Genomic DNA, 85936 nt, shown 5'->3' with positions numbered 1-85936 from the left:
ACCCCCCTCCCTCGCCCCCCGGCCGCCGCCCCCCCCCCCCCCCCCCCGGGCCCCCCCCGGCCCCCCCCCCCCCCCCCCCCCCCCCCCCCCCCCCCCCCCGGCCGGCCGGGCGCACCGCGGGGCACCGGGCGGATCAGGCCGTCACAGGTACAGCCCGGTCGAGCCCTCCGTGTCGCCGAAACGGGTCGCGGCGACGGCGTGCAGGTCGCGCTCGCGCAGCAGCACGTAGGTGGCGCCGCGGACCTCCACCTCCAGCTTGTCCTCCGGGTCGTACAGCACCCGGTCCCCCGGCTCCACCGAGCGCACGCTCTGGCCCACCGCGACGGCCTCCGCCCAGGTACAGCGCTTGGACAGCTCCGCGGTGGCCGGGATCAGGATGCCGCCGGTCGAGCGGCGCTCGCCCTCGCCGCCCTCGATGCGCACCAGCACGCGGTCGTGCAGCATCCGGATCGGCAGCTTCTCGCCGAGCCGGTCGTGGCGGACGGGCTCCTGCGCGTGCTCGGAGCGGGTCGCTTCGTCGTTCGTACTCACGGTCCCGAAGGTACCTCTCCCGGGCGCGGGGCGTGACGCTGGCCCGGTACGCGAAGGACCGGGCACGCGGCGCGCCCGGCCCTCCGTCCCGCGGTGCTCAGCCCTTGCGGCGCTTGCGGGCCGAGGCGACCAGCAGCACCAGGCCCACGCCGACCAGCGCGGCCGGGACGATCCGCTCCCGGCGCGGCTGCCCCTTCTCGTCCACGAACTGCGCCCGGACCTTCTCCACCACGCCGCTGGCGGCCACGTACGCCCGGGCGGCCCGCTCCTCGACGGCGGCCGCCGCCTTGGCCTTGACCTGGGCGGAGATGGTGCTCGGGTGGACGCGGACGGCCAGCTCGTCGAGGGTCCCCGCCAGCCGGTCACGCGTCCGCTCGATGTCCGCCTCGATCTGGGCGGTCGTCCGCGCCGACTTGTCCTGCGTGCTCGCCTCGCCCACTCGGGCCACCCCATTCACTCGCCGATGTCGTTCCGTCCGATCCGTGCGATCGGTGCGACTGACCCAGTGTGTCAGCTGCCGAACACGGCCGCGCGGCCCCACCCACCATCGGGGGTAAGTTTGCCGTGGTACAGCCGCCCGTCCCAGCCTTCAGGAGAGTACGACCGTGTCTGAGCGCCTCCAGCCCGGCGACACCGCGCCCGCCTTCAGCCTGTCCGACGCCGACGGCAACCAGGTGTCCCTCGCCGACCACGCCGGCCGCAAGGTCATCGTCTACTTCTACCCGGCCGCCCTGACCCCCGGGTGCACCAAGCAGGCCTGCGACTTCACCGACAACCTGGAGGTCCTCGCGGGCGCCGGCTACGACGTCATCGGCATCTCCCCGGACCAGCCGGAGAAGCTCGGCAGGTTCCGCGAGGCCGAGAACCTCAAGGTCACCCTGCTGTCCGACCCGGACAAGGAGGTGCTGGAGGCGTACGGCGCCTTCGGCGAGAAGCTGAACTACGGCCGCACCTATCTGGGCGTGATCCGCTCCACGATCGTCGTGGACGAGCAGGGCAAGGTGGAGCACGCGTTCTACAACGTGCGGGCCACCGGCCACGTCGCCAAGCTGCTGCGCGACCTCAAGGTCGGCGCCTGACCTCCCGCGGTACGGAGAACGGCGAAGCGGTGGCGGCACACCCCCCGACCGGGTGCACCGCCACCGCCGTTCCTCACCTCGGCGGACCGGCCTGATCAGCAGGCCCCGAGGTCGCTCCAGACTCCCCACGAGCCGCTGGCCGCGGGGTCGTCGCCCTTGGTCCACCACTTGTTCTGGTAGTAGTGGCCCTTCCACGAGACCTTGGTGGGGGTCGCGTAGGTGGTGCCCGCGTCCCAGCCCGGGGCGGCCGTGCAGGCGCCCGAGGTCGGGGTCGGCGTCGGGGTCGGCGTCTGCGTCCCGGTCGCGGTGGGCGTCGGGGTCGGCGTCGGGGTGGCCGTCTGCGTCGGGGTCGGGGTCGGGGTCGGCGTGCCGCCGTCCACCGCGCCGCGGGTCAGGTCGCCCTTGATCCCGTACAGCGTGCCGCCCACGTTGACCGTCCAGTTGGAGGGCGTGGACACCGGCAGGTAGTAGACGAAGTCCATGTCGATCGAGGCGCCCGGCGCCAGCGACTGCCAGCCCGGCAGCTTGACCGACACTCGGTTGTAGGTGCCCTTCAGGCCGCCCACGTTGCCCGGGCCCGGGTTGTCCTGCTTGATGACCTGGAGGCCGAAGCCGGACTGGTCCTTGGCGTTGCCCGGGGCCGAGTTGCCGTAGTCGAACTGGAACTCGGTGCCGCCCGGCAGGGTCAGCGTCGAGTTGTTGACGATGTGCAGCTTCGGGTTGATCGGGTAGTTCGAGTCGCCCAGCGCGAAGTTGGTGAACGACACGTCGATCGGCAGGGTCTGCTGCGGCAGCGCGGTCGTCGAGCGGATCGCGCCGTACGGGGCCGCCGACTTGAACTTGTCGTACATCAGCGAGGTCAGCGTCGAACCGGGGACGTACTCGCCCTTGCCGCCGTTGGCGGCGGCGTCCCACTTGTAGTCGCCCGCGAGCTCCCAGATCATCGCGCCGCCGGCGCCCTGGTTGACGATGTAGTCCGCCTTGGCGCCCACCGACTGCTCGTCCTCGGTGGAGAGGAACACCTTCTTGGTGTCGTTCCACAGCCACGGCGCCACCAGGGTGGAGCTGTAGTTGCGGGTGTAGGTGCCCTGCAGCGCGGTGTCGGACACGCCGTACTTGGCCAGGTAGTCGGGCAGGATGCCCTTCTCCAGGTTCTTGGCGTGCCACATCGGGTTCGACCCGGCCGGGGACTCCTTGCCCGCGTCGTCCTTGTCGTTCCAGATGTTGTCGATGCCGACCGCGCCGTCACCGCAGGCGGTCAGGCCGGAGCCGGCCGGGCAGGTGGTCGCCGAGGCGGTGCCCCAGAGGCCGTTGGTGCCGCCCTGCACGTTCTTGAAACCGCGGGTGTAGTACGGCAGGCCGACGTTGATCCGGCCGCCGGGCATCGAACCGCGGAAGTAGTGGTACGACCAGTCGGCGTTCAGGTAGCCGATGCCGCCGTACTGCGCGGTTCCGTAGACGTTGGCGGAGGCCAGCTCGCCGTCCTTGCCGTCGTCGAACAGCGAGGCGTTCGGGCCCACGTACTTGTTCCAGGCACCGTGCAGGTCGTACGACATGATGTTGACGTAGTCCAGGTACTTGGCCACCTGGAAGGTCTCCATGCCGCGCAGCAGGTAGCCGGAGGACGGGGCGGCGACCGACAGCAGGTAGTGCTTGCCGTCGGCGGCGCCGGCCTTGTCCAGGTTCTCGCGCAGGGTCTTCATCAGCGCCGCGTAGCCCTTGGCCAGCGAGCCGCGCTTGGCGTTGGCGAGCTGCCAGTCCAGCGGGTTGCCGGCGTCCTTCATCGAGGTCGGGTACTCGTAGTCGATGTCGACGCCGTTGAAGCCGTACTTGCGGATGAAGTCGACCGAGGAGGCGGCGAAGGTGTCGATGCCGGCCTGGTTGACGCTGCCGTCCGCGTTGACGGTCATCGAGTAGAAGCCGCCGGAGTTGACGCGCTTGCCGTCGTCCCCGAAGTAGCCGCCGGTCTCGGTCCAACCGCCCACCGACATCATGGTCTTGACGTTCGGGTACTGCTTCTTGAACTTCGTCAGCAGGTTGAAGTGGCCCTTGTACGGCAGGCTCGGGTCCAGCTCGGCACCGGGGACGCCGGGGAAGGAGATCCCGGTGGCCTCGTTGGTCGGGCCGTCGGTGCCGACCGAGAGCTTGTTGTCGGAGCCGACGTGGCCGAAGGCGTAGTTGAGGTGGGTGACCTTGTCCCAGGGGATGTCGCTCACCAGGTACGGCGCGTCGCCGTTCTTGCCGGTGCGCCAGCCGGTGAAGTAGCCGATGATGCGACGCTGGTGGTCGGCGCCCATCTTCTCGCGCCCGCTGGTGTCGTAGACGGAGCAGTACGGGACGTCCACCCCGGGGGTCTGGTACAGGCCGTCCGGCCGACAGGCCGCGTTGTCGACCGCCGCCGACGCCTGCGAGGGCGCCGCACCCAGCGTCGCCATCAGCAGTCCGGCCAGCGAGGCCGCGGCGAGCGAGGCCACGCCGGCCCGGGCGGCCGGGCTCTTCCGGCGGTGGGCGGCGGTGGGACGCCGCTCCGCCGTGTTTCGGATCAACACTCGGTCCTCCAGGAGAGAGTGTCGGCGCGTGCCTGTGGGGGAGCACGCACGTGGGGGATTGCAATTGGCGCAGAAGCTATGTGGTCTGAACCACATAGGTCAATAGGTCTGTACCAATTGGTAATCAAAAGCCAAACATCACAGGTCGGAGCCGCTCGGCAATCGGTCGGCCCCCTGGCCGAAACCCGCTCCCGGCGCGCACCGGCCGACCCGGCGGCCGACGCGCCCGCACCGGCGCGCGGCCGACGCACGGCCGTCCCCCGAACGGGACGAGGCCGGGACCGGACCGGGGGTCGGCCCGGGGCCCGAACCGGGAGCCGGACCGGGACGCGGCACCGGCGGGGCGGCGGCCGAACTCGCTGTCCCCACACTCGACGAAGCTCTAGACTGGTCGCCATGCGGCCTTGGCGGAATTGGCAGACGCCTGGGTTTTAGGTGCCCATGGGAGAAATCCCGTGAGGGTTCGAGTCCCTCAGGCCGCACTGGCATTGAAATCGAAGGCCCGCCCCGAGGTGATCCCGGGGCGGGCCTTCGACGCGTTCACCGGACGGAGTGTCAGGCCAGCAGGTCCTTGACGACCGGGGCGAGGGCGCGGAAGGCCTTGCCGCGGTGGCTGATGGCGTTCTTCTCGGCCGGGGTGAGTTCGGCGCAGGTGCGGGTCTCGCCGAGCGGCTGGAGGATCGGGTCGTAGCCGAAGCCGCCGTCGCCGGCCGGGGCGGTGCGCAGGGTGCCGAGGAGGCGGCCCTCGACGACGCGCTCGGTGCCGTCCGGGAGCGCGAGGGCGGCGGCGCAGAAGAAGTGGGCGCCGCGGTGCGGCTCGGCGATGTCGGAGAGCTGGGCGAGCAGCAGGTCGAGGTTGGCGGTGTCGTCGCCGTGCTTGCCGGACCAGCGGGCGGAGAAGATGCCGGGCGCGCCGTTCAGCACGTCCACGCAGAGGCCGGAGTCGTCGGCGACGGCGGGCAGGCCGGTGGCGCGGGCCAGGGCGTGCGCCTTGAGCAGGGCGTTCTCGGCGAAGGTGACCCCGGTCTCGGGGACGTCCGGGATCTCCGGGTAGGCGTCGGCGCCGACGAGTTCGACGTCCAGGCCGGCGTCCGCCAGGATGGCGCGGAGCTCGGTGACCTTGTGCTGGTTACGGGTGGCGAGAATCAGGCGGGTGGACATATCACCCACCCTACCGAGGGGCCGGGGACGATCAGCCGGTGCAGACCGAGGTGAGGTTTCCGGCCGCGGCGCCGAGCGGCTTGAGGTCCGGGACCTCGTTGCGGTCCGCGGCCCGCTGCACGTTCTCGACCTGCTTCTGCAGATCGGTCACGGCCTTGGCGACGTCGGTGTTCTTGGAGTTCTTCCCGACCTGGTCGAGGTCGTTCTTGAGCTTCTGCAGGGCCTTCCCCGCCGCGGCCGCGTCGTTGCTCGCGTTGTCGTAGGCCTGGGTGACGTCGGCGATGTCGCCGGTGATCCGCACCGCGGTGTTGCCGCAGTCGAGCGCCTTCTGCGCGGCGGAGCAGCTCACCATGCTGAGCGGGAGGATCGCGATGAGTCCGGCCACGGCGAGGGCGGCGGGGCGGGCGATGCTCGACGGCATCCGATCCTCCTGTGGGGCGCGGGTTCCGTGATGGGGGACGCGCGCCGGGAGGTGCGCGGTTCCCGCAGCGGGAGTGCTGCGGGAACCGTACGGTCTCCGGGCCCGGCCTGTACAGCAGGCCGACCGGTTCGGCGGGCCGTTCGCCCGCGGCCCGGACGCGTGTCCGCACCGCGGCCCGAACGACCGTCCGCGCCCGCGGGCTGACCGTGCGTCCGCTCCGGTCCACGGCCGCGGGACCCGCGCCGGTTCAGCCCTCCAGGGCCTTGCGCTGGATCGCGTCCAGCTCCGCACAGCCGAGGCTGCCGAGGTCGAGCAGCCGGTCGAGCAGCTCGCGGTCGAACGGGGCGCCCTCGGCGGTGCCCTGGACCTCGACGAAGCGGCCGTCGGAGGTGCAGACGATGTTCATGTCGGTCTCGGCGCGCACGTCCTCCTCGTACTGGAGGTCGAGCATCGGGACGCCGTCGATGATGCCGACGCTGACGGCGCTGACGCCGCCGGTGATCGGCTGGCCCTTGGCGCGCAGCAGCTTCTTGTCGCGGGCCCAGGCGACGGCGTCGACCAGGGCGACGTACGCGCCGGTGATGGCGGCGGTGCGGGTGCCGCCGTCGGCCTGGAGGACGTCGCAGTCGAGGACGATGGTGTTCTCGGCGAGCGCCCGGTGGTCCACGACGGCGCGCAGCGAACGGCCGATCAGCCGGCTGATCTCGTGGGTGCGGCCGCCGATGCGGCCCTTGACGGCCTCGCGGTCGCCGCGGGTGTTGGTGGCGCGCGGGAGCATGGAGTACTCGGCGGTGACCCAGCCCTCGCCGCTGCCCTTGCGCCAGCGGGGCACGCCCTCGGTGACACTGGCGGTGCACAGCACCTTGGTGTCGCCGTAGGAGATGAGGACGGAGCCTTCGGCGTGCTTGCTCCAGCCCCGTTCGATGGTGATCGGGCGGAGCTGTTCGGGGGTGCGGCCGTCGATGCGTGACATAGGCACTGAGCGTAGTCGCTCCGGGGGGCCGGTCCGGGAAGCGGCGGGGGCCGGTCCGGGAGCCGGCGGGCTGAGCCCGGGTGGCTCAGCTCACATCATGTCCTCGATGTCGGCGGCGATCGGGTCGGCGTCGGTGCCGATGACGACCTGGATCGCGGTGCCCATCTTCACGACGCCGTGGGCGCCGGCGGCCTTGAGGGCGGCCTCGTTGACCAGGGAGGCGTCCTTGACCTCGGTGCGCAGGCGGGTGATGCAGCCCTCGACCTCTTCGATGTTGTCGATGCCGCCCAGACCGGCGACGATCTTCTCAGCCTTGCTGGCCATCTGGTTTCTCCCTCTGTCTCGGCCCTTCGGCGGCTCTGCCGGGTGCCGTCCTGCGCTGGTGCTGGGGTGTCCCTCGACCGCCGGGCGGTGAGGTCCGTGCCGGTGGCTGACGCGGGTTCGGCTGCGGTCGTGCCGGCGAGCAGCGCGACCAGCATCACCCGTGCCGGTCCGGTCCGCCACGTTAGTCCACTTTTGGCCCATTCCGGCGGGCAGGCGTCCGACCGTCGCCCGAAGATGACGATCAGCGGGGCTCGCGCCTCCGGGGTACGGCCTGCTTCCAAGTGGTCTACACCAATATATGTGTACTCCGAGGAACGCGGTAACGGCCCCGGGTGTTCCCGAGCCCCGCCCGAGGGTCCCGCAGGGGACCGCCGGTCGGCAACGGCACCCGGAGGGCGAAGGATGAGTTCGGCAGGCGCCACAGCCCCGCAGACCACGTGGTGGCACACCTTCTACGGCGGCCTCCAGAAGATGGGGCGCTCCCTGCAGCTCCCGGTGGCGGTCCTCCCCGCCGCGGGCATCCTCAACCGGCTCGGCCAGCCGGACGTGTTCGGCAAGGACGGACTGGGCTGGGACGACGTCGCGAAGGTCTTCGCCGCCGCGGGCGGCGCACTGCTCGACTCGTCCTTCGGCCTGCCGATGCTGTTCTGCGTCGGCGTCGCGATCGGCATGGCGAAGAAGGCGGACGGCTCGACGGCGCTGGCCGCCGTGGTCGGCTTCCTGGTCTACTTCCGGGTCCTGCACGCCTTCCCGGAGCACTGCAAGCCGCCGACCGTGCTGATCAGCGACCAGTGCGTGGACTACACCTCGGCGAAGGCGGCGGCCGCGACGTACCAGAACCCGGGCGTGCTCGGCGGCATCCTGATCGGCCTGATGTCGGCCTGGCTGTGGGTCCGCTTCCACCGCACCAAGCTGGTCGACTGGCTCGGCTTCTTCAACGGCCGCCGCCTGGTGCCGATGATCACCGCCCTGGTCGGCATGCTGACCGCCGTGGTGGCGCTCTGGGTCTGGCCACCGATCGGCCGCGGCCTGAACGACTTCTCGCAGACCCTCGCCGACCTGGGCGCGGGCGGCGCCGGCATCTTCGGCGTCTTCAACCGCGCACTGCTGCTGATCGGCATGCACCAGCTGCTGAACACCTTCGTCTGGTTCCAGTTCGGCGAGTTCGTCAAGGCGGACGGCACCATCGTGCACGGCGACATCCCGCGCTTCCTGGCGGGCGACCCGACGGCCGGCCAGTTCCAGTCCGGCTTCTTCCCGATCATGATGTTCGCGCTGCCGGCCGCCGCCCTCGCGATGGCGCACTCGGCGAAGCCGCACCGGCGCAAGGAGATCTACGGCCTGATGCTCTCGGTCGGCCTGACCTCCTTCGTGACGGGCGTCACCGAACCGATCGAGTACTCCTTCGCCTACCTCGCCCCCGCCCTGTACGCCGTGCACGCGCTGCTGACCGGCGCCTCGATGGCGGTGACCTGGGGCCTCGGGGTGCACGACGGGTTCAGCTTCTCGGCCGGCCTGATCGACTACGCGATCAACTGGGGGCTGGCCACCAAGCCCTGGCTGATCATCCCGATCGGCCTCTGCTTCGCCGCCGTGTACTACGCGCTCTTCCGGTTCATCATCGTCAAATTCAACCTGAAAACACCCGGGCGGGAGGACGACGACCAGGTCGAGGACGTCACCAAGGCCTGACCCCGAGCAACACCGTGGTTATCCCCGCATTGGCCCCCGGACCCGACGGTCCGGGGGCCTTCGGCTTTTCCGAAAGGCCCGTCGGCGGCGCCCAACTCCCCTGGCAGTGACCGGTAGGGCACGCTGTGCTTTTGTTGCGCGATTAGCCAAAATCGATTTTGTTGCGCAGTCGGCCAAAATGCCGATCGCGGCGGATACCATGATCGCCATTCGGTAAGTAGGTTTCGATTTCATAGCGCTTCCCGGCGACACCGCTTTCCGGGGTTCCTCGGCTTCTCCGCCCGTGCTACAAAACTGGTCTACACCACGTGTGGTGTAGACCAGTTCGCGGTTGGCCCCCTGTGCCGTCCCCCGACCGACCGCCATGCCGTTAGGAACCCACCCCCATGAGTCAGTCTGAGCAGGCACCGGCGCCCGCTACGGCTCCGGCCACGCCAAGCCCCGCCAAGAAGTTCGGCCAGAACCTCCTCCAGGGTCTGCAGAAGATCGGCCGCAGCCTCCAGCTGCCCATCGCGGTGCTCCCCGCCGCCGGTCTGCTGATGCGTCTCGGCCAGGACGACGTGTTCGGCAAGGACGGCCTCGGCTGGAACAAGGTCGCCTCGGTCTTCGCCACCGCCGGTGACGGCGTCTTCTCCAACCTGGCACTGCTCTTCGCGGTGGGCATCGCGATCGGCTTCGCCAAGAAGGCGGACGGCTCCACGGCCCTCGCCGCACTGGTGGGCTTCCTGGTCTACAAGAACGTCCTCACCGCGTTCCCGGTCTCCGAGGGCCACGTCGACGGCGACAAGTGGATCAAGCCGGTCTACCAGGACCCGGGCGTGCTCGGCGGCATCGTGATCGGTCTGCTGGCCGCTGTGCTGTGGCAGAAGTACCACCGCACCAAGCTGGTCGACTGGCTCGGCTTCTTCAACGGCCGCCGCCTGGTCCCGATCATGATGGCCTTCGTCGGCACCGCCGTCGGCGTCTTCTTCGGTCTGGCCTGGGGCCCGATCGGCGACGCCGTCAAGAGCCTGAACGACAGTCTGATCGGCGCCGGCGCGCTCGGCGCGGGCGCCTTCGGCCTGGTCAACCGCGGTCTGCTGCCGGTCGGCATGCACCAGTTCGTGAACTCCTTCGCCTGGTTCCAGACCGGTGACTTCACCAAGGCCGACGGCACCGTCGTGCACGGCGACCTGACCCGCTTCTTCGCCGGCGACCCGACCGCCGGACAGTTCATGTCGGGCTTCTACCCGATCATGATGTTCGCGCTGCCCGCCGCCGCGCTGGCCATCGCCCACGCCGCCAAGCCGCACCGCCGCAAGGCCGTCACCGGCATGATGGTCTCGCTGGCCCTGACCTCCTTCGTCACCGGTGTCACCGAGCCGATCGAGTTCGCCTTCGTCTTCATCGCCCCGGTCCTGTACGTCATCCACGCGCTGCTCACCGCCGTCTCGATGACCGTCACCTGGGCGCTCGGCGTGCACGACGGCTTCACCTTCTCCGGCGGCCTGATCGACTACGCGCTGGCCTGGAACAAGGCCACCGACCCGTGGATGATCATCCCGATCGGCCTGGTCTTCGCCGCGGTCTACTACTTCCTCTTCCGCTTCGCGATCACCAAGTTCGACCTCAAGACCCCCGGTCGCGAGGACGACGACGAGATCGAGGACGTCACCAAGGCCTGACGCCCGCGTCACCGCCCCGCCACGAAGGCCCCGACCCGCCGCTGCTCCCCCAGCGGCGGGGCGGGGCCTTCCGCGTGCCCGGGCACCGCGGGCCGACGGAAACGGCGGTTGACGAACCGACGGACGCCCTGGTCAACTGAAGCGGTGAACGCCTCGTGCCCGCTGGTCACCCGCAGCCACATCGACTTCGGTCGCGTGTGGTCCGCGGCGTGTCGCGGCTGAGCTGACCGTTCCCCCGCCGCCGCCCGGCTGACGTCCCGCCCGGCGCCGGACCTTCCCCCCGCCCGCACGGGCTCCGCCCGCGGGCCGCCACCGCGCTCCGGCGTGCCCCCGCGCTCCCGTGTCCCCGCACGGCCGCGCCGGCGCCCGCACGCGTCCGCACGAGGAAGTCAGGCTCACCATGCCCCGCCAGTTGCACCTGTCCGCCGCCCTCGACAGCCCCGGCCGCTTCGACGCCGGGCACTACGCCTACCTCGCCCGCCTCGCCGAGCGGGCCACCCTGGACTTCGTCACCCTCGACGACTCCTTCGCCGCCGCACCGAGCCGCCCCGACGCGCTCGCCGCCCTCGCCCGGATCGCCCCGCTGACCGACCGGGTCGGACTGGTGCCGACCGTCACCACCACCCACACCGAGCCCTTCCACACGTCGATCTCGGTCAACACCCTGGACTGGGCGAGCGAGGGCCGGGCCGGCTGGCTGGTCGGCGTCTCCACGACCGAGGCCGAGGCCCGGGCCTTCGGCCGCCGCCCGGTCGCCGCCGAGGACGAGCTGTGGGCCGAGGCCGCCGACGCCGTCGAGGTGGCCGCCCGGCTCTGGGACAGCTGGGAGGACGACGCGGAGATCCGCGACACCGCGACCGGGCGGTTCGTCGACCGCGACAAACTGCACTACATCGACTTCGAGGGCCCGCACTTCTCGGTCCGCGGCCCGTCCATCACCCCGCGCCCGCCGCAGGGCCGACCGGTGGTCGCGGTGCCGGTCGCCGCCGCCGACCTCGCGCCGGACGTCTCCCCGGGCGGGCGGGCCCGTACCGCCGCCGCGATCCGGCACGCCGACGTCGTGCTGCTCGACGCCCCCGACCGCGCCACCAGGCTGACCGCCGCCACCGAACTGCGGCTGCGCGCCGGGGAGGGCCTGCGCATCCTCGCCCGGCTCGACACCGCCTTGTCCGCCCTGCCCGACCGGGCCGCCGACGAGCGGCTGCTCGCCGAACTCACCGCGACCGGCACCGGCGTGGACGGCTTCCACCTCTCCCCCGCCGACCCGCCGCGCGACCTGGCGGCGCTGGCCGACCGGATCGCCCCCGCCCTGCGCGCCGCGGGCCTGCTGCGCGCCGAGTACACCGGCCGCACCCTGCGCGACCACCTCGGCCTGGCCCGCCCGGCCAGCCGCTACGCCGCCCGCCCCGCCGGCGCCCCCACCGCTTCCCCCGCCCTCGCCGAGGTGACCCGATGACGGACCGACCGCTCAAGCAGATCCACCTGGCCGCGCACTTCCCCGGCGTCAACAACACCACGGTGTGGAGCGACCCGGCCTCCGGCAGCCACATCGAGTTCTCCTCGTTCCGCCACCTCGCGCAGACCGCCGAACGCGGGAAGTTCGACTTCTTCTTCCTCGCCGAGGGCCTGCGGCTGCGCGAGACCAAGGGCCTCATCCACGACCTCGACGTGGTCGGCCGCCCCGAGTCGATCACCGTGCTGAACGCGCTCGCCGCCGTCACCGAACGGCTCGGCCTGGCCGCCACGGTCAACGCGACCTTCAACGAGCCGTACGAACTGGCCCGCCGCTTCGCCTCGCTGGACCACCTCTCCGGCGGCCGCGCGGCCTGGAACGTGGTGACCTCCTCGGACGCCTTCACCGGGGAGAACTTCCGCCGCGGCGGCTACCTGGACCGCGCCGACCGCTACACCCGCGCCGCCGAATTCGTCCAGCTGGCAAGGGAGTTCTGGGACGCCGGGGACGAACCCGCCCGGCATCGCGGCCCGCAGTTCGAGGTCGAGGGCCGGCTCTCGCTGCCGCGGCCGCCGCAGGGCCACCCGGTGGTGATCCAGGCCGGGGACTCCGACGAGGGGCGCGAGTTCGCCGCCGCCACCGCCGACGTGGTCTTCTCCCGGCACTCCACCCTCGCCGACGGCCAGGCCTTCCACACCGACGTCAAACGCCGGCTCGCCGCGTACGGGCGCAAGCCGGACGAGCTGAAGATCATGCCCGGGGCCACCTTCGTCCTCGGCGACACCGACGCCGAGGCGGCCGAACGGGCCCACGGGATCCGCCGGGCCCAGGTCGGCCCGCAGACCACGATCGCCTTCCTGGAGCAGGTCTGGGGCGTCGACCTGTCCGACCACGACCCCGACGGACCGCTGCCGACCGTCGACCCCGACCCGGACAGCGGCCTGGTCCAGGGGCGGGTCCGGCACGCCGACCCGGTGGCCCTCGCCGAACGGTGGCGGGCGGTGGCCGCGGAGAAGAAGCTGACCAGCCGCGAACTGGTGATCGAGCTGACCGGCCGGCAGTCCTTCATCGGCTCGCCCGCCACCGTCGCCGCGCAGATCGACCACTTCGTGCAGAACGACGCGGCCGACGGCTTCATCCTCGTCCCGCACCTCACCCCGGGCGGGCTGGACGAGTTCGTCGACCGGGTCGTACCGCTGCTCCAGGAACGCGGGGTGTTCCGCACCGACTACACCGGCCCCACCCTGCGGGACCACCTCGGACTGCCGGCGCCCGGGCGACGCTGACGATCCGTCGCCCGGCACCCGGCCGGCCTCCCGCAGCCGGGTGGCCGTGACCGACGCCGGGCAGCCGGGCCGCCGTGACCGACGCCGGTGACACGGCCGTGCGCGGCCCGCCCGGGCCTCCCGGCCGGGCCGCCCACGGCGGGCGGTCAGCTGGTGCGGCGGCGGCGGGCCAGGAAGAAGGCCCCCGCGCCGGCGCCCACCAGCAGCGCTCCGGCGCCCGCGATCAGGCCGGTCCGGTCGCTGTCGGCGCCGGTGGAGGCCAGGTGGCCGCCCGCCGGCCGGTCACCGGCCGCCGGGGCGTCACCCGCGGGCCCGGCGGGCACCGAAGCGGCCGGGGCGGCCGGGGCCCTGGTGACATCGCCGGCCTGCTGGGCGGCGGGCGCGTCGCCGCCCGGCTGCGGCTTCGAACCGTTCGAGCCGTTCGAGCCGGTGGACGGGGTCGGGGCCGGGGTCCCGGTGCTCTCCGGGGTGCCGGTCGGGGCGGGCGTGGTGGTGGGCTTCGGTTCCGGGGCGACGACCCGGACGGTGGCACCGGGGGAGCACATGGTGGTGCCGCGGAAGGGCATGCCGTCACCCTCGTTGACGAACACGCAGGGGTTCAGCTCGGTCGCGCCCGGCGGCATGTCGGCCGGGTAGCTGACCCGGACCCGCTTGGTCTGCGAACTCCCGGGGGCCGCCGAGGAGTTGCGGCCGTCCAGGTAGAAGCCCGCCGGAGGCTCGGCCTCGGTGGTGACCGGCGCCAGGACGGTCCAGGTGCCGTCGGCGCCGCGGACCTCGACCCTGGCGTGCCGGTCGGTGAACAGCACGTTGCCGAGGTTGGTGTAGGCGGACGGCGTCGGGTTCCTGAGCACCGCGTCGAACTCGATGGGCGCCCCGCCCGCGACGGCGGTGGCCGGGACCCCGGACACGCCGTTGGTGATCCCCTCCACGTTGATCACGTGGGTGTCGTTGAGCGGCGGCTCGACCGGGGAGTCCTGCCACCAGCCCTTGACGGTGGTACGGAAGGCGAGGTTCGGGCCGGTGCCGCCGTTGGTGGCCCCGTCGTGCGGCTTGCCCATCGGGACACCGAGGCGGAGCCTGACGTCGGTGCCGCCCGCCGGGACCGCCACCTTGCCGGTGCCACCCGCGTTGACCATCCGGTTCCCTTCGGAGCGCGCCCTCAGGTCCACCGGCAGCCAGCCACCCGTCGTGTCGCTGAAGTAGTCGAGGCTCAGGGCGTTCGGCGGCGTCCCGAGGTCGCTCTCGATCTCGAAGTCCAGCACGACGGACGTGCCCTGGTCCCCCGGGTTGCCAATGTGCTCGGTGAACTCGACCGGCCCGCCCGCGAAGCCGACCACCGCGGGGGCGTGCACGGTCAGGCCGAGCGGCCCGGCGGTGGCGAACGCCGGGGTCGCGGTCACGGCGCCGCCGGCGACCAGCGCGGCGGTCAGCGCGACCGCCGGAACGAGCCGGCGGGCCCGGTTCAGGGCACGGTTGGTCTTGCGCATGGGAGTCCCCCTGGATTTCCGCTCCGGACCGACACGGCCGGATCCGGGCAGCACGAAGCACGCCTGGTGAGTGGTGTGACCGCGGCCGCGCCCGACGGGCCGACCGTTCCGGCGGCGTTTCCCGCCGCTCACCTACTAGGACGTACGGGGGGCGGCGAGGTTGCAGGTCGTGCCGGAACTTTTTCCCGCGACTTCCGCGGCCCCCGCGCAACCCCCGCCGAGCTGCTCAGACCTCGTACACCGCACCGGCCCGGGCGACCTCGACCGGCCCCGGGTAGGCGGCCGCGGCGTCCCGCCGGTTGTGCTCGGCGTCGGTCCACGGGGGGATGTGGGTGAGGACGAGCCGGCGGGCGCCGGCCGCGGCGGCGTGCTCGCCCGCCTCGCGGCCGTTGAGGTGGACGGCCCGATAGGTGTCGCGCCCGTCGATGTACGCCGCCTCGCAGAGGAAGAGGTCGGTGTCGCGGGCGAGTTCGACGAGTTCGGCGCTCTCGCCGGTGTCCCCGCTGTAGACCAGCGAGCGGCCGTCGTGCTCCAGCCGGAAGGCGAAGGCGTCGACGGGGTGGTTGACCTGGGCGACGACGATCCGGAACGGGCCGAGCTCGAAGCTGCCGGGGGTGAGCGTGCGGAACTCGAACACCTCCTTCATCCCGGGGTTCTCCGGCATGTCGTAGGCGCGGGCGAGCCGCTCGGCGGTGCCGGCCGGGCCGTACACGGGCAGCAGTTCGGGGCAGCCCTCGGCGCGGTAGTTGCGGGCCACCCAGTAGGCGCACAGGTCGACGCAGTGGTCGGCGTGCAGGTGGCTGAGCAGGACGGCGTCGACGTCGTAGAGGCCGGTGTACTTCTGGAGGGCGCCGAGGGCTCCGTTGCCGAGGTCGAGCACGACGCGGTAGCCCTCGGCCTCGACCAGGTAGCTGGAGCAGGGCGAGTCGGCGGCCGGGAAGCTCCCCGAACACCCCACCACGGTCAGTTTCATCCGAGCCCCTCCGCCCCGACACATCCTGGCTGCTGCTGGAAAACGGCATCGCCGTCCTCCACCGGACAGCATGGAAAACGGCATGGAAAACGGCAGGCCGGGCGCGGCGAACCGGCCGGTAGCACTGCGTTGGTGTGTCGAGGGTAAGGGCGGAGCGGCACTTTGCCCCCGTCCCCGTGCCGGGCTGTGGGCGGAATCACCAGAACGCCGGGAGCGGGAGCGGGGGTGGTTGACGGGCCGGGGATCAACGGTGCCGGGGCCGGTTGCGGGCCCAGGTACGGATGGTGAACGGGTACCACCGCGGGCGGCCGCTGCCGTCGATCACGTCCGGATCGGGCAGCAGCCGGTGCCGGCGGTAACTGCGGACGGTCGCGGGCCGGACGTTGATGTGGCGGGCGATCTCGGCGCAGGACCACAGCTCGGGGCCACGGGTCACGGGGGCACCTCCGGGGACGGGGGCGGACGTTCGTGACGCAGCCTTGCCGGACCGGCCGGGACTCCGGGCGCAGAACGGGCATTGTGGCAGTTCCGTGACGAACCGGGAGCAATGCGCGGACAAATGCCCGGCCGTCACGGCCGGCACGGTAGTGGCGTTCACCCCGGCCCGGTACGGTTCGCCGCATGAACGGCATGACCGCTACCTGGCTCGTCCTGTCGCTGCTGGGCGTCGCGCTGCTGGCCGCCGCCGCGGCGGCGCTGGTGCGGCGCACCCGCCCGGCCCCGCGCCCGGCCGGGCCGACCGGCCCGAAGCCGCGGCCGGGGGCCGGCCCCGAGCCGCAGGAGATCTGGTGGGCGCAGGTGCCGTTCGAGGACGGGCCCGGGTCCAAGGACCGCCCGTGCCTGGTGCTGCGGGTGCACGGCCGGACCGCCACCGTCGCCAAGATCACCAGCAAGCACCACGCGGAACGCCCGGGCGTACTGCCGCTGCCGCCCGGGACGGTGGGCGACCGGGAGGGCCGGGCCAGCTGGCTGGAGACCGACGAGCTGCGCGAGGTACCGCTGTCGGCCTTCCGCCGCCGGGCCGGCGCGGTGGACCGGCAGGTCTGGGCCCGGGCGCAGCGGGCGCTGCCGCGCGCCTAGCGGCCTGCCCCCGGATGTCGCGGGCCCGGCGAGGATCCACGGCACGGGCCCTGCGCCCCAGGCGTGTCCGACACTTCGAGGCGCACCCGGCGGGAATTGTCGGACGCGCCCTACGCCCAGAGCTGGCCCTGCAGCGCCTCGACCGCGGCCTCGGTGGACTCGGCGGTGTAGATGCCGGTGGACAGGTACTTCCAGCCGCCGTCGGCGACCACGAAGACGATGTCCGCGCGCTCCCCGGCGGCCGCCGCCTTGCGCCCGACGCCGATCGCCGCGTGCAGGATGGCGCCGGTCGAGACGCCCGCGAAGATGCCCTCCTGCTGGAGGAGTTCGCGGGTGCGGCGGACGGCGTCCGCGGAGCCGACCGAGAAGCGGGTGGTGAGCACCTCGGCGTCGTACAGCTCGGGGACGAAGCCCTCGTCGAGGTTGCGCAGCCCGTACACCACGTCGTCGTAGCGCGGTTCGGCGGCGACGATCCTCACGCCGGGGACCTTCTCGCGCAGGTAGCGGCCGACGCCCATCAGGGTGCCGGTGGTGCCGAGGCCCGCCACGAAGTGGGTGACGGTGGGCAGGTCGGCGAGGATCTCGGGGCCGGTGCCGGTGTAGTGGGCGCCCGCGTTGTCGGGGTTGCCGTACTGGTAGAGCATCACCCAGTCGGGGTGCTCGGCGGCGATCTCCTTGGCCATCCGTACGGCGGTGTTGGAGCCGCCGGCCGCCGGGGAGGGGATGATCTCGGCGCCCCACATGCGGAGCAGTTCGCGCCGCTCCTCGCTGGTGTTCTCCGGCATCACGCAGACCATCCGGTAGCCCTTGAGCTTGGCGGCCATGGCCAGCGAGATGCCGGTGTTGCCGCTGGTGGGCTCCAGGACGGTGCAGCCGGGGGTGAGCCGGCCGTCGGCCTCGGCGCGCTCGATCATGTGCAGGGCCGGGCGGTCCTTGATCGAGCCGGTCGGGTTGCGGTCCTCCAGCTTGGCCCAGAGGCTCACCAGGCCGTCGGCGTTGCCGGGGACGGCGGCGGACAGCCTCGGCAGACGGACCAGCGGGGTGTTGCCGACGGCTTCGAGCGGACTGTCGTAACGCAAGGGGGGCCTCCGGCCAAGGCGGTGGGGTGGAGAGGGCGGTTCCCCCGCCGTGCGGGCGGGGGAACCGGGAGGTCAGCGGGCGCCGCCGGCCACGGCGGGCAGGATGGTGACGCTGTCGCCGTCGGCGAGGGCGGTGGAGATGCCCTCCAGGAAGCGGACGTCCTCGTCGTTCAGGTAGACGTTGACGAAGCGGCGCAGCTCGCCGCCCTCGACCAGGCGGGCGGCGATGCCCGGGTGGCGGGCGTCGAGGTCGGTGAAGAGTTCCCCGAGGTTGCTGCCGTTGCCCTCGACGGCCTTGGCGCCGTCGGTGTAGGTGCGGAGGATGGTCGGGATGCGGACCTCGATGGCCATGAGTGCGCTCCTGGGCGAGTCGTGGAGTGAGTGGGCCGCGGCGGAGGCGGCGGGGCGGTCGCCCCGGGCTCGGCGTCGCCGGGGGCGGCGGGCCCGGGGGAGGTGGTGAAGCGGCTCTCAGCGCGAGCGCGCGGGCGTGCCGGGACAGATCGCACCGGCGTGCCGGCACAGGTCGATGTGCAGGCGCGCCACGAGGCGGATGCCCGGGGCCTGAGTGCTCACATCGACGGAACGCATGGGCTCATCGTATAGATTCCCGGGCCCGCTCCGACATGGCTGTCTCGGGATCCGGATGTTCCCGTTCCCAGGGCTGAGACGACGGCGGCCCGCCGCCCCTTCGGGAGGGGGCGGCGGGCCGCGTCCGCGGAAGTGCCGGTCAGACCGGGTAGGCCTCGACGACCTGCACGTCTTCCTCTGTGATCTCGCCGTCCACGATGCGGAACGAGCGGAACTGGTACGGGTCGTCCTCGCCCTCGCCCTCGGCGGTGGAGACCAGGACGTAGTGGGCGAACGGCTCGGAGGCGTAGCTCACGTCGGTGCGCGAGGGGTAGGCCTCGGTGGCGGTGTGCGAGTGGTAGACGATCACCGGCTCCTCGTCCCGGTCGTCCATCTCGCGGTAGAGCTTGAGCAGGTCGCCCGAGTCGAACTCGTAGAAGGTGGGCGAGCGGGCGGCGTTGAGCATCGGGACGAACCGCTCGGGCCGGCCGCTGCCGGCCGGTCCGGCGACCACGCCGCAGGCCTCGTCCGGGTGGTCGGCGCGGGCGTGGGCCACGATCCGGTCGCGGAGTTCTCGGGTGATGGTCAGCATGCGGGCCAGGATAGCCACGCCCCGGCGGCTGTCCGCCGGGGCGTCCGAGGCGCGGTCGGTGGGTGTCCACGTCCGGTCGGCGGGTGTCCGGGTCCGGTCCGTGGCACCGGGGCCGGGGCCGGGCCGCGGCGTCCGGGCCCGGTCAGCGGGCGTCCAGGCTCCCGTCGCCGGCGGGCAGGTTGCCGTCACCGGCGGGCTGCCGGTCCGCGACGTCGTGGAGGGCCCGCGGGTCGCGGCGCTTGAGCACCTGGTAGCCGACCACCAGCAGTACGGCCCAGCACGGGAAGACGAACAGCGAGATCCGGTTGTCCCGGTCCAGGCCGATCAGCACCACGACCAGGGCGAGGAAGGCGAGCGCGGCCCAGCTGACCCAGGCGCCGCCGGGCGCCTTGAAGGTGGGCCCCGGCAGGTGGCCGGCCCGCCAGGCCCGGCGGTAGCGGATCTGGGAGATCAGGATCATCGCCCAGGTCCACAGGCCGCAGACCGTGGCGACCGAGGTGATGTACTCGAACGCCCGCGCCGGGACGATGCCGTTGAGCACCACGCCGATCCCCATCAGCAGACAGGAGACGGTGATCGCGAAGGCCGGGGTGCGGCGGGAGTTGAGCCTGGTGAGCCGTCCCGGGGCCTGACCGCGCAGCGCGAGGTCGCGCAGCATGCGGCCGGTGGAGTACATCCCGGAGTTGCAGGAGGAGAGCGCGGCGGTGAGCACCACGAAGTTGATGATGCCGGCCGCCGCCGGGATGCCGATCTTGCCGAAGGCGGCGACGAACGGGCTGACGCCGGGCCGGAATTCGGTCCACGGCACGAGCGAGAGGATGACCACCAGCGCGCCGATGTAGAACAGCATGATCCGCCAGGGCAGGGTGTTGATGGCCCGCGGCAGGGTCTTCTCGGGGTTCTCGCTCTCGCCCGCGGTGACGCCGACGAGTTCGACGCCCAGGTAGGCGAACATGACGATCTGAAGGGTCATCACGGTGGAGCCGATGCCCTGGGGGAAGAAGCCGCCGTCCTGCCAGAGGTGGCCGAGCGACGCGGTGTCACCGGCCTTGCTGAAGCCGAGGGTCAGCACCCCGACGCCGATCAGGATCATGCCGATGATGGCGGTGACCTTGACCATGGAGAACCAGAACTCGATCTCGCCGAACAGCTTCACCGAGATCAGGTTGGCCGCGTAGAGCAGGACCAGGAAGGTCAGCGCACTGACCCACTGCGGTATGTCGGGCGCCCAGAACCGCACGTAGACGGCGGCGGCGGTGGTCTCCGCCATGCCGGTGACGACCCAGAACAGCCAGTACGTCCAGCCGGTCACATAGCCGGCGAAGGGGCCGAGGAACTCCCGGGCGTACTCGGCGAAGCTGCCGGAGACCGGTCGGTAGGTGAGCAGTTCGCCGAGCGCCCGCATGATCACGAAGATCACCAGGCCGGCGACGGCGTAGGAGAGGATCAGGCTCGGGCCGGAGCGGGAGATCGCGGTGCCGGCGCCGAGGAACAGGCCGGTGCCGATCGCTCCGCCGATCGCGATCATCTGGATCTGGCGGCTGCCGAGCCCGCGCTCGTAGCCTTCGCCGTCCGCCGCGCTGTCGACCCTTTCGTCGTACAACTTCTCGGCCACTGTGCACCGTCCTGGTCGGTCTCGGGGGTGGAGAAGTCGTACCACGCGAAGTTCGGACAGCGGTGTCCATCTGAGCGTTATTTGAGCATGACCTGGTATGGTTTGCCCGATTTTCATAAGAAATGCCCCGGCCAATCGTCCACATTCTGGACGAAACGGCCGGGGCTTGCCCGGAATCGGGCAGGATCACTCCCCCAAGAGACGGATCCGCTCGGACTCAGTCCGCCATGGCCTCCAACAGCGACTCCTGCAGCGCCCCCAGCCACAGGTACGCCATCACCAGCGGCTTGCGCTCGTCGCCGTCCGGCAGCTCGTAGAGGCCGTCATCGTCGTCCTCGGTGACCTCCAGCCGGACGCCGACGGCCAGCCGCAGGTCGTTCAGCGCGCCCAGCCAGCGCTGACAGTCGGGCACCGCCAGCTTGAGCACCCCGCCGTCGCCGAGGCCGTCCAGCGCCCGGACCACGAACAGCGCGTCGTCCCGCTTGCGGGCCCGCAGGTCCAGCTCGGTGAAGCGGCGGAACTCGCCGGACGCGACCCTGGCCTCCTCGTCCTCCGGCTTCCCCGGGTCGCCGTAGGCGTCCGGGAAGAGCCGGGCCAGCGCCGGGTCGGCGGGAGCCTCGGTCGGGCCCTCGGCGAACAGCGCGGCCAAGGGGTCGTCACCCTCCCCGCCCGGGCCCGGGCCGATCAGCTCCAGCAACTGCACTTCCAGCGAGCGCAGGATGGAGGCCTCCCACTCGTCCAGCGCGATCGCCGCGCCGCCACCGCCGGCACTCTCGAACAACCCAGCCATCTGTATCGGTCAGCCCGTCTTCGTCGTCTTCGGTCGTACGGCCGGCGGTCCGGCACCCGTCGGGCCGGCCCCGGCCGCCTGTGCGCCGGTCGCTCCGGCGCCGGTCGGTCCGGCGTCAGTCGTGCTGCAGCGTCGCCCAGAGGCCGTAGCCGTGCATCGCCTGGACGTCGCGCTCCATCTCCTCGCGGGAACCGCTGGAGACCACCGCCCGGCCCTTGGTGTGGACGTCCATCATCAGCTTCCGGGCCTTGTCCTTCGGATAGCCGAAGTAGGCCTGGAAGACGTACTGGACGTAGCTCATCAGATTGACCGGGTCGTTGTGCACGATGGTCACCCAGGGCGTGTCCGGCTCGGTCACCGGCACCCCCTCGACCTCCGGGCGCTCGATCTCCACGGGCGCGACGCTCAAGCCGGGTCCTCCTCGCTGCACAGTCGTCCGTAACCCCTCATGCCCCATGCTGCCATCCGGGGGACACCCCGGCGATTCCGGCCCGGCACGCTCGCCGAGAAATCGTCACTCTGACGCTAAGTGGTAGTAGCATCATCCGTATGGACGCCACTTCCGTGCGCGCGGCCGGCTCGACCGCGCTGCTCACCGACCGCTATGAGCTCACCATGCTGCAGGCCGCCCTGCGCAGCGGGGCCGCGCACCGCCGCTCCGTCTTCGAGGTCTTCACCCGCCGCCTGCCGAGCGGCCGCCGATACGGCGTCATGGCCGGCACCGGTCGGGTCCTGGACGCCGTCGAGAACTTCCGCTTCACCACCCCCCAGCTGGACTGGCTCGCCGACCAGGACGTGGTCGACGAGACCACCCTGCGCTTCCTCGCCGACTACCGCTTCCGCGGCGACATCCACGGCTACCCCGAGGGCGAGGTCTACTTCCCCGGCTCGCCGCTGCTCACCGTCGAGGGCAGCTTCGCCGAGGCCGTGATCCTGGAGACGGTGATCCTCTCGATCCTCAACCACGACTCGGCCATCGCCGCCGCCGCCTCCCGGATGACCGCCGCCGCCGGCGGCCGCCCGGTGATCGAGATGGGCGCCCGCCGCGCCCACGAGCACGCCGCCGTCGCCGCCGCCCGAGCGGCCTACGTGGCCGGCTTCGCCGCCACCTCCGACCTGGAGGCCGGCTTCACCCACGGCATCCCGACCACCGGCACCGCTGCCCACGCCTTCACCCTGGTGCACGACAGCGAACGGGACGCCTTCACGGCGCAGATCGCCTCCATGGGCAAGGGCACCACGCTGCTGGTCGACACCTTCGACCTGCGCGAGGCCGTGCGCACCGCCGTCGAGGTGGCCGGCCCCGAACTGGGCGCCGTCCGGATCGACTCCGGCGACCTCACCCTGCTGGCCCACCGGGTCCGCCGCCAGCTGGACGAGCTCGGCGCCGACCGGACCAGGATCATCGTCACCTCGGACCTCGACGAGTACGCGATCGCCGCCCTGGCCGCCGCACCGGTGGACGGCTACGGCGTCGGCACCAGCCTGGTCACCGGCAGCGGCCACCCGACCTGCGCGATGGTCTACAAGCTGGTCGCCCGCGCCGAGACCGAGGGCGGACCGATGGTGCCGGTCGCCAAGCGCGCGGCCGGCGGCAAGACCAGCATCGGCGGCCGCAAGTGGGCGGCCCGCCGGCCCGACGCCGACGGCGTCGCCGAGGCCGAGGTGGTCGGCACCGGACCCGTCCCGGACGGGCTGCGCCCGCACCTGATGCAGGTGCCGCTGGTGCTCGACGGCGAGACCGTCGGCCGGGAGCCGCTGAGCGCCGCCCGCGAACGGCACGTGCGCGCCCGCGCCGCCCTGCCGCTGTCGGCCACCCAACTGTCCAAGGGCGACCCGGTGCTGCCGACCGAACTGGTCCTGCCCGCCGGGCCGGCCCACTGACCGGAGCCCGGGGCCGGACCGGCCCACCGGACCGGCCCCGGGGGCTTCCGCCCCCGCGCGCCACTCCCTACAGTCGACCGTAGAGTTCCCCGAGTTCCCCCGGAGCTCCCCGAGTACCCCCCGCGCCCGCAGCGGCCGGGCCGCGTACTCCCGAGGACTCCCCCCACCGGGGCGCCGCCTCCCGCGGGCCCCCGAGATCCGAGGATGCGAGCCATGCACCGGGCACTGATCGTCGTCGACGTGCAGAACGACTTCTGCGAGGGCGGCAGCCTGGCCGTCGCCGGCGGCGCCGAGGTGGCCGCCGCCATCACCGACCTGATCGCCGAGTCCTCCCCCGGCTACCACCACATCCTCGCCACCCGCGACCACCACATCGACCCGGGCGCCCACTTCTCCGCCGAGCCGGACTACGTCGACAGCTGGCCGCCGCACTGCGTGGCCGGCACCGAGGGCGTGGGCTTCCACCCCAACTTCGCACCCGCCGTCATCTCCGGCGCGGTCGAGGCGGTCTTCGACAAGGGCGCCCACTCGGCGGCGTACAGCGGCTTCGAGGGGCTGGACGAGAACAACCGCGGTCCGGTGGAGTGGCTGCGCGAGCGGCAGGTCGACCAGGTCGACGTGGTCGGCATCGCCACCGACCACTGCGTCCGGGCGACCGCGCTGGACGCGGCCCGCGCGGGCTTCACCACCCGGGTGCTGCTGGACCTCACCGCCGGGGTCGCCGCGGAGACCACCGCCGCCGCGCTGGCGGAGCTGCGGGCGGCCGGGGTCGAGCTGGTCGGCACACCGCTGGTCCGTCCGTAGCGGCTCCCCGGGCCGCTCAGACCACCAGCAGCTCCACCACGTCCGTCCCGCCGGCCCGGTACGCCTCGCACAGTTCGCCGCCGACCGCGTCCGGGTCGGCGGCCAGCCGGGCCCCGCAGACGTACACCACGCGGACGCCCAGGTACTCCATCCGGTGCTGGCCGCCGCGCACCCAGGCGGCCTCGCCCTCGCTCACGCAGCGCAGCTCCGAGTCCACCTCCACCGCGACGCCCCGCTCCGGCCAGTAGAGGTCCGGGACGGCGATGTACGTACCGCCGCGCATCCGCAGCTCGGGGGCGCTCAGCGGCGCCGGCAGCAGCCACTCGTCCACCAGGCTCCCCAGCCGCTCCAGCACCAAATCCCGCTCGGTGGCCAGCAGTTCGTCCAGCGCGGCATGCACGCGCGGCTCGCAGGTCAACCCGGAGTCGGTCAGCTCGGCCACCAACTCCCGCACCGTGCAGTGGTTGCCGGGCAGAGCGAGGGCCTCCCTCAGCACCTCGCGCACCGGAGCCGGGCCGCCCGACGGCTCCGCCGTCCACTCGACCAGCGCGTCGGCCACCGCCCGGGCCACCGGCGCACAGGCCAGCCCGTGCACCGAGCGGGCCACCAACTCCCGTTCGGTGCGGCGGATCCGGACCTCACCGACGTCCTTCAGCCGGCGCTGCCGGGGCACCAGGACGTCCACCCCCGTCACCGCGGGCAGCCGGGGCACGACGGTGAAGCCGTACAGCGCCAGCGCGGCCGTGCCGGTGATCACCGCACCCTCCCCGCGACCCTCCTCGCGACCGTTCTGCGCGGCGTACAGCAGCGCGGCCCACATCCGCTGCTCGGGGGTGGGCTCGGCGGCCTGCAGCAGGTAGACCCTGGGCAGCATCCGCTGCCAGGGGCCGCCCCGGCGGCAGTGCTCGGTGATGATCCGGGCCGGCACGCCCCGGGCGCGCAACTGGCTCGCGGTGACGACGTTCTGCTGACGCTTCGCCAGCTCCTCCAGGGACGGCGGCGGCGTCGGAATCCGGTAGCTCATGCCGACACCATCCCCAACCCCCGGGACCCGCGACCGGGCCCCTGACGCACTGTTACCCAACCGTCGCGAAACCGGGATCAGCCCGCACTAAAGTCCTCATACCCTCACTCATTTGGAGTAATTGACGCTCATCAGGTTGTCATATGTGATCGAAAACGATCGTCGACCTGGTCGCCTGACCCAGAGTGATCAAAGGCATACGGCGAGGGATGCCCAAGGCGTCAATCCCGCCCCGGGGATTGCCTAGGCTTACGTCATGTCACGTGACGAGACCGCCGGCCTCCGCGCGGCCCAGCTCCGCCTCGGCCGCCTGCCCGGATACGTCCGCCGCCCGGACCCCGCCCGCCGCAGCGGCGAAAAGGGCCATACGTACAAGAAGGGCTGGGAGGTCCGCTTCACCGCCCGCAGTGAAGCCGAGATAGCAGAGATCCGCGACCTCGTGGTCGCCGCCGGGTTCGCCCCGGCCAGGCCCTTCTTCAAGGGCCATCAGCTCATCCAGCCCGTCTACGGCATGGCCGCCGTACAGGCCTACCTGGCCGCTAGACAGGCTGCCGAGGAACACGCCGCCCGGGCCGCGCTCGGCCGCCGACGACGGGCCCCGGACCAGCCCGCCGGGGAGCACGCCCCCGGAGCCGTCACGGGCGGCGGGCGCACCCCGGGGCCGCACACCCCGGGGACGCACGGCTCCGGGGCGCTCTCCGCCGGTCCGCACGCCTCAGGGGTGCTCTCCGTCGGTCCGCACGCCTCCGCAACGCACGGCACCGGGACGCACGCCTCCGCAACGCACGGCTCCGGGACGCACGCCGCAGGCGCCGCGCACCGGCACGAGCGCGAGGAGGCCGCCGCCGGAGCAGCCGCGGCGGCTGCGGCCGCGGCAGCGGCAGTGGCACAGGCCGCCCGGCGACGGGCCGTCGAAGCCTTCCCGACCCAGGTCGAGCGGGACACCGCCGTCGACCGGATCACCCCCGCGGAGGCCCGTACGACCTCCTGACCGGCGGTCGCTCCGCCCTCCCGCCCCGGCCGGCCCCGTTCGGACCGGTCCCGTTCAGGCCGGTCCCGTTCAGGCCGCCGGGGCGCGGTCGATGTGCCCGACGGCGCCCGGCCGCCACGGAACCGCCCCGACGCGCGGCCGAGTGCCCGGCCCGCCGCATCGGCCGCCCTCCGCATCCGCACCGCACCCACTCCGCGCACGCCGTCAACGCCGTCAACACCACGCGCACGACCGTCACCGTGATGACGACCGTGTCCCCGTCCGTGGTGATCTCCGCGACGATCGTGAGTGCGGTTGTGCGGGTGGTTGTGCGGGCGCAGGTTCGCGCCCTGAGCGTGGACGCCAGCCTCCTCAGGCCCTACGGTGTCACATCAACTGCCTTGCAGCCACAGCCGTCCTACACGCTCTGACCAGCTGCGACACGCTCGCACCTACGAGTCCCCCGCCACTGCGCAGTACTGCCCCGCCGGCCCTCGCCGGCCACCTTCCCGGCCGTCCCGCCGCCGCGCCGCACCCGGTCGCCACCGGAACCGGCCTGGCGGCGGCGGGTTCCGGGCATTCCATCGGATTGGTCACCCAGCGCACCGAGGGCCTACCGTAGAGTGAGCACAGATGATCGACCGTCAGAAACCCATCTCCCTTTCCGAGAAGCCGAGATGACCAACCGTCACGAGAGTTCCGCCGAGCCGCCCCCGGGGCCCGGCGAGCCGGCGGACGTACCACTGGAGTTCACCGCGTTCTGCGAACTCCACCGCCCCCGGTACCTCAGCTATGCGCGCGTGTGGCTGACCGAGCACGCCGCCGCGGCCATCGCCGTCCAGCAGGCCTTCGCGGAAATCGCGGTGCACTGGCGGGAGTTGATGGGCAGCTCCAACCCGACCGCGCACGCCTGGGAAATCCTGCGGGGCACCGTCGCCGAGCACACCCGCCGGGTGACCGCCGACCCGGACCGGCACCCGGCCGAGGACGACCTGGCGATCCTGCACTACGTCGTCGGCCTCGCCGCCCCCGAAATCGCCGACGTCATCGGCACCGACGCCGCCAGCGTAGCCGGACGGCTGCGCCGCACCATGCTGCGCGAGGCCTCCGGCTGGTGACCCCGCGCCCCCGCCGCCGCCCCCGGTCCGGCCTCAGACCCGTTCGCCCGTCACGTCGAACAGATGGTGCACCGGGTCGTGGATCAGGTACCGGGCGAACGACTCGACCGTGAACCGCGCCCCGTCACTGCGGTTCCCGGTCCGCCCCCACTGCTCGCCGGCCACCCTCTCGAAGGCCCCGGCAAGCCTCTCCGCGGCCTCCGCCAGCTCCCCGGCCACCACCTTCGGGTCCTGCTCCCCGTAGCGCTCTGCGACAGCCGTGTCGTCCTGGTCCCAGTTCGGGAACAGCGGGTCCTCCCGGTCCAGCATCAGGCCCAGCCGGACCTCGAACAGCCGGAAGACGTCCCGGACGTGGCACGCGTACTCCAGGTCCGACCACACCCCCGCGGCGGGCCTGCGGCACAGTCCGTCCACCTCCCCCGCCAGCACCGTCAGCCAGCCCTCCGCATTGGCCCGGACCATCCCGGCAACGTCCTCCCGGACCACCCGCGGAGTATCCAACCCGCAGTCGGGACACGGGCGTTCCAACACCCAGGTCCAGTCCTTGGTGTCCGGGACGATCCCGGCGTCGGTGCTGTCGGTGGCGGCGATCGACGTGCTCTCGACCGGCGTGCTCTCAGAAGTGCTCATGGGCCCAGCATCTCCACCACCCGACAGGCCCCACCAGTGGCAATGACGCCAGCGATCGCCGAAATGCTGCCACCCCCGGCGTACTCACCGGCGCATTCCCACATCACGCGCCCCCATCCCCGCGCGCACTCCAGCCCGGTGCGCACCCGCACGACCGGGATCAAACACGTGGACGAACCAGAAACCGGCCCGCCATCCTGGACACCATGACCGCCGACACCACCAACCTCGCCAACCTCGCCGCCCTCGCCGTGAAACCCACCCTGCACGGCCCCACCATCCGGCTCGTCCCCCTCGACGAACGGCACACCGACCCGATGTGGGAACTCTGCACCGACAAGACGACCAACCGGCTCACCGGCACCCGCACCACCTTCACCCGCGACCGGATCCACCAGTGGTGCGCCACCCGCCCCGACCAGCCCGACCGCCTCGACCTCGCCGTCGAGGACCCCACCACCGGCCGCTTCCTCGGCGAAACCGCCCTCACCGACGTCGACCCCGACAACTCCTCCGCCGGCTTCCGGATCGCCCTCACCCCGGACAGCACAGGCCGCGGCATCGGCACCGAGACCACCCTCCTGGTCCTGCGCCACGCCTTCGAAACCATCCGCCTCAACCGCGTCCACCTCGAAGTCTTCGAGTACAACGAACGCGCCGCCCACGCCTACCGCAAATCCGGCTTCACCCTCGAAGGCCGCTCCCGCCAAGCCCACCACTGGGACAACCGCTACTGGGACATCCTCCAGATGGCCGCCCTACGCGACGAATGGCTCGCCACTCACTGAAACGACCCCCCACCAGCCGCCCCCCGCCGCCGCGCCCGCACCACGAGCGCCACGACGCCACCGACCACCAACACCAAACCCCCGGCCGCCACCCCCACCACGACCCCCAACCCGCTCCCGCTGCTCCCGCCACCGTCCGCCCCCGGGGCGACAGCCTCCTCCGAAACCCCATCCGTCGGATCGTCCACCGGTGGCGCTCCCTGCGACTCCTTCCGCCCCACCAGCGGATTCTCCCGAGGCCCGTTGTCCACGGCAGGATTCGCCTCCAACGCCTTCGCCGGCGCCAGAACCCCGAACCCGTACCGGTCACTCGGCACCGCCGAACCGTCCGCCGGAGGAGTGGCCGTCTTGATCATCCGATTGACCACCTGCCCCGCCGACAGGTTCGGGTACTTCGCCCTGATCAACGCCGCAGTGGCGGACACGTAGGCGACACCATCGGACGTCCCCTGGCTGATGCCGTAGCTCGACGTGGACTTCGCCGACGAGTGGTAGATCTCAACGCCGGGAGCCGCCAGAGTGGTCTCGGGCCCTGGAGTCGCCTTCTCCCACAGCCTCCCCTGCTCGTCAACTGCTGTCACAGCGACGACACCAGGGAAGGCAGCTGGGTACTCCACTGTCTTGCCGTCGCCGTTCCCGGCCGCCGCTACGAGCACGACGTCCTTGGATACTGCGTACTTGATCGCATCGCGTGCCTGTGAATCAAACCGCGAGTACCCGCCGAGCGACATGTTGATGACCTTGGCGCCCTTGTCGGTTGCATACCGAACAGCGAGCGCGATGTCCGACTGGTCTAGGTTCGGAGACTCCCCATTGATCCTGATACGCACCGGAAGAATCCTGGCCTTCGGCGCAAGGCCCATCACCCCGGCCCGATCTCCGTGACCGTGCCCGGCAATGATGCTGGCGATCCCGGTGCCGTGGCCGAGGTCGTCCACCCGGCCGTCGGTCTTCGCACCGGAGAAGTCGGCTCCTGGCAGGACCTGCCCCGTCAGGTCCTGGTGATCCTGCATCACCCCGCTGTCCACCACCGCAACGACGACGCCCTCCCCCTGACCCTGCGGCCAGACCTTGTTCTCGACGTCAAAGGAACGGAGAACCCATTGCGAGTCCCGTACTTGATCAGCCACTCCCGGAGTAGCAGCCATTCCCCAGAGCAAGGTCCCAGCAGTCAGCACACCAGCAACGCGTACCAGTCGGCCACTCGACACGTTCAACCCCAGTCAGCAAGGCGCCCCTAGGCTCTCCGTCCTGAGGGACAACAGATCCGCCAGTCCGCACGTCGGCGGAGATCGATCATTCCACCACGTTCGGATTGGCTTTCCTGTCCGGCTCCCATGTCTCGGCATCCTCCACGAGGTAGTCGGGACGCTTGCCGTCCTTCCTCTTGCCGGCCCCTCCGCGTCGAGCATCCCCTGCACCCATCACAGGGCCCATTCCACCCGCCGTGCCGGGCAATGGCTCCGTCCTGACCCGGTTGCGGGCTCCGAGTCCCGAGCCCCCCTCGGTGAACGCCTGTCGGCCGCCCTCGCGACCGACCGTACGACCACCGCCTTCGGCGACACCGCCGGTCTTCCCCGAGCCACTTCCCCCGGAACGTGCGTCCGACGCGGCCCGGCCCCCCTGCTCGATACGGCCGCCCACCACATCACTCGAACCGAAAGGCCGCCCGGAGCGCGGAGCCGGGCCGACCACCTCCCCGTCCTTACCGGCCATGCTCTTGGGTCCGGAGCCCCCGACGATCTCACCGATTGCTCGGCCCGGCATGCCGACGACCGGCCCCGGGGCCCCGTTCGGTGAACCGGGGCCACCGCCGGCCGCACCGGGAAGCCCGGTGGTGGAAGGCGTGGTCACCGACGTGTTCGGGGTCGTCATGACAGACGTGCCGTTGATCCCTGTGCCAGGTCCGGTGCTGCTCCCCGGACCGGCCGCCGGCTTGTTCGAGGCTGCGGAGCCGACCGGCACTGCCGACGGAAGTGGCTTGGGCGTCGCTTGTGCGGTGCCTCCCTTGATCCCCGCGTCGGTCGGCGCGGTTGCACTCACCGCGTTGGACCTCGGGGTAGCCGATCGACCTGACGCCCGCCCGGCCGTGGTCCCGGAACCGCCCTTAACCGCAGGCCCCAACCGGTCTCCCGTGGCCATCATCCCGGCCATCACGGCCCCTGCCGCCGCAGCCGAACCACTCGGATCATCGGGGTTCGTGACATCGCGGTCCTGGCCTCGAACCGGGTCCGTCGGCGGCCTCTTCGCATCCAGTGGCGGCGGGGGCTTCAGGGCCGGGGTGGCGATGCGGTAGTGCATGGCGAGGGTTTGCATGATGGCGGCCGCTTCGGCCTTCTTGCGGTCGGCGAGGGGGAGGTGTTCGTCGTCGTCGCCGAAGAGGGCGTCGCCGACGGTGTCCTTGACCTTGTCCCAGTTGCCGGGTTCCTCGGGCATGTCGCGCTTGGCCTTGGCCATGGCTTCGGAGGCGGTGTGGAGGATGTTGGCGGCGTCGTTGGCGTAGGCGGCGGCGTTGTTGATGCTGGCGGCCAGGGTGAGCATGCGGGTGTGGAAGGCGTCGCTGGTGCTGCCTTCCCAGGAGGTGGCGGCTTCGGTGCTGGCTTTGGTGAGGGTCTGGCGGATCTGTTTGAGGGTGTCGGCGGCCTTGCGCCAGGGGTCTCCGGCGGCCATCACCGCGCCGGGGTCGAGGGCCTGTGCCATCGTGCGGAGCTGGGCGTGGCTGTATTTGGTGAAGTCGGTGTAGACCACGGGCGGTCGGCCTCCGTTCGGTCCGGGCGGGCGGCGGTCAGATGGTGGCGTTGCCGCGGGTGGACGGGGTGAGGTTCTGCTGGGCCGCAGCCTGGCTGCCGGCGGAGGGGTGGGCGACGGACCAGCCGTCGTCGCCGAGTTTGAGTTTCGCGGCGGCGTGCTGGTCCTGCTCCTCGTAGTTGGTGGCGGTGAGGTCGGCCTTCTGCTGGGCCTCGTTCACGGCTTCCTGGAGCTGGTTGAGGACGTCGCGCAGCGCGTCCCGCATGGTGCCGTAGCGGCCGTGGATCTCGGTGGCTTCGGCGAAGGTGCCGAAGGCGTTCTTGCCGATGCCGCTGCGGCCGTGGGTGTCGCTGCCGTCGGCGTGTTTCTGGAAGTCGGCGAGCAGCAGCCGTACTTGGCCGGCGAAGGCGCGGAGTTGTTCGACTTCGATGCGGTAGCCCTGTCCGGCTCCGCCGGTCGATCCGGTACCGGTGGTCCCTGATCCCATTTCGGCGCCTCCCCCGTGCGTCCGTCCCTGGCGGTCGGGGCCGGGCCCCGGTGTCCCATGTCTAACACACCGGGCCCGAATCCCGCCCGGGGCTTGGTCAGTTCGCGGTCGTCCCGGCCTGTTGGGCGTCGGCGAGGGCGCGTCGGCAGAGCGAGTCGGCGTGCCGGGTGGTTTCGGGGAGGCGGTAGTGGCGGGCGAGTTGGAGGGTGGTGCGGACGGCGGTGTCGAGGCCGGTGCGGTGGCCGACGGAGACGAAGACGGGTTTCACGCCTTCTCTGGTGCGGACGGCGCGGCCGACCTCCTCGCCGGTGGCGGGGTCGGTGAGCGGGGTCCAGGAGCCGCGGGGCGCGTCGGGTTCGTGGTGGTCGAAGGTGAAGGGGGTCTTGGCGACGCCGAGGGTGCGCAGTCCGGTGAGGACGCCGAGGTGACTGGCGAGGCCGAGGCGGCGGGGGTGGGCGAGGCCGTAGCCGTCGCAGACGACGAGGTCGGGGGTGCGGGTGAGTGCGGCCAGTGCGTCGAGGACGGCGGGGAGTTCGCGGAAGGCGAGGAGTCCGGGGATGTACGGGAAGGCGATCCGGCCGACGGCGGTGGTCTGTTCGACGACGGCGAGGGTGTCGCGGTCGAGCAGGACGGCCGCGGCGGCGACGAGGTCGTGGTCGTCGTCGTAGGCGACGTCCACGCCGGCGACGAGAGCGTCGGGGCCCGGGTTGCCGGGGCCCTTGTCGTCGTGGGCCTGGACGAGCGGGCGCAGCCGCTCCTGTTCGGCGAGTGCCTCGGCCTCGGTGGTGGGCCAGTCGGCGGGGATGGGCATGGTCGGTTCCCCCGGGTGCGATGGTGTGCGGCGGTGCGTGGTGTCGACGGGTTTCGCCTCACCGTACCGACCGGGCCGGACGACCCCGGGGTGAGCCCGTGCGCCCCCTGTGCCCCCGCGTTCGGGGGCTAGCCTGGACGTACCCGTCTCCCCGCGGGGTAGGACTGCTGGAACCCGGCTCCATTCCCGCCCGTTTCCCCCGACGTGCGAAGGACCTCCGCCATGCCGCGCCCCTCCGTCGCCCAGGTCTGCCTCGGCTCGTTCACCGTCGTCGCCACCACGGTGGTGCTGCTGGCCGTTTCGGGTGCTTCGGGCGTCCTCGCGGTCGCGGTGCTGGTGGGGTTCGCGCTGGTGCTCGGCACCGTGGTGACGGTGCTTTCGATGTCCGCCGCCACCGCGAGGGCCGCCGCGAAAGCCGCCACCGCCAGGGCCGCCGCCGTGGAGGACGCGACCGTGGAGACGGGCGCCGCGGCCCCGGCGCGGGCGCCCCGCCCCGCTGCGGCCGCCACCGGGCACGCGTACGCCCGGCAGCGCTGATCCGCCGCCGGGCGCCGGTGCGTCCTGCGCCGCCGCTCAGACCTCCGTGGTGACCACCACGGTCTTCGCGGCCTTGTCGTGCAGGCATTGCCGGTAGGGCTTGTCGAAGACGCCGAAGAACCCGTCGATGATCCACCAGAGCGCGGCGCAGCAGAGCACGGCCGGGAGGATGAAGACGGCTGCGCGGGTCCAGGCGGCGGCCGGGGTCGGTTTGTTCCCGTCGACGAGCATGGCGACGCGGACCTTCGTCGCCTTCTTGCCGAGGGTCTGGCCGTCCCGGCTGAGCATCAGGGCCTCGTAGACGAGGTAGATGGCGCAGCCGAGCCAGAACGCCTCGGTGGAACCGTTGCGCGTGCCGAGGTCGACGAAGGGCCCCACGATGATCACGGCGACGGCCTGCACCAGGAGGTAGTCGATCAGTCGGGCGAGGATCCGTTTGGGCCAGGTGCCGAGCGGCGGCATGCCGGGGATGGGGCCGGCGCCGGGGGTGCCGTACGCGCCGGGGCCGTAGCCGTGGCCGTACCCGGGCGGCGTCCGGTCGTACGGGGGTTGGCCGTACGGGCTCTGACCTGGGGTCGGCTCGCCGTACGGGCTTCCGCCGTAGCTGCCCTGGTAGGCGCCGGGGCCGCCGGACGGCTCGTGGGACGGCTCGTGGGGCGGCTCGTTGGACGGGGTCGGGCCCGACGGCTCGCCTTCCGGCGTGCCGCCGCCCGACTGCGGGGGCTGCTTGTCGAAGGAGGGCTTGCCGCCCCCCTCCGGCTGGGGGCCTGAGGGGTCGTGGGTGCTCATGACCCCGAGTAGAACATCACACATTCTCGATGTTTGGGACATTTTGCCTGTTTTGCACTGGCCCCTACCGGCCCTCAGCCGCGCACCACCCGGGTGCGGGCCACGCGGTCCTGCCACCCCCGCCGCGCCGTCCGGTCGAACACCGGCCAGACCAGGCCGAGCAGCAGCACCGTGCCGAGTTGCCGCACCGCCCACCGGAGGAGCGAGCGGCCGAGGCTCAGTCTGGTCCGGCCGGCCGGGGAGGCGGTGTCCACCACGCGGATCCGGGCCAGCCGCTTGCCGAAGGTCTGGCCGGTGCGGGCGACCGGCAGCACCTCGTAGAACAGGCTGACGAAGAGCAGGATGCCGATCAGGACGGCGATCTTGCCCAGCACCACGTCGTCCACCAGCCAGACCTGGATCTGACGCCGGCTGAGGGCGCTGGCCATCCGGGCCTGGTCGACCTTCTGCTGGAGGTGGTCGGTCACCGAGCGGCCGAGCGGAATCCCGGCGGCGACCGCGACCACCAGCAGCACGGCGGTGTCCACCGTCCGCGCCGCCAGGCGGCGGCCGAGGCCGGCCGGCACGGCGACTCGGGCGGTACGGGCCGTCCGGGCGGTACGGGCGACGCCGGCCGCCCGGGAGGACGCGGTGGCAGCGGTGGCGGCGGCGGACGGGCGGGGCTGGACGGCGGTCTCCCGCACCGTCCGTACGGCGGGCAGCGGGGCGGCGGCGGCCGTGGTCCCGGCGGTCGCGGCGACCGCAGCCACCGGCTTCGAGGCGACCGCAGCCGGGGCCGCAGCCGGGGACTGGACTGGGGCCGGCATCGCCTTCTCCCCGAGCACCGGCACCGGGCCCGAGGCCAGGACGGCCGGCACCGGGCCCGAGGCCAGGACGGCCGGCACCGGCGTCTCCCGCACGGTCACCGCCGCGGCGGGAGCGCCGGTCGCGGGCAGTTCGACGGCAACCGGAGCGCGCTCGGGCTCCGCACCCCCCTCCTTCGCATCGAGCGCCTCCGGAAGCACCCCCCAGGAGACCCAACGCGGGGCGTCGCCCGTCTCCATCAGGCCCGGCTGCGCCCGGGGATCGGCCTGCCACCCGGACTCCCCGACCACGGGCGCCGGGGCCGAACCCGAATCCCGACCCAGGGCCGCGCCCATCCCCTGGACCGCCTCGGGCACCGCACCGACGGCCACCGGCCCCTCCAGGGGCCCTGGCAGCCCGGCGCCGACGAAGCCCGACGGCGCCACCGGCGAAACCCCCGACGAGACGCCCGACGGAACCCCCGGCCCGTCGACCGTCCGGAACACCGGCCCGCCGATCACCTCCGCCACCCGCGGCCCGAGCACGAAGGACGCCCCGCCCGAGGTCTGGTCGAAGTACACCGGCCCGGTGTCACCCCCACCCGCGGGCGGCCCGATCCGGACCTCCGCCACCGCCCCCGACACCACCGCCCCCGACACCACCGGCTCCGGGGCCATCCGCTCCGGGGCCACCGGCTCCGGAGCCGCTGCCACCTCCGGGACCCCGGCCGGCTCCGGGACCACCGGCACCACCGGCGGCCGCACCGGCCGCACCGCCGCACCGCCCGGGGCGGACCGCCGCGTCGCGTACCGGGGCGGCTGCAGCACCTCGCCCCCGGCGGGCGCGGGCCGGCTGGTGCCGGGCACCCAGGCCGAGCCGCCCCAGTACCGGACGAAGCCGGGGATGGAGGGGTCGGGGTAGTAGCCGGGCTCGGGTGCGACGGCCGGGTCGCCGTCGGCGGCGAAGGGGCGGTCCGTCATGGGGGTCTTCTTTCCTGGCAGGTCCTGACGAGGACGGCGCGGACCGACCGGGCCCGACCACCGCAGACGCGTCCACGCGCGCGCACGACCCGGCGCGCGCCCTGCGCTCGGCGCGCGTGGGGGCGCCACCGATGGGCGGACAGTCGCCGGACAGTCACAAAGGGTAGTACCTCACCGAAGCCGTGACGGAAAGTTCGCGATTCCCCGGACAGCAGGGGGTAGCTCAAGGTAGGGAACCCAGCGCACGACGTTTGCTCGCGCGCCGTGCCACCCGCTGTTCACCACCCTCACCAAACTTCCCGAAGAAATCCCGGAAACGTGTGTAAGAGCCGGTGCGGACCGCCCTCTCAAAGGTCACAGGGGCCCGGAACCGGGCACCGCCCGAAGGCAGAGAGGAAGACGATCATGGAGCGTCCCGTCAGCGTCGTCGAGCACGAGCTGGAGCTCAACCTGGTGCTCTCGCCGGAGCACAGCGTCCCCGTCCCGGCCCGGCTGTCCTACGGCAGCCACGACCCGTACGCGGTGTACATCACCTTCCACCTGGACACCGGTTCGCCGGTGACCTGGGTGTTCGCCCGCGAGCTGCTGGTCGAGGGCACCTTCCGCCCGTGCGGCCAGGGTGACGTGCGGATCTGGCCGACCCGCTCGGGTCGGCGCAGCGTGCTCTGTCTGGCACTGAGCTCGCCCGCCGGGGACGCCCTGCTGGAGGCCCCGCTGCCGGCCGTCGCGGCCTGGCTGGAGCGGGCGCACCGGCTGGTTCCGCCGGGCAGCGAGCTGGCCGCGCTGGACATGGACGGCTCGCTCGCCGAACTGCTCGCCTAGGCATGCGCCGCAGCGTGCACCGGCTCGTACACCGGCATCAGCATCAGCACCCGGACGAACACCCCCAGGAACGCGACCACGCCCGCAAGGACGAACGGCGGCAACGGGAGCCGGGAAGCAGGAGCGGCGCCCCCGCCGGCTCAGCGGGCCGCGGGGGCCTGCTGACGATCGCGGGCGGTGTCCGGCCCTCCGGCGTCCCGCTGTCCGGGCAGCCGGACCAGCGGCGCGCCGGCCGAACGCCGTCGGGCCCTTATCCGGACGGCGGCGGCGAGCAGGAAGCAGAGTCCGACCCACGGATAGACCGAGGTCGGCAGCTGGCGCCACGGTGACATGTCGAGGACGGCCAGGCCGACCGGCTTCGCGGCCCACATCGCGAAGGACAGGAACGCGACCAGCGTGGCCCAGAAGACGACCCGCCAGCGCAGCCGGCGGACGCCGGCCGGGCGGGCGTGCTCGACCGAGGCCTCGGCGGCGAGCAGGACGAGCATCGGCACGCACCAGACCCAGTGGTGGGTCCAGCTGATCGGCGAGATCAGGACGGCGGTGACGGCCGCGCAGCAGACGCCCCAGGCCTCGGCCCGGGGCAGCCAGCGGCCGCTGCGCGCGGCCCAGGCGGAGACCGCGAGGCCCGCCAGCGCGATCAGGCCGGCCCCGAGGGTGGCGACGGTGCCGGGATCGGCGCTGTGCAGCAGGCGGGCGAAGGCGCCGCGCATCGACTGGTTGTCGACAATCCAGGTCTTGCCGACCCGGGAGGAGTCGTAGAGGTACTTGGTCCAGAAGCCCCAGGTGGCGTCCGGCAGGACCAGCGCGCCGAGCAGGAAGGTGCCGAGGAAGGTGAGGCCCGCCACGAAGGCGGCCCGGATCCGACCGGTGATCAGCAGGTAGACCGCGAACAGGCCGGGGGTGAGCTTGATGCCGGCGGCGATGCCGATCGCCACGCCCTTGCTCCGCCGCCCGTCCGCACGGGTGAGGTCCCAGAGGATCAGGCAGGCCAGCGCGAGGTTGATCTGGCCGTAGCGGAGCGTGGTGAAGACCGGTTCGAGCCAGACCCCGAGGCCGGTCGCCAGGATCACGCCGATCGGCCGCAGCTCGCGGCGCGGCCAGCCGACCAGCTTGAAGGACAGGTGGGTCAGCAGGGCGAGCAGCCCGACGTTGCCGAGAGTGATCGCGACCCGGAGGAAGGGCACCGGGAACCAGGTGGTCGGGACGAACAGCATCGCCGCGAACGGCGGGTACGTCGCGGGCAGGTTCCACTCGGTGACGCGCAGCGCGTACAGGTCGGTGCCGTTGGCCACGGCGGCGCCCTCGGCCCGGTAGACGATCATGTCCACCATCGAGGTGTGGACGAAGTGGCGGACCACCGCGTACACCAGCAGGGACAGCAGCGCCACGGCGGAGGCCGCCAGCAGCGGACGCCGGGGAGCCTCGCGCAACGCCCGGACGGGGGCGCCGAGGGCCCGGCGCAGCCGGTCCGACAGGGGGGCGGGCGAGGGGTCGGGTGCGGTCCGCACCGGGCTGCGCTCGTCTTGCACCGCTGTCACTGTCCACTCCGTCCACGGCTCGGCCAACCAGCGACGATACCGGATGCCGTCCGAACGGAATCGGACACGATCAACTACTCAGTGTGACAAAGCGGCTCTGACCGGCCGCACTCCGGCGCGGGCGGAGCGCGAACGGCCGGAACCCGAACGGCCTGAACCGGGACCGCGGGAACCGGGACGGCCTGAACCCTGACGGCGGGAACCCGGACGGCGGTCGCCCCTCACCTCTGGAACAGCGCACCCCGGCTCCGCCGCCGTCCGCCCCGCGCGGGCTCCGCCTCCTGGGGCCCGGTGCGCAGCCGCAGCCGGGTCTCGGCGCCGCCGAGCACCGCGGAGCGGCCGAGCGCGACGTCCCCGCCGGTGGACTCGGCGAGCTTGCGGACGATGTCCAGGCCGAGGCCGGTGGAGCCCTCGCCGCCGTGCCCCTCGCCGCGCTTGAGGGCGGCGGCCGGGTCGCTGTACCCCGGCCCGGCGTCGCCGACCAGCACGATCACCGAGCAGTCGCTGGCGAGCACGTCCACCGAGAAGGCGGTCCCGACGGAGGTGTGCCGGAAGACGTTGCCGAGCAGCGCGTCGACGGCGGCCGCGAGGTCCCCGCGCTGGACGGGCACCGGCGCCGCCCGCTCGGCGCCGGCCAGCTGCCAGCGGCGCCCCTCGTCCTCGGCGAGCGCCGACCAGAAGGCGACCCGTTCCCGGATCACCTCGGCGGCGTCGCAGCCGACGGCGACGGCGGGCGCGTCCTCGGGGGCGCGGCGGGCCGAGCGGATGATCTGGTCGACCTCGCGCTCCAGCTGGGCGACCGCGTGCCGGGTGGCGTCGGCCGCGTCTCCCTCGCCGAGCGAGGCGGCGTTGAGCCGCAGCACGGTCAGCGGGGTGCGCAGCCGGTGCGACAGGTCGGCGGCCAGTTCCCGTTCCGCAGCGAGGAGTTGGACCACCCGGTCGGCCATGGTGTTGAACGCGTGGCCGGCCTCGCGCAGTTCCTCGGGGCTGCCCTCGACCTGCTTGCCCTCCACCGGGACCCGCACGGAGAGGTTCCCGGCGCCGAGCGAGCGGGCGGCGGCGGCGAGCTTGCGCGCGGAGGCGACGATGCGGCTGCCCATCCGGTCGGCGACCAGCACCGAGATGGCGACCAGGCCGAGTGCCACGGCGGAGAGCACCTGCCAGGCCGTGGCGACGCCGCGGGTGAGGTCGCTCTCGGCCACGAACACCTCGACCACCGCGGTCCGCCCGGTGTCCACCGCGACGGGCTGGAGCAGGGCGTACCCGCCGGGCACCTTCACGGTGAAGGAGCGGCCCTGCCCGCCGGCCGTGGCCACGTCGGCCGTGGTGGCGCGCCCCTCCCCCAGCATCGGGCCCCCGGGCTCGCCGGTCCCGGCGGCCGCCGTCCCGGGGCCGCCTCCGCCCGGCCCGGCTCCGTCGCCCTCGACGGCGTGGGCCACGTCGCCGCCGCCTCCGCCCCCGCCGCTCCCGCCGCCGGCTCCACTCCCGCCGCCGCCACCCGCCCCGGCGGGCTGCCCGGCCGCCGGAAGGTGCACCGCCATCCGCCCCTGCCCGCCGGCGTCCGTACTGGCCAGCGCCCGGGTGATCGCGTCCTCGTCGGTGGTGATCGCCAGGGCCGGCCCGAGCGCCGCGGCCTGCCGCTCGGCGGCGGTGAAAGCCCGGTCCCGTGCGGTCTGCTGGACCATCAGTCCGAGCGGGATCAGGAAGGCCAGCGCGACCATGGTGGTCCCGGCGACGGCGGCCTTGATCAGGGCCCAGCGCAGCGAGCGCCCGAACCGCCTCATGTCCGGTGCTCCGCCGCGCCCCCGACGGCTTCCAGCCGGACCCCGACGCCCCGGACGGTGTGCAGGTAGCGGGGGTTGGAGGCGGTCTCGCCGAGCTTGCGGCGCAGCCAGGAGAGGTGGACGTCGATGGTCTGGTCGCCGCCGTAGGTCTGCTGCCAGACCTCGGCGAGGATCTCCTTGCGGGGCACCACCACGCCGGGCCGGGCCGCCAGGAAGGCCAGCAGGTCGAACTCACGGCGGGTCAGGTCGAGCGGGCTCCCGTCCAGCGCGGCCTCCCGCCGCTGGAGGTCGATGGCCAGTCCGCCGACCCGCAGCACCTGGGCGACGGGCGCCGCGCCGCTGCCGAAGCGGCGCAGCACGGCGGTCATCCGGGCGCTGAGGTGCTCCCCGGAGAAAGGTTTCACCAAGTAGTCGTCGGCGCCGTCGTTGAGCAGCCGGATGATCTCGGCCTCGTCGTCCCGGGCGGTGGAGATGATCACCGGCACATTGGTCAGGCCCCGGATCATCTTGAGCGCCTCGCTGCCGTCCAGGTCGGGCAGTCCGAGGTCGAGGATCACCAGGTCGCAGCCGACCTGGGCGACCTCCCGCAGCGCCTCCAGAGCCGTGCCCACGCTGCGGACCGCGTGACCGGTGTCGGTCAGGTGGCGGATGAGGGCGGAGCGTACGAAGGGGTCGTCCTCGACCACGAGCACTGTTGCCATGGGCCTGCACGGTACGCCATCGCCGGTCAGTGGTCTGTACCTCGGGGGTGGGTCCGGACATTGTGCAACTGCCCTGCCGAATACCGGGGGTGCCGGTCTCCATCCGTTTGGAAATACGGCAGGATGTGCGGACGATGCGGAACGGACTGGTACAGCTCGGCGCCTGGGCGGCGGCCACCGGGGCGGCGGTGGCGCTGTCCTGGCTCGGCGTGCACGCGGTGCTGACCGGCGCCGCGTTCGAGCAGCCCACGGCGATCGCGCTGCCCTCCCCGAAGGCCGAGGGCACGCCGCACTCCGCGCCCGCCACGCCGGACCAGCCGCGCTCCACCGCACCGTCCACGCCCCCTTCCCCGGCGGCCTCCCCGACCACCACCGCTGCCGCCACCACCGCCCCGCACGGCCCGGCTCCCGCCGGCACCGCCGCGTCGCCCGGCCGCCGGCCCGCCCCCACCGCCGCCGCGACGTCCACGGTGAAGAGCTACCCGATCCCCGGCGGCAAGGTCGCGCTGGACCTGAAGCCGGACCGGGCCACCCTGGTGTCCGCCGCCCCGGACCCGGGCTGGCAGATGCAGGTGTGGACCGACGGCCAGTGGCTGCGGGTCGACTTCACCCGCGGCGACGAGGCCAACTCGGTCTTCGCCTCCTGGAACGGCCACGCGCCGATCGTGGAGACCGTGGTCCGCTGACGCGCGGACCCCGACGCCCCGACACCCCGACACCCCGTCAGGCGACGGGCGGCGGCACCCCCGGCCGTCGCACCGCGAGCGGTCGGACAGCGGACGGTCGCACGGGGGGCGCCGTCAGAAACCGTCGCACGGCACGTACCCCGGCAGGTACGGCCCCACGTACCCCGCCCGGTCCACCAGCGTGTGCCTGGTCCCGCCCGGCACGCCGATGGTGGCCAGCACCACCGCGCCGTAGTCGTCCCGCGCCTCGTAGGGCTCGGCCAGCGACAGCGCGCCCCGGTCCACCGCGTAGTCGTAGGCGTAGTAGACGTCCGGCACGCTCACCGTGAGGTCCAGCACCCCGTCCCCGTACCGGTCGAGGTACGCGGTCAGCTCCCGGCCGCGCGGGCCGGTGGTCCGCACCGGGGAGGTGAGCACGATCCGCGTGCCCGGCGCGGCGAGCACGTACGAGAGGGTCTCCGGGTCCCCGGTCATCGGCCCGGCGTACGCGGTACAGCGCAGCCCGAGCGCGGCGCAGTAGCGGCGGGCCGCCCGCTCGGCGTCGGCGACCGCGAAGACCACCGCGTCGGCGCGGCCCATCGGCAGCGGCCCCTCCTCCGCGGGGTCCGGTGCGAGGCCGGCCCCGAACAGGACGGGTTCGGCGGCGGTGTCGGTCATGACTGCCCTCCCGGTAGGCGTACGGACCATCCTGGCCGTCCCGGGCACCGGGGGTGGGGCCCTGCGCACGGGGGTGTGGCTGGAGGGTGGCGCCGGTCCGACCTGCGCGCAACTGTTCCGTTTCCTCCTGGTCAAGCTGTGCCCCGGAACGGGAGAATCGGCCGCGCCGCTGTACAGAATGCCCACCACAGGACGGTGCCGTCGATGCCCCCCGCTCACGTCCCGAGCTCCCCCGGCTCGCCCAACTCCGCCGCTCCGCAGGGATCTTCCGCCGCCCCGCAAGGCCCGTCCGCCGCCCCGGCGGGCAGCACCAACGACACCATCGACATCCTGGACGGCCGGCTGATCCGGCTGCTCGCCGAGGAGCCCCGGATCGGGGTGCTGGAGTGCTCGCGCCGGCTGCAGGTCGCCCGGGGCACCGTGCAGGCCCGGCTGGACCGGCTCCAGGCCAAGGGCGTGATCGGCGGTTTCGGCCCAGAGGTGGACCCGGCGGCGATCGGCTACCCGGTGACGGCCTTCGCCACGCTGGAGATCTCCCAGGGCCAGGGCGCGGACGTGCGGGCGCACTTGGCGAGCGTGCCGGAGGTGCTGGAGCTGCACACCATCACCGGGATCGGGGACATGCTGGTGCGGATCGTGGCCCGGTCCAACGCCGATCTGCAGCGGGTGATCGACCGGGTGCTGGGCTTCGACGGGATCGTCCGCTCGTCCACGGCGATCGTGCTGGAGAACCCGGTGCCGTACCGGATCCTGCCGCTGGTCGACCAGGCCGCCGCCGAGTAGGAGGATCGGATCGGTCCGACGCGCCGATTCGGGCATATGCGTGAGGCGCCGACGGCCGCAAGATTTCTGTATGAACGTTCTACTACCTCTCGCGCCGCCCTCCGGTCCGCTGATACCCGCGGCAGCCGCGCCCCGCGCCGGGTCGGCCCCGGCATGACGAACGCGGTCGCGGCCGTCGGTACCGCCCCCACCCTCATCGCCTCCGCCCAGCGCGCCCTGCGCCTGCTGGAGGCGGCCGCCCGCTACCCCAAGGGCGCCACCGCCAAGCAGCTCGCCCGGGACACCGATCTCGCCCTGGGCACCGCCTACCACCTGCTGCGCACCCTGGTGCACGACCACTACCTGGAACGCCGCAGCGGGCTCTACCGGACCGGCCCCGCGGTCGCCGGGCTGATCCGGGACGACGGCCCGGCGACCGGCCGGGCCCGGCTCCGGACGCTGCTGGGCGTGCTCGCCGACGAACTGTCCGCCGCCGTCTACTTCACCTGGTACCGGCACGGCGAGGTGGAACTGGTCGAGGCCGCCGAGGCCCCCGGCGCGCCGCTGGTCGACCGGCACGACTTTCGGTCCGGCGCGCACGCCCACGCGGCCGGCAAGACCCTGCTGGCCCTGATGACGGCCGAGGAGCGCCGGGCCCACCTGGCCCGCCACCCGATGGTGCCGTTCACCCCGTACACCCTGCGGGACCCGGCCTGCCTGCCGCTGCTGCCGCGCCAGGGCCCGCGGCGGGCCGTCCCGATCACCCAGTTCCAGGAGTACGCGCTCGGCACGGCGGGTGCGGCGGTACCGGTCGTCGCGGGCACCGGCATCGGCGCGATCTCGGTCTCCCTGCCGATGGCCCAGGCCCACCGGCTGGCCGGGATCGCCGCCCGGCTGAGCACCCGGGTGGGCGAGGACTTCGCCGAGATGGCCTTCGGGATCTGACCCCGCCGACCGGGCCGGCCCCGTGCGGGAGGGGCGGCGCCCGGTCAGCAGGAGGGGACGCTGCCGCCGCTCCTCAGCGCCTGGAGGGCCGAGACCGACTCGGCGAGGGTGCCGACCGGCACCAGGCGCAGCGACGCCGGGGTGTTCACCTTGGCGTCCGCGCACTCGTCCTTGGGCAGCAGGAACACCGTCGCGCCGTCCCGGGCGGCCGCCTGCGTCTTCAGCGGGACGCCGCCGACCGGGCCGACGGTGCCGTCCTTGTCGATGGTGCCGGTGCCGGCGACGGTGAGCCCGCCGGTGAGGTCGCCGCCCTTGCCGTCGCCGGCCAGCTTGTCGACGATGCCCAGCGCCAGCATCTGGCCGGCGCTCGGCCCACCGACCTCGCCCAGGTCGACCTTGACCTTCACCTGGTCCGGCGACAGGTGGAGGTAGCCCAGCGCGGCCGCGGTGGCGGCGTCCTGCGACTCGGCCATCTGCTGGGCGGTCGCCTCGTCGGCCTTCACCGGGTTGCTCTCCGGGTAGACCGTCTCGGTCGGGCGCACCGCCTCCTTGGGGTCGAACCACGCCTGCAGCGAGCGCCAGAAGGTGTTCTTCTGCCCCGGGTTGGTCGCCGTGATGGTGACCATCCGCAGCTCGCCCTCGGTGGTGCGCAGCGGCGCCCCGGTGATGGTGAGCACCGGCTTGCCCTGGTACGAGCCCAGCGTGTCCGCGGTCAGGCCCGGCCAGGTGAGGGTGTACGGCAGCGGAACGAAGGCGGCCACGCCGAACAGCGCGGTGACCAGCACCCCGCACAGCGCGAGCGCGCGGGTCCGCGGGGTGGTGAGGGCCTTGGGGAGCTTGGTGTCGGACACAAGGGGAATCCAAACACACCCGACACCGTGTGCGGGCGCTACCTCAGGGCGTCGGCCACCTCGGTCGCCGCCTCCACCACCCGGGGGCCGACCCGCTCGGGCACCATGCCGTTCAGCATCACCACGCCGACGCTGCCCTCGATGCCGCTCAGCCCGACCAGTGCGGCGGCCGCCCCGCTCGCCCCGGACTGCTCCTCCGCACGGGTGATGACGAAGCCCTGCTCGGGCCGGCGCTGGCTGGGGAAGGTGCGCGCCTCCAGGATCGCCCGGCCGGCCGCGCTCTCGGTGAGCGGGTGGCGCAGGCCCGTCCGGTAGGCGACGTGGAAGTCGGTCCAGCTGGGCTCGACCACGGCGACGGCCAGCGCCTCGTTGCCGTCCACCAGGGTCAGGTGGGCGGTGGCGCCGAGGTCCTCGGCGAGGCTGCGCAGGGCCGGCAGCGCGGCCTCGCGCAGCAGCGGGTGCACCCGGTGCGCGAGGCGCAGCACGCCGAGGCCCACCCGGGCGCGCCCGCCGATGTCCCGGCGGACCAGGCCGTGCTGTTCCAGGGTGGCCAGCAGCCGGTAGACCACCGTCCGGTTGACGGCCAGCCGGGCGGCCAGCTCGGTCACGGTGAGCCCTCGCTCGGAGTCGGCGAGGAGCTTGAGGACCCGGACGCCGCGGTCCAGGGTCTGGGAGGTCTCGGCAGTCACGACGGGGCAATCCTTTCCGCGGCGCTCGCGGGGCGGGCGGCGCCGTTCCAAGGTCGGTGTCGCGCGCAGGTGGGGGTGGCCGCGCTCGGGCCGCACGGCGTCGTCCTTGACGCGCACGGCCCCGCGACGCCGTCCCGCGGGGGTTGCCCGGCGGAAGAGCGTGGGGGAAAGGTAGTGAAGGAAATGACGCGACGGAAGTGGTTGTCCAAAATTCGGGCGTGATCAACTTCAACACTGGCTCGAATTCCGGACAAACCCCCGCGATTCGCCGGGTGTGTCGGAGTGCGGGAGCGCCCCCGGTCCGATGACCGGACGCGCCCCCGCTCCGACGGCCGGGCGCGCCCGCGGCTCCGCTACTTGGCCCACTCCCGGATCTTCGCGATCCGCGCGTTCAGCTGGTTGACGGTGGCCTGCGCGGTGAGCGGCCCGCCGCACTGGCGGCGCAGCTCGTTGTGGATGGTGCCGTGCGGCTGGCTGGTGCGGTGGTGCCAGGCGGCGACCAGCGCGTTCAGCTCCTTGCGCAGCTCCCGCAGTTCCTGGTGGGTGACCACCGGCCGCTGCTCGGCCGGCAGCTCCAGCAGGTCGGCCTCCTCGGCGGGCTTGGTCTTGCTGCGCTGGATCTGCCGGTGCTGGCGCTTCTGGAGCAGCATCTGCACCTGGTCCGGCTCCAGCAGGCCCGGGATGCCGAGGTAGTCCTCCTCCTCCTCGCTCCCCGGGTGGGCCTGCATGCCGAACTCCATGGCGTTGTACAGCACCCGGTCGAAGACCGCGTCGGAGCCCAGCGCCTCGTAGGAGAACTCCTCGCCGCCGGCGCCGTCCGGGCCGTCGTTGGCCCGTTCGGCCTCGGCGAGCAGCCGGTCCTCCTCGTCGAAGAGGCCCTCGCCCTCCTTCTTCGGCCGGTCCAACACGTGGTCGCGCTGGAGCTCCATCTCGTTGGCGAAGCCCAGCAGCAGCGGGATGGTCGGCAGGAACACGGAGGCGGTCTCGCCGCGCTTGCGGGCGCGCACGAAGCGGCCGACGGCCTGGGCGAAGAACAGCGGGGTGGAGATCGAGGTCGCGTACACCCCGACGCTGAGCCGGGGCACGTCGACGCCCTCGGACACCATGCGGACGGCGACCATCCAGCGCGAGGTCCCCTCCGCGAAGTCGGAGATCCGCTTGGACGCCTCGGCCTCGTCCGAGAGCACCAGGGTGACCTTCTCGCCGCTGATCTCGCGCAGCATCTTGGCGTAGGCCCGGGCCACGTTCTGGTCGGTGGCGATGACCAGCCCGCCGGCGTCCGGGATCGCCTTGCGGACCTCGGTGAGGCGCCGGTCGGCGGCCTGGAGCACGGCCGGGATCCACTCGCCCTGCGGGGACAGCGCGGTGCGCCAGGCCTGGGCGATCAGGTCCTTGGTCATCGGCTCGCCGAGCCGGGCCTCCAGTTCGTCGCCGGACTTGGTGCGCCAGCGCATGTTGCCGCTGTAGCTGAGGAAGATGACCGGGCGGACGACGTGGTCGGCCAGCGCGTGCCCGTAGCCGTAGGTGTAGTCGGCGACGGACTTGCGGATGCCGTCGCCGCCCGCCTCGTACGCCACGAACGGGATCGGGTTGGTGTCGGAGCGGAACGGCGTACCGGTCAGCGCCAGTCGGCGGGTGGCCGGCTCGAAGGCCTCGAAGCAGGCCTCGCCCCAGGACTTGGAGTCACCGGCGTGGTGGATCTCGTCCATGATCACGAGGGTCTTGCGGGCCTCGGTCCGATTGCGGTGCAGCATCGGGTTGACCCCGACGCCCGCGTAGGTGACCACGATGCCGTGGTACTCCCGGGACAGCGGCCCGGAGGAGTACGCCGGGTCCAGCTTGATGCCTATCCGCGCGGCGGCCTCGGCCCACTGCTTCTTCAGGTGCTCGGTCGGCGCGACGACGGTCACCTGCTGCACCAGGTGGTTGTGCAGCAGGTACGAGGCCAGGGTGAGCGCGAAGGTGGTCTTGCCTGCGCCCGGGGTGGCGACCGCGAGGAAGTCGCGCGGCTGCGTCTCGATGTACTTGTCCAGCGCACCCTGCTGCCAGGCCCGCAGCTTGCCCGCGGTGCCCCACGGGGCGCGGCCCGGGAAGGCCGGGGAGAGGTGGTGCGAACCGGCGGGCGCGCCATGGCCGGCGGATCGGGCGGGCGCCTGCGACTCCGGTGCGTCGGAGAACAGCGGCATCGAGGAGGCGGCGGCAGTACTCACGGTCTCCGAGGGGGGATCATCGCAGGTCAGAGGCGGTTTAGCGGCCTCGCCCCGCGGTCGGGCGGCGATCGGGCAACCCGCCCAGCGTACCGGGTCCGACGCCGTTCGGGCCTCCGGGCGAGGCGCCGCGCCCGGCCCGCACGGCCGGAAATCGATGTGACCCGGATCACATTCGATATCTCGTGAAACCCGGTAATCGCCACCCGTCCCGGGACTCTCACCAGGGTGAGGCCGCACCGACCCCACCTGCCGCACCGCGGCCTCGCACCGAACCGAAGGGACCCACCCGTGCGCACCGTCGAAGAGCCCGTCCAGGCCCGTCTGATCCTCTCCCCCCACCGCTCGGTCCGGCTGCGGGTGGTGCTCTCCTACCTGCCGGAGGACCCGCTGGCCGTCCGGATGGCCTTCCCCGCCGAGTTCTCGCTGGACGAGCCCGCCGAACGCCGGGACTCCGAGGACATCGTCTGGATCTTCGCGCGCCAGCTGCTCTCGGCCGGCATCGAGCTGCCGGCCGGCGTCGGCGACGTCCACGTCCGGCCCGCGGTCGGCCGGCGCACCATGGTCGAGCTGCGGGCCCCCGAGGGCACCGCGCTGCTCCAGTTCGACACGACCGACCTGCGCCGCTTCCTGTGGCGCAGCCGGCTGCTCGTCCCCGAGGGCGAGGAGCACCTGCACCTGGACGCCGACCGCGCGCTCGCCCAGCTGCTCGGCTGACGGGCGGTGGCGTCCGGAAGCGCCCCCGCGCTTCCGGCCACCCGCGTCCGCCGGCGGCAACCCGGGTCCGGGGCCCGGGAAGCCCGTGCGGTCGCCCGCCCGCCTCGGGGCGGATCAGCTCGAGAGCTTGCGCATCAGCCGGACGCCCTGGGCCGCCGTCAGGTGCGGCAGGTACGCCTTGCCGATCGCCCGGGTGATGCCGGGCAGCGCGGCCGGGTCGGGGTACGCCATGTACATCGGCCGGTACTCCGGCTGGAACTTCGCCTTGAAGGCCAGCAGCGAGCGGAAGCCGTACACCGGCTCCAGCACCTTGCCCATCCAGTCCAGCATCCGCTGCAGCCCGGTGGGCTCCTCGTCCTGCCCGGTGCGGGCCAGCGGCGCGCCCGACAGCGACAGGAAGCGCGCGCCCTCCTCCTTGAAGCCGAGCGCGGCCGAGGCGATCAGGAACTCGCTGACGCCGCGGAAGCCGTCCGAGCGCCGGCGCATGAAGTCCAGCGTCCAGCCGACCGGCACACCGTCCTCGTACACCGGCATCCAGCTGGTCAGCCCGTGCACCACCCGCTGCTCGTCCACCGCGATCAGCACCCGCACGTCCGGGTCGTCCAGCTCCGCCAGGCCGCCGAGCGTGAAGCCCATCTCCGGCAGGCCCTTCTCGGAGACCCACTCCTCGGAGATCGCCCGGATCTGCTCCCGCAGGGCGAGCGGCGCCTCGTGGTACGCCCACCACTCCGCGGAGATGCCCTGCTTGCCGGCCTTGTTGAGGGCGGTGCGGATGTCCTGCCACTTGCGGCCGGTGAAGGCCAGCTCGGGCAGCGGCACCACGGTGTCCTCGGCGACCTGCAGCGAGCGCCAGCCGAGCTGCGCGGCGGCGTCCCTGGTCTCGCCGCAGACGCTGTAGAAGCACGGCGTCCAGCCGCGCGCGTCGCAGTACCGGGCGAAGCCGGCCACCGCCCCGGCGCGGTCCTCCGGCGCGCCGAACGGGTCGCCGGTGGTCAGCGCGACGGTGCCCACCACCCGGTAGGCGACGGCCGCCCGGCCCTGCTCGTCGAACCAGTAGTGGTTGCCGTCCCAGGTGGCGATGAACGAGAGCGTCCCGCCGCCGTGCTCGGTCAGCAGCGCCCTCGCCCGGCCGGCCGCCGCCGCGTCGGTGTGCAGCACCGGACGGCGGAAGACGGAGAGCAGCACGGCCAGCGCGACCGCCCAGAACGCCAGCCCGCAGTACGTCTCCAGGAAACGCGCCACCGGCCCGACCGCGATCGGGTAGTCCGGCAGCAGGTCGTTGTACGCGGGCGGCAGGAACTGGGCCGGCAGCCCGGCCACCAGCCGGCGGGCGGTCGCCCCCGGCTCGAACTCCCCGGCCGCCAGCCGCCCGACCCCCACGTAGGTGGCCGCGGAGGCGAACGCCGCGCCGCCGAGCACCAGGGCCAGCCGGCGCACCGAGCTGCCGGACAGCCGCAGCGGGAAGCGCTTGCGGGTGGCCACCAGCAGGGCGGTGGTCAGCAGCGGCAGCAGCAGCGCCTCGACGAAGTACTGCACCACGTCCCGGCTCACCGGCCCGGCGTCCAGGTACAGCCAGCACAGCAGCGCCGCCCAGAGCAGCTCGGTGGCCACGGTGACCAGCCAGGCCAGCCGCAGCCCCCGGCGCAGCCCCTCGGCGAGCACCAGCAGCAGCGCCGGGAAGAGCGCGGCCATCATCCGGCCCGGGGTGTCGAAGATCCGCACGACGGCGTGCGCGCGGGCGCAGTCGTGCGCCGACAGCGCGCAGAAGTCGGCGACCTCGTCCGGGCTGAGCCGGTGCGAGAAGTACAGCTCGGAGAAGGTGTTGAACGGTCCGCTGGCGTTGTCGTACAGCGAGGCGAGCAGCGGCCCGAAGGCGGCGGCGACCAGGCAGAGCGCGACCAGCACCCGGGTCTCGGAGTGCGAGGAGCGGTGCGTGCGCAGGTGCGGGCGGCCCCGGCTGACCAGCGCGCCCAGGCCGAGCCCGGCCAGCGCGGCGGCGCACCGCTGGACGCTCTGCAGGTGGCCCACGTACAGCGTCATCACCAGCGGGACGAGCAGCACCAGCAGGTGCAGCCGGCGGCGCCAGAGCACGGTGAGCCGGTACCCGAGCACCCCCGCCAGCGCGAACACGCCGACGCCGGGGCCGACCGAGATCTGGTCGGCCACCGAGGCGGTCCACTGCTCCCCCGCCGAGGAGCCGAAGGCGACCAGCGCGGTGCCCAGCAGGGTGCCGACGACCTGCCCGCCGACCAGCACCGCGAGGGTGCGCGGCCGCCCGAGCCGGTGCTCGGCGGCCGGGCCGACCAGGAGCAGCAGCAGGCTGGTGAACACGTACGAGCCGCTGCCGGAGCACCAGAACATCGAGGTGACCGGCGTCCACCAGTGGCCCTCGGCCAGCGTGGGCAGGCCGATCCCGGCCCGGTCCAGCAGCCGGTCGGACGGGCCGTGGCCCAGGCTCCCGGTGGCCGCGCCGAGCAGCCAGAGCCCGGCCAGCAGGGTCAGCGTCAGCGGCGCCGAGCGCAGCCGGGAGCCGAGCGCCCTGGCCGCCCGCCGGACCCGCTGCGGGCGCGGCTCCGCGGTGCGGGTGACCGGGGCCCGGTCGGTACCGCGCTCGGCCGTGCGCTCCGCGTCCGGCCCCGGCTTGCGCTGCTCGCCGACGGTGGCCAGCGCGGTCCCCGCCCCGGTCACCGCGTCAGCCCGGTCTGCTGGGCGAGCCACGGGAGCTGCTGGACGATGCCGGGGCGGAAGACGACCCAGCCGTGGCCACCCGGCATCAGGTCGAACTTGGACTTCATTCCGGCCGCCTGCGCGGCCCGGTAGACCTTCTCCATCTGCGGTCTGAACTCCTCGTCGGTCTCGCCGACGACCAACGCGACGTTGGTGTCCGGGAATTTCCTGCGGGCCATCACCTGGAGCGGATCGACCGCGTCGAACTTCTTCTCGTCACCGCCGAAGGCGGCCTTGACGGTCTGTTCCCGGCTGCCCAGGGTCGGTTCCTCCTGCCCGGACATGTCGAGGACGGTGCCGTACACGTCGGGCGCGTTGACGCCGAGCTGGAGGGCGCAGGTGCCGCCCATCGAGGCGCCCCCGATCGCCCACGCGGTGCGGCCGGTCGCGGCCTGGAGGTTCTGGTGGACCCAGTCCGGCACGTCCACGGCCAGGTACGTCTGGGTCTTGGCGATCTTGGAGTCGAGGCAGAGCGTGTTGGCCCAGGTGGAGCCGAGCTGATCGGGCATCACCACGATCGGCGCGAGGCCGCCGTGGTCCGCGGCGAAGGCGTCCAGCGCCTCGTTGATCTGCGCGGAGAGCACCCAGTCCCCCGGGACGCCGGGCTGGCCGGTGATCATCACGACCACCGGCAGCAGCGGCCGCGGGGTGGCCTGGTAGGCGGGCGGGAGGTAGACGTACGCGTCGCGGGCCTTGAAGCCCGACCTGGTACCGGGGATCGGCACCACCGAGACGGTGCCCTTCTCGGGCAGGTCCGCCGGGGGCTTCCAGACCTCCTCCAGCGACTTGCCGGGCGGGGCGCTCATGATCTGGCCCGCCTTGGTGGCGACCAGCCCGTCGGTCCTGGTCAGCCAGGGCGCCAGCATCACGCGCCCGCTCGGGAACTGGCCGAAGCCGATGTTGACCTCGGAGGAGGACATCAGCAGCACCAGGCCGCTCAGGCCCAGCGCGAGCCCCCGGCGCCGCCAGGTGAGCCGGCGCAGTCGGTAGCCGACCAGGCAGAGCCCGAGCAGGGCGACGGCTATCCACCAGGTGACGTACCGGGGAGTGCCCTCGGGGAAGGGGTGCCACCAGCCGTCGACGACCACGTCCAGCAGCCAGCTGAGCGCGGCCGCGGTGAACAGCGCGGCGGGTAGGCGGACCCGCCACCAGCTGCGGCCGCGGCCGATGGCTAGCGCGAACAGCGCCGCCCAGCCTGCCGCCAGCACGGCGTGCGGGATCAGGCCCTCGGTGAGCGGCCAGTCGATCGGGTTCCAGCGGGAGGCAAGGGTCAGCGTGGTCATGCGGCTTTGCCCGGCGGGGTGGTGTCGGCCAGGAAACCGTAGGCGACGACGTTGCCGTCGTAGCCGTGTTCCTCACTGTACGAACCGCCGCAGGTGATGACCCGCAGCTGTGCGTCAGCGGCCTGACGATAGACCCGGTCGTCCGGGAAGTCCTTTCGGTCGTGCACTTCGATGGCGTAGAGCTGGTAGACGGCGGTGGCGCCGTCCGCCCGGGCGATCTCGATCCGATCCCCGCGACGGAGCGCGCCCAGATGATAGAAGACCGCGGGGCCGGCCTTGTTGTCGACGTGTCCTGCCAGGATCGCGGTGCCGCGCTGACCGGGGCTGGCCCCGCCGCGGTACCAGCCCGCCAGGTTGCGGTCCGCCTCGGGCGGGGTCTGGAGACGTCCGGCGCCGTCCAGCCCGAGCGCGGTGACCGGGGCGTCCAGCCGCACCGCCGGGATGCGGATCCGGGTCGGCGCGGACGGGCCGAGCGGCGGCACGATCGAGACCGGCGCGATCCCGGCCTGGGCCTGGCCGGCCCCCGGCGCGGGCGGCAGCGACGAACCTCCGTCGTGCAGCAGCCAGGCACCGAGGACCAGCGCGGCCCCGGCCGCCAGGGTGCCCGGCCACGGGCCCCTGCTCTGCTGGACGCCCATGGGCGCTCCCCTCTGCCGACGGAACCCCTCTTCCTGGGAGTTTCCTGGGAACAATTCAACCGGAACGGACTGTAAGGCACGTCCATACGACGGTCGTACCGGCACCCGCCGATCGGCAGGGCGGACGGCCTCTTTTCTGCGCCGCGTGGGCGCCCGGTCGCGGAGCGCGACGACCGCCCCCCGCGCACGATCGCCGCGGGTGCAGGCCCGACACGAGCTACCGACGGTTCAACGGACCCGATCGGTTGCGTCGTTCGAGCGATCACTCACAAGCTCGCGCTGCGCCTCTTCGACCGGCCCCGCCCTCGTGCCATGCTGACCCGGTTACGGGTTGTATCACCCACTTGTCCGACCGGACTCCGCACTCCCGCACGCCGCCCGCACGCCCCACGAACGGAGTGACCATGGAAGCCCTCTCACGCCGCACCCTGCTGACGGCCGGCGCCGCCACCGCCGCCACCCTGGCGGCCGGGTGCGGCAGCAACCACGCCACCGGCGAGGAGCGGGCGACGGGCAGCACCGCGCCGGCCACCGCAGCGGCCGACGAGCAGGGCGCCACTCCGGCCCCGGCCCCGCTCCCCCGGCCGCAGCCGGTCCTGATCGGTGACGGCTCCACCTCGGACACCGGCGCCCAGCCGCACCAGCCCGTCCCCGACCGGCTGCAGCCCGGCCAGCGCCCGCCGCAGTTCGTGGTCTTCTCCTGGGACGGCGCCGGCGAGCTCGACAACGGCCTGTTCGCCCGCTTCCGCCGGCTGGCCCGGGACCACGACGCGAAGATGACCTTCTTCCTCAGCGGCCTCTACCTGCTGCCCGAGTCCAAGAAGGACCTCTACCGCCCGCCGCAGCACAAGGCCGGCGCCTCCGACATCGGCTACCTCAGCGACCAGCACATCCGCGACACCCTGGAGAACGTGCACGCGGCCTGGCTGGAGGGCCACGAGATCGGGACCCACTTCAACGGCCACTTCTGCGGCTCCACCGGCGTCGGCGCGTGGTCCCCGGAGGAGTGGGACAGCGAGATCCAGCAGGCGATGGACTTCGTGACGAACTGGCGCACCAACACCGGCTTCACCGACCTGCCCGCGCTGCCCTTCGACTACCGCAAGGAGCTGATCGGCAGCCGCACCCCCTGCCTGGAGGGCCAGCGCAACCTGCTGCCCACCGCGGTCAGGCGCGGCTGGCGCTACGACAGCAGCGGCAACGGCACCCAGGTGTGGCCGCAGAAGATCCAGGGCGGCGCGCTGTGGGACCTCCCGCTGCAGTCCATCCCGTTCCCCGGGCACACCTTCCAGGTGCTCTCGATGGACTACAACATCATGTACAACCAGTGCGGCCCCAACACCAAGGCCGACCCGGCGCTCCACCCCGGCTTCCAGACCCAGGCCCGCGACGCCTACCTGATGGGGTTCGACCGCACCTACAACGGCAACCGGGCGCCGTACGTCATCGGCAACCACTTCGAGGAGTGGAACGGCGGCATCTACATGAACGCCGTCGAGGACGTCCTCAGGACCATCGCGGACAAGCCGGAGGTCCGGCTGGTCTCCTTCCGGCAGCTGGTCGACTGGCTGGACGCCCAGGACCCGGCGGTGCTGCGCAAGCTCCAGACCCTCGCCCCGGGGCAGTCCCCGGCCGGCGGCTGGGAGGCCTTCCTCGGCGCCCCGGCGGGGGCCGCGCCCCCCGCCACGGCCCCTGCCACGGCCCCTGCCGGCGCCACCGCCGGCTGACCGTCAGGCCTTCGTCCGCACCCGCCCGGAGAGCACCGCGCCGAGCAGCGCCACCCCGGCCATCGACAGCAGGATCACCGCGAAGGCGCCGGGCGAGCCGGCCTCCCCGCCGCCCCCGTGGGCGGCGGCGAGCGAGCCGCCGCCCAGCGCCGCGAACATCACCCCGGCCAGACCGGTCAGCAGCACATTGCCCAGCGCGTCGCTCATCTGGAGCGCGGCCGAGTTGGCCCCGGCGTCCTCCGGCGTGGAGAGCTTCATCATCAGCACGCTGACACTCGCGATCGCCATCCCCATCCCGACGCCGCCGACACCCCAGGCCACCGACGCGGCCCAGGCCGGCACCGCCGGGAACAGCACCAGCGCGGCACCCGAGATCGCCACCGCGGTCAGCACGAAGCCGCCCCGGATCATCACCGTGCGGTAGCGCTCCGCCCCGGGCCGGCCCTGGAGCCAGGAGCCGAGCGCCCAGGTGAGGCCGCCGCTGGTCAGGGTCAGGCCGGCCAGCGTCGGCGAGAGCCCGCGCTGGGTGGTCATCATCAGCGGGATGAAGGCCTCGGCCGCGAAGAACGCCCCCGCGGCCACCCCGCGCAGCAGAATCACGGCCGGCAGTCCCCGGCCGGCCCGCAGGGTCCGCGCCGGCAGCAGGCCGAGGACCGCCGGCACCAGCAACGCCGCCCCGGCGATCCCGGGGACCAACCCGATCAGGTCGCGCCGCTGGCCCGCGTACTGCAGCAGGCCGGCGCCGACCGCCGCCATCGCGGCCAGCAGGGTGCGACGGCGGTCGAAGGCCGCGCCCCTGGCCACCGGGTGCTCGCGCTCGGAGCGGGCCAGTGCCGGGCCCATCACGGCCAGCGGCAGCAGGATCAGCACCGGCACGGCCAGGAACACCCAGCGCCACCCCAGGTGCTGGGTGACGGCCCCGGAGACCAGCGGACCGATGATCGAGGGCAGCACCCAGGCCGAGGAGAAGGCCGCGAACACCGCGGGCCGCAGCCGCTCCGGGTAGGCCCGGCCGACCACCACGTACAGGGCGACGATCACCAGCCCGCCACCGAGGCCCTGGACGGCCCGCCCGGCCACGAACACCCACATCCCGGGTGCCGTCCCGGACACCACCAGCCCCACGCCGAACACGGCGATGCCGCTGAACAGCGGCCGCAGCGGGCCGCTCCGGTCGCACCACTGGCCGGAGACGACCAGGGCGAACAGGGTGGTGGTGAAGTAGCCGGAGAAGGCGAACGCGTACAGCCCGAGCCCGTTCAGCTGGCGGGCGGCGGTCGGCATCGCGGTGTTGACGGCCGTCGCCTCGAAGGCGATCACCAGGACCACCGAGACGATCCCCAGCGTCAGCGCACGGTAGCGGCCGCCGAGGACCCCACCACCGGGGTCGTCGTCGAGGGGTATCGGTACGGGGTCGACCGAGGTGGGGGAGGCAGTGGTCATACGTAACATCGTAAGAGCCGTCTGCCCCGATGACCCCTGACCCCGGTCGGTGATCTCCTCGGTCGCAGGCCCTAGGACAGGCCCGGGACCCAGGACGGGCCCCCGGCCCGGACCGCGGCGGAGGTCAGTGCGGAGGTCAGTGCAGCACCTTGAGGCCCACCACGCCGGAGACGATCAGCAGCAGGCAGGCGATCCGGGCCATGGTCACCGGATCCCCCAGGACGGCCATGCCGTAGACCGCGGTGCCGACCGCTCCGATGCCCACCCAGACGGCGTAGCCGGTTCCGATCGGAATGGTGCGCATCGCGTACGCCAGGCCGCCCATGCTGAACAGCAGTGCGATGCCGAAGACGAGGCTGGGAACGAGGCGGGTGAAGCCCTTGGACGATTCCAGGGCGACCGCCCAAATGGTCTCCAGGACACCCGAGACGATCAGAACGAGCCAGGCCATGACGGTGCTACCTCCGCAGTCCACAGCGGCCGGATTGCCGCTGAACTGCGCCGTCTTGTCGTCACCGGGTACGACGCGCTCGTCCGGGGTGGCGGAAATACCGCCACCTGTCCCCGACGGTAGCACACCTTGCCATACAGAATTTACAAAAGGGCATTGACCCCTCTCCCCCGGATCGGCCACTATGAATTCACTGGCCGTGTGCCCGAGTGGCTTAGGGAACCGTCTGCAAAGCGGTGCACGCGGGTTCGATTCCCGCCATGGCCTCACCGGAAAAGGAAATTGCCGGTCGACTCCGAAAGTCGGCCGGCAATTTCCTTTCCCTGCGTTACGCCTTTCCCGAGAGCCCCCCGGTCTTTCCCGGGAGCCCCGGTCAGGCGGTGACGGCGTCCTCCGCCCGGATCGGCAGCCGGCCGACCGGCAGGCCGGTGGCGGCGCGCACGGCCGCGGCGACGGCCGCCGGGGCGACCACCGCGGGCACGGCCCCGACCGCCTTCGCGCCGAACGGGGCCACCACGTCGCGCTCCTCCAGCAGCGCGGCGATCCGCACCTCCGGGGTGTCCAGCGCGGTGGGCAGCCGGTAGCCGGTGAGCGAGGGGTTCAGCAGCACCCCGCCCTCCGTCCGCAGGTCCTCCAGCAGTGCCAGGCCCACGCCCTGGGCCACCCCCGCCTCGATCCGGTCCTCGATCTGGCGCGGGTTCAGCGCCCGGCCGACGTCCTGGGCGACCGTCATCTCGACCACCCGCACGGCGCCCAGCTCGATATCCACGTCCACCACCGCACGCATCGCGCAGAACGAGATGGAGACGAAGGCGTCGCCCTGCCCGGCCTCGTCCAGCGGCTCGGTGGGGTGCGGGCGGCACTGCGCGGTGGCCCAGAGCTCCTTGCCCTCCAGCGCCTCGGCGACGGGCATGCCGAGCACCCCGTCGTACGAGGTGATCTTGCCGTCGGCGATCTGGAGCAGTTCCGCCGACATCCCGAAGTTCGCCGCGATCGGCTGCAGCAGCTGGTGGCGGACCATCAGCGCGGCCCGCTCGACGGCGCCGCCGGAGACCCAGGTGTGCCGGCCGCGGGCGGACGGCCCGGCGATCGACTGGTCGCTGTCGGCCGGGGCGATGTAGACCTCGCTGACGCCCAGCACGGTCTGCACGATCTGCCGGGCCAGCGTGGCGAAGCCCTGCCCGGCGTCGACCGCCGCGCAGATCACCGTGGCGTGGTCCCCGCTGACCCGCACGGTCGCCGTGGAGACCTCGTCCTCGCCCTCGGCGCCCAGCATGTGCACCATGCCGACGGCGTAGCCGATCCCGCGCCGCACCGCCGCCGGGTCGCCCGCGCCGCCGGGCCCGCCGGGCAGCAGCCACTCGGCGTCCGGGTCGTCCACCGGCAGGGCCGGCAGCGGCTCGGCGGCGACCGCGTCCAGCAGGGCGCGCACCGGCGCCGGGCAGGTGACGGCCTGACCGGTGGGCAGCGGGTCGCCGGTGGACATCGCGTTGCGGCGGCGGATCTCCACCGGGTCCACGCCGATCCGGGCGGCCAGCTGGTCCAGCTGCGACTCGTACGCGAAGCACGCCTGCAGGGCGCCCTCGCCGCGCATCCGGCCGGCCGGCGGGTTGTTGGTGCGCACCGCCCAGGCGTCCACGAAGACGTTCGGGCAGACGTACGGACCGGCCGAGAAGGCCGTCGCGGCGGCCAGCGCCTCGGCGGAGACGTCCGCGTAGGCGCCGCCGTCCAGCAGGATCTGCGCCTCGACCTTCACCAGCGTGCCCTCGGCGTCGGCGTGGTGGCGGTAGCGCAGGAGCGCGGGGTGGCGCGAGGTGTGGGTGTGGAAGGACTCCTCGCGGGTGAGCGTCATCTTCACCGGGCGGCCGGTGCGCAGCGCCAGCAGGGCCAGGGTGACCTGGAACGAGAGGTCCTCGCGGTCGGTGGTGGCGCCGGGCACGCCGGTGGCCACCAGCCGGACCCGGTCCGGCTCCAGGCCCAGGCAGGCGGCGGTGCGGTCGCGGTCGCCGTGCGGGTCGGTGGAGGACAGGTGCAGCTCGACGCCGCCGTCCGGGCGCGGTACGGCCAGCCCGGCCTCGGCGCCGAGCGGGGCCGGGTCCTGCCGGCCGACCTGGTAGAGGCCCTCGACGACGATCTCGCCGACCGCGTCCGGGTCCCCGGTGCGCAGCGGCAGGTGGCGGAACAGGTTGCCGTCCGGGTGCAGCGGCGGCGCGGTGAAGGCCTGCTCCGGGTCGGTGACGGCCTCCAGCGGCTCGTAGTCGACCGCGATCAGGCCGACCGCCAGCCGGGCGGTGTCCGGGTGGTCGGCGGCCACCGCGGCGATCGGCTCGCCGTGGTGGCGCACCACGCCGGCGGCCAGCACCGGCCGGTCGGCGACGATCGGCCCGGCCGGGGCGCCGTCGGGGGTGCCGTCCGGTCCGGGCGGCAGGTCGGCGGCGGTGACCACGGCGTGCACGCCGGGCAGCGCCAGCGCGGCCGAGGTGTCGATGCCCCGGATCCGGGCGTGCGGGTGCGGCGAGCGCAGCACCGCGCCCCACAGCAGCCCCTCGGCCCACAGGTCGGCCGCGTACGGGTAGATGCCGAGCGCCTTGGGCAGCGCGTCGCTGCGCAGCGGGGAGCTGCCCAGGCCGATCGGCTCCGGTGCGCCGCCCTCGCCGCCGTCCTGCTGGAGTGCTGCGCCGATGTCGGTAGGCGACGTCATGATGCGTGGTCGTCCTCGGGGAGCCGGATGCCGTGGGCGGGGGTGGCACCGTACGGGACACCGGCCGGGGCGCCGCCCTCGGCCGGGGCACCGTGCGGGTGCGGGGCGGCGTACGGGGTGCCGTGCGGCGGCGTGCCGTCGTAGACGGAGCCGGGCAGCGGGGTCCCGTGCGCGGGGGTGGGCTCGTAGACCGGGGCGTCGTACCCGGTGTCGTAGCCGTTCTGCTGCTGGTGGCCGTCCGGGTAGGGCACGTAGGTGCCGTGCGCGGGGGTGGCCTGGTACGGCTGCTCGGGGTAGCCCTGCGGCGGGTAGTACACCTGGTCGTCGGCGGCCTGGGCGGGGATCCGGGCGGGGATGTCGTCCCGGATCGGGGCCAGCACGGTGGTGTCGTACACGCCGGTGTCGTAGCCGCCCTGGGGGCCGCCGTACGGCAGCCCGGCCGGGGCCTGCCCGACGGCGTGCTGTTCCATGGCGTGCTGTTCCACGGCGGGCTGCGCCGGGTGGTGCTGCTCGGCGGCGTGCTGCTCCGGGTGGTACTGCTCCGCGGGGTGGGCGACCGGGTGGGCCTCGACGGGCTGCTGCGGGACGTGCTCGATCCAGGCGTCGGCGTCGGCGTAGACCGGCGGCTCGACGGCCTGCCCGGGTTCGACCGGCGCGTCCACCGGCACGTCGGCGGGCGGTTCGGCGACCGGCTCGGCCGGCCCCGCGGGAGCGGGCCCGGCGGCCTGCGCGGCGGCCTCGGCGAGCGCGGCGGCCTCCTCCGCCTCCTCGGCCTCCGCCGCGCGGGCGTCCGCGACGGTCTGGACGGCGGCCAGCACGCCCCGGTAGCCGGTGCAGCGGCAGAGGTTGCCGCACAGCGCCTGACGGGCCTCCACCTCGGTGGGCCGGTGGTTGCGCTGGAGCAGGTCGTGCACCGCCATCGCCATGCCGGGGGTGCAGTAGCCGCACTGGACGGCGCCGGAGGCGGCCAGCGCCTGCTGGACGGCGCTCGCGCCGCCGGCGGCGGAGAGGCCCTCGACGGTGCTGATCTCGCTGTCGGCGGCCAGGGCGGCGGGCACCAGGCAGCCGGCCACCAGCTGGCCGTCCACCTGCACCGAGCAGGCCCCGCACTCGCCCTGTTCGCAGCCGTCCTTGGCGCCGGCCAGGCCGAGCCGCTCGCGCAGCACGTAGAGCAGGCTCTCGCCGATCCACGCGTCGGTGACGGGCCGTTCGAAACCGTTGACCCGCAGCGTGTACGAGGCGCACGGGCGCAGCTCGCGGCTGACCTGCGGGGAGAGGCCAAGCGGGTCGGCGTCCAGGGTCTCGATGGGGTCTGTGGTCACTTCAGCGCCCTTCCCAGTGCCCGTCGGGCCAGCACCGATACGGTACGCCGCAACCGAACCGCGGCCGCGGTCGGCCCCTCGGTCACGGCCTCCCAGGCGCCCTCGGCGCCGTAGTTGTCGGGGACGCAGGCGGCGGCCACGTACTCGCCGAAGGCGGCGGTCGCGGCCGGGTCGATCTCCCGGCTGCCGTCCCAGTCGATGCAGCCGGCCACCCAGGCCTCGGCCTCCAGCGGGCGCAGCGGCACCGGCGCGACGGCCCCGACGGCGCAGCGCACCGAGCGCCGGGCCGGGTCGAGGACCAGGGCGACGGAGGCGGTGGCGCGGGCCGGTCCGCTGCGGCCGGTGGCCTTGAGGAAGACCTGCGGGGCGTGCAGCAGCGGGACGCGCACCCAGGTGAGCAGTTCACCGGGGCGCACCGGGTCGAGCCCGGTGAGCAGGTGACTGACCGGCACCTCGCGGGTGCCCCCGGCCCGGGCCAGGGTGACGCTGGCCTCCAGCGCGGTGAGCACCGGGAGGGTGTCGCCGGCCGGGGCGGCGGTGACGATGTTCCCGCCGAGGGTGCCGACGTTGCGGACCTGCGGCGGGCCGGCGGTGCGGGCGGCGTCGGCGAGCGCGGGGATGAGCGCCGCGAAGTCGGGGCGGTCCATCCGGGCGTGGGTGAGTCCGGCGCCGAGCACGGCGGTGCCGCCGTCCTCGTAGCGCCAGCCGCGCAGTTCGGTGATGCGGCCGAGGCCGACCAGGGCGGCGGGGCGCAGTCGGCCGGCGTTGACGGCCTCCATCAGGTCGGTGGCTCCGGCCACCGGTACCGCGGCCGGGGCGGCGGCCAGCGCGTCGACGGCCTCGTCGAGGGAGGCCGGCAGCATGATCGTCCGGTTCACCTGGGTCCCACCGTGCTCCACTTGCTCATCGATCGCCTGCCGCCCGCCGGCCTTCGGCCGTACTGTCCTGCGTCAGCAGCCCGGCCTGGCCCGTAGGGTACGGGCGATCGGGCCGGGTTGGGCAACTCTGGCACACAATGCTCGATGATCATTTCGGGACCGGTGAACGGGACTGCCCGATTGGGACTGATACCGGGCGGTATCTGCCCCGACCCGCTCCGGGCCAGGGCAGATGTTCATCAGTTCTTGACGTCGGACGACCGCTCAGAAGTTCCCCACGGGTAGGACCGGGGCGTTTCCCGCGGGTCTTCGCCGGGTCCGGCAGGACCCGCGGGATACCCCCTACCGCACCGGCGGCGGGCCCTCGATCGGCCGGCCGAGCACCCCAGGACGGCGCTGCCACGGGTGCGGACCGTCGGCCGGGCGGTACTCGACGCCGAGCGCGTCCAGCACGCTCAGGTGCGTCGCCAGCCGCTGCTCGAAGCCGGCGAAGTCCCGCTCGGCCGGCTCGGCGGGCAGCTCCGACCAGGCGACCTCGGCGAAGGCGACCAGCCGGGGGAAGGCCCGGTAGTCGATGTCCCGGGCGCTGTCCATGAACTCGGTCCACAGGTTGGCCTGGGTGCCGATCACGTGCCGGGCGGCGACCTCGTCCAGCTGCTCGGGGACCGGCTCGAACCGGTAGACGTCCTCCAGCGTGCGCACGAATCCGACCGGGATCGGCTCGTCCGGTCCGTCCGCCTGCCGGTGGTCGAAGTAGACGTGCTGCTCGGGGCACATCACCACGTCGTGCCCGGCCTTCGCGGCGGCGACCCCGCCGCCGAAGCCGCGCCAGGAGGAGACGGCGGCGCCCGGCGCGAGCCCGCCCTCCAGGATCTCGTCCCAGCCGATCAGCCGGCGGCCGCGGTCGGCCAGCCAGCCGTCGAAGTGCCGGATGAGGTGGCTCTGCAGTTCGTCCTCGTTGGCCAGGCCCAGTTCGCGTATCCGGGCCTGCGCGGCGGCGCTGTCCTTCCACTGCTCCTTGGGGCACTCGTCGCCGCCCAGGTGGATGAACTCGGACGGGAAGAGCTCCAGGACCTCCTCCAGCACGCCCTCGAAGAAGCGCAGGGTCTCCTCGGAGGCGTTGAGCACGTTGTGGCTCACCCCCCAGTCGGTCCAGACCCCGAGCGCGGAGGTGTCCACCACGTCGGTGTTGCCCAGCTCGGGGTAGGCGGACACGGCGGCCTGGGTGTGGCCGGGCAGGTCGATCTCCGGGACGACGGTGACCCCGCGGGCGGCCGCGTAGGCGACGATCTCGCGCAGGTCGTCCTGGGTGTAGTAGCCGCCGTGCGGGCGGTCGTCGCGGCGCTGCCCGGCCCGGTAGCCGACCATCGAGCGCTCCCGCCAGGCGCCGCGCCCGGTCAGCCTCGGGTAGCGCTTGATCTCCACCCGCCAGCCCTGGTCGTCGGTCAGGTGCAGGTGCAGCACGTTGAGCTTGTGCGCGGCCAGCAGGTCGACGAAGCGCAGCACGTCCGACTTGGGCAGGAAGTGCCGGGCGACGTCGAGCAGCGCACCGCGCCAGCCGAACCGGGGGGCGTCCGCGATGTCGGCCCCGGGCAGGACCCAGCCCTCGCGGCGCAGCGGCGAGCGGCGGTAGGCGTCCGGCCCGAGCAGCTGCCGCAGGGTCTGCGCGCCCCACAGCGCTCCGGCCGGGCCGCCCGCGGCGAGCAGGGCGTGGCCGGGGCGCACCGTGATCCGGTACGCCTCGGCGGCGAGCGCCCGGTCCTCGACCAGCTCGATGCCCGAACCCGGCCGGCCCGGGCCGAGCGGCAGCCCGGTGGCGGCGGACAGTGCGGTCCGCAGCCAGCGCTCGGCGTCGGCCAGCGCGGGGGGTGCGGTCAGCGTGGTGGCGGCGTCGAGCGGGTAGTCCTCGTCCGGGCGGCGAACGGCACTCGACGGTGCGGGAATGAGGTCCATTCCGACATCCTGCCCACGCCCCGGCGATTGGCATAGACCACCGGGGAAACCCTGGTGCTATGCAAAACGGCGTTGTGCGCGGCGCCGCGGACTACTTGTTGTCGCCGTCGCCGCCCTGCGGCTTGCCGATGCCGTCGTAGATCTCCTTGCACATGGGGCAGACCGGGTACTTCTTCGGGTCGCGCCCGGGCACCCACACCTTGCCGCAGAGCGCCACCACGGGAGACCCGGAGAGGGCACTCTCCATGATCTTGTCCTTCTGGACGTAGTGCGCGAAGCGCTCGTGGTCGCCGTCCCCGTGGGACACCTGTGGGACGGGCTCGACCAGGGTGCCGGTGCCGAGGCCGCGCTCGGGCTCAAGAGTGCTCATGGGTGCCAAGTCTATGGGGGCCTCCGGAAACCCGGCCAGTGTCGCGGCGCGGGGCCGGTCGGCTCAGTTCATCGTGGGGTCGTCCGGGTAGGTCGCCAGCAGGGCGAGCGGGCCGCGCTGGCGGCGCAGGACCGCGCGCCACAGCCGTTCCGGCTCGGGGCTGGAGACGTCCCCCGGCTCGCAGTCCACCAGGTACCAGGCGCCGCTCTCCAGCTCCGCCTCCAGCTGTCCCGGCGACCAGCCCGCGTACCCGGCGAAGATCCGCAGGCTGCCCAGCTCCCCGGCCAGCACCTCGGGCGGCGCCTCCAGGTCCACCAGGCCGATCGCGCCGTGCACCCGGCGCCAGCCGAGCGGCTCGCCGGTGCCCGGCTCCCCCGGTGCCACCGCGAGGCCGAGCGCCGAGTCCAGCGCCACCGGGCCGCCCTGGAACACCACGGCCGGCTGTCCGACGAGTCTGTTCCAGCCGTCCAGCACGCTTCCCACCTCGACCGGCGTCGGCCGGTTGAGGACCACGCCGAGCGCCCCCTCGACATCGTGGTCGAGGAGCAGCACCACCGCCCGCGCGAAGTTCGGGTCGGTGAGCAGGGGCGTCGCGACGAGCAGACAGCCGGTGTGGGACCGGCCTCCGTGCGAATGGGCCGCCGTCATGCCCACATGATCCCGCAGAACGGCACCGCTCGGACACCGCAACACCCTAGGGCCCGTCCGGTGGGTCTTGTCGGATCAGGGCGCGGCGTCGGGGTGCGTGCATCGCAAGGCGGAGGAGGGAGCCACTGCGGTGGGGGCACCTCCCGGCCGAAGGCTGGGGGCCATTGGCGACCGACGACAACGCGGCGAGGTGCGTGCCCCGACGCCGCGCACCCGGCAAAGTCCCGCCGGACCGGCCCTAACGCCCACGCCGGACGAACACCCGTACGGCCGCACCGGGGGGCGGGCGCGGGCCCGGAGAGAGCACCATCACGGGAGAGGCTCACGGGAACCAACGGAGCGCCTACTACCATCTACGTCTGGTGGACGCCCATACGGTGCCGACTCGGTTTCGCCGGGGGCCCGAACGCGCCCGTACGAACGGTCCACCACCGGCTCTCTCCCGGAGCCGCCCTTTCCGACTCCTCTGGCACCCCGGATTGCGAGAACGATGACCGACGACGTCCTGCTGGTCCATGGCGGAAATCCGCTCGAAGGCGAGATCCGCGTCCGCGGTGCGAAGAACCTGGTGCCCAAGGCCATGGTCGCCGCCCTCCTCGGGCAGGGCCCCAGCAGACTGCGCAACGTCCCGGACATCCGCGACGTCAAGGTGGTCCGCGGCCTGCTGCAGCTGCACGGCGTGACCGTGCGCACCGGTGACGAGGACGGCGAGCTGATCCTCGACCCCTCGCACGTCGAGAGCGCCAACGTCGCCGACATCGACGCGCACGCCGGCTCCTCGCGGATCCCGATCCTGTTCTGCGGCCCGCTGCTGCACCGCCTCGGCCACGCCTTCATCCCCGGCCTCGGCGGCTGCGACATCGGCGGCCGCCCCGTCGACTTCCACTTCGAGGTGCTGCGCCAGTTCGGCGCCACCATCGAGAAGCACCCGCAGGGCACCTACCTGGTCGCCGCGCAGCGGCTGCGCGGCACCAAGATCGAGCTGCCCTACCCCTCGGTCGGCGCGACCGAGCAGGTGCTGCTCACCGCCGTCCTCGCCGAGGGCGTCACCGAGCTGCGCAACGCGGCCATCGAGCCGGAGATCGTCGACCTGATCTGCGTGCTGCAGAAGATGGGCGCGATCATCACGCTGGGCACCGACCGGACGATCCTGATCACCGGCGTGGACGAGCTGAACGGCTACAACCACCGCGCGCTGCCGGACCGCCTGGAGGCGGCGTCCTGGGCCTGCGCGGCGCTGGCGACCAAGGGCGACATCTACGTCCGCGGCGCCCGCCAGCTGGAGATGATGACCTTCCTGAACACCTTCCGGAAGGTCGGCGGCGCCTTCGAGGTGGACGACGAGGGCATCCGCTTCTGGCACCCGGGCGGCGAGCTCAAGGCGATCGCCCTGGAGACCGACGTGCACCCGGGCTTCCAGACCGACTGGCAGCAGCCGCTGGTGGTCGCGCTGACCCAGGCCACCGGCCTGTCCATCGTCCACGAGACGGTGTACGAGTCGCGGCTCGGCTTCACCGGCGCGCTGAACCAGATGGGCGCGCACATCCAGCTCTACCGCGAGTGCCTGGGCGGCACCCCGTGCCGCTTCGGCGCCCGCAACTTCCTGCACTCCGCGGTCGTCTCCGGCCCGTCCAAGCTGATCGGCTCCGAGCTGGTCATCCCGGACCTGCGCGGCGGCTTCTCGTACCTGATCGCGGCGCTGGCGGCCGAGGGCACCTCGACCGTGCACGGCATCGACCTGATCAACCGCGGCTACGAGAACTTCATGGACAAGCTGCGCGACCTGGGCGCCCACGTCGAGCTGCCCAGCGAGCAGCTGGTCGACGCCTGACGGTCCGGTTCCAACGGCGAGAGGCCGGGCTCCCCAGTGGGGAGTCCGGCCTCTCGGGCGTTCAAGGGGTGGCTCAGGCAGCGCCCTTGGCGGCTTCCTTCAGCTTGGAGCCGGCGCTCACCTTGGCGCTGTAGCCCGCGGCGATCTGGATCGGCTCGCCGGTCTGCGGGTTGCGCGCGGTGCGGGCAGCGCGGTGGGTGCGCTCGAAGGTCAGGAAACCGGGGATGGTGACCTTCTCGTCGCCCTTGGCGACGACCTCGCCGACGATCTCGGCGAAGGCGGCCAGAACGGCGTCGGCGTCCTTGCGGGTCACCTCGGCGCGCTCGGACAGCGCGGCCACCAGCTCACTGCGGTTCATGTGTACTCCTGTGGTCTGTTCGCTTGCGGTGCGCGGGGGCCCATCGGTACTCCCACCGGGGGGCACCCGGATGGGCCGCAGGTCCGCACACTGTGCTCATGCAGGCAATGCGTGGTCGCAGGCCGGGTCCGTACCCGATGCCGCGCGCCGGAGCCGTCGAAGGCCCACCCGCCCGCCTGGATACGAATCCTGCCCCGACCGGCCCCGAGAAAGCCAATCGGGCCCCGGGCGAGCCACTCGAACGTCGCCCGCTCGTTGGAGGTGTGACGCTCCGTCGGCTCCGGCGGACCGGGCGCGGGCGGCGGTCGGGACGACACGCCGGAAGACCAGGGGGACGTTCCGTACTTGTCGGACACGCCTGCCCCGTGCAGGGCTACGGTACGCCCTAGGACTGACAAGCCCAAACACGCCCCTCGCCCTTGTGTCGCAAGGGTTCGGGGCGGGCTGGGCGGGTATGGCCCCTATTCGTACATTTGAGCGATCTGTGACACGTCGCCCGACCCGGTCGTCAGAGCTTGACGACGGGGAACGCGGCGGTGTCCAGGGTGCCGACGATGCCGGGGGTCGGACGGGCCGGCGCGGGGTCCTCCTGGGCCCCCGCCAGGGCCGCCTCGCGCACCGCGGAGGCGACGGTCTTGGCGACGTCCTTGTGGAACACGCTCGGGATGATGTAGTTGGCGTTCAGCTCGTCGTCGGCCACGGTGGTGGCCAGCGCCCGGGCGGCGGCGATCATCATCTCGGTGTTGACGGTGCGGCTCTGGGCGTCCAGCAGGCCGCGGAAGACGCCCGGGAAGACCAGCACGTTGTTGATCTGGTTCGGGAAGTCGCTGCGGCCGGTGGCGACCACGGCGGCGGTCTGCCGGGCGATGGCCGGGTCGACCTCCGGGTCCGGGTTGGCCAGCGCGAAGACGATCGAGTCCTCCGCCATGGTGGCCAGGTCGTCGCCGTCCAGGACGTTCGGGGCCGAGACGCCGATGAAGACGTCGGCGCCCGCCACGGCCTCCTTGAGGCTGCCGGTGCGGCCCGAGCGGTTGGTGTGCTCGGCGATCCAGCGCAGGTTCTCGTTGAGGTCCCCGCGGCCCAGGTGGACCACGCCGTGCACGTCCGCCACGGTGGCGTGCTCGACGCCGGCCGCCATCAGCAGCTTGAGGATCGCGGTGCCGGCGGCGCCGGCGCCCGACATCACCACGCGGATGTCGGCGATCCGCTTGCCGACCACCTTCAGCGCGTTGGTGAGGGCGGCCAGCACCACGATCGCGGTGCCGTGCTGGTCGTCGTGGAAGACCGGGATGTCCAGGGCCTCGCGCAGCCGGGCCTCGATCTCGAAGCAGCGCGGCGCGGAGATGTCCTCCAGGTTGATCCCGGCGAAGCCCGGGGCGATCGCCCTGACGATGGCGACGATCTCGTCGGTGTCCTGGGTGTCCAGGCAGATCGGCCAGGCGTCGATCCCGGCGAAGCGCTTGAACAGGGCCGCCTTGCCCTCCATGACCGGCAGCGCGGCCTCGGGGCCGATGTTGCCCAGGCCCAGCACCGCCGAGCCGTCGGTGACCACGGCCACGCTGTTGCGCTTGATGGTCAGGCGGCGCGCGTCCTCGGGGTTCTCCGCGATCGCCATGCAGACCCGGGCGACGCCGGGCGTGTAGATCATGCTGAGGTCGTCACGGTTGCGGATCGGCAGCTTCGAGGACATCTCGATCTTGCCGCCGAGGTGCATCAGGAAGGTGCGGTCCGAGACCTTGCCGATCGACACGCCGTCGATCGCGCGCAGCTTCTCGACGATCTCCTCGCCGTGCGCGACCGAGGAGGCCGCCACCGTGACGTCGATCCGCAGCGCCTCCAGGCCGGAGGCGGTGACGTCGAGACCGGTCACCGACCCGCCGGAGGACTCCACGGCCGTGGTGATCGCACTGACGGCGTTGCCCCGGGCCGGGACCTCCAGCCGTACCGTGATCGAGTTGGAGACACTGGGCACCGTCGCCATCGACGCTTCCTTCTTCCGTCTGTCCCGCAGGCTCAACATTTTGTTGAAGGCATCGCCCGCGCATGCTAGACCTCGATCGTCGCACCTTCCAAGGGGTAGCCAGAAATAACGTTCATTGAGTGTGCGGACCCGACAATCCCGCCCAATGGCCGCCGGTCCCCCGCCGCTCACTCCTTGCCTCTCCCGGCCGATGCGTTACATTGGACGGGACACCGGCTCGATCCAAGCCCCCGGGCCCAACCTTCGTCCCTTCGAGGGACCACTTGCCGCGAGGCGAGCATGGCGGGTCGGTGTCGTAAACGTCTGAAGGCCCCTCACCGTCCGGTGGGGGGCCTTCTTCCGTCGGGTCCCGACGAGTACCGCCGGGACCCGACGGTCCGTCAGCCGTGCAGCAGCGCGGGCACGCCGTCCGCGTCCGGCAGGTCGTCCGGGCCGGAGAGCACGGTCAGCCGCTGGGTCGCGCGGGTCAGCGCCACGTACAGCACCCGCAGCCCGGCCTCCGACTCGCCGGCGATGCCGGTCGGGTCGGCCACCACGGTCGCGTCGTACTCCAGGCCCTTGGCCTCCAGACTGCCCAGCGCCACCACGCGCCCGCCCAGGCCCTCGGCCCAGCCGGCCGCCTCGTCCCGGCGGTCCATCGGCACCACGATCGCCACGGTGCCGTCCACCTCGGCCAGCAGCCGCTCCAGCTCGGCCCGGGCGGCCTCGCCGAAGGCCTCCGGCGAGGGGTCGGTGGTGGCCGCGAAGCGCGGCTCCACGCCGACCCGGCGCACCGCGCTCGGCGACGGGGTGCCCGGCGCGGCCAGCGCCAGCACCTTCGCCGCGACCTCGGCGATCTCGGCCGGGTTGCGGTAGTTCACGGTCAGCATGAAGCGGCGGCGCGGCTTGCCGGAGAGCACGTCGTCCAGTGCGGCCTGTGCCTCCTGCGGGAACGGCCAGGAGGACTGCGCCGGGTCGCCGACGATCGTCCAGGTGGCCATCCGGGCCCGGCGGCCGATCATCCGCCACTGCATCGGGGTGAGGTCCTGCGCCTCGTCCACGATGATGTGCGCGTACTCCCTGCGCTCGACCGGCTGGCGGTCGCGCTGGCGGGTGGAGCGGTCGGCGAAAGTGGTGACCTCCTCCAGGCCGCTCAGCAGGTCCACCGCGTCCACCTCGCGGACCTTCGGGCGGGCCGGCTCGCCCAGCAGCACCTGGAGCTCGTCGATCAGCGCGACGTCGTGCGCGGACAGCGCGCCCGCGCCCTCCGCGGACAGGTGGCGCCAGGAGGCGGCCAGCAGCCTGGCCTCGTCCGGGGTGACGGCGCGGCGGGCGATCCGGTTGGTGTGCCGGTGCTGCCGCAGCGTGCCGAGCACCCGGCGCGGGCTCAGCGCCGGCCACCAGGCGTCCAGGAAGTCCAGGAACGACGCCTCGTCCGAGACGTACTCGTCGAAGGACTCCTTCTCCTCCTGGCGCTGCTCGCGGGCGTAGTGGTCGGCGGGCTTCGGCAGGTCCCTGGTGGCCTGCTGCCACAGGGCGTCCAGCAGCAGCCGGCGGGCCCGCGGGCGCAACAGGTTCAGCGGGGTGCCGCCGGAGCCCACCACATTGCCGCGCACGGCCTTCAGCCGGGAGGCGTCCAGCTTCAGCACCTCGCCGCGGGCGACGACCTTCAGCTCCTGCGGCGCGCCCAGCTCCAGCGCCGCGCGGGCGGCCCGGCGCAGCAGCTGCACCATCCGGCCCGAGCCCTTGACCCGGGCCGCCTCGGGAGTGTCGTAGGTGCCGGCCTCGATGCCGTCCACCAGCGAGCCGACCGCCCGGATGGCGACCTGGCCCTCCTCGCCCAGCGCAGGCAGCACGCCCTCGGTGTAGGACACCAGCAGCGGGGTCGGCGAGACCACCAGGATGCCCCCGGCGTAGCGGCGGCGGTCCTGGTAGAGCAGGTAGGCGGCGCGGTGCAGGGCGACGGCGGTCTTGCCGGTGCCGGGGCCGCCGGTGACCAGGGTGGCGCCCGCGGCGGCGGCGCGGATCACCTCGTCCTGCTCCTTCTGGATGGAGGAGACGATGTCGCGCATCGAGTGGCTGCGGGCGCGGCCCAGCGAGGCCATCAGCGCACCGTCGCCGACCACGGCCAGCTCCTCGCCGTCCAGGGTCGGGGCGAGGTCCGGACGCAGCAGGTCGTCCTCGACGCCGATCACCTTGCGGCCCTTGGACCGGATCACCCGGCGACGGATCACCCGGCCCGGTTCGACCGGGGTGGCGCGGTAGAACGGGGCGGCGGCGGGCGCGCGCCAGTCGATCACCAGCGGGCCGTACTCGGCGTCCAGCACGCCCAGTCGGCCGATGTGGAGGGTCTCGGCGACGGCCGGGTCGGCCGGGTCGAGCGGAGTGTCCGACGGGATCCCGTGCTCCTCCGGGGCGTCCGCCCGCTGGAGGTCGATCCGGCCGAACAGGAAGTCCTCGAACTCGCTGTTCAGTCGGTGGAGGTGGGCGCCGGCCCGGTAGACCTGGGCGTCGCGTTCGGCGAGCGCGCCGGGGGTTCCGACCTGGACCCGCTTGGCGGCGTCCTCCAGGATGTACTCGGCCTCGGCGAGCTTCTCCTCCAACCGGTGGTAGACGGTGTCGAGGTGCTGCTGCTCACCGGCGATCTCGCGCGCGCGGACGGTCTCGTGGTCGGTGGCGGGGGTGGTGGGCGTGTTGCTCTGCATGGCCTCGGTGGTTGCGGCGGAATCCCGCTCCGGAAAACGAGCGGACGGATGATCCTACGCCGCCACCCCCGGACCGCGCTGCTCCGGAACGTACAAAAATCGAAGGGCCGCCCTCCGCGGAGCGGAGGGCGGCCCTTCGAGGCAACATGGGGTGGTGGAGATGCCGGGAATCGAACCCGGGTCCAGTGGAGTTAATTCAGGGCTTCTCCGAGCGCAGTCCGCTGTGCTTTTCTCGGCCCTGGCAGTCACACGGACAAGCCGCCAACAGGCCCAGCTGCTGTTTGATTTCCCATCCACCCTCGCAGCCCGGGCGGACGGTTGAGTTCCCTAGATTATGCCAGGGTCCGGGTCGGGAACTCCCCGGTCTGACACCCAAGCGCTATCGGTGCTTATTAGGCAGCGAGAGCGAACTGCTGGGAATCGCGCTTAGTGTTGGCGATTATTTTTTTGCGACACGTGGTTTACGAGATCATTGCCGCGTTCCTCGGCTCGCTTCACCTGTTTCAACATCCCCTGTCGAAACCGATCATCCCCATGTTTTGTTGAGAAACAGCTCGGACGGTCATCGTCCGTGTTGCTTGCGCCATAGTACGCGAGGCGACGGGTGAGGGTCCAGCGGATTAACCCTGGCGTCGGCGGGCCGCCGCCACCGCGCGGGCCGTCTCGCGGGTGTCCTGCTTCTCGCGGAGCGTCTGACGCTTGTCGTAGAGCTTCTTGCCGACCGCGAGCGCCAGTTCGAGCTTCACCCGGCCGTCCTTGAAGTACAGCGAGAGCGGGACCAGGGTGTGACCCGCGTCGCGGACCTTGGTCTCGATCTTCTGGATCTCCATCCTGTGCAGCAGCAGCTTGCGCTTGCGCCGGGCCGCGTGGTTGGTCCACGTCCCCTGCATGTACTCGGGGATGAAGACGTTGTCGATCCACGCCTCGTGGTTCTGGATGTACGCGTAGCCGTCGACCAGATTGGCCCGCCCCTCGCGCAGCGACTTGACCTCGGTGCCGGTGAGCACCAGGCCGCACTCGTAGGTGTCGAGGATCGTGTACTCGTGTCGCGCCTTCTTGTTCTGCGCGATCAGCTTCTGTCCGGTTTCCTTTGCCATAACCCGGTCATTCTCGCACTTCGGGGCCGGATGGGGCAGCTGCTTTAGGCACGGGTACCGAGACCCGCGAGGACCCGCAGGGCGAGCTCGTCGGCCTCCTCGCCCGAACCGGCCGGGACGTCGGGGGTCAGGCCGGTACCGTCCGGGGAGCGTCCGGCCGGGGTGTAGTAGCGGCCGACGGTCAGCTCCAGCACGGCGCCGTCGGCGAGCCGGCTGGGCTGCTGGACGGTGCCCTTGCCGAAGGTCCGCGAGCCCACCACCACGGCGCGGCTGCGGTCCTGGAGGGCCCCGGCGAGCAGTTCGGCGGCGCTCATCGTGCCGCCGTCCACCAGCAGCACCAGCGGGGTGCGCTGGTCGCCGCCGGGCGGGGCGGTCAACTCCCTGGTCTCGCCGCGCTCCTGGTACGAGCCGACCGTTCCGCCGTCCAGGAAGATCCCGGCGGTGCCGGCCGCCTCGTCGACCAACCCGCCGGAGTTGCCGCGCAGATCGAGCACCACGCCGGTGTGCGGGGCGCGCAGCGCGGCGCGCACCTGGTCGGCCACGCCGCTGGTGAAGGCGCGCACGGTCACCCGCAGCACGCCCTTGCCCAGCTGCTCCGCGGTGACCTGCCGACTGTCCAGAAGCACGCGCCGCAGCCGCAGTTCGCGCTCCTCCGCCCCGCCGCGCCGGACCGCCAGGGTGACCTCGGAGCCGGCCCGGCGCTCCTCGCCCCGGCCGCGCAGCCGCGCGACCACCTCGGTGACCGGCAGGTGGTCGGCCTGGTCCTGGCCGATCCGCACGAGCCGGTCGCCGGGGGCGATCCCGGCCGCGGCGGCCGGGCCGCCGGGGGCGACCTGGGAGACCTCGGTGACGCCGTCCTGGCCGCGGCCGACCGAGAGGCCGACGCCCGGGTAGCGGCCGTCCAGGCCCTGGCTGAACTCCGCGTACTCCTGGGCGCTGTAGTACGCGCCCCAGCGGTCGCCGCCGGCCGCCAGCAGGTGCTCGGCCTGCTGCTCCGACAGGGCGGCGCCGGCCGGGTCCGCCGGGAGTCCGCCGGTGGCCCGGGCGGTGTCGGCGGAGGACCGGTGCGGCGGGTCGCCCGGGTCGCCCCAGGCGCCGGTGGCCGCGCCGGCCATCAGCACGGCGCCGAACACCAGGCTGAGCACGGTCACCTGGCGGGCCCTGCGCGGAGTTTGCAGCATGGCACCGGAGTGTAGACACCGCCGCGCGCGGGACGAACCGCGACGGTGGACCGCGGAACGCCGACGGCCCCGTACGGCGCAGTGCCGTACGGGGCCGTCGGGCCTGCGGGAATCAGACCTTGAGGTACTTGCGCAGGGTGAAGAAGGCCGCGACGCCGGCCATGCCCATACCCACCACGATCAGCAGCGGTATCACCGCGAGCACCGAGCCGAGCCCGATGAAGTGGATGAACTGCACCCGGTCGGCCAGCCAGTTCTGGACGAAGAAGTGCCCGCCGACCAGCAGTCCGGAGGCCATCGCCGCGCCCAGCAGCGCCGAGAAGGCCGCCTCGGCGATGAAGGGCATCTGGACGTAGAAGTTCGAGGCACCGACCAGGCGCATGATCCCGGTTTCGCGCCGCCGGCTGTACGCCGACACCCGGACGGTGTTGACGATCAGCAGCAGGGCGACGAACAGCATCAGCACCATGATCACGAAGGCCGCCGTCTGGAGGCCGTTGAGCAGGCCGAACAGGTTCTCCAGGATCTTCCGCTGGTCCTCGACCGACTTGACGCCGGGCTTGCCGGCGAAGGCGCTCTGGATCACGTCGTACTTGGTCGGGTCGTTGAGCTTGACCCGCCAGGACTGCGGCATGGCGTCCGGGCCCAGGACGGAGATGAGCGGGTTGTCCGGGTTCATCTCCTTCCAGTGCTTGTACGCCTCGGGCGAGCTCTCGTAGGTGGACGACTGGACCACCGAGGTCATCTTGTCCAGCTGGTCCTTGATGTCCTGGACCTGCTGGTCGGTGGCCGCGCCCTTGTCGCACTGGGGCGAGTTGCGGGCGTCCGCCTTCGTGCAGAAGTAGATGCTCACCTCGACCTTGTCGTACCAGTACCCCTTCATGGAGTTCACCTGGTCGCGGACCAGGAGCGAGGAACCGGCGAGGGCGAGGGAGAGCGCGACGCTGACCACGACCGCGATGGTCATGGTCAGGTTGCGTCGGAGACCCACACCGATCTCCGACAGGACGAACTGGGCACGCATGCGGGAAACACTCCAGGGTCGGTACTGCTCTGGTCTGGCGGGTCGGGCCGGCGGCCCCACGGGTCAGCGCTGGTCGGTCAGTGCTGGTATCCGTAGACGCCGCGGGCCTGGTCGCGGACGAGCAGCCCCTTGTCGAGTTCGATGACGCGCTTGCGCATCTGGTCGACGATGGCCTGGTCGTGGGTGGCCATCAGCACCGTGGTTCCGGTGCGGTTGATGCGGTCGAGCAGCTTCATGATGCCGACCGAGTTCTGCGGGTCGAGGTTGCCGGTGGGCTCGTCCGCGATGAGCAGCATCGGACGGTTCACGAAGGCGCGGGCGATGGCCACGCGCTGCTGCTCACCACCGGACAGCTCGCCCGGCATGCGGTCCTCCTTGCCGCCGAGGCCGACCAGCTCCAGCACCTCGGGCACCACCTTGTTGATGGCGCTCTTGGGCTTGCCGATCACCTCCAGGGCGAAGGCGACGTTCTGCGCGACCGTCTTGTTCGGCAGCAGGCGGAAGTCCTGGAAGACGGTGCCCAGCTGGCGGCGCATGTGCGGCACCTTCCAGTTGGACAGCTTGCCGAGGTCCTTGCCCAGTACGTGCACCGCGCCCGTGCTGGGACGCTCCTCGCGCAGGCACAGGCGCAGGAAGGTGGACTTTCCCGAGCCGGACGAGCCGACCAGGAAGACGAACTCACCCTTCTCGATCTCCAGCGAGACGTTGTCCAGGGCGGGACGATTCTGCTTGGGATAGGTCTTGGAGACGTTGTCGAATCTGATCACGGCTGCATCACGGAGGCCATCCTAGGCGGCGCCAGTCCTCGGTCGGTCCGCCCCGGAGGCCCGGTCCATGGGCGGGCGAAAGGAGCGCGGTGGGCTGCTCCCGGTCTGGGACCATACGCGAATCGGCGACCGGCCCGCAGGGACCGCCCGTGACAACAGCCGGACTCTGCGGGAGAATGTCCGCTTATGCCCCGAATATTGCGAGGCATCTCACAGCCCGGAAGCCGGAACTGCCGGAACCTGGCAGAGTGGAGGGGAGCGACCGTGTCACGGCCGCTCCCCCGTACAGGGCAGTGCATGGAACCAAAGCCCCGTCCGGTGCGTTGGCTGTAGCAGCGAGGAGGAGATCGCATGACCTGCGACCATCTGGTGTGCGCCAACTGCAACGGCCGCGTCAGCGACGGGCGTTGCCCGGTGTGCCGGGCCAACCGGGCCCGACTTCAGGAGCAGCAGAGCCCGTTCGCCGCGCTCTCCCCCGCGATGCTGCTGGCCCTGCTGGCCGGACTGCTCGCGGTGGCGCTGATCGCCCGGCAGGCACTGGCCTGACGACCCACGACGCGTACGACGAAGGGCCCCGACCGCTGCGGTCGGGGCCCTTCGTCGATGTCGGCCGTTACTCGGCGCTGGTCTCGCGCTGCTTGCGCCAGCGGATCCCGGCCTCGATGAAGCCGTCGATGTCGCCGTCCAGCACGGCCTGCGGGTTGCCGGCCTCGTACGCGGTCCGGACGTCCTTCACCATCTGGTACGGGTGCAGCACGTAGGAGCGCATCTGGTTGCCCCAGGAGCTGCCGCTGTCCTTGAGCGCGTCCATCGCCGCCTTCTCCTCCTGGCGGCGCCGCTCCAGCAGCTTGGCCTGGAGGACGTTCATCGCGGACGCCTTGTTCTGGATCTGCGAGCGCTCGTTCTGGCAGGAGACCACGATGCCGGTCGGGATGTGCGTGATGCGCACCGCCGAGTCGGTGGTGTTGACGCCCTGGCCGCCGGGACCGGAGGCACGGTAGACGTCCACCCGCAGCTCGCCCTCGTCGATGTCGACGTGGTCTGACTGCTCGACGACCGGGAGGACCTCGACGCCGGCGAAGGAGGTCTGCCGGCGGCCCTGGTTGTCGAACGGCGAGATCCGCACCAGGCGGTGGGTGCCCTGCTCGACCGAGAGGGTGCCGTAGGCGTACGGCGCCTTCACGGTGAAGGTCGCGGACTTGATGCCGGCCTCTTCGGCGTACGAGGTGTCGTACACCTCGGTGGGGTACCCGTGCCGCTCGGCCCAGCGCAGGTACATGCGCATGAGCTGCTCGGCGAAGTCGGCGGCGTCCACGCCACCGGCCTCGGCACGGATGTTGATCAGCGCCTCGCGGGCGTCGTACTCGCCGGACAGGAGGGTGCGGACCTCCAGCTCCTCGACGGCCTTCTGGAGGGCGACGAGCTCGGTCTCGGCCTCGGCGCGGGTGTCCGCGTCGTTCTCGGCCTCGGCGAGCTCGAACAGCACGCCCAGATCGTCGATGCGGCTGCGCAGGCCCTCGACCCGGCGCAGTTCGCCCTGGAGGAAGGAGAGCCGGCTGGTCACCTTCTGCGCGTTCGCGACGTCGTCCCACAGGGTGGGGGCGGCTGCCTCCTCCTCCAGGACCGCGATGTCGGCCCGGATCTTGTCCAGGTCGAGGACGGCCTCGATCGACCCCATGGTCGTATCGAGGTTCTTGAGCTCTTCGGAAGGATCGACGGCTGCCACGCCCCCAGGGTAATGGTTCCGGGAGTGGTCATGACGACACCCCCGGCTCCCCGGGGGTCACGGCCGCCGTCACGGCCGCGCGGGCGGCTCCGGCTACGGGGCCCGCGGGCCGGTGTCCGACACCGCCGGACGGGCCGGGTGACCGCCGTCCGGGACGGTGGCCGCGAACGCCGTCCAGGCCGCGGCGGCGCCCGCCAGCAGCAGGACGGTGGCGATCAGGACGGCCAGCAGCCGGCGGCGGCGCAGCAGGGCCTGGCGGTCCCGGCGGTGGCCCGGGGCGGCGCGCTGGGCGCGGGACTCCAGCGCGTACGCGGCCAGCTCGTCGGCGGACGGGCGGCGCAGGCTGGTGTGGGTGTCCCGGGTGGAGTCCGGGGCGGCGCCCGGCACCAGCGGGACGGCCGGGCCGCGGCGGCGCTTGTGGATGCCGGGGCCGGCGTCGATCTCGGCGTAGACGGCCTCGCCGGGGGTCAGCTGCTCCTCGACCGGGGCCCGGCCCTGGCCGGGCACGGCGAGCACCGGCAGGCCGGCCAGCGAGGGCAGCTGCTCGCGCAGCCGGGAGGCCAGCTCGGCGGCGCGCAGCCGGGAGGCGGGGGCCTTGGCCAGGCACTCGGAGATGATCCGCCACAGCCCGTCCGGCAGGCCGGGGATCGGCGGCACCTGCTCGGTGACGTGCCGGCGCAGCACCGCGCCGGTGTGGCCGCCGCCGAAGGGCGTGAAGCCGGCCAGCAGCTCGTACAGCACGGTGGCGAGGGCGTAGATGTCGACGGCGGCGCGCGGCTCCAGGCCCTCGATGATCTCGGGGGCGAGGTAGTCGGGGGTGCCGATGATCCGGGTGGCCCGGGTCCGGCGCGGGGCGTCGACCAGGCGGGCCACGCCGAAGTCGGTGAGCTTGGCGCGCGGGGCGCCGCCCGGGCCGGGGGCGGCGGCGAGGTCGAGCAGGACGTTCTCGGGCTTGACGTCGCGGTGGACGATGCCGGCCGCGTGCGCGGCGGCCAGGCCGTCGGCGACGTCGGCGATGATCGAGGCGGCGGTCTGCGGCGGCAGCGCGCCGTCCCGCTCCAGCCGGGAGCGCAGGTCGGTGCCCTGGACCAGCTCCATCACCAGGGCGAGGTCGCTGCCGTCCACCACCATGTCGCGCACGCCGACCACCCGGGGGTGGTCGAGGCTGGTCAGCGCGGTGCGCTCCTGGACGAAGCGGCCGACCAGCACCTGGTCGGCGGCGAGGTCCTCGCGCAGCAGCTTGACCGCCACCGGGCCGTCGGGCCCCTCACCGAGCCAGACCGTGCCGGCCGAACCCCGGCCGATCACCTGGTGGACGGTGTACCGGCTGCCGATCTTGCGTGCCAATGCTGCTCCGTGGGCGGCGCGGGAGCGCTCCGGGGGTCCGGCGCGCTCGGTGGGGCGGGACAACAGCGACCAACCTACGCGCCCGGAGGCCCTGCGCGGGCCGCCCGAGGGGCCCGGAGCGGGAGTCCCGGCCGAGAAATCTCGCCAATTGTCGACATAGCGTCAATATTGCCGCCCCGGGCGGGCCGGGGCCCTGATCAGCTCACCGAGGTCGGGAGCGTCCAGCTCTGCGCCGGGGAGCCGTCGCAGCCGGCCAGGTCGGCGCCGCCGCCCGGCGCGGTGCCGTTCGCCGGGTCGCGCAGGCAGCCCTGGGCACCCTGGTTCCACAGTGCGCCGGCCATCCCCACCAGCCAGACGTGGTACGGCGAGCCGTTGCAGGGGTTGAGCGAGGCCCGGTTGCCGTCGGTGCCCAGGCATTTGCCGCCCAGCCGGACCGTACCGTCGGTCTCCACGCTCCACTGCTGGGCGGGCGAGCCGTCGCAGTCCAGCAGCGCCACCGGTTCCGGGCCGTCCGGGGTGCCGCCGGGCAGATCTGCCAGGCAGCGGCCGCCGGGGGCGCCGATCGGGCCCACCGGGCGGCCGGGCCGCACGTCGGTGGAGAACGACTCCGTCCGCAGGCCCGCGCCGTCGCGCCAGACCTCGAAGCCGGCCTCCACCGAGATCAGGTACCACTCCGGCTTGACCACCCCGCGGGTCACCGCGTCCCGGACGAAGGCGCGCAGGTCGAGGTCGGTGACCGAGGCGACCGGTACCTGCGCCTGGTAGGCGACCATCGGCCACTGCCGGCCGTTGGCGGCGATGGTGAGCTGCCAGCTGGTGTAACCGGCGCCACCGACGACGGCGGTGCTCCCGGAAGGGCTGGCCGAGGCCGGACGGCGGTCCAGCCAGATCATCAGCTCGGCACCGTCCGGCTGGCCGTTCGCGGCCGGAGTGGTCGGGGCCGTGTTGAACCAGAGGTCGTACGCCACGTTGAAGTCGCCCCGGGCGGGCAGCGTGGTGGACCAGCTACTGGTCGCCCGCCCCAGTTCGGAGACCCGGACCGGCAGCGCGCTGCCCGGGGTGCAGGTGCCCCAGTGGCAGCCGTCGAAGATCTCCGGGTAGGCGACCGGCCCGGCCGGCGGGCTCGTGGCCGCCTCGGAGGACAGGACGGTGAACCCGGCCCGGCCGTCGGTGCCGAGGCACTCGCGGGCTCCGCCGTAGTTGTTGTTGTCCACTACGTACCGGCCGCCCGCGACCGGCACGGTCTCGTACTGGCCGCAGTGCGACGTCTCGGCCGCCGCGGCCGGACCGGCCGGCAGCAGCAACCCCGCCACCGCCACCACGACGCCCATCAGCGCCGCGCCCGCCCGGCTTCCCCGCATCCCCATCCCCGCTGCCCCCACTCGTCCGGTGTCAGTTCTTCGAGCTGCCCACGAGACCGTTCACCCAGTCGCGCGCCGAGTCGAACCAGCCCACGACGTTGTCCCAGTACTGCGGCAGCGGCGTGAAGTTCCACAGCGCCAGCCCCGCCACGGCGAGCACCAGCAGCACCATCAGGCAGCCCTTGAGGCAGCCGAGCCCCGGAATGTACATCCGGTTGCGGCTGCGCGGACGCGGCTCACGGGCCGGCGCGGGCTCGCGGCGGGCCGGTGCCGGCGGCTCCTCGCGGCGCTGCGGCGGGGCCTCCCGGTACTGCGGCGCGGGCGGCTCGGCCCGGCGCGCCACCGGGGCGGGCGCGGGCGGGTAGCCGCCCTGCGACTGCCCGTACCCGGACGGGGCCTGCCGGTAGCCACCGGGCGGCTGCGGACGGCCTCCCTGGCCGCCCTGGCCGCCCTGAGTCCGCTGGCCCCCCTGACCGCCCTGACTGCCCTGGCCGCCCCGGCCCGCCTGGTAGGGCGGCGGGGCCACCGGTGGACGCTGGGCGTAGCCGGGCGGGGGCGGGGACTGGCGGTAGCCGCCGGGCTGCTGCGGCCCGGCGGGGCCGCCCGGGGCGCCCTGGCCCGGCCGGTGCCCCTGGCCGGCGTGGCCCCCCTGGCCGGCCTGGTAGGGCGGCGGGGCGACCTGCGGCTCCGAGTGGTTCTCGTAGTCCTCCGGACCGAAGTAGCCGACCTGGGTCTGCTGGTTGCGGTCCCGCGCCGCGCGCAGCTGGGTCTGCCACGGGTGCGGCGTCTCCTCCTGCGGCGGCGCGACGGGCGGGGGCGGCGGCACCGCGACGGGCGGCATCATCCGGGTACGGTCCGCGGCTCCCTGCGGGGGCGCCGGCGGCGGCTGGGTGCCCATCACCCGGGTCGCCGCGGCCGGGTCGAACGCCCCGCCCGGGGTCGGCGGCAGCACCTGGGTGCGGTCCTCGGTGCCCGGGGCCACGGCGCCCGGCATCGTCGCCATCGGTGACATCGGCGACATTGGTGACATCGTGCTGGGGACCGCGGTCGGCTGCGGGTCCGGCAGCAGCAGGGCGCCGACCGCCAGCGCCTCGTCCACCGCCGGCGGGGAGGCGTGCACCCCGACGCCGGCCGCGACCACCCGCAGCGCGTGGGCCAGCGACGTGGCGCCGGGCCGCTGGGCCGGGTCCTTGCGCAGGCAGCGCTCGATCACCGTCCAGAGCGGCTCGGGCATGGTGCTGGGCCGCTGCGGCTCGTGGGCCAGGTGGGCCTGGAGCACGGCGAGCGCGCTGTCCCCCTGGAACGGCTGCCGGCCGGTGACCAGCTCGTACAGCATGATCCCGGCGCCGTACACGTCCACCGCGGAGGTCTGCGGGCGGCCCTCGGCGGACTCCGGAGCGACATAGGCGGGGGTGCCGACGAACTCGTGGGTGCGGGTGACGCCCGGGGAGTCGGCGAGCCGGGCGATGCCGAAGTCGGTCAGCAGCGGATGCATCCGCTCGGCGCCGTCCACCACGGTGGAGGCGAGCATCACGTTGGCCGGCTTGAGGTCGCGGTGGACGATCCCGTCCGCGTGGCTGGCCGCCAGCGCGTCCGCGACCTGGGCCATCAGCAGGGCGCCGGCGATCGGGCTGAACGGGCCGTTGGCGCGCAGGTAGCGGGCCAGGTCGGGGCCCTCCACCAGGTCCATCACCAGGGCCAGCAGCTCGCCCTCGACGACCAGGTCCCGGACCCGGACGATGTTGGGGTGGGTCAGCCGCAGCAGCAGCGAACGCTCGCGCAGGAAGCGCATCACCACGTCGGGGTCGGCGGCCAGCTCCTCGCGCAGCACCTTGATCGCCACCCGCTGCCCGGGCGCGCAGCCCGGCACCTGCGCGTCCTCGCGCACCACGCCGCGCCAGACGGTCCCGGTCGCACCCCGTCCGAGGGTCTCCTCCAGCAGATATTTGCTGCCGACTGGCCGCACCTGTCGCACTCCTCGCCGTGCCGCCCGCGCGGGGCGCTCCTCCGCCGGTGCGGTGAGCCTGCCGGGCCCGTGTCTGCGGCCACTCTAACGGTGCCGGTTCGGGTTTTCGGGGTGACCGGCAGGCCATCCGTACGGTCTGGGGAAGGGTTGGGGGACATCCCCTAGGGAAGGTCCCGGGCACCCCGCGAGGAGGCGATCGGCCCTGACTCCCCGTCGCCCCGCCACGGTGTCGATCGCAAGATCGTCAAATCCGGTACCGTGCGCGGACCGTCCTCGACGGATGGCAGGATGGACACTCGCCACTCGTGTGGCCCAACGGTGCCCACGGCACCGGGCAGCGGTACCAGGTTCACATCAGCAGAAGGGACCCGCGGGCGAGATGCAGATCCGGCTGACCGTCCTCCGACCGCGCAGCGGCCCGGCCGCCGCCGGCTCCGCCATCCCCTACGTGGACGTGCTGGTCACCGCGCCCGTCGGCACCGCACTCGGCGCCATCGCGGGTGCGCTCGCCGGCGCCGTGGGCGTGCGCGGGCCGCGTGCCGCCACCCACGTGCACCTGTACGCCGGGGCGCACCGGGTCGACGAGCACACCCTGCTCGGCCACCCCCCGCTGCTCGACGGCGCCGTCCTCAGTCTGAACGAGCCCGACCCGACCGCCGACGACCCCGACGACGCCCCCGCCGCCGCCGAACTGCGCGTGGTCGGCGGCCCCGACGCCGGCGGCGTGCACCGGCTGCACGGCCGGGAGATCCGGGTCGGCCGCTCCGCCGAGGCCGACGTCCCGCTCGACGACCCGGACGTCTCCCGGCTCCACCTCTCCCTGCACCTCGCCGAGGACGGCCGGGTCACCGCGCGCGACCTCGGCTCCACCAACGGCACCACGCTGGACGGCCGGCTCGTCCCGCCCGGCCCGCCGGAGGCCGCCGTCCCGCTGGAACCCGGCACCGTGCTGCGGATCGGCGAGTCCACCCTCCAGGTGACCGCCCCCGACCCGGCCGAGGCCGCCGGCGCCACCCGCGCCGCCCTGCCGGACGGCAACGGCCACCTCCAGCTCGCCGCCCCCGGCCCGGCCCGGCCCGCGCCGCCCGTGGTCGAGCCGCCCACCGCCCCCGAACCGGCCCCCGGCCGCGGCCGCGGCCTGTTCTCCCTGCTGCCCGGCCGCACCGCCGAACCGCCCGGCCAGGAGAGCGCCGAGCGCCACCACGCCGCGGTGCGGCTGCGCCAGACCGCCGCCCAGCGCGAACGCTGGCCCGACCTCGCCACCCTGCTGCTCAACGCCGTCGGCCCCGGCCCCCGCCTCTGGGAACGCGGCCCCGGCCACCCCGACGCGCTCACCCTGCGCCTGGGCACCGCCGACCGCCCCGGCGGCCCCGGCACCACACCCGGCACCACGCTGCCCGCCGTCCCGGTCACCCTCGACCTCCAGACCGCCGGCAGCCTCGGCCTCAGCGGCCCGCGCGAGCGACTGGACGCGCTCACCCGTGCCGTCGTCGCCCAGCTCGCCGCACTGCACCCGCCGACCGGGCTGAGCCTGGTCGTGGTCGACGCCGACCAGGCCCGCACCGCCGAGGAGCGCGCCGACACCTGGGCCTGGGCCCTGTGGCTGCCCCACCTGCGCCCGGTCGACGGCCAGGACTGCCGACTGCTGATCGGCCTCGACGACGAACAGGCCACCGCCCGGCTGACCGAGCTCACCGCCCGGCTCAGCGGCCCCAGCGGCCTCGGCGGCCTCGGCGGCCACCCCGCGACCGTGGTCGTGGTGGACGGCCGGCCGGCCACCGAAGCCGCCCGCCAGGCACTCGACCTGCTGCTGCGCCAGGGCCCGGCGGTCGGCATCTTCCCGATCTGCCTCGCCGAGCAGCCCGAACTGCTCCCCCGGGGCCTCGGCGCCACCGCCCTGATCACCGGCGAGGTCGGCACCCAGCTCTCGCTGAACCGCCCGGTCGCCCGCGGCCGGGAAGCCCTCCACGAGGTCTCGCTGGACGCCGTCTCGGACGCCTGGGCCGAACGGCTGGCCCGCGTCCTCGCCCCCCTGCGCGAGGCCGTCCCGGCCGCCCGCGGCCCGCTGCCCGACGTCCTGCGGCTGCTCGACCTGCTCCAGCTCGACACCGTCACCCCGGCCAAGCTGTCCGCCCGCTGGGAGGCGCACGCCGGCGGCATCGGCGCCGCCACCGCCCTGCTCGGCACCACCCGCGACGAACTCTGCACCCTCGACCTGGCCGACCCCGAACTCACCCTCCCCTCCCCCGACCCGGGCGGCCCGCACCTGCTGATCGGCGGCGCCCGCGGCTCCGGCAAGACCGAACTGCTGCGCACCCTGGTCGCCTCGCTCGCCGTCTCCGAACGGCCCGAGCGGCTGACCGTCACGATCATCGAGGGCCGGGCCACCCCGGACGGCCAGGACGGCCTCGACGGCTGCACCGACCTGCCGCACGTCACCGGCCGGGTGAACGCCGCCGCCGACCCGCGCGCCGCACTGCTCGCCGCCGAGGCGCTGGAGGACGAACTCGCCCTGCGGGAGCGGCTGTTCGACGGGCTGGACTTCGCCTCCTGGCACGCCGCACGGATCCTCGACGAGCAGGGCCTGGACGGGCGGGGCCTGGACGGGCGGGAGGCGCACGCGGAGCACCCCAGGGTCCCGGTGCCCGCCGCCGTCGGCGGCGGCGCCGCCACCACGCCCCGGATCATCCCGCCGCGCAGCGCGGAGGGCCCCCGCCCGACCGGACCCGCCGCCGCGCCCGCCCGGCTGGTCGTCGTCGTCGACGACTACGACGCGCTGCTCTCCCCCACCTCCGCCGCCGGCCGCCCGCTCACCCGCGCGCTGGCCGCCGTCGCCCGCCGCGGCGGACCGCTCGGCGTGCACCTCGCCGTCGCCACCGGCCGCCCGGAGGAGAGCGCCGGCACCGAGGTGGACGAGGCCGCGCTGCTCCGGATCGCCCTGCGCACCGACGACCCGGCCGACTCCGACCTGCTGATCCACCTCGGCGACGCGGCGGCCCTGCCCGAGGACACCCCCGGCCGCGGCTACCTCCGCCTCCCGGACGGCGGCGTCACCGCCTTCCAGACCGCCCGGATCAGCGGCCGCATCCCGCGCACCGCCACCCTGCGGCCCACCGTCGTCGCCATAGACCCGCTCCAGCTCGGCGCCCCGCCGGCCCGCCGCCCGGTCCGCGAACTCGGCAACGGCCCCACCGACCTCGCCCTCCTCGCCAGCGCCCTCCAACGCGCCGCCGCCCGCTGAGGGCCCTGCCTCCCCCTGCGCAGGAAGTCGGCCGGGCCGACTTCCTGCGCAGGGGGGAGCTGAAACCGCCACGCTCGCCAACACTGAACGCCTACCCACAAGGCCCGGGCGGAGCAGCGCAACAGGTCCAGTGACCGATCAATGAAGTTGGGCGGGCCCGCGTCCTCCGGCGCGGGCGCCCAAAGAAAAATGAGAAAGAGAAGGAAGCGCCCCACCCTCCCGCCCCTTCCAGAAACCGCAAGAGCAACGGCGGCCCCGGCCAAGCTTGGCCAGGCCCGCCAAAACCACCATCAAGCAGCACTCATGCCGCCTCACCATCCGTTGCCGCTTCGGCCTTGCCGAAGCGGCAACGGCGTTTACATCACCACTTCTGCATAGGAAGTCGACCTGGCCGACTTCCTATGCAGACGACGAGCGAGCCAGGTCAAGGTCGAGGACGGGCCCGCGCCAGGCACACGGGCCCGCCCGAAGAACCTGGCGCCCGCCCACCCACCCCTTCCACAAAAGCCATGGGCGGCTCGGCCAAGCTTGGCCGGGCCGCCCCACAAGTGAGGCAACCCAGCAACCCTGGTCGAGACAGCTGCCCCGGCCACAGATGGCCGGGGCAGCCGAAACCATCGCCAGGCAGCACTCACGCCACCCCACGGCCCGTGCCCGCTTCGGCCCAGCCGAAGCGGGCACGGCATCGTGGCACCACGGCCCTGCATGGGAAGTCGGCCGAGCCGACTTCCTGCGCAGGGGGAGCTGAAACCGCCACGCTCGCCAATACAGAACGCCCAGCCACGAGGTCCGGGCGGAGCAGCGGCAACAGGTCCGGCGACAGATCAATGAAGTTGGGTGGGCCCGCGTCCTCCGACGCGAGCCCACCCAAAGAAAGAGAGAAAGAGAAGGAAGCGGGGGGGGGGGGCGGCGCCCCCCCCCCCCACCCCCCCCCCCCACCAACCCCCCCCCCCCCCCCCCCGATCGCGCACCGACGGCCCCGGCCAAGCTTGGCGGGGGCCGCCGAAACCACCGCCGAGCAGCCCTCACTTCGCCTCACCATCCGTCGCCGCTTCGTCCCAGGCCGAAGCGGCGACGGCATGTGCACCACCACTACCTGCGCAGGAAGTCGGCCCGACCGACTTCCTGCACAGACGATGAGCAAGCCAGGGCAAGGTCGAGACAGCCGAGTCCATTCACGGCGACCCAGAGCCCGCTGCC

Annotated in this window: 75 protein-coding genes, 2 tRNA genes, 1 other RNA gene and 1 riboswitch; of the genes, 23 read left to right on the top strand and 55 right to left on the bottom strand. The window is 73.2% G+C overall.

Features of this window, described 5'->3' with window-relative positions; translation table 11 throughout:
• Window positions 1-141: 141 nt before the first annotated feature.
• Complete coding sequence (locus ACFVUY_RS25220) at window positions 142-444, bottom strand: co-chaperone GroES (RefSeq protein ID WP_049655715.1); 303 nt, start codon at window positions 442-444, stop codon at window positions 142-144.
• A gap of 184 nt (window positions 445-628) precedes the next feature.
• Complete coding sequence (locus ACFVUY_RS25215) at window positions 629-970, bottom strand: DUF3618 domain-containing protein (RefSeq protein WP_380538871.1); 342 nt, start codon at window positions 968-970, stop codon at window positions 629-631.
• A 166-nt stretch (window positions 971-1136) separates the two neighbouring features.
• On the opposite strand from ACFVUY_RS25215, the gene bcp reads away from it, so the two are divergent.
• Window positions 1137-1610: a thioredoxin-dependent thiol peroxidase gene (gene bcp / locus ACFVUY_RS25210; protein WP_387733449.1), complete on the top strand. Its 474-nt coding sequence runs from the start codon at window positions 1137-1139 to the stop codon at window positions 1608-1610.
• A 95-nt stretch (window positions 1611-1705) separates the two neighbouring features.
• Here bcp and ACFVUY_RS25205 read toward each other — a convergent pair whose 3' ends face one another.
• Window positions 1706-4045 carry a chitinase C-terminal domain-containing protein gene (locus ACFVUY_RS25205; protein WP_387695940.1) on the bottom strand — a complete coding sequence of 780 codons (2340 nt, stop codon included), beginning with the start codon at window positions 4043-4045 and terminating at the stop codon, window positions 1706-1708.
• 512 nt (window positions 4046-4557) lie between these two features.
• Here ACFVUY_RS25205 and ACFVUY_RS25200 point away from each other — a divergent pair.
• A tRNA-Leu gene (locus ACFVUY_RS25200) sits at window positions 4558-4641 on the top strand.
• Between the two features lie 73 nt (window positions 4642-4714).
• Here ACFVUY_RS25200 and rdgB read toward each other — a convergent pair.
• From rdgB to ACFVUY_RS25180, 4 genes are all read right to left on the bottom strand, one after another.
• The gene (gene rdgB / locus ACFVUY_RS25195) at window positions 4715-5320 is read right to left on the bottom strand and encodes an RdgB/HAM1 family non-canonical purine NTP pyrophosphatase (RefSeq protein WP_359915199.1); all 606 of its coding nucleotides are present in this window, start codon (window positions 5318-5320) and stop codon (window positions 4715-4717) included.
• A 31-nt stretch (window positions 5321-5351) separates the two neighbouring features.
• Entirely contained in the window at window positions 5352-5741 is a 390-nt protein-coding gene (locus tag ACFVUY_RS25190; RefSeq protein ID WP_359915201.1) for a hypothetical protein, read from the bottom strand.
• A 247-nt stretch (window positions 5742-5988) separates the two neighbouring features.
• Complete coding sequence (gene rph, locus ACFVUY_RS25185; protein WP_359915203.1) at window positions 5989-6714, bottom strand: ribonuclease PH; 726 nt, start codon at window positions 6712-6714, stop codon at window positions 5989-5991.
• 90 nt (window positions 6715-6804) lie between these two features.
• Entirely contained in the window at window positions 6805-7038 is a 234-nt protein-coding gene (locus tag ACFVUY_RS25180) for a glucose PTS transporter subunit EIIB (protein ID WP_063349220.1), read from the bottom strand.
• Between the two features lie 402 nt (window positions 7039-7440).
• Here ACFVUY_RS25180 and ACFVUY_RS25175 point away from each other — a divergent pair, with 402 nt between their 5' ends.
• The 4 genes from ACFVUY_RS25175 to ACFVUY_RS25160 all read left to right on the top strand — a co-directional run bounded on the left by ACFVUY_RS25175 (window position 7441) and on the right by ACFVUY_RS25160 (window position 13133).
• Window positions 7441-8730, top strand: a complete 1290-nt coding sequence (locus ACFVUY_RS25175; RefSeq protein ID WP_387733445.1) for a PTS transporter subunit EIIC — start codon at window positions 7441-7443, stop codon at window positions 8728-8730.
• 386 nt (window positions 8731-9116) lie between these two features.
• Entirely contained in the window at window positions 9117-10394 is a 1278-nt protein-coding gene (locus ACFVUY_RS25170) for a PTS transporter subunit EIIC (RefSeq protein WP_387694849.1), read from the top strand.
• A gap of 400 nt (window positions 10395-10794) precedes the next feature.
• Entirely contained in the window at window positions 10795-11850 is a 1056-nt protein-coding gene (locus ACFVUY_RS25165; RefSeq protein ID WP_387733442.1) for an LLM class flavin-dependent oxidoreductase, read from the top strand.
• Window positions 11847-13133 (top strand): LLM class flavin-dependent oxidoreductase, encoded by a 1287-nt coding sequence (locus ACFVUY_RS25160; RefSeq protein ID WP_387733439.1) that lies wholly within the window; start codon window positions 11847-11849, stop codon window positions 13131-13133. The genes ACFVUY_RS25165 and ACFVUY_RS25160 overlap by 4 nt, the downstream gene beginning before the upstream one ends.
• 146 nt (window positions 13134-13279) lie before the next feature.
• Here the strand turns inward: ACFVUY_RS25160 and ACFVUY_RS25155 are convergent, their stop codons facing one another.
• The 3 genes from ACFVUY_RS25155 to ACFVUY_RS25145 form a co-directional block, all read right to left on the bottom strand.
• A complete protein-coding gene (locus ACFVUY_RS25155) occupies window positions 13280-14620 on the bottom strand; it encodes an LAETG motif-containing sortase-dependent surface protein (protein WP_387733436.1) in 1341 nt (446 codons plus the stop codon).
• Window positions 14621-14846: 226 nt separating this feature from the next.
• Window positions 14847-15593: an MBL fold metallo-hydrolase gene (locus ACFVUY_RS25150; RefSeq protein ID WP_387694853.1), complete on the bottom strand. Its 747-nt coding sequence runs from the start codon at window positions 15591-15593 to the stop codon at window positions 14847-14849.
• A gap of 244 nt (window positions 15594-15837) precedes the next feature.
• The gene (locus ACFVUY_RS25145) at window positions 15838-16029 is read right to left on the bottom strand and encodes a MarR family transcriptional regulator (protein ID WP_387694854.1); all 192 of its coding nucleotides are present in this window, start codon (window positions 16027-16029) and stop codon (window positions 15838-15840) included.
• Window positions 16030-16214: 185 nt separating this feature from the next.
• Between ACFVUY_RS25145 and ACFVUY_RS25140 the strand changes: the two genes are divergently transcribed.
• A complete protein-coding gene (locus ACFVUY_RS25140; RefSeq protein ID WP_387733435.1) occupies window positions 16215-16673 on the top strand; it encodes a type II toxin-antitoxin system PemK/MazF family toxin in 459 nt (152 codons plus the stop codon).
• A gap of 110 nt (window positions 16674-16783) precedes the next feature.
• Here the strand turns inward: ACFVUY_RS25140 and ACFVUY_RS25135 are convergent, their stop codons facing one another.
• The 7 genes from ACFVUY_RS25135 to clpS form a co-directional block, all read right to left on the bottom strand.
• Window positions 16784-17752, bottom strand: coding sequence for a cysteine synthase (locus ACFVUY_RS25135; protein ID WP_359904138.1), 969 nt, complete (start codon window positions 17750-17752; stop codon window positions 16784-16786).
• 72 nt (window positions 17753-17824) lie between these two features.
• Window positions 17825-18103 carry a MoaD/ThiS family protein gene (locus tag ACFVUY_RS25130; protein ID WP_030242903.1) on the bottom strand — a complete coding sequence of 93 codons (279 nt, stop codon included), beginning with the start codon at window positions 18101-18103 and terminating at the stop codon, window positions 17825-17827.
• A 117-nt stretch (window positions 18104-18220) separates the two neighbouring features.
• A complete protein-coding gene (locus ACFVUY_RS25125; protein WP_387694855.1) occupies window positions 18221-18340 on the bottom strand; it encodes a putative leader peptide in 120 nt (39 codons plus the stop codon).
• Between the two features lie 139 nt (window positions 18341-18479).
• Window positions 18480-18911, bottom strand: coding sequence for a M67 family metallopeptidase (locus ACFVUY_RS25120; RefSeq protein ID WP_359904141.1), 432 nt, complete (start codon window positions 18909-18911; stop codon window positions 18480-18482).
• A gap of 142 nt (window positions 18912-19053) precedes the next feature.
• The gene (locus ACFVUY_RS25115; RefSeq protein ID WP_387733650.1) at window positions 19054-20439 is read right to left on the bottom strand and encodes an amino acid permease; all 1386 of its coding nucleotides are present in this window, start codon (window positions 20437-20439) and stop codon (window positions 19054-19056) included.
• A 304-nt stretch (window positions 20440-20743) separates the two neighbouring features.
• Entirely contained in the window at window positions 20744-21316 is a 573-nt protein-coding gene (locus ACFVUY_RS25110) for a DUF2017 domain-containing protein (protein WP_387694856.1), read from the bottom strand.
• 115 nt (window positions 21317-21431) lie between these two features.
• The gene (gene clpS, locus ACFVUY_RS25105; protein ID WP_049654313.1) at window positions 21432-21725 is read right to left on the bottom strand and encodes an ATP-dependent Clp protease adapter ClpS; all 294 of its coding nucleotides are present in this window, start codon (window positions 21723-21725) and stop codon (window positions 21432-21434) included.
• A 140-nt stretch (window positions 21726-21865) separates the two neighbouring features.
• Here clpS and ACFVUY_RS25100 point away from each other — a divergent pair, with 140 nt between their 5' ends.
• Window positions 21866-23200 (top strand): nicotinate phosphoribosyltransferase, encoded by a 1335-nt coding sequence (locus ACFVUY_RS25100; RefSeq protein ID WP_387694857.1) that lies wholly within the window; start codon window positions 21866-21868, stop codon window positions 23198-23200.
• Window positions 23201-23413: 213 nt separating this feature from the next.
• The gene (locus tag ACFVUY_RS25095; protein WP_387694858.1) at window positions 23414-24004 is read left to right on the top strand and encodes an isochorismatase family protein; all 591 of its coding nucleotides are present in this window, start codon (window positions 23414-23416) and stop codon (window positions 24002-24004) included.
• 16 nt (window positions 24005-24020) lie between these two features.
• Here ACFVUY_RS25095 and ACFVUY_RS25090 read toward each other — a convergent pair whose 3' ends face one another.
• Window positions 24021-25028: a hypothetical protein gene (locus tag ACFVUY_RS25090; protein WP_387733434.1), complete on the bottom strand. Its 1008-nt coding sequence runs from the start codon at window positions 25026-25028 to the stop codon at window positions 24021-24023.
• A gap of 256 nt (window positions 25029-25284) precedes the next feature.
• On the opposite strand from ACFVUY_RS25090, the gene ACFVUY_RS25085 reads away from it, so the two are divergent.
• Together ACFVUY_RS25085 and ACFVUY_RS25080 are read left to right on the top strand one after the other, a co-directional pair.
• Entirely contained in the window at window positions 25285-26019 is a 735-nt protein-coding gene (locus ACFVUY_RS25085) for a hypothetical protein (protein WP_387733431.1), read from the top strand.
• Window positions 26020-26675: 656 nt separating this feature from the next.
• Window positions 26676-27116 carry a hypothetical protein gene (locus ACFVUY_RS25080; RefSeq protein ID WP_380545607.1) on the top strand — a complete coding sequence of 147 codons (441 nt, stop codon included), beginning with the start codon at window positions 26676-26678 and terminating at the stop codon, window positions 27114-27116.
• Between the two features lie 33 nt (window positions 27117-27149).
• Here the strand turns inward: ACFVUY_RS25080 and ACFVUY_RS25075 are convergent, their stop codons facing one another.
• Window positions 27150-27746 carry a DinB family protein gene (locus ACFVUY_RS25075; protein WP_387733429.1) on the bottom strand — a complete coding sequence of 199 codons (597 nt, stop codon included), beginning with the start codon at window positions 27744-27746 and terminating at the stop codon, window positions 27150-27152.
• 206 nt (window positions 27747-27952) lie between these two features.
• Here ACFVUY_RS25075 and ACFVUY_RS25070 point away from each other — a divergent pair, with 206 nt between their 5' ends.
• Window positions 27953-28534 (top strand): GNAT family N-acetyltransferase, encoded by a 582-nt coding sequence (locus ACFVUY_RS25070; RefSeq protein ID WP_387733427.1) that lies wholly within the window; start codon window positions 27953-27955, stop codon window positions 28532-28534.
• Here ACFVUY_RS25070 and mycP read toward each other — a convergent pair.
• The 4 genes from mycP to ACFVUY_RS25050 form a co-directional block, all read right to left on the bottom strand.
• Window positions 28528-29664 (bottom strand): type VII secretion-associated serine protease mycosin, encoded by a 1137-nt coding sequence (gene mycP, locus ACFVUY_RS25065; protein WP_387733424.1) that lies wholly within the window; start codon window positions 29662-29664, stop codon window positions 28528-28530. The two genes, ACFVUY_RS25070 and mycP, sit on opposite strands and share 7 nt — an antisense overlap.
• Window positions 29665-29830: 166 nt before the next feature.
• Complete coding sequence (locus tag ACFVUY_RS25060) at window positions 29831-31282, bottom strand: hypothetical protein (protein ID WP_387733422.1); 1452 nt, start codon at window positions 31280-31282, stop codon at window positions 29831-29833.
• A 37-nt stretch (window positions 31283-31319) separates the two neighbouring features.
• Complete coding sequence (locus tag ACFVUY_RS25055) at window positions 31320-31769, bottom strand: hypothetical protein (RefSeq protein WP_387733420.1); 450 nt, start codon at window positions 31767-31769, stop codon at window positions 31320-31322.
• 97 nt (window positions 31770-31866) lie between these two features.
• On the bottom strand, window positions 31867-32580 hold the full coding sequence (locus tag ACFVUY_RS25050; protein ID WP_387694866.1) for an endonuclease V: 714 nt from the start codon (window positions 32578-32580) through the stop codon (window positions 31867-31869).
• 222 nt (window positions 32581-32802) lie between these two features.
• On the opposite strand from ACFVUY_RS25050, the gene ACFVUY_RS25045 reads away from it, so the two are divergent.
• Complete coding sequence (locus tag ACFVUY_RS25045; protein WP_387733417.1) at window positions 32803-33117, top strand: hypothetical protein; 315 nt, start codon at window positions 32803-32805, stop codon at window positions 33115-33117.
• Between the two features lie 36 nt (window positions 33118-33153).
• Here ACFVUY_RS25045 and ACFVUY_RS25040 read toward each other — a convergent pair whose 3' ends face one another.
• Complete coding sequence (locus ACFVUY_RS25040) at window positions 33154-33906, bottom strand: RDD family protein (protein WP_387733414.1); 753 nt, start codon at window positions 33904-33906, stop codon at window positions 33154-33156.
• Between the two features lie 74 nt (window positions 33907-33980).
• Window positions 33981-35669 carry an RDD family protein gene (locus tag ACFVUY_RS25035; RefSeq protein ID WP_387733412.1) on the bottom strand — a complete coding sequence of 563 codons (1689 nt, stop codon included), beginning with the start codon at window positions 35667-35669 and terminating at the stop codon, window positions 33981-33983.
• Between the two features lie 405 nt (window positions 35670-36074).
• Here ACFVUY_RS25035 and ACFVUY_RS25030 point away from each other — a divergent pair, with 405 nt between their 5' ends.
• Window positions 36075-36491, top strand: coding sequence for an SsgA family sporulation/cell division regulator (locus ACFVUY_RS25030; protein ID WP_097237712.1), 417 nt, complete (start codon window positions 36075-36077; stop codon window positions 36489-36491).
• A 140-nt stretch (window positions 36492-36631) separates the two neighbouring features.
• Here the strand turns inward: ACFVUY_RS25030 and ACFVUY_RS25025 are convergent, their stop codons facing one another.
• The 3 genes from ACFVUY_RS25025 to ACFVUY_RS25015 form a co-directional block, all read right to left on the bottom strand.
• Window positions 36632-38032: a glycosyltransferase 87 family protein gene (locus tag ACFVUY_RS25025; RefSeq protein ID WP_387733410.1), complete on the bottom strand. Its 1401-nt coding sequence runs from the start codon at window positions 38030-38032 to the stop codon at window positions 36632-36634.
• A gap of 221 nt (window positions 38033-38253) precedes the next feature.
• Window positions 38254-39816 carry a sensor histidine kinase gene (locus tag ACFVUY_RS25020; RefSeq protein WP_387733407.1) on the bottom strand — a complete coding sequence of 521 codons (1563 nt, stop codon included), beginning with the start codon at window positions 39814-39816 and terminating at the stop codon, window positions 38254-38256.
• Window positions 39813-40517, bottom strand: coding sequence for a response regulator transcription factor (locus tag ACFVUY_RS25015; protein WP_359904192.1), 705 nt, complete (start codon window positions 40515-40517; stop codon window positions 39813-39815). Before ACFVUY_RS25015 ends, ACFVUY_RS25020 begins: the two co-directional genes overlap by 4 nt.
• A gap of 134 nt (window positions 40518-40651) precedes the next feature.
• On the opposite strand from ACFVUY_RS25015, the gene ACFVUY_RS25010 reads away from it, so the two are divergent.
• Window positions 40652-41203: a hypothetical protein gene (locus ACFVUY_RS25010; RefSeq protein ID WP_387733404.1), complete on the top strand. Its 552-nt coding sequence runs from the start codon at window positions 40652-40654 to the stop codon at window positions 41201-41203.
• A gap of 114 nt (window positions 41204-41317) precedes the next feature.
• Here ACFVUY_RS25010 and ACFVUY_RS25005 read toward each other — a convergent pair whose 3' ends face one another.
• Window positions 41318-41860, bottom strand: coding sequence for a VOC family protein (locus tag ACFVUY_RS25005; RefSeq protein WP_387733401.1), 543 nt, complete (start codon window positions 41858-41860; stop codon window positions 41318-41320).
• Window positions 41861-42064: 204 nt separating this feature from the next.
• Here ACFVUY_RS25005 and ACFVUY_RS25000 point away from each other — a divergent pair, with 204 nt between their 5' ends.
• Window positions 42065-42643: an Lrp/AsnC family transcriptional regulator gene (locus ACFVUY_RS25000; RefSeq protein ID WP_387694876.1), complete on the top strand. Its 579-nt coding sequence runs from the start codon at window positions 42065-42067 to the stop codon at window positions 42641-42643.
• Between the two features lie 153 nt (window positions 42644-42796).
• Window positions 42797-43567 (top strand): IclR family transcriptional regulator, encoded by a 771-nt coding sequence (locus ACFVUY_RS24995; RefSeq protein ID WP_387694877.1) that lies wholly within the window; start codon window positions 42797-42799, stop codon window positions 43565-43567.
• Window positions 43568-43611: 44 nt separating this feature from the next.
• Here ACFVUY_RS24995 and ACFVUY_RS24990 read toward each other — a convergent pair whose 3' ends face one another.
• From ACFVUY_RS24990 to ACFVUY_RS24980, 3 genes are all read right to left on the bottom strand, one after another.
• Window positions 43612-44418, bottom strand: a complete 807-nt coding sequence (locus ACFVUY_RS24990; RefSeq protein ID WP_387694878.1) for a S16 family serine protease — start codon at window positions 44416-44418, stop codon at window positions 43612-43614.
• Between the two features lie 38 nt (window positions 44419-44456).
• Window positions 44457-45107 (bottom strand): IclR family transcriptional regulator, encoded by a 651-nt coding sequence (locus tag ACFVUY_RS24985; RefSeq protein WP_049654777.1) that lies wholly within the window; start codon window positions 45105-45107, stop codon window positions 44457-44459.
• 353 nt (window positions 45108-45460) lie between these two features.
• On the bottom strand, window positions 45461-47293 hold the full coding sequence (locus ACFVUY_RS24980) for a DEAD/DEAH box helicase (protein WP_387694897.1): 1833 nt from the start codon (window positions 47291-47293) through the stop codon (window positions 45461-45463).
• A gap of 312 nt (window positions 47294-47605) precedes the next feature.
• On the opposite strand from ACFVUY_RS24980, the gene ACFVUY_RS24975 reads away from it, so the two are divergent.
• A complete protein-coding gene (locus ACFVUY_RS24975) occupies window positions 47606-48031 on the top strand; it encodes an SsgA family sporulation/cell division regulator (RefSeq protein WP_359904206.1) in 426 nt (141 codons plus the stop codon).
• 114 nt (window positions 48032-48145) lie between these two features.
• On the opposite strand, the gene ACFVUY_RS24970 is transcribed toward ACFVUY_RS24975, so the two are convergent.
• The 3 genes from ACFVUY_RS24970 to ACFVUY_RS24960 are packed head-to-tail and all read right to left on the bottom strand — an operon-like array spanning window position 48146 to window position 52679.
• Entirely contained in the window at window positions 48146-50749 is a 2604-nt protein-coding gene (locus tag ACFVUY_RS24970) for a rhomboid family intramembrane serine protease (protein WP_387694879.1), read from the bottom strand.
• Window positions 50716-52041, bottom strand: coding sequence for an alpha/beta hydrolase (locus ACFVUY_RS24965; protein ID WP_387694880.1), 1326 nt, complete (start codon window positions 52039-52041; stop codon window positions 50716-50718). The genes ACFVUY_RS24970 and ACFVUY_RS24965 overlap by 34 nt, the downstream gene beginning before the upstream one ends.
• Entirely contained in the window at window positions 52038-52679 is a 642-nt protein-coding gene (locus ACFVUY_RS24960) for a class F sortase (RefSeq protein ID WP_380351913.1), read from the bottom strand. Before ACFVUY_RS24960 ends, ACFVUY_RS24965 begins: the two co-directional genes overlap by 4 nt.
• Before the next feature lie 404 nt (window positions 52680-53083).
• Between ACFVUY_RS24960 and ACFVUY_RS24955 the strand changes: the two genes are divergently transcribed.
• Complete coding sequence (locus ACFVUY_RS24955) at window positions 53084-54406, top strand: hypothetical protein (RefSeq protein ID WP_387733398.1); 1323 nt, start codon at window positions 53084-53086, stop codon at window positions 54404-54406.
• Between the two features lie 3 nt (window positions 54407-54409).
• Here ACFVUY_RS24955 and ACFVUY_RS24950 read toward each other — a convergent pair whose 3' ends face one another.
• Both ACFVUY_RS24950 and ACFVUY_RS24945 read right to left on the bottom strand, forming a co-directional pair.
• Entirely contained in the window at window positions 54410-55849 is a 1440-nt protein-coding gene (locus ACFVUY_RS24950; RefSeq protein ID WP_387733396.1) for an MFS transporter, read from the bottom strand.
• A gap of 136 nt (window positions 55850-55985) precedes the next feature.
• Entirely contained in the window at window positions 55986-56300 is a 315-nt protein-coding gene (locus ACFVUY_RS24945) for a DMT family transporter (RefSeq protein ID WP_380545568.1), read from the bottom strand.
• Between the two features lie 44 nt (window positions 56301-56344).
• Window positions 56345-56410: riboswitch (guanidine-III (ykkC-III) riboswitch) on the bottom strand.
• Between the two features lie 85 nt (window positions 56411-56495).
• Here ACFVUY_RS24945 and ACFVUY_RS24940 point away from each other — a divergent pair.
• Window positions 56496-56567, top strand: a tRNA-Cys gene (locus ACFVUY_RS24940).
• A 106-nt stretch (window positions 56568-56673) separates the two neighbouring features.
• Here ACFVUY_RS24940 and ACFVUY_RS24935 read toward each other — a convergent pair.
• The 6 genes from ACFVUY_RS24935 to ACFVUY_RS24910 form a co-directional block, all read right to left on the bottom strand.
• On the bottom strand, window positions 56674-59001 hold the full coding sequence (locus ACFVUY_RS24935; protein WP_387694884.1) for a xanthine dehydrogenase family protein molybdopterin-binding subunit: 2328 nt from the start codon (window positions 58999-59001) through the stop codon (window positions 56674-56676).
• Window positions 58998-60323 (bottom strand): 2Fe-2S iron-sulfur cluster-binding protein, encoded by a 1326-nt coding sequence (locus ACFVUY_RS24930; protein WP_387733393.1) that lies wholly within the window; start codon window positions 60321-60323, stop codon window positions 58998-59000. Before ACFVUY_RS24930 ends, ACFVUY_RS24935 begins: the two co-directional genes overlap by 4 nt.
• Window positions 60320-61186, bottom strand: a complete 867-nt coding sequence (locus tag ACFVUY_RS24925) for an FAD binding domain-containing protein (RefSeq protein WP_355265826.1) — start codon at window positions 61184-61186, stop codon at window positions 60320-60322. The genes ACFVUY_RS24930 and ACFVUY_RS24925 overlap by 4 nt, the downstream gene beginning before the upstream one ends.
• Window positions 61187-61543: 357 nt before the next feature.
• Window positions 61544-63154 carry a beta-N-acetylhexosaminidase gene (locus ACFVUY_RS24920; protein ID WP_387733390.1) on the bottom strand — a complete coding sequence of 537 codons (1611 nt, stop codon included), beginning with the start codon at window positions 63152-63154 and terminating at the stop codon, window positions 61544-61546.
• Window positions 63155-63245: 91 nt separating this feature from the next.
• A complete protein-coding gene (locus ACFVUY_RS24915; RefSeq protein WP_359904233.1) occupies window positions 63246-63524 on the bottom strand; it encodes a DUF3039 domain-containing protein in 279 nt (92 codons plus the stop codon).
• Between the two features lie 63 nt (window positions 63525-63587).
• Window positions 63588-64172: a YqgE/AlgH family protein gene (locus tag ACFVUY_RS24910; RefSeq protein WP_359904235.1), complete on the bottom strand. Its 585-nt coding sequence runs from the start codon at window positions 64170-64172 to the stop codon at window positions 63588-63590.
• Window positions 64173-64662: 490 nt separating this feature from the next.
• Here ACFVUY_RS24910 and murA point away from each other — a divergent pair, with 490 nt between their 5' ends.
• Entirely contained in the window at window positions 64663-66003 is a 1341-nt protein-coding gene (murA, locus tag ACFVUY_RS24905; protein ID WP_359904238.1) for a UDP-N-acetylglucosamine 1-carboxyvinyltransferase, read from the top strand.
• 73 nt (window positions 66004-66076) lie between these two features.
• Here murA and ACFVUY_RS24900 read toward each other — a convergent pair whose 3' ends face one another.
• The 8 genes from ACFVUY_RS24900 to ftsE form a co-directional block, all read right to left on the bottom strand.
• Window positions 66077-66361, bottom strand: a complete 285-nt coding sequence (locus tag ACFVUY_RS24900) for an HU family DNA-binding protein (protein WP_030242980.1) — start codon at window positions 66359-66361, stop codon at window positions 66077-66079.
• A 508-nt stretch (window positions 66362-66869) separates the two neighbouring features.
• Window positions 66870-68342: an NAD-dependent malic enzyme gene (locus tag ACFVUY_RS24895; RefSeq protein WP_359904241.1), complete on the bottom strand. Its 1473-nt coding sequence runs from the start codon at window positions 68340-68342 to the stop codon at window positions 66870-66872.
• A 380-nt stretch (window positions 68343-68722) separates the two neighbouring features.
• Window positions 68723-71026 carry a HelD family protein gene (locus tag ACFVUY_RS24890; RefSeq protein ID WP_387733388.1) on the bottom strand — a complete coding sequence of 768 codons (2304 nt, stop codon included), beginning with the start codon at window positions 71024-71026 and terminating at the stop codon, window positions 68723-68725.
• Window positions 71027-71178: 152 nt separating this feature from the next.
• Window positions 71179-71560: a transfer-messenger RNA gene (ssrA, locus tag ACFVUY_RS24885) on the bottom strand.
• A gap of 86 nt (window positions 71561-71646) precedes the next feature.
• Window positions 71647-72123 carry an SsrA-binding protein SmpB gene (gene smpB, locus ACFVUY_RS24880; protein ID WP_387694888.1) on the bottom strand — a complete coding sequence of 159 codons (477 nt, stop codon included), beginning with the start codon at window positions 72121-72123 and terminating at the stop codon, window positions 71647-71649.
• A 44-nt stretch (window positions 72124-72167) separates the two neighbouring features.
• Window positions 72168-73304 (bottom strand): S41 family peptidase, encoded by a 1137-nt coding sequence (locus ACFVUY_RS24875; protein WP_387733385.1) that lies wholly within the window; start codon window positions 73302-73304, stop codon window positions 72168-72170.
• Between the two features lie 112 nt (window positions 73305-73416).
• A complete protein-coding gene (gene ftsX / locus ACFVUY_RS24870) occupies window positions 73417-74328 on the bottom strand; it encodes a permease-like cell division protein FtsX (protein ID WP_387694890.1) in 912 nt (303 codons plus the stop codon).
• A gap of 77 nt (window positions 74329-74405) precedes the next feature.
• Window positions 74406-75095 (bottom strand): cell division ATP-binding protein FtsE, encoded by a 690-nt coding sequence (gene ftsE, locus ACFVUY_RS24865; RefSeq protein ID WP_030059730.1) that lies wholly within the window; start codon window positions 75093-75095, stop codon window positions 74406-74408.
• Between the two features lie 351 nt (window positions 75096-75446).
• Between ftsE and ACFVUY_RS24860 the strand changes: the two genes are divergently transcribed.
• A complete protein-coding gene (locus ACFVUY_RS24860; protein WP_359904255.1) occupies window positions 75447-75641 on the top strand; it encodes a hypothetical protein in 195 nt (64 codons plus the stop codon).
• 67 nt (window positions 75642-75708) lie between these two features.
• On the opposite strand, the gene prfB is transcribed toward ACFVUY_RS24860, so the two are convergent.
• From prfB to ACFVUY_RS24840, 4 genes are all read right to left on the bottom strand, one after another.
• The gene (gene prfB, locus ACFVUY_RS24855) at window positions 75709-76821 is read right to left on the bottom strand and encodes a peptide chain release factor 2 (protein ID WP_387694891.1); all 1113 of its coding nucleotides are present in this window, start codon (window positions 76819-76821) and stop codon (window positions 75709-75711) included.
• 93 nt (window positions 76822-76914) lie between these two features.
• Complete coding sequence (locus ACFVUY_RS24850; RefSeq protein ID WP_387733382.1) at window positions 76915-78168, bottom strand: serine/threonine-protein kinase; 1254 nt, start codon at window positions 78166-78168, stop codon at window positions 76915-76917.
• Between the two features lie 197 nt (window positions 78169-78365).
• Window positions 78366-79529, bottom strand: coding sequence for a ricin-type beta-trefoil lectin domain protein (locus ACFVUY_RS24845; protein ID WP_387733380.1), 1164 nt, complete (start codon window positions 79527-79529; stop codon window positions 78366-78368).
• A gap of 31 nt (window positions 79530-79560) precedes the next feature.
• Complete coding sequence (locus tag ACFVUY_RS24840; protein ID WP_387733378.1) at window positions 79561-81495, bottom strand: protein kinase; 1935 nt, start codon at window positions 81493-81495, stop codon at window positions 79561-79563.
• A 379-nt stretch (window positions 81496-81874) separates the two neighbouring features.
• Between ACFVUY_RS24840 and ACFVUY_RS24835 the strand changes: the two genes are divergently transcribed.
• Window positions 81875-84736 carry an FHA domain-containing protein gene (locus ACFVUY_RS24835; RefSeq protein ID WP_387733375.1) on the top strand — a complete coding sequence of 954 codons (2862 nt, stop codon included), beginning with the start codon at window positions 81875-81877 and terminating at the stop codon, window positions 84734-84736.
• Window positions 84737-85936 lie beyond the last annotated feature (1200 nt).

The sequence above is a fragment of the Kitasatospora sp. NPDC058063 genome, from assembly GCF_042885395.1.
Classification (GTDB): Bacteria; Actinomycetota; Actinomycetes; order Streptomycetales; family Streptomycetaceae; genus Kitasatospora; species Kitasatospora lactacystinica.
The sequence above is the reverse complement of the archived record's forward strand: the minus strand, read 5'-3'. Positions and strand labels throughout refer to the sequence as shown.

What these genes read in the sequence shown, in the direction of transcription:
- ACFVUY_RS24950 (WP_387733396.1), bottom strand. Translation starts at nt 55,849, where the DNA reads ATGACCACTGCCTCCCCCACCTCGGTCGACCCCGTACCGATACCCCTC.
- ACFVUY_RS25140 (WP_387733435.1), top strand. Translation starts at nt 16,215, where the DNA reads ATGAACGGCATGACCGCTACCTGGCTCGTCCTGTCGCTGCTGGGCGTC.
- ACFVUY_RS25115 (WP_387733650.1), bottom strand. Translation starts at nt 20,439, where the DNA reads ATGATCGCGATCGGCGGAGCGATCGGCACCGGCCTGTTCCTCGGCGCC.
- rph (WP_359915203.1), bottom strand. Translation starts at nt 6,714, where the DNA reads ATGTCACGCATCGACGGCCGCACCCCCGAACAGCTCCGCCCGATCACC.
- ACFVUY_RS25150 (WP_387694853.1), bottom strand. Translation starts at nt 15,593, where the DNA reads ATGAAACTGACCGTGGTGGGGTGTTCGGGGAGCTTCCCGGCCGCCGAC.
- ftsX (WP_387694890.1), bottom strand. Translation starts at nt 74,328, where the DNA reads ATGCGTGCCCAGTTCGTCCTGTCGGAGATCGGTGTGGGTCTCCGACGC.
- ACFVUY_RS24925 (WP_355265826.1), bottom strand. Translation starts at nt 61,186, where the DNA reads ATGCTGCCGGCCTCCCTCGACGAGGCCGTCGACGCGCTGGCCGCCGCC.
- ACFVUY_RS25005 (WP_387733401.1), bottom strand. Translation starts at nt 41,860, where the DNA reads ATGACCGACACCGCCGCCGAACCCGTCCTGTTCGGGGCCGGCCTCGCA.
- ACFVUY_RS25050 (WP_387694866.1), bottom strand. Translation starts at nt 32,580, where the DNA reads ATGCCCATCCCCGCCGACTGGCCCACCACCGAGGCCGAGGCACTCGCC.
- ACFVUY_RS24915 (WP_359904233.1), bottom strand. Translation starts at nt 63,524, where the DNA reads ATGAGCACTCTTGAGCCCGAGCGCGGCCTCGGCACCGGCACCCTGGTC.
- ACFVUY_RS25175 (WP_387733445.1), top strand. Translation starts at nt 7,441, where the DNA reads ATGAGTTCGGCAGGCGCCACAGCCCCGCAGACCACGTGGTGGCACACC.
- ACFVUY_RS24900 (WP_030242980.1), bottom strand. Translation starts at nt 66,361, where the DNA reads ATGAACCGCAGTGAGCTGGTGGCCGCGCTGTCCGAGCGCGCCGAGGTG.
- ACFVUY_RS25205 (WP_387695940.1), bottom strand. Translation starts at nt 4,045, where the DNA reads ATGGCGACGCTGGGTGCGGCGCCCTCGCAGGCGTCGGCGGCGGTCGAC.
- ACFVUY_RS25095 (WP_387694858.1), top strand. Translation starts at nt 23,414, where the DNA reads ATGCACCGGGCACTGATCGTCGTCGACGTGCAGAACGACTTCTGCGAG.
- ACFVUY_RS25100 (WP_387694857.1), top strand. Translation starts at nt 21,866, where the DNA reads ATGGACGCCACTTCCGTGCGCGCGGCCGGCTCGACCGCGCTGCTCACC.
- ACFVUY_RS25090 (WP_387733434.1), bottom strand. Translation starts at nt 25,028, where the DNA reads ATGAGCTACCGGATTCCGACGCCGCCGCCGTCCCTGGAGGAGCTGGCG.
- ACFVUY_RS25020 (WP_387733407.1), bottom strand. Translation starts at nt 39,816, where the DNA reads ATGAGGCGGTTCGGGCGCTCGCTGCGCTGGGCCCTGATCAAGGCCGCC.
- ACFVUY_RS24945 (WP_380545568.1), bottom strand. Translation starts at nt 56,300, where the DNA reads ATGGCCTGGCTCGTTCTGATCGTCTCGGGTGTCCTGGAGACCATTTGG.
- rdgB (WP_359915199.1), bottom strand. Translation starts at nt 5,320, where the DNA reads ATGTCCACCCGCCTGATTCTCGCCACCCGTAACCAGCACAAGGTCACC.
- ACFVUY_RS25040 (WP_387733414.1), bottom strand. Translation starts at nt 33,906, where the DNA reads ATGAGCACCCACGACCCCTCAGGCCCCCAGCCGGAGGGGGGCGGCAAG.
- ACFVUY_RS24910 (WP_359904235.1), bottom strand. Translation starts at nt 64,172, where the DNA reads ATGACGGCGGCCCATTCGCACGGAGGCCGGTCCCACACCGGCTGTCTG.
- ACFVUY_RS25130 (WP_030242903.1), bottom strand. Translation starts at nt 18,103, where the DNA reads ATGGCCATCGAGGTCCGCATCCCGACCATCCTCCGCACCTACACCGAC.
- smpB (WP_387694888.1), bottom strand. Translation starts at nt 72,123, where the DNA reads ATGGCAAAGGAAACCGGACAGAAGCTGATCGCGCAGAACAAGAAGGCG.
- ACFVUY_RS24860 (WP_359904255.1), top strand. Translation starts at nt 75,447, where the DNA reads ATGACCTGCGACCATCTGGTGTGCGCCAACTGCAACGGCCGCGTCAGC.
- ACFVUY_RS25165 (WP_387733442.1), top strand. Translation starts at nt 10,795, where the DNA reads ATGCCCCGCCAGTTGCACCTGTCCGCCGCCCTCGACAGCCCCGGCCGC.
- ACFVUY_RS25125 (WP_387694855.1), bottom strand. Translation starts at nt 18,340, where the DNA reads ATGCGTTCCGTCGATGTGAGCACTCAGGCCCCGGGCATCCGCCTCGTG.
- ACFVUY_RS24845 (WP_387733380.1), bottom strand. Translation starts at nt 79,529, where the DNA reads ATGCGGGGAAGCCGGGCGGGCGCGGCGCTGATGGGCGTCGTGGTGGCG.
- ACFVUY_RS25155 (WP_387733436.1), bottom strand. Translation starts at nt 14,620, where the DNA reads ATGCGCAAGACCAACCGTGCCCTGAACCGGGCCCGCCGGCTCGTTCCG.
- ACFVUY_RS25030 (WP_097237712.1), top strand. Translation starts at nt 36,075, where the DNA reads ATGGAGCGTCCCGTCAGCGTCGTCGAGCACGAGCTGGAGCTCAACCTG.
- ACFVUY_RS24920 (WP_387733390.1), bottom strand. Translation starts at nt 63,154, where the DNA reads ATGGACCTCATTCCCGCACCGTCGAGTGCCGTTCGCCGCCCGGACGAG.
- ACFVUY_RS25000 (WP_387694876.1), top strand. Translation starts at nt 42,065, where the DNA reads ATGCCCCCCGCTCACGTCCCGAGCTCCCCCGGCTCGCCCAACTCCGCC.
- ACFVUY_RS25170 (WP_387694849.1), top strand. Translation starts at nt 9,117, where the DNA reads ATGAGTCAGTCTGAGCAGGCACCGGCGCCCGCTACGGCTCCGGCCACG.
- ACFVUY_RS24955 (WP_387733398.1), top strand. Translation starts at nt 53,084, where the DNA reads ATGGAAGCCCTCTCACGCCGCACCCTGCTGACGGCCGGCGCCGCCACC.
- ACFVUY_RS25220 (WP_049655715.1), bottom strand. Translation starts at nt 444, where the DNA reads ATGCTGCACGACCGCGTGCTGGTGCGCATCGAGGGCGGCGAGGGCGAG.
- ACFVUY_RS25110 (WP_387694856.1), bottom strand. Translation starts at nt 21,316, where the DNA reads ATGGCTGGGTTGTTCGAGAGTGCCGGCGGTGGCGGCGCGGCGATCGCG.
- ACFVUY_RS25070 (WP_387733427.1), top strand. Translation starts at nt 27,953, where the DNA reads ATGACCGCCGACACCACCAACCTCGCCAACCTCGCCGCCCTCGCCGTG.
- ACFVUY_RS25180 (WP_063349220.1), bottom strand. Translation starts at nt 7,038, where the DNA reads ATGGCCAGCAAGGCTGAGAAGATCGTCGCCGGTCTGGGCGGCATCGAC.
- ACFVUY_RS25075 (WP_387733429.1), bottom strand. Translation starts at nt 27,746, where the DNA reads ATGAGCACTTCTGAGAGCACGCCGGTCGAGAGCACGTCGATCGCCGCC.
- ACFVUY_RS24935 (WP_387694884.1), bottom strand. Translation starts at nt 59,001, where the DNA reads ATGACGTCGCCTACCGACATCGGCGCAGCACTCCAGCAGGACGGCGGC.
- ACFVUY_RS24895 (WP_359904241.1), bottom strand. Translation starts at nt 68,342, where the DNA reads ATGGCGACGGTGCCCAGTGTCTCCAACTCGATCACGGTACGGCTGGAG.
- ACFVUY_RS25045 (WP_387733417.1), top strand. Translation starts at nt 32,803, where the DNA reads ATGCCGCGCCCCTCCGTCGCCCAGGTCTGCCTCGGCTCGTTCACCGTC.
- ACFVUY_RS24875 (WP_387733385.1), bottom strand. Translation starts at nt 73,304, where the DNA reads ATGCTGCAAACTCCGCGCAGGGCCCGCCAGGTGACCGTGCTCAGCCTG.
- ACFVUY_RS24890 (WP_387733388.1), bottom strand. Translation starts at nt 71,026, where the DNA reads ATGCAGAGCAACACGCCCACCACCCCCGCCACCGACCACGAGACCGTC.
- ACFVUY_RS24835 (WP_387733375.1), top strand. Translation starts at nt 81,875, where the DNA reads ATGCAGATCCGGCTGACCGTCCTCCGACCGCGCAGCGGCCCGGCCGCC.
- ACFVUY_RS25080 (WP_380545607.1), top strand. Translation starts at nt 26,676, where the DNA reads ATGACCAACCGTCACGAGAGTTCCGCCGAGCCGCCCCCGGGGCCCGGC.
- ACFVUY_RS24980 (WP_387694897.1), bottom strand. Translation starts at nt 47,293, where the DNA reads ATGCCGCTGTTCTCCGACGCACCGGAGTCGCAGGCGCCCGCCCGATCC.
- ACFVUY_RS24965 (WP_387694880.1), bottom strand. Translation starts at nt 52,041, where the DNA reads ATGACCACGCTGACCCTTGCCTCCCGCTGGAACCCGATCGACTGGCCG.
- ACFVUY_RS25055 (WP_387733420.1), bottom strand. Translation starts at nt 31,769, where the DNA reads ATGGGATCAGGGACCACCGGTACCGGATCGACCGGCGGAGCCGGACAG.
- ACFVUY_RS25010 (WP_387733404.1), top strand. Translation starts at nt 40,652, where the DNA reads ATGCGGAACGGACTGGTACAGCTCGGCGCCTGGGCGGCGGCCACCGGG.
- ACFVUY_RS25190 (WP_359915201.1), bottom strand. Translation starts at nt 5,741, where the DNA reads ATGCCGTCGAGCATCGCCCGCCCCGCCGCCCTCGCCGTGGCCGGACTC.
- murA (WP_359904238.1), top strand. Translation starts at nt 64,663, where the DNA reads ATGACCGACGACGTCCTGCTGGTCCATGGCGGAAATCCGCTCGAAGGC.
- ACFVUY_RS24995 (WP_387694877.1), top strand. Translation starts at nt 42,797, where the DNA reads ATGACGAACGCGGTCGCGGCCGTCGGTACCGCCCCCACCCTCATCGCC.
- ACFVUY_RS25035 (WP_387733412.1), bottom strand. Translation starts at nt 35,669, where the DNA reads ATGACGGACCGCCCCTTCGCCGCCGACGGCGACCCGGCCGTCGCACCC.
- ACFVUY_RS25160 (WP_387733439.1), top strand. Translation starts at nt 11,847, where the DNA reads ATGACGGACCGACCGCTCAAGCAGATCCACCTGGCCGCGCACTTCCCC.
- ACFVUY_RS25015 (WP_359904192.1), bottom strand. Translation starts at nt 40,517, where the DNA reads ATGGCAACAGTGCTCGTGGTCGAGGACGACCCCTTCGTACGCTCCGCC.
- ACFVUY_RS25085 (WP_387733431.1), top strand. Translation starts at nt 25,285, where the DNA reads ATGTCACGTGACGAGACCGCCGGCCTCCGCGCGGCCCAGCTCCGCCTC.
- ACFVUY_RS25120 (WP_359904141.1), bottom strand. Translation starts at nt 18,911, where the DNA reads ATGCTGACCATCACCCGAGAACTCCGCGACCGGATCGTGGCCCACGCC.
- ACFVUY_RS24960 (WP_380351913.1), bottom strand. Translation starts at nt 52,679, where the DNA reads ATGGGCGTCCAGCAGAGCAGGGGCCCGTGGCCGGGCACCCTGGCGGCC.